This window comes from Pseudomonas halotolerans (genome assembly GCF_039581215.1).
In the GTDB taxonomy this organism is placed as follows: Bacteria; Pseudomonadota; Gammaproteobacteria; order Pseudomonadales; family Pseudomonadaceae; genus Aquipseudomonas; species Aquipseudomonas tehranensis.
Genome location: NZ_JBCNTJ010000001.1, coordinates 398625 through 513967 on the forward strand (window position 1 = coordinate 398625; position 115343 = coordinate 513967).

The 115343-nt window shown below is 61.2% G+C and carries 98 protein-coding genes and 1 other RNA gene (2 of these 99 cut by a window edge); 46 read left to right on the forward strand and 53 right to left on the reverse strand.

Going from position 1 to position 115343, the window contains the following annotated elements; translation table 11 throughout:
• Positions 1-8 carry the 3' end of a Pr6Pr family membrane protein gene (locus tag AAIS01_RS01800; RefSeq protein ID WP_343467620.1) on the forward strand. 607 nt of this gene lie to the left of the window's left edge, so the window shows 8 of its 615 coding nt (coding positions 608-615); its start codon lies beyond the left edge, outside the window; it ends in the stop codon at positions 6-8.
• A gap of 126 nt (positions 9-134) precedes the next feature.
• On the opposite strand, the gene AAIS01_RS01805 is transcribed toward AAIS01_RS01800, so the two are convergent.
• The 3 genes from AAIS01_RS01805 to AAIS01_RS01815 are packed head-to-tail and all read right to left on the reverse strand — an operon-like array spanning position 135 to position 1481.
• The gene (locus AAIS01_RS01805) at positions 135-344 is read right to left on the reverse strand and encodes a DUF1289 domain-containing protein (RefSeq protein ID WP_343467542.1); all 210 of its coding nucleotides are present in this window, start codon (positions 342-344) and stop codon (positions 135-137) included.
• A complete protein-coding gene (locus AAIS01_RS01810; protein ID WP_092456398.1) occupies positions 341-865 on the reverse strand; it encodes a gamma carbonic anhydrase family protein in 525 nt (174 codons plus the stop codon). Before AAIS01_RS01810 ends, AAIS01_RS01805 begins: the two co-directional genes overlap by 4 nt.
• A gap of 16 nt (positions 866-881) precedes the next feature.
• Complete coding sequence (locus AAIS01_RS01815) at positions 882-1481, reverse strand: CoA pyrophosphatase (RefSeq protein ID WP_092393590.1); 600 nt, start codon at positions 1479-1481, stop codon at positions 882-884.
• 146 nt (positions 1482-1627) lie between these two features.
• On the opposite strand from AAIS01_RS01815, the gene AAIS01_RS01820 reads away from it, so the two are divergent.
• On the forward strand, positions 1628-2179 hold the full coding sequence (locus AAIS01_RS01820) for an NUDIX hydrolase (protein WP_047228890.1): 552 nt from the start codon (positions 1628-1630) through the stop codon (positions 2177-2179).
• Between the two features lie 39 nt (positions 2180-2218).
• Positions 2219-2725 (forward strand): L,D-transpeptidase family protein, encoded by a 507-nt coding sequence (locus AAIS01_RS01825; RefSeq protein WP_092456392.1) that lies wholly within the window; start codon positions 2219-2221, stop codon positions 2723-2725.
• 235 nt (positions 2726-2960) lie between these two features.
• On the opposite strand, the gene AAIS01_RS01830 is transcribed toward AAIS01_RS01825, so the two are convergent.
• Entirely contained in the window at positions 2961-3314 is a 354-nt protein-coding gene (locus AAIS01_RS01830; protein WP_431191893.1) for a DUF6124 family protein, read from the reverse strand.
• 795 nt (positions 3315-4109) lie between these two features.
• Here AAIS01_RS01830 and AAIS01_RS01835 point away from each other — a divergent pair.
• The 6 genes from AAIS01_RS01835 to AAIS01_RS01860 all read left to right on the forward strand — a co-directional run bounded on the left by AAIS01_RS01835 (position 4110) and on the right by AAIS01_RS01860 (position 12868).
• A complete protein-coding gene (locus tag AAIS01_RS01835) occupies positions 4110-4841 on the forward strand; it encodes a GntR family transcriptional regulator (RefSeq protein ID WP_343467543.1) in 732 nt (243 codons plus the stop codon).
• A gap of 17 nt (positions 4842-4858) precedes the next feature.
• Positions 4859-5965: an N-acetylglucosamine-6-phosphate deacetylase gene (gene nagA, locus AAIS01_RS01840; protein ID WP_343467544.1), complete on the forward strand. Its 1107-nt coding sequence runs from the start codon at positions 4859-4861 to the stop codon at positions 5963-5965.
• Complete coding sequence (locus AAIS01_RS01845; RefSeq protein WP_343467545.1) at positions 5946-6968, forward strand: SIS domain-containing protein; 1023 nt, start codon at positions 5946-5948, stop codon at positions 6966-6968. The genes nagA and AAIS01_RS01845 overlap by 20 nt, the downstream gene beginning before the upstream one ends.
• Before the next feature lie 42 nt (positions 6969-7010).
• Positions 7011-9524 carry a phosphoenolpyruvate--protein phosphotransferase gene (gene ptsP, locus AAIS01_RS01850; RefSeq protein WP_343467546.1) on the forward strand — a complete coding sequence of 838 codons (2514 nt, stop codon included), beginning with the start codon at positions 7011-7013 and terminating at the stop codon, positions 9522-9524.
• Positions 9525-9557: 33 nt separating this feature from the next.
• The gene (nagE, locus tag AAIS01_RS01855; protein ID WP_343467547.1) at positions 9558-11273 is read left to right on the forward strand and encodes an N-acetylglucosamine-specific PTS transporter subunit IIBC; all 1716 of its coding nucleotides are present in this window, start codon (positions 9558-9560) and stop codon (positions 11271-11273) included.
• Between the two features lie 506 nt (positions 11274-11779).
• Entirely contained in the window at positions 11780-12868 is a 1089-nt protein-coding gene (locus AAIS01_RS01860) for a scabin-related ADP-ribosyltransferase (RefSeq protein ID WP_343467548.1), read from the forward strand.
• Positions 12869-13119: 251 nt separating this feature from the next.
• Here AAIS01_RS01860 and AAIS01_RS01865 read toward each other — a convergent pair whose 3' ends face one another.
• Together AAIS01_RS01865 and purL are read right to left on the reverse strand one after the other, a co-directional pair.
• Positions 13120-13431 (reverse strand): YqfO family protein, encoded by a 312-nt coding sequence (locus tag AAIS01_RS01865; protein ID WP_343467549.1) that lies wholly within the window; start codon positions 13429-13431, stop codon positions 13120-13122.
• 4 nt (positions 13432-13435) lie between these two features.
• On the reverse strand, positions 13436-17332 hold the full coding sequence (purL, locus tag AAIS01_RS01870; RefSeq protein ID WP_343467550.1) for a phosphoribosylformylglycinamidine synthase: 3897 nt from the start codon (positions 17330-17332) through the stop codon (positions 13436-13438).
• A gap of 286 nt (positions 17333-17618) precedes the next feature.
• Here purL and mltF point away from each other — a divergent pair, with 286 nt between their 5' ends.
• Complete coding sequence (gene mltF / locus AAIS01_RS01875; protein WP_343467551.1) at positions 17619-19079, forward strand: membrane-bound lytic murein transglycosylase MltF; 1461 nt, start codon at positions 17619-17621, stop codon at positions 19077-19079.
• 124 nt (positions 19080-19203) lie between these two features.
• Here the strand turns inward: mltF and pdxJ are convergent, their stop codons facing one another.
• From pdxJ to lptF, 8 genes are all read right to left on the reverse strand, one after another.
• Complete coding sequence (gene pdxJ, locus AAIS01_RS01880) at positions 19204-19947, reverse strand: pyridoxine 5'-phosphate synthase (protein WP_343467552.1); 744 nt, start codon at positions 19945-19947, stop codon at positions 19204-19206.
• A 51-nt stretch (positions 19948-19998) separates the two neighbouring features.
• The gene (gene recO, locus AAIS01_RS01885; protein ID WP_343467553.1) at positions 19999-20688 is read right to left on the reverse strand and encodes a DNA repair protein RecO; all 690 of its coding nucleotides are present in this window, start codon (positions 20686-20688) and stop codon (positions 19999-20001) included.
• Between the two features lie 167 nt (positions 20689-20855).
• Positions 20856-21758 (reverse strand): GTPase Era, encoded by a 903-nt coding sequence (era, locus tag AAIS01_RS01890; protein WP_343467554.1) that lies wholly within the window; start codon positions 21756-21758, stop codon positions 20856-20858.
• A complete protein-coding gene (gene rnc, locus AAIS01_RS01895; RefSeq protein ID WP_003178372.1) occupies positions 21751-22440 on the reverse strand; it encodes a ribonuclease III in 690 nt (229 codons plus the stop codon). Before rnc ends, era begins: the two co-directional genes overlap by 8 nt.
• Positions 22441-22624: 184 nt before the next feature.
• Positions 22625-23479, reverse strand: coding sequence for a signal peptidase I (lepB, locus tag AAIS01_RS01900; protein WP_343467555.1), 855 nt, complete (start codon positions 23477-23479; stop codon positions 22625-22627).
• 5 nt (positions 23480-23484) lie between these two features.
• Positions 23485-25284, reverse strand: a complete 1800-nt coding sequence (gene lepA / locus AAIS01_RS01905; protein ID WP_060740809.1) for a translation elongation factor 4 — start codon at positions 25282-25284, stop codon at positions 23485-23487.
• 226 nt (positions 25285-25510) lie between these two features.
• Positions 25511-26572, reverse strand: a complete 1062-nt coding sequence (gene lptG, locus AAIS01_RS01910) for an LPS export ABC transporter permease LptG (RefSeq protein WP_343467556.1) — start codon at positions 26570-26572, stop codon at positions 25511-25513.
• Positions 26565-27686, reverse strand: coding sequence for an LPS export ABC transporter permease LptF (lptF, locus tag AAIS01_RS01915; RefSeq protein ID WP_343467557.1), 1122 nt, complete (start codon positions 27684-27686; stop codon positions 26565-26567). Before lptF ends, lptG begins: the two co-directional genes overlap by 8 nt.
• A gap of 313 nt (positions 27687-27999) precedes the next feature.
• On the opposite strand from lptF, the gene AAIS01_RS01920 reads away from it, so the two are divergent.
• From AAIS01_RS01920 to rlmF, 5 genes are all read left to right on the forward strand, one after another.
• Positions 28000-29490, forward strand: coding sequence for a leucyl aminopeptidase (locus tag AAIS01_RS01920; protein ID WP_343467558.1), 1491 nt, complete (start codon positions 28000-28002; stop codon positions 29488-29490).
• 60 nt (positions 29491-29550) lie between these two features.
• Positions 29551-29979 carry a DNA polymerase III subunit chi gene (locus tag AAIS01_RS01925; protein WP_047228876.1) on the forward strand — a complete coding sequence of 143 codons (429 nt, stop codon included), beginning with the start codon at positions 29551-29553 and terminating at the stop codon, positions 29977-29979.
• A 7-nt stretch (positions 29980-29986) separates the two neighbouring features.
• Complete coding sequence (locus AAIS01_RS01930; protein ID WP_343467559.1) at positions 29987-30352, forward strand: DNA polymerase III subunit chi; 366 nt, start codon at positions 29987-29989, stop codon at positions 30350-30352.
• A 243-nt stretch (positions 30353-30595) separates the two neighbouring features.
• On the forward strand, positions 30596-33442 hold the full coding sequence (locus AAIS01_RS01935; RefSeq protein ID WP_343467560.1) for a valine--tRNA ligase: 2847 nt from the start codon (positions 30596-30598) through the stop codon (positions 33440-33442).
• Positions 33443-33696: 254 nt separating this feature from the next.
• A complete protein-coding gene (gene rlmF, locus AAIS01_RS01940; RefSeq protein WP_343467561.1) occupies positions 33697-34722 on the forward strand; it encodes a 23S rRNA (adenine(1618)-N(6))-methyltransferase RlmF in 1026 nt (341 codons plus the stop codon).
• Between the two features lie 255 nt (positions 34723-34977).
• Here the strand turns inward: rlmF and AAIS01_RS01945 are convergent, their stop codons facing one another.
• Positions 34978-35259: an HU family DNA-binding protein gene (locus AAIS01_RS01945; RefSeq protein ID WP_047228872.1), complete on the reverse strand. Its 282-nt coding sequence runs from the start codon at positions 35257-35259 to the stop codon at positions 34978-34980.
• A 394-nt stretch (positions 35260-35653) separates the two neighbouring features.
• Here AAIS01_RS01945 and yejK point away from each other — a divergent pair, with 394 nt between their 5' ends.
• Both yejK and AAIS01_RS01955 read left to right on the forward strand, forming a co-directional pair.
• Complete coding sequence (yejK, locus tag AAIS01_RS01950) at positions 35654-36658, forward strand: nucleoid-associated protein YejK (protein WP_343467562.1); 1005 nt, start codon at positions 35654-35656, stop codon at positions 36656-36658.
• Complete coding sequence (locus AAIS01_RS01955; protein ID WP_343467563.1) at positions 36658-37014, forward strand: glutaredoxin family protein; 357 nt, start codon at positions 36658-36660, stop codon at positions 37012-37014. Before yejK ends, AAIS01_RS01955 begins: the two co-directional genes overlap by 1 nt.
• Before the next feature lie 161 nt (positions 37015-37175).
• On the opposite strand, the gene AAIS01_RS01960 is transcribed toward AAIS01_RS01955, so the two are convergent.
• The 4 genes from AAIS01_RS01960 to AAIS01_RS01975 form a co-directional block, all read right to left on the reverse strand.
• Positions 37176-38111 (reverse strand): glutathione S-transferase family protein, encoded by a 936-nt coding sequence (locus tag AAIS01_RS01960; RefSeq protein ID WP_343467564.1) that lies wholly within the window; start codon positions 38109-38111, stop codon positions 37176-37178.
• Between the two features lie 79 nt (positions 38112-38190).
• On the reverse strand, positions 38191-38514 hold the full coding sequence (locus tag AAIS01_RS01965) for a GIY-YIG nuclease family protein (RefSeq protein WP_343467565.1): 324 nt from the start codon (positions 38512-38514) through the stop codon (positions 38191-38193).
• 41 nt (positions 38515-38555) lie between these two features.
• Complete coding sequence (locus AAIS01_RS01970; protein ID WP_047228866.1) at positions 38556-39026, reverse strand: nuclear transport factor 2 family protein; 471 nt, start codon at positions 39024-39026, stop codon at positions 38556-38558.
• Positions 39027-39111: 85 nt separating this feature from the next.
• Positions 39112-40416, reverse strand: a complete 1305-nt coding sequence (locus tag AAIS01_RS01975; protein ID WP_343467566.1) for a CynX/NimT family MFS transporter — start codon at positions 40414-40416, stop codon at positions 39112-39114.
• A 347-nt stretch (positions 40417-40763) separates the two neighbouring features.
• On the opposite strand from AAIS01_RS01975, the gene AAIS01_RS01980 reads away from it, so the two are divergent.
• On the forward strand, positions 40764-41075 hold the full coding sequence (locus AAIS01_RS01980) for a type II toxin-antitoxin system MqsR family toxin (protein ID WP_214963248.1): 312 nt from the start codon (positions 40764-40766) through the stop codon (positions 41073-41075).
• Entirely contained in the window at positions 41072-41554 is a 483-nt protein-coding gene (locus AAIS01_RS01985; RefSeq protein WP_343467567.1) for a type II toxin-antitoxin system MqsA family antitoxin, read from the forward strand. Before AAIS01_RS01980 ends, AAIS01_RS01985 begins: the two co-directional genes overlap by 4 nt.
• A 64-nt stretch (positions 41555-41618) precedes the next feature.
• On the opposite strand, the gene AAIS01_RS01990 is transcribed toward AAIS01_RS01985, so the two are convergent.
• The 4 genes from AAIS01_RS01990 to AAIS01_RS02005 form a co-directional block, all read right to left on the reverse strand.
• On the reverse strand, positions 41619-42383 hold the full coding sequence (locus AAIS01_RS01990) for an amino acid ABC transporter ATP-binding protein (RefSeq protein ID WP_047228862.1): 765 nt from the start codon (positions 42381-42383) through the stop codon (positions 41619-41621).
• An 11-nt stretch (positions 42384-42394) separates the two neighbouring features.
• Positions 42395-43492, reverse strand: a complete 1098-nt coding sequence (locus tag AAIS01_RS01995) for an amino acid ABC transporter permease (RefSeq protein ID WP_092393681.1) — start codon at positions 43490-43492, stop codon at positions 42395-42397.
• Positions 43493-43504: 12 nt separating this feature from the next.
• A complete protein-coding gene (locus AAIS01_RS02000) occupies positions 43505-44686 on the reverse strand; it encodes an amino acid ABC transporter permease (protein WP_343467568.1) in 1182 nt (393 codons plus the stop codon).
• 65 nt (positions 44687-44751) lie between these two features.
• Positions 44752-45783: an amino acid ABC transporter substrate-binding protein gene (locus tag AAIS01_RS02005; RefSeq protein ID WP_343467569.1), complete on the reverse strand. Its 1032-nt coding sequence runs from the start codon at positions 45781-45783 to the stop codon at positions 44752-44754.
• A 472-nt stretch (positions 45784-46255) separates the two neighbouring features.
• Between AAIS01_RS02005 and AAIS01_RS02010 the strand changes: the two genes are divergently transcribed.
• From AAIS01_RS02010 to AAIS01_RS02030, 5 genes are all read left to right on the forward strand, one after another.
• On the forward strand, positions 46256-46912 hold the full coding sequence (locus AAIS01_RS02010; RefSeq protein WP_047228858.1) for an alpha/beta hydrolase: 657 nt from the start codon (positions 46256-46258) through the stop codon (positions 46910-46912).
• A gap of 99 nt (positions 46913-47011) precedes the next feature.
• Positions 47012-48475 (forward strand): ATP-dependent RNA helicase RhlB, encoded by a 1464-nt coding sequence (gene rhlB / locus AAIS01_RS02015; RefSeq protein WP_343467570.1) that lies wholly within the window; start codon positions 47012-47014, stop codon positions 48473-48475.
• Positions 48476-48600: 125 nt separating this feature from the next.
• Entirely contained in the window at positions 48601-49551 is a 951-nt protein-coding gene (locus tag AAIS01_RS02020; RefSeq protein ID WP_343467571.1) for an ornithine cyclodeaminase family protein, read from the forward strand.
• Positions 49552-49695: 144 nt separating this feature from the next.
• Entirely contained in the window at positions 49696-50823 is a 1128-nt protein-coding gene (locus AAIS01_RS02025; RefSeq protein WP_343467572.1) for an NAD(P)/FAD-dependent oxidoreductase, read from the forward strand.
• An 88-nt stretch (positions 50824-50911) separates the two neighbouring features.
• Complete coding sequence (locus AAIS01_RS02030) at positions 50912-51538, forward strand: helix-turn-helix transcriptional regulator (RefSeq protein WP_076383627.1); 627 nt, start codon at positions 50912-50914, stop codon at positions 51536-51538.
• A 109-nt stretch (positions 51539-51647) separates the two neighbouring features.
• Here AAIS01_RS02030 and AAIS01_RS02035 read toward each other — a convergent pair whose 3' ends face one another.
• The 6 genes from AAIS01_RS02035 to AAIS01_RS02060 form a co-directional block, all read right to left on the reverse strand.
• On the reverse strand, positions 51648-52424 hold the full coding sequence (locus AAIS01_RS02035) for an ABC transporter substrate-binding protein (RefSeq protein ID WP_343467573.1): 777 nt from the start codon (positions 52422-52424) through the stop codon (positions 51648-51650).
• A 273-nt stretch (positions 52425-52697) separates the two neighbouring features.
• Positions 52698-53150: a molybdopterin synthase catalytic subunit MoaE gene (gene moaE, locus AAIS01_RS02040; protein ID WP_343467574.1), complete on the reverse strand. Its 453-nt coding sequence runs from the start codon at positions 53148-53150 to the stop codon at positions 52698-52700.
• Between the two features lie 3 nt (positions 53151-53153).
• Positions 53154-53396, reverse strand: coding sequence for a MoaD/ThiS family protein (locus tag AAIS01_RS02045; RefSeq protein WP_343467575.1), 243 nt, complete (start codon positions 53394-53396; stop codon positions 53154-53156).
• Positions 53393-53866 carry a cyclic pyranopterin monophosphate synthase MoaC gene (gene moaC / locus AAIS01_RS02050; protein WP_076383624.1) on the reverse strand — a complete coding sequence of 158 codons (474 nt, stop codon included), beginning with the start codon at positions 53864-53866 and terminating at the stop codon, positions 53393-53395. The genes AAIS01_RS02045 and moaC overlap by 4 nt, the downstream gene beginning before the upstream one ends.
• Before the next feature lie 259 nt (positions 53867-54125).
• Positions 54126-55520, reverse strand: coding sequence for a PhoH family protein (locus AAIS01_RS02055; RefSeq protein WP_047228849.1), 1395 nt, complete (start codon positions 55518-55520; stop codon positions 54126-54128).
• A 335-nt stretch (positions 55521-55855) separates the two neighbouring features.
• Entirely contained in the window at positions 55856-56980 is a 1125-nt protein-coding gene (locus tag AAIS01_RS02060; protein WP_343467622.1) for a polysaccharide deacetylase family protein, read from the reverse strand.
• A 345-nt stretch (positions 56981-57325) separates the two neighbouring features.
• On the opposite strand from AAIS01_RS02060, the gene yaaA reads away from it, so the two are divergent.
• From yaaA to AAIS01_RS02125, 13 genes are all read left to right on the forward strand, one after another.
• Entirely contained in the window at positions 57326-58105 is a 780-nt protein-coding gene (gene yaaA / locus AAIS01_RS02065; RefSeq protein ID WP_343467576.1) for a peroxide stress protein YaaA, read from the forward strand.
• 810 nt (positions 58106-58915) lie between these two features.
• Positions 58916-60232: a nucleotide sugar dehydrogenase gene (locus tag AAIS01_RS02070; protein WP_092456306.1), complete on the forward strand. Its 1317-nt coding sequence runs from the start codon at positions 58916-58918 to the stop codon at positions 60230-60232.
• Between the two features lie 101 nt (positions 60233-60333).
• Entirely contained in the window at positions 60334-61815 is a 1482-nt protein-coding gene (alg8, locus tag AAIS01_RS02075; protein WP_371913912.1) for a mannuronan synthase, read from the forward strand.
• A gap of 35 nt (positions 61816-61850) precedes the next feature.
• Positions 61851-63020, forward strand: a complete 1170-nt coding sequence (locus AAIS01_RS02080) for a PilZ domain-containing protein (RefSeq protein WP_343467577.1) — start codon at positions 61851-61853, stop codon at positions 63018-63020.
• 15 nt (positions 63021-63035) lie between these two features.
• Entirely contained in the window at positions 63036-64541 is a 1506-nt protein-coding gene (gene algK / locus AAIS01_RS02085; protein ID WP_343467578.1) for an alginate biosynthesis TPR repeat lipoprotein AlgK, read from the forward strand.
• Positions 64542-64546: 5 nt separating this feature from the next.
• Positions 64547-66031 (forward strand): alginate export family protein, encoded by a 1485-nt coding sequence (locus AAIS01_RS02090; protein WP_343467624.1) that lies wholly within the window; start codon positions 64547-64549, stop codon positions 66029-66031.
• 26 nt (positions 66032-66057) lie between these two features.
• Entirely contained in the window at positions 66058-67650 is a 1593-nt protein-coding gene (algG, locus tag AAIS01_RS02095; protein ID WP_343467579.1) for a mannuronan 5-epimerase AlgG, read from the forward strand.
• Positions 67651-67661: 11 nt separating this feature from the next.
• Positions 67662-69113 (forward strand): alginate O-acetyltransferase, encoded by a 1452-nt coding sequence (locus AAIS01_RS02100; protein ID WP_343467580.1) that lies wholly within the window; start codon positions 67662-67664, stop codon positions 69111-69113.
• 23 nt (positions 69114-69136) lie between these two features.
• Complete coding sequence (locus AAIS01_RS02105; RefSeq protein WP_343467625.1) at positions 69137-70261, forward strand: mannuronate-specific alginate lyase; 1125 nt, start codon at positions 69137-69139, stop codon at positions 70259-70261.
• A gap of 221 nt (positions 70262-70482) precedes the next feature.
• Positions 70483-72048, forward strand: a complete 1566-nt coding sequence (locus tag AAIS01_RS02110) for an MBOAT family O-acyltransferase (protein WP_343467581.1) — start codon at positions 70483-70485, stop codon at positions 72046-72048.
• An 11-nt stretch (positions 72049-72059) separates the two neighbouring features.
• Positions 72060-73235 carry an alginate O-acetyltransferase gene (locus AAIS01_RS02115; RefSeq protein WP_343467582.1) on the forward strand — a complete coding sequence of 392 codons (1176 nt, stop codon included), beginning with the start codon at positions 72060-72062 and terminating at the stop codon, positions 73233-73235.
• A 14-nt stretch (positions 73236-73249) separates the two neighbouring features.
• Positions 73250-73915 (forward strand): alginate O-acetyltransferase AlgF, encoded by a 666-nt coding sequence (locus AAIS01_RS02120; RefSeq protein ID WP_343467583.1) that lies wholly within the window; start codon positions 73250-73252, stop codon positions 73913-73915.
• Between the two features lie 214 nt (positions 73916-74129).
• Complete coding sequence (locus AAIS01_RS02125) at positions 74130-75581, forward strand: mannose-1-phosphate guanylyltransferase/mannose-6-phosphate isomerase (protein ID WP_343467584.1); 1452 nt, start codon at positions 74130-74132, stop codon at positions 75579-75581.
• A gap of 92 nt (positions 75582-75673) precedes the next feature.
• Here the strand turns inward: AAIS01_RS02125 and AAIS01_RS02130 are convergent, their stop codons facing one another.
• On the reverse strand, positions 75674-78385 hold the full coding sequence (locus AAIS01_RS02130) for an RHS repeat domain-containing protein (protein WP_343467585.1): 2712 nt from the start codon (positions 78383-78385) through the stop codon (positions 75674-75676).
• 173 nt (positions 78386-78558) lie between these two features.
• Here AAIS01_RS02130 and AAIS01_RS02135 point away from each other — a divergent pair, with 173 nt between their 5' ends.
• Entirely contained in the window at positions 78559-79023 is a 465-nt protein-coding gene (locus tag AAIS01_RS02135; protein ID WP_343467586.1) for a multidrug transporter, read from the forward strand.
• A gap of 29 nt (positions 79024-79052) precedes the next feature.
• Positions 79053-79877: an SDR family oxidoreductase gene (locus AAIS01_RS02140; protein WP_343467587.1), complete on the forward strand. Its 825-nt coding sequence runs from the start codon at positions 79053-79055 to the stop codon at positions 79875-79877.
• A 277-nt stretch (positions 79878-80154) separates the two neighbouring features.
• Here AAIS01_RS02140 and AAIS01_RS02145 read toward each other — a convergent pair whose 3' ends face one another.
• The 4 genes from AAIS01_RS02145 to AAIS01_RS02160 are packed head-to-tail and all read right to left on the reverse strand — an operon-like array spanning position 80155 to position 85006.
• Positions 80155-81012, reverse strand: a complete 858-nt coding sequence (locus AAIS01_RS02145; protein ID WP_343467588.1) for an efflux RND transporter periplasmic adaptor subunit — start codon at positions 81010-81012, stop codon at positions 80155-80157.
• 10 nt (positions 81013-81022) lie between these two features.
• Positions 81023-81223, reverse strand: a complete 201-nt coding sequence (locus AAIS01_RS02150; protein WP_024617598.1) for a DUF1656 domain-containing protein — start codon at positions 81221-81223, stop codon at positions 81023-81025.
• Positions 81213-83405 carry an FUSC family protein gene (locus AAIS01_RS02155; protein ID WP_343467589.1) on the reverse strand — a complete coding sequence of 731 codons (2193 nt, stop codon included), beginning with the start codon at positions 83403-83405 and terminating at the stop codon, positions 81213-81215. The genes AAIS01_RS02150 and AAIS01_RS02155 overlap by 11 nt, the downstream gene beginning before the upstream one ends.
• Before the next feature lie 11 nt (positions 83406-83416).
• Positions 83417-85006: an efflux transporter outer membrane subunit gene (locus tag AAIS01_RS02160; RefSeq protein ID WP_343467590.1), complete on the reverse strand. Its 1590-nt coding sequence runs from the start codon at positions 85004-85006 to the stop codon at positions 83417-83419.
• 308 nt (positions 85007-85314) lie between these two features.
• Here AAIS01_RS02160 and AAIS01_RS02165 point away from each other — a divergent pair, with 308 nt between their 5' ends.
• The gene (locus AAIS01_RS02165; protein ID WP_343467591.1) at positions 85315-86283 is read left to right on the forward strand and encodes a LysR family transcriptional regulator; all 969 of its coding nucleotides are present in this window, start codon (positions 85315-85317) and stop codon (positions 86281-86283) included.
• 27 nt (positions 86284-86310) lie between these two features.
• On the opposite strand, the gene AAIS01_RS02170 is transcribed toward AAIS01_RS02165, so the two are convergent.
• Entirely contained in the window at positions 86311-86565 is a 255-nt protein-coding gene (locus AAIS01_RS02170; RefSeq protein ID WP_343467592.1) for a hypothetical protein, read from the reverse strand.
• Positions 86566-86801: 236 nt separating this feature from the next.
• On the opposite strand from AAIS01_RS02170, the gene AAIS01_RS02175 reads away from it, so the two are divergent.
• From AAIS01_RS02175 to AAIS01_RS02195, 5 genes are all read left to right on the forward strand, one after another.
• Positions 86802-87959: an efflux RND transporter periplasmic adaptor subunit gene (locus tag AAIS01_RS02175; RefSeq protein ID WP_343467593.1), complete on the forward strand. Its 1158-nt coding sequence runs from the start codon at positions 86802-86804 to the stop codon at positions 87957-87959.
• Positions 87956-91069 carry a multidrug efflux RND transporter permease subunit gene (locus AAIS01_RS02180; protein ID WP_343467594.1) on the forward strand — a complete coding sequence of 1038 codons (3114 nt, stop codon included), beginning with the start codon at positions 87956-87958 and terminating at the stop codon, positions 91067-91069. Before AAIS01_RS02175 ends, AAIS01_RS02180 begins: the two co-directional genes overlap by 4 nt.
• Positions 91070-91078: 9 nt before the next feature.
• Complete coding sequence (locus tag AAIS01_RS02185; RefSeq protein ID WP_343467595.1) at positions 91079-91750, forward strand: heavy metal response regulator transcription factor; 672 nt, start codon at positions 91079-91081, stop codon at positions 91748-91750.
• Positions 91747-93114, forward strand: a complete 1368-nt coding sequence (locus AAIS01_RS02190) for a heavy metal sensor histidine kinase (protein ID WP_343467596.1) — start codon at positions 91747-91749, stop codon at positions 93112-93114. Before AAIS01_RS02185 ends, AAIS01_RS02190 begins: the two co-directional genes overlap by 4 nt.
• A 153-nt stretch (positions 93115-93267) precedes the next feature.
• The gene (locus AAIS01_RS02195) at positions 93268-94764 is read left to right on the forward strand and encodes a sensor domain-containing diguanylate cyclase (RefSeq protein WP_343467597.1); all 1497 of its coding nucleotides are present in this window, start codon (positions 93268-93270) and stop codon (positions 94762-94764) included.
• A 248-nt stretch (positions 94765-95012) separates the two neighbouring features.
• Here AAIS01_RS02195 and lpxC read toward each other — a convergent pair whose 3' ends face one another.
• The 18 genes from lpxC to rsmI form a co-directional block, all read right to left on the reverse strand.
• A complete protein-coding gene (lpxC, locus tag AAIS01_RS02200) occupies positions 95013-95924 on the reverse strand; it encodes a UDP-3-O-acyl-N-acetylglucosamine deacetylase (protein WP_030139673.1) in 912 nt (303 codons plus the stop codon).
• Between the two features lie 112 nt (positions 95925-96036).
• Positions 96037-97230 (reverse strand): cell division protein FtsZ, encoded by a 1194-nt coding sequence (gene ftsZ / locus AAIS01_RS02205; RefSeq protein WP_047228824.1) that lies wholly within the window; start codon positions 97228-97230, stop codon positions 96037-96039.
• 100 nt (positions 97231-97330) lie between these two features.
• Positions 97331-98590: a cell division protein FtsA gene (gene ftsA / locus AAIS01_RS02210; RefSeq protein WP_076383614.1), complete on the reverse strand. Its 1260-nt coding sequence runs from the start codon at positions 98588-98590 to the stop codon at positions 97331-97333.
• Positions 98591-98605: 15 nt separating this feature from the next.
• Entirely contained in the window at positions 98606-99472 is an 867-nt protein-coding gene (locus AAIS01_RS02215) for a cell division protein FtsQ/DivIB (protein WP_047228822.1), read from the reverse strand.
• A gap of 2 nt (positions 99473-99474) precedes the next feature.
• Positions 99475-100440 carry a D-alanine--D-alanine ligase gene (locus AAIS01_RS02220; protein ID WP_343467598.1) on the reverse strand — a complete coding sequence of 322 codons (966 nt, stop codon included), beginning with the start codon at positions 100438-100440 and terminating at the stop codon, positions 99475-99477.
• Complete coding sequence (gene murC, locus AAIS01_RS02225) at positions 100437-101897, reverse strand: UDP-N-acetylmuramate--L-alanine ligase (RefSeq protein WP_343467599.1); 1461 nt, start codon at positions 101895-101897, stop codon at positions 100437-100439. Before murC ends, AAIS01_RS02220 begins: the two co-directional genes overlap by 4 nt.
• A complete protein-coding gene (gene murG, locus AAIS01_RS02230) occupies positions 101890-102960 on the reverse strand; it encodes an undecaprenyldiphospho-muramoylpentapeptide beta-N-acetylglucosaminyltransferase (protein WP_214963363.1) in 1071 nt (356 codons plus the stop codon). The genes murC and murG overlap by 8 nt, the downstream gene beginning before the upstream one ends.
• A complete protein-coding gene (gene ftsW, locus AAIS01_RS02235) occupies positions 102950-104167 on the reverse strand; it encodes a putative lipid II flippase FtsW (RefSeq protein ID WP_431191894.1) in 1218 nt (405 codons plus the stop codon). The genes murG and ftsW overlap by 11 nt, the downstream gene beginning before the upstream one ends.
• Positions 104164-105510 (reverse strand): UDP-N-acetylmuramoyl-L-alanine--D-glutamate ligase, encoded by a 1347-nt coding sequence (gene murD / locus AAIS01_RS02240; RefSeq protein WP_343467600.1) that lies wholly within the window; start codon positions 105508-105510, stop codon positions 104164-104166. Before murD ends, ftsW begins: the two co-directional genes overlap by 4 nt.
• 5 nt (positions 105511-105515) lie before the next feature.
• Positions 105516-106598: a phospho-N-acetylmuramoyl-pentapeptide-transferase gene (mraY, locus tag AAIS01_RS02245; protein WP_305388145.1), complete on the reverse strand. Its 1083-nt coding sequence runs from the start codon at positions 106596-106598 to the stop codon at positions 105516-105518.
• Positions 106598-107965: a UDP-N-acetylmuramoyl-tripeptide--D-alanyl-D-alanine ligase gene (locus tag AAIS01_RS02250; RefSeq protein WP_343467601.1), complete on the reverse strand. Its 1368-nt coding sequence runs from the start codon at positions 107963-107965 to the stop codon at positions 106598-106600. The genes mraY and AAIS01_RS02250 overlap by 1 nt, the downstream gene beginning before the upstream one ends.
• Positions 107958-109421 (reverse strand): UDP-N-acetylmuramoyl-L-alanyl-D-glutamate--2,6-diaminopimelate ligase, encoded by a 1464-nt coding sequence (locus AAIS01_RS02255; protein ID WP_343467602.1) that lies wholly within the window; start codon positions 109419-109421, stop codon positions 107958-107960. The genes AAIS01_RS02250 and AAIS01_RS02255 overlap by 8 nt, the downstream gene beginning before the upstream one ends.
• A complete protein-coding gene (locus tag AAIS01_RS02260) occupies positions 109421-111160 on the reverse strand; it encodes a peptidoglycan D,D-transpeptidase FtsI family protein (protein ID WP_343467627.1) in 1740 nt (579 codons plus the stop codon). The genes AAIS01_RS02255 and AAIS01_RS02260 overlap by 1 nt, the downstream gene beginning before the upstream one ends.
• Positions 111160-111453 (reverse strand): cell division protein FtsL, encoded by a 294-nt coding sequence (gene ftsL, locus AAIS01_RS02265; RefSeq protein WP_047228812.1) that lies wholly within the window; start codon positions 111451-111453, stop codon positions 111160-111162. The genes AAIS01_RS02260 and ftsL overlap by 1 nt, the downstream gene beginning before the upstream one ends.
• Positions 111450-112397, reverse strand: coding sequence for a 16S rRNA (cytosine(1402)-N(4))-methyltransferase RsmH (gene rsmH, locus AAIS01_RS02270; RefSeq protein ID WP_431191895.1), 948 nt, complete (start codon positions 112395-112397; stop codon positions 111450-111452). The genes ftsL and rsmH overlap by 4 nt, the downstream gene beginning before the upstream one ends.
• Entirely contained in the window at positions 112394-112849 is a 456-nt protein-coding gene (gene mraZ, locus AAIS01_RS02275; protein WP_003205355.1) for a division/cell wall cluster transcriptional repressor MraZ, read from the reverse strand. The genes rsmH and mraZ overlap by 4 nt, the downstream gene beginning before the upstream one ends.
• Positions 112850-113157: 308 nt before the next feature.
• An RNA gene (rnpB, locus tag AAIS01_RS02280) (RNase P RNA component class A) lies at positions 113158-113511 on the reverse strand.
• A 169-nt stretch (positions 113512-113680) separates the two neighbouring features.
• On the reverse strand, positions 113681-114586 hold the full coding sequence (gene rsmI, locus AAIS01_RS02285; protein ID WP_343467603.1) for a 16S rRNA (cytidine(1402)-2'-O)-methyltransferase: 906 nt from the start codon (positions 114584-114586) through the stop codon (positions 113681-113683).
• Between the two features lie 330 nt (positions 114587-114916).
• Between rsmI and AAIS01_RS02290 the strand changes: the two genes are divergently transcribed.
• On the forward strand, positions 114917-115343 hold the beginning of the coding sequence (locus AAIS01_RS02290; protein WP_343467604.1) for a penicillin-binding protein activator. It continues 1385 nt past the right edge of the window; 427 of the gene's 1812 nt are visible here — the first part of the coding sequence; its start codon is at positions 114917-114919; the stop codon falls past the right edge of the window.

Sequence of the window (115343 nt, forward strand, 5' to 3'; positions counted from 1 at the left end):
TGAGGTAAAACGGTGATCCACTGTGGGAGCGAGCCTGCTCGCGATGGCGGCGGCACATTCAACTCCGCCTCAAGCTGATCCACCGCTATCGCGAGCAGGCTCGCTCCCACAGGTTGTGTGGTGTCCTGTGGATATCAAGACCTCACCGGCAACATCCACACCAGCCCACTGGCCTTGGCCCGTTCATGACACAACGCCAGAACACTGCGTCGCTCATCATTGTCCATCCGACTCCATCGGGTGATTTCCGCCACGGTGCGCTGGCAGCCGGTGCAGATGTCGTCATCGTCCAGGGCGCAGATGTTCACGCAGGGCGACGGAACCGGACGTTCGGGCGTGTTCATTGCTCTTGCTCGGCCAGATCACGGGCGTAACGCTGGGCGTTGTGGACATAGTGCGCCGCGCTGGCCTCGAGCATCTTCTTCTGGGCTTCGGTCAACTCCCGCACCACCTTGCCGGGTGAGCCCATCACCAGGGAGCCGTCGGGGATCTCCTTGCCTTCGCCGATCAGCGAGTTGGCGCCGATGATGCAGTTTTTGCCGATCTTCGCGCCGTTGAGGATCACCGCATTGATGCCGATAAGGCTGTAGTCCCCCACCGTGCAACCGTGAAGCATGGCGTTATGGCCGATGGTCACGCCGGTGCCGATGGTCAGCGGGAAGCCCATGTCGGTGTGCATCACCGTGCCGTCCTGCACGTTACTGTTCTTGCCGATCAGGATCAGTTCGTTATCGCCACGCAGCACCGCGTTGAACCAGACATTGGCGCCTTCTTCGAGGCGGACCTTGCCCACCAGTGTCGCGTTGGGGGCGACCCAGCTCTGTGGATGGGTTTCGACACGGGCATCACCCAAGCGGTATTTCATGAGGATCCTCGGGGCTTCAAGTATTGATGAACGTCTTGGGGGGTGTGTGCAAGTCGATGCCGGCGTCGTACAACAGGTTGACCAGCTCGACCACCATGATCGCCGTCAGGCCCCAGATCTTGTACTCGCCAAAACGGTAGCTGGGCACGTACCAACTGTGGCCCTGGTAATCGATGCGGTGCGTGTGTTCGCGCGGGTCCTTGCGGAAGAACTCCAGCGGTACGCTGAACACCGCGGCGATCTCGGCATCGTTGGCCTGGTACTCGACGAAATCCGGGATCACCCCCACATAGGGCGTGACCTTGATGCCGTGCAGCGATATCAAGGGGCTGAGGGGGCCGATCACTTCCACCAGGCCGGGGGGCAGGCCGATTTCTTCCTCGGCTTCGCGCAAGGCGGTGAAGATCAGGTCCGGGTCTTCCGGGTCGCGCCGCCCGCCGGGGAATGCCACTTCGCCACCATGGGTCGAGAGCCCGCTGGCGCGCAAGGTCAAGACCAGTTCCGGCTCATCACTTCGGGTAATGGGCACCAGCACCGCCGCTTCAGGGAAACGACGGTCAGTCTCCAGATCACGTGGGGTATGGTTGCTTACTCGATGCAGTAGCTCGTCCAGCATGAGACTTCTCGATTTATTCGCTACCTTGCATCATGCACCAATCATGCAGGCGGCCCAACCCCCGCACTGCGACGTGTCGCGAAACGACAACTTGCCGACAGCCGCCCGCAGACGCCAAGATAGGCGCAGCATTCAGGAACCCAAGCATGAAATTCTGCAGCCAGTGCGGTAACCCGGTAACCCAGCGTATCCCCGAAGGCGACTCGCGCCTGCGCTTTGTCTGCGATACCTGCCACACCATTCACTACCAGAACCCCAATATCGTGGCCGGTTGCGTGCCCACCTGGGGCAGCAAAGTGCTGCTGTGCCGGCGGGCCATCGAGCCGCGGCGCGGTTACTGGACATTGCCGGCAGGCTTCATGGAGAACGGCGAAACCGTCGAGCAGGCCGCCGTGCGCGAAACCGCCGAAGAAGCCTGCGCCCGCGTGCGCAACCTGAGCATTTATACGCTGATCGATGTTCCGCACATCAGCCAGGTGCATGTATTCTTCCGCGCCGAACTGGTGGACGAGGATTTCGCCGCCGGGCCCGAAAGCCTGGAAGTGAAACTGTTCGACGAAGCGGATATTCCCTGGGACGAGCTGGCTTTTCGCACCGTGGGCCGTACCCTAGAATACTTCTATGCTGACCGGCGAACCGAGGACTACCCGGTGCGATCCGAATCGATCCCGCCGCTGGCCCAGCCTGCCAATACATAAAACCCATATAGCCGCGACACCTCTAGGGATATCGTTTCAATGCGCTGGTTGCTTGTCCTGTTCTGCTTGTCGTTCGCTGCGGTGTCCCAGGCTTCTGCGGTGGGAACCTACAACGGCAAGACCATCGAAAAAGTGCTGGTGCTCAAGTCCGCCCATCAATTGCAATTGATCAACGACGGCAAGCCACTGAAGACTTATCGCATCTCATTGGGCAAGGGCGCCAAAAAAGGCCCCAAGCTCATCGAGGGCGACAAGCGCACCCCTGAAGGTTTCTACTGGCTGGACTGGCGCAAGACCAGCGACCGTTTCTACCTGTCGATGCACATTTCCTACCCCAACATCAGCGACGCCGCCCGCGCCCGGCGCGAAGGCGTGGAGCCAGGGGGCATGATCATGATCCATGGCACGCCTGATTCGGAAGAAAACCCTGAACAGCTGTTCCATACCTTGGACTGGACTGATGGTTGTATTGCCATGCGCAACGTCGACATGCGCGAAGTCTGGAACCTGGTGCCGGATGGGACGATGATCGAGATTCGCCCGTAGCCCCGAAGCAGCTCCTGTGGCGAGGGGATTTATCCCCGCTGGGCTGCGCAGCAGCCCCAAGGCAGCCAACTCAATTTGCCTGACACACCGCGCCGTCAGGTTTTGGGGCCGCTTCGCAGCCCAACGGGGATAAATCCCCTCGCCACAGGGGCTTGATGTCGATGGGTATATTTGTGAACAACCCAAATCCACTGTGGGAGCGAGCCTGCTCGCGATGAGGCCGGCACTTATTGCATCAAGTCCGAAGCTCTACCCGGTCCAAGGCCTTGTTCGCCAACAAAGCCCCCAACTCAATCATCTGCGCCACCCCCAACGCCACATGCCGCCGCGAGCCTTCCAGGCCGAAGGCAAGATCGCTGAGCATTGCGTTGGCTGACGCCAGGGTTTCGCTAAGGTTGGCCAACAGCGCTTCGGTATCGACGCTGTCCACCACAGTGAACAACTGCGCCGGTGGTTTGGCTTCTGATGCGCTGTCTTCAGGCTTGAGGTAATGGTCCATCGCGCGGTCGGCCGCTTCTTTCAGTTTGTCGGGGGCATAGTCGCCGTAGGGAAAGGTGGAGGCGGGTTTGGGAATGTCAGAATTTTTCAATGGAAGCTCCTTTATCTAATGGAGCCCAGGACAAAACGTCCGGGCCTGTTGCCCTGTGATTTTTCGGACGGTCAAACCCGGTCGCTGAATTGGCAGCGGCACCCAAAGGCTAGAGCCCCCACTTCCGAGGGACAGCCCTAAAAACATGTCGGAAACTTCGGTGCGTCTGACAGACCACAATTTCTGTGGCGAGGGGATTTAGCGAAACGTCGCACCGCCCCGCTGGGCTGCGTAGCAGCCCCAAAGCAGTCAACTCAATTTGCCTGACACACCGCGCTGTCAGGTTTTAGGGCCGCTTCGCGCCCCAGCGGGGCGGTGCAACGTTTCGCTAAATCCCCTCGCCACACCATCATTCCCCGTGGCGAGGGAGCTTGCTCCCGCTGGGCTGCGCAGCAGACCCAAGGCTGCCAACTCAAATTTGCCTGACACACCGCGTTGTCAGGTTTTAGGGCCGCTTCGCGCCCCAGCGGGAGCAAGCTCCCTCGCCACGACAGCTCGGTAGCCTTGGTAGGCTCGGACGACCGCCCGTCAGCATCGAAAAATAAAATCAAAAAATCGCAACATCAGAAATTGCCTACAGATGAATACCAATTCACCCAGCGGTCGTTGTCGCAGGCTGCGATCTTTGCTTTCGAACCTCCACCCTCTAATACCACTTCAACCCCACCCTACCAAGACCCTCCAAAAACCCCTCTAAACACCGGGAAAGTGGCATTGACATGGTATTCAAGTGGTATTAGCTTCCACCCCACTTACCGAGCGACAAACAACTCAACAACCGCATCGGACACCGATATGAACGACATCCTGGCCCTGCGCCCCGACGACACTCAACCTACGCCGCTGTACCTGCAACTGGCGCGCAATCTGGAGACGGCGATTCATGCCGGCCAGTGGAAAGCCGAGCAGGCGATGCCGTCCGAACGCAGCTTGAGCGAGCAACTGGGTATTTCCCGGGTGACTGCACGCAAGGCGTTGGAGGTGTTGTTCGAACAAGGCCTGATCCGCCGTAACCAGGGGTCGGGCACGTTCATCACCCCACGCCTGGAACAGCCGCTGTCACGCCTCAGCGGCTTCAGCGAGATGCTCCGACTCAAGGGCTTTGTACCCGGTTCCCAATGGCTGGAACGGGACATCACCCCGCCGACCCACGAAGAATTGATCCGCCTGGGCCTGTCGCCCACCGACAAGGTCGCGCGGCTCAAGCGCCTGCGCAAAGCCGATGACACGGTCATGGCCATCGAGATGAGCACCCTGCCCGCCTCCATCATTCCCAAGCCACTAGCGGTGGGTGATTCGCTCTACGCATTTCTCGACAGCATCGGCAAGCCGGTGGTGCGCGCCCTGCAACACATCCAGGCGATCAACGCCTCGGACGAGTTCGCCGCCCTGGTGGGCATTGCCCCCGGCACCGCGATGTTGCTGATGACCCGGGTCGGCTACCTGGAAGACAACACCCCCATCGAAGTCACCGACACCTATTGCCGCAACGACTACTACGACTTTGTCGCAGAGCTGCGGCGCTAGACGATCAGAGAGTCCCCATGTCCGAAGACAACATCCTCACCGCCAATGGCTGGGTTCGCGGTCGCCTGATCCATGCGCACGGCAAAGTCGTGTCCATCGAAGGCCAGCCCTGCGATCCGGCCAGCAATGACCTGCCCTACCTGCTGCCCGGTTTCATCGACCTGCACGTCCACGGCGGTGGCGGCAAGGACATCATGCAAGGCGCCTCGGCGTTCGAGACCATCACCCGTACCCACCTGCGTTTCGGCACGACCGCGCTGCTGGCCACCACCATGACCGCGCCCAGCGAAGAGATCGCCAGCGTGCTCAAGGCCCTCGGCGAGTTCTGTGAACAGCGCCCGAACGGCAGCGCCCGGGTCTTGGGTGTGCACCTGGAAGGGCCTTACATCAACCCCGGCAAACTGGGCGCCCAGCCGAACTTCGCCCACACCGCGCTGCTGGCCGAGGTGGAGCGTTACCTGGCCCTGGCGCCGATCCGGGTGATCACCATCGCCCCGGAAATCGCCGGTCACGATGCCTTGATCCGTGCCCTCAGCGCCCGGGGCGTGCGCATGCAGATCGGCCATACCCTGGGCAGCTACGAAGAAGGCGTCGCGGCGTTGGCCGCCGGGGCCAGCAGTTTCACGCATTTGTATAACGCCATGAGCCCGCTGCATCACCGCGAGCCGGGTATCGTCGGCGCAGCGCTGGCCCATGCTCAATATGCCGAACTGATCCCGGACTTGCTCCATGTGCATCCCGGCGCCATGCGCGTGGCCCTGCGGGCGATCCCGTGCCTGTACTGCGTCACCGACTCCACCGCCGCCGCCGGCATGCCCGACGGCGAATACAAGCTGGGTAGCCACACCGTCACCAAGTGCCTGGGTGGCGTGCGTCTGGCCGATGGCACCCTGGCCGGCAGCACCCTGACCATGGACCAGGCCCTGCGCAACCTGGTGAAAATCGGCCTGCCCCTGGCCGAAGCCTCCCAGCGCCTGTCGCAATTTCCCGCCGATTACCTCGGCCTGCCCGAGCGCGGACGCCTGCAACCTGGCGCCTGGGCCGACTGCGTGCGCCTTGACCGTTCCCTGACCCTGACCGACGTGATGGTCGAAGGAGAAGCCATTGACTTCAAAAATGCTTGAGGAGGCCCTGGCCTCGTGGGAAGCCGTCGAGCGCCAGTTGCAGCAACTGGACCCGACCCTTGAGGAAGTCGCCGGACGCCTGCGCCGTCAGCCACCGCAAGTGGCGATGACCGTCGCCCGCGGCAGTTCCGACCACGCCGCCAGCTACTTCGCCTACCTGACCATGCAACAACTGGGCATCCCGGTGGCCTCGTTGCCGATGTCGGTGGTGACCATGCAACAGGCACCGCTGAAGGTCAGCGGCCAGGTGGCGTTCGGGTTTTCCCAGTCGGGACAGAGCCCAGACCTGGTGAACAGCCTGCGCCTGTTGCGCAAGCGCGGCGCCTTGAGCGTGGCCCTGGTCAACGCCACCGATTCGCCTCTGGAAGCGGCGTGTGAATTCAGCGTGCCGCTGTGGGCCGGCGTCGAAAGCAGTGTCGCCGCAACCAAGAGTTTCATCGCCACCCTCAGCGCCAGCGCGCGACTGGTGGCCCACTGGAAGGACGACGCCCAGTTGCTGGAAGCCGGTAGCGCCCTGCCCGACGGTTTGCGCGAGGCCGCCCGCCAGGATTGGCACGTCGCCGTCGAGGCCCTGCGCGACTGCCAGCGGCTGATGGTGATCGGCCGTGGTGCCGGGTTCGCCATCGCTCAGGAGGCGGCGCTCAAGTTCAAGGAAACCTCGGCGATCCAGGCCGAAGCCTTCAGCAGCGCCGAGGTTCGTCATGGGCCGATGGCGCTGATCGATGAACACTACCCGCTGCTGGTGTTGGCCCCGCGCGGTGCCGAGCAAGCCGGCGTGTTGAGCCTGGCCGCCGACATGCGCCAGCGCGGCGCCCGGGTGTTGCTGGCGGCGCCGGATGACATTGCCGAACGCGACCTGACGCTGACCCGCGCCGAACACCCGTCCCTCGACCCGATCCTGGCAATCCAGAGCTTTTATGGGATGGCGGCCAGCCTGGCCGTGGCCCGAGGTTTAGACCCGGACCAACCACGGTATCTGAGCAAGGTCACCCGTACGCACTGAACCGACGGTTTTCTTTTATAGAGAGTCTGATGAGAGCGCCCCATGCCCAACAACAATAAAGAGCTGACCCTCAGCGCCCCGCTCAGCGGCCCGGTGCTCACCCTCGCCAATGTCCCGGACGCCGTGTTCGCCAGCGGCGCCATGGGCGACGGGATCGCCATCGACCCGCTGAACGACACCCTCTACGCGCCCTGCGACGGTGAAGTGATTCACGTCGCCCGCACCGGCCACGCCGTAACCCTGCGGGCCGACAACGGCGCCGAACTGCTGCTGCACCTGGGGCTGGATACGGTCGAGCTGCAGGGCGACGGGTTTTCCATGCTGGTCAAGGAAGGCGCGCGGGTCAGCAATGGCCAGCCGCTACTGCGGTATGACGTGGACAAAGTGGCACTGCGCTGCAAGAGCCTGGTCAGCCTATTGGTCATTACCAATGGCGAACGTTTCCAGGCGCGGCCCATCACCCTCAAGGGGGTGAAGGTCGGCGAGCCGCTGCTGCACATTCTCGCCAAAACCGTGGACCAGGCGGAACATCACGACCAAGACGACGGCATCGAAGTCTTCGGCCAGATCCGCATCGCCCACCGCGGCGGCCTGCATGCCCGACCGGCGGCGCTGATTCGCCAGACCGCCCAGGGTTTCAAGAGCCGTTCGCACCTGCATTTCCAAGGCAAGTCGGCGTCCTGCGACAGCGTGATGGGGATGATGGGCCTGGCCATTACCGAACAGGCGCAAGTGCACGTCAGTTGCCGGGGCAGCGATGCCGAGGCGGCGCTGCGAGCCTTGCTGGCGACTTTATCCACAGCCCTGGCGGAAGAAGCCCATGCCGTGGCGCCGGCCATCAAACCGCTACGCGGTATTGCCGAAGCCGGTGTGCTCCAGGGCGTGTGTGCCGCCCCCGGCCTGGTGACCGGGCCGCTGGTTCGGCTCACTGGCATTCAATTGCCCCAGGACGCTGGCGGCCATGACGCCGAAGAGCAGCGACAACGCCTGGACAGTGCCTTGGCGCAGGTCAGTGGCGAAATCCACCTCACCCTGGAAAACGCCAAGGCCCGACGCCACCGCGACGAAGAAGCGATCTTCAGCGCTCATCTGGCACTGCTGGAAGATCCAGTGTTGCTGGATGCCGCCCACCTTTTTATCGAACAAGGCAGTGCCGCGACCCACGCCTGGAACCGCTCCATCGAGGCGCAATGCCAGGTGCTGCAACAGCTGGGCAGCACGCTGCTGGCCGAGCGCGCCAACGATTTGCGCGACCTGCGCCAACGGGTCCTGCGGGTGTTGCTGGGTGAGGCCTGGCAATTCGACGTCGCGGCGGGCGCCATCGTCGCCGCCCAGGAACTGACCCCGTCGGAGCTGTTGCAACTCAGTGCCCAAGGCGTGGCCGGTGTGTGCATGGTCGAGGGCGGCGCAACCTCCCACGTGTCGATCCTGGCCCGAGGCAAAGGCTTGCCGTGCCTGGTGGCGGTGGGCGAGGCACTGCTTGCACAGGCGCCAGGACAATTGGTCGTGCTGGACGCTGACGGTGGCCGCCTCGAACTCACGCCAACCGCCAAGCGCCTGGCACAGGTGCAGCAAGAACAGGCCCGACGCACGGCCCTGCGCGTCCAGCAGCAGACTCTCGCCCACACACCAGCGCGAACCGTCGATGGCGTTGAAGTTGAAGTCGCCGCTAACGTGGCCTCCAGCGCCGAAGCCGGCGAAGGCTTCGCCAACGGTGCCGATGGCGTTGGCTTGTTGCGCACCGAATTTCTCTTCGTCGACCGCCACACCGCCCCCGACGAAGAAGAGCAGCGCCAGGCCTATCAAGCCGTACTCGATGCCATGGGCGACAAGCCGGTGATCATCCGCACCATTGACGTGGGCGGCGACAAACAACTGGATTACCTGCCGCTACCGGCCGAAACCAACCCGGTGCTGGGCCTGCGGGGCATTCGCCTGGCCCAGGCGCGGCCGGAACTGCTGGATCAGCAACTGCGGGCCCTGCTGCGAACCCGTCCGCTGGACCGCTGCCGGATCCTGTTGCCCATGGTCACCGAAGTCGACGAACTGCTGCACATCCGCCAACGCCTTGATGCCCTCGGCGCCGAACTGGGCCTGAGCGAGCGCCCGCAATTGGGGGTGATGATTGAAGTGCCGGCGGCGGCGTTGCTGGCCGAACAACTGGCAGAGCATGCGGACTTCCTGTCCATTGGCACCAATGACCTGTCGCAATACACCCTGGCCATGGACCGCGACCACGCCGGCCTTGCCGCGCGGGTCGACGCCCTGCATCCGGCGTTGCTGCGGCTGATCGCCCAGACCTGCGCCGGCGCAGGGAAGCATGGCCGTTGGGTCGGTGTGTGCGGCGCCCTGGCCTCCGATCCGCTGGCGACGCCGGTGCTGATCGGGCTGGGGGTCCGCGAACTGTCAGTCAGCCCGCCGCAAATCGGCGCAATCAAGGACCGCGTGCGTCACCTCGACGCCGCCCAGTGCGCCCGCCTCAGCGCCGAGCTGTTGAACCTGGGCAGTGCCGCCGCCGTGCGCCAGGCCTGTCATCAACACTGGCCCCTGGGCTGAGCCACGTCGAAGAACAATATAGGGAGAGACGCCATGTACCAGCATTTCATCGAAGGGCTGCAACGCCTCGGCCGGGCACTGATGCTGCCCATCGCGATCCTGCCCATCGCCGGCCTGTTGCTGCGCCTGGGCGACACCGACCTCTTGAACATCGCCATCATCCACGATGCCGGCCAGGCGATTTTCGCCAACCTGGCGATGATCTTCGCCATCGGCATCGCCGTGGGCTTCGCCCGGGACAACAACGGTACGGCGGGGTTGGCCGGGGCCATCGGCTACCTGGTGATGATCGCCACCCTGAAGGTACTCGATGCCAGCATCAACATGGGTATGCTCGCCGGGATCATCAGCGGCCTGCTGGCGGGCGCACTGTATAACCGCTTCAAGGACATCAAGCTGCCGGAGTACCTGGCGTTCTTTGGTGGCCGGCGCTTCGTGCCGATTGTCACCGGCTTCAGCGCCGTTGGGCTGGGGGTGGTGTTCGGCCTGATCTGGCCGCCGATCCAGCAGGGCATCAACGATTTCGGCGCCTTGCTGATGGAAAGTGGCAGTCTCGGCGCCTTCGTATTCGGCGTGTTCAACCGGCTGCTGATCGTCACCGGTCTGCACCACATCCTCAATAACATGGCCTGGTTCATCTTCGGCAGTTTCACCGACCCCGCCACCGGTGCGGTGGTCACCGGTGACCTGACCCGCTACTTCGCCGGCGACCCAAACGGCGGCCAGTTCATGGCCGGCATGTTTCCGGTGATGCTCTTCGGCCTGCCCGCCGCGTGCCTGGCGATGTACCGCAATGCCCTGCCCCAGCGGCGCAAGGTCATGGGCGGGATCCTGCTGTCCATGGCGCTGACGTCATTCCTCACCGGGGTCACCGAACCGGTGGAATTCGCCTTCATGTTCCTCGCCCCGTTGTTGTTCCTGCTGCATGCCTTGCTCACCGGTTTGTCGATGGCGATCACCGACTGGCTGAACATCCGCCTGGGTTTCACCTTTTCCGGTGGCTTCATCGACATGATCCTGGGCTGGGGCAAATCCACCAACGGCTGGTTGGTGCTGCCCGTGGGCCTGGTCTACGCGGCAATCTATTACCTGGTGTTCGACTTCTGCATCCGCCGCTTCGACCTGAAGACTCCGGGGCGTGAAGAAGTACCGGCAGGCGACAAACCGGCCATCGCCGAAAACCAGCGGGCCGTGGCCTACATCCAGGCATTGGGTGGCGCTGACAACCTGATCACCATCGGTGCCTGCACCACGCGCTTGCGGCTGGACATGGTGGATCGCAACAAGGCGTCCGACGCCCAGCTCAAGGCCCTCGGCGCCATGGCCGTGGTGCGCCCCGGTAACGGCGGGAGCCTGCAGGTGGTAGTGGGCCCGATGGCCGACAGCATTGCCGACGAAATCCGCCTGGCCGTACCCTCCTCCATTCGCCCGGTCACCGCGCTGGTGCCGAATGCCCCTGCGCCGACGACGCCTACCGCCCTCTCCAGCACCGAAGCGCAACAATGGCTGGACGCCCTCGGGGGCCAGGACAACGTCCTGCAACTCGATTGCGTGGCGACGAGCCGGCTACGGGTTCGGCTGGCCGATGACAAGGGCTTGTCGGAAAGCCGGCTCAAAGGGTTGGGGTGCCAGGGGATGAGTCCGTTGGAGGATGGCGTCTGGCACCTGCTGCTGGGGGAAAAGGCGCCGAGGTTATGGCAGGCACTGGACGGCTTGGCCCGTGGCCGTAAAGTCGATGCAGGGGCCTAGTAGGCGCTGTGTAGCTGTGTAGGAGCTGTCGAGTGCAACGAGGCTGCGATCTTTCCCCAGACACTTGAATCCCAAACGAAAGATCAAAATCAAAAAGATCGTCCGAACGCGGCCCGAGCCTTCGGCAGCGCCTACGAACCCAGTGGGAGCAAGCGCCCTCGCCCACGACCAAGTGCTTTATAGCTGCTGAAAAAAACCTCGATTAAAAGTCATCGAGTAAAACTTATCTACTGTCAGAAGTAACAGGTACGAATCCTTCAGACGGGCCGCCCTCGATAAACACCGCCTGAGTATTCACCAGGGAATCGCGCGGCGAAAATTGTTACAAGATCCGCCCACAGAACCAGAAACAGTCATCTATCCTCAAGCTCACGCAGTGAACCGAGGCGCACCCCAACAGCGCCTTCGAACCGCGCAATCGCTAAAAAACTGTCAATTCGAAGAATAGGTCGTAATGAAGTATGTAATTCGATTGGCGTCCTCGTTTCAGCTGAGGTGTCCAGATCATGAATAAAGGTAACGATTTCATACGGGCGGCGACTGTCGCGGTGGTGGTACTCGGAGCGGCGTGGCAGCCAGGCAATGACGCGTGGGGAGCGACCCAGGTCTCCCAGGACCGAAAAGAAGAACCCTGGTACGAAGCCTGGCTGCAGGTCACGGCGGATCCAAGCGTGGACATCCGCAAGACCCAACCCTTATTGCGCTGGCGGACCGACCTGGACACCCTCTATCGGGGCGACACCACCAATCAAGGCCTCGGGGCCTTTCAGGACGGGCTGCTGCCCAAATCCGTGGCCTTCCCCGAGAACACATGGATGTACGACTGGTTCAAGCACGGGGCTGGGGGCCAGCGCTCGGTCTACAGCAGTACGACGCGCAGCCAGCGTATCGCCCAGAGCTTCGCCAATGAATGGGTATTCGAGTTCAAGGCCCCCCATGGCATCGACCAACAGGTATCGGGGGGGCCTATTATCGGCGAGGAAGAGATCAGCTACCCCGGCGGGGTCAAAGGGCACTTTATCAGGCAGGCCTGCAAGAAAACCGACCTGAGCGATTGCGTCGCCAACCCGGACTACCGTGAACCCTCCGGCCACGAGACGATGCTGGAAGTCGCGGCGACGCCCATCGATTGGAGCAAGATCACCCCACCAGAAGACTTGGCCTGGGTGACGAACAAAGACCCCCTCTGGGCGGTGGGCTCCTCGAGGATCAACCCTGTGCAAGGAGCGGACGCACTGGCCAGTGGGTTACGGGCCAGAAACTCGCAACCACCGGTCTTGCGTTGGGCGAGCAGCCCGGAGTCTCCTTCCGTTCAATCGGTCATCGTGGCGTTTCGTGACTATAGCGACGCCAAGATCTGGGCGGTCACGGAAGCAGCGAACGGCGGTTGGGTGTACGAGGTCAGGCCCAACAGCGTGGCGGTGGATCTGTCAGGGGAGCACACCGGCAACCGTCCAGGCGCCTTCGCATTCATCGGCGGTATCAAGGGTGGGCTATTGATGAATGCCCGCCGGTTCGAGAAAGGTGTGGGCGAACCGGCCGAATGCATCGGCATCGAAAAAGAAGCCTGCCGCCTCGAAAACCGACATCAATAGAGGGGCCAGGAAGAACCTCCGTGGGAGCGGGCTTGCTCGCGAAGAGGCCAGTACATCCAACATCAATGCAAGCTGACCCGACGCCTTCGCGGGCAAGCCCGCTCCTACAGTTGATTGGCGTCGAGCACATATTTCGGGCCCACTGGAGGTCCCATGTGGGAATCGGCTTGCGCTGGCGGGCATGGTTTTAGCTCTTAAACAAAAAACCCGCTGATTCAATCAGCGGGTTTCTCATTCGACGAAGCGAAGGATCAGAAATCCTCCAGTCGCCACACTTCATACGCCGGTGTCTCGTAGGGATGGCTGTGTTTCAGCGCCTTCACCACCCCACGAATCAGCTCATCGGCAACGACAAGCTCCACCCTCCATTCCTCAACCTGCTCGACCTGACCCACCTCGCCAATGAACGGCTGGCTGCCGTCCAAGGGGCGGAACTGGCCCAGGCCCAACACTTGCCAGGCGCAGTGGTCATAGTCGCCGATTCGCCCGCCGCCGGCAGCGAATACGGCGCTTTTGACCACGTCCACATGGCTGGCCGGGACGAAGAAGCAGAGCTTGTACACCGCCTTAGTTCACCCAGACGCGCGCGTTGCGGAACATGCGCATCCATGGCGCGTCTTCGTTCCAGTCGTCCGAACGCCACGAGTTCTGTACCGCGCGGAATACCCGCTCCGGGTGCGGCATCATGATCGTGACGCGGCCGTCGCGGCTGGTCAGGCCAGTGATCCCGCGCGGCGAGCCGTTCGGGTTGGCCGGGTAGGTTTCGGTGACCTTGCCGTGGTTGTCGACGAACCGCAGCGACACGCAACCGGACAGATCGGCTTCGAGCAAGGCTTCTTCGCTTTCGAATTCCGCGTGGCCTTCGCCGTGGGCGATGGCGATCGGCATGCGCGAACCGGCCATGCCCTGCAGGAAGATCGAGTTCGACTCCTGCACCTGGACCATCGCCACGCGCGCTTCGAACTGCTCGGAACGGTTGCGCACGAAGTGCGGCCAGAACTCGCTGCCCGGGATCAGTTCATGCAGGTTGGACATCATCTGGCAACCGTTGCACACGCCGAGGGTGAAACTGTCGGTGCGTTCGAAAAAGCCCTGGAAGGCGTCGCGGGCACGGCTGTTGAACAGCGCCGACTTGGCCCAGCCTTCACCGGCACCGAGCACGTCGCCGTAGGAGAAACCGCCGCAGGCGACCATGCCCTTGAAGTCGTTCAGGTCGACACGGCCGGCCAGGATGTCGCTCATGTGCACGTCGATCGCGTTGAAGCCGGCACGGTCGAACGCCGCCGCCATTTCCACCTGGCCGTTGACGCCCTGCTCACGTAGCACCGCCACTTGTGGGCGAATGCCTTTTTTGATGTAAGGCGCGGCCACGTCGTGGTTGACGTCGTAGCTGAGCTTGGCGCACAGGCCCGGGTTATCTTCTTCCAGCAGTGCGTCGAATTCCTGCTCGGCGCAGTCGGCGTTGTCTCGCAGGCGCTGGATCTGGTAGCTGGTTTCCGCCCACTGGCGCTGCAACAGGCGACGCTGACCTTCGAAGACGGTGTCGCCGTTGAAGGTGATGTTGATGTGGGCGTTGTTGATCGGCTGGCCGATCACCGAGACGCAGTCGGCCAGGCCGGCTGCGCTGAACTGGGCAAGGATGTCCGGGGTGGCGTCCTGGCGAACCTGGATCACGGCACCCAGTTCTTCGTTGAACAGGATGGCCGGGATTTCAGCCGTGGATTCGGCAACGCTGTCGAGGGTCAGACTCAGGCCGCAATGGCCAGCGAAAGCCATTTCCACCACGGTGGTCAGCAAACCGCCGTCGGAACGGTCGTGGTAGGCCAGCAGGTGACCGTCAGCGTTGAGGCCCTGGATGACGGCGAAGAACGCTTTCAGGTCTTCGGCATCATCGACGTCCGGCGCTTGCGAGCCGAGCTTGCCGTGCACCTGGGCGAGGATCGAGGCGCCCATGCGGTTCTGGCCACGGCCCAGGTCGATCAGGATCAGGTCGGTGGTGCCCTTGTCCATGCGCAGTTGCGGGGTCAGGGTCTGGCGGATGTCGGTGACTGGAGCGAAACCGGTGACGATCAGCGACAGCGGCGAGGTCACGCTCTTGTCCACGCCTTCATCGTTCCAGCGCGTGGCCATGGACATGGAGTCCTTGCCCACTGGAATGGTGATGCCCAGCTCAGGGCACAGCTCCATGCCGACAGCCTTGACGGTGTCGTACAAGCGGGCGTCTTCACCCGGGTGACCGGCGGCGGACATCCAGTTGGCCGACAGCTTGATGTCGGAGATCTTGCCGATGCGCGAGGCCGCGATGTTGGTCAGGGTCTCGCCAATCGCCATGCGGCCCGACGCCGGAGCGTCCAGCAACGCCAACGGCGTGCGCTCACCCATGGCCATGGCTTCGCCGGTGTAGACGTCGAAGCTGGTGGCGGTCACGGCCACGTCAGCCACCGGCACCTGCCACGGGCCGACCATCTGATCACGGGCCACGAGGCCGGTGATGGTGCGGTCGCCGATGGTGATCAGGAAGCTTTTGCTCGCCACGGCCGGGTGGTGCAGGACGCGCTCGATGGAATCGGCAACGTCGAGCGTCGACGGGTCGAAATCATCGCCCAGCTCGGCTTCGCGAACGGCCGAACGGTGCATGCGCGGGGCCTTGCCCAGCAGCACTTCCAGTGGCATGTCCACCGGGCTGTTGCCGAAGTGGCTGTCGGTAACGGTCAGTTGCGGCTCGGCGGTGGCTTCGCCGACCACGGCGAACGGGCAGCGCTCGCGTTCGCAAATGGCCTGGAAACGCTCGAAGTCGGCCGGGCCGACCGCCAGGACGTAACGCTCCTGGGATTCGTTGCTCCAGATTTCGTGCGGGGCCATGCCCGGCTCGTCATTCGGAATGTTGCGCAGTTCGAAGCGGCCACCACGGCCACCGTCGTTGACCAATTCAGGGAAGGCGTTGGACAGGCCGCCCGCGCCGACGTCGTGGATGAAGCTGATGGGGTTGTGTTCGCCCAACTGCCAGCACCGGTCGATGACTTCCTGGCAACGGCGTTCCATTTCCGGGTTTTCCCGCTGGACCGAAGCGAAGTCCAGGTCCGCCGAACTGGTGCCGGTGGCCATGGAGGAAGCGGCGCCGCCACCCAGGCCGATCAGCATGGCCGGGCCACCGAGGACGATCAGCTTGGAGCCGACCAGGATTTCGCCTTTCTGCACGTGTTCGGCGCGGATGTTGCCCATGCCGCCGGCAAGCATGATCGGCTTGTGGTAACCACGCACTTCTTCACCGCGAGGGGTGGTGATGGATTGCTCGAAGGTACGGAAGTAACCGGTCAGGGCCGGACGGCCGAATTCGTTGTTGAACGCTGCGCCCCCAAGAGGACCTTCGATCATGATGTCCAGGGCGTTGACGATGCGCTCGGGCTTGCCGTACGGCTTTTCCCACGGCTGTTCGAAGCCCGGGATCTGCAGGTTCGACACGGTGAAACCGGTCAGGCCGGCTTTGGGCTTGGCACCGCGACCGGTAGCGCCTTCGTCGCGGATCTCGCCACCGGAACCGGTGGACGCGCCCGGGAACGGGGCAATGGCGGTCGGGTGGTTGTGGGTCTCGACCTTCATCAGGATGTGCACCGGCTCCTGGACCGCACCGTACTGGCGAGTCTCGGGGTTCGGGTAGAAGCGACCGGCAACGTTGCCGACGATCACCGCGGCGTTGTCCTTGTAGGCCGACAGCACACCTTCGTTGTGCATCTGATAGGTGTTCTTGATCATGCCGAACAGGCTTTTTTCCTGGCTCTGCCCGTCAATGTCCCAACTGGCGTTGAAGATCTTGTGCCGGCAGTGCTCGGAGTTGGCCTGGGCGAACATCATCAGTTCGATGTCGTGGGGGTTGCGCTTCAAGCCCTGGAAGGCGTTGACCAGGTAATCGATCTCGTCTTCGGCCAGGGCCAGACCCAGTTCGGCGTTGGCTTTTTCCAGCGCGGCGCGGCCGCCGCCCAGCACATCGATGGCGGTCAGCGGTTTTGGCTCGGCATGGCTGAACAGGCCCGCGGCCTGCTCCAGGTTGCCCAGGACGATCTGGGTCATGCGGTCATGCAGACCCTCGGCGATCAGTTGGGCCTCGGCCTCGCTGAACTCACCGGCGACATAAAAGGCAATGCCGCGCTCCAGGCGCTGGATTTTCGCCAGGCCGCAGTTGCGGGCGATATCGCTGGCCTTGCTCGACCACGGCGAAATGGTGCCGAAACGTGGCAGCACCAGGAACAGGCGACCGGTCGGCTCCTGGACGGGAACACTGGGACCGTACTTCAGAAGGCGCGCGAGCACCTGCTGTTCGTCGCCGGTCAAACCGCCGGTGACTTCGGCGAAGTGAGCGAATTCAGCATACAAGCCACTGACAGCCGGAACCTTCTGGCTCAGTTGTTCAAGGAGTTTGCTGTGGCGAAAGGCAGAAAGGGCAGGAGCGCCGCGCAGGATCAACATCTTCGGGACAGCCTCGGGAAGGGGTGTGCTTTGAGGCCGTGCATTCTAGCCTAAACCGCTGGCGACGGCACCCGAAACGGCACGTACGATGCTGGCCGAATGTCGGTCTTTGCTGGAACAGCTCTCCCGGCCCCCGTTTGCACGGTCGTACCGAGATATTTTTCATCGGGGCAAAACACGGCACACCCCGGCCCGCCTGTGTTGCGGACATGTTTTGCAACTGCTAGCAGACTGGCCTTCTGCTGTCGAGATATGGCGGTCGGGGCCGTTTGCGTATACTGCGCAGATGTTTTCCCCAACGGCTTTGCGTCCGCGATACGCCAAGTGGCTGATCGCAACCGGACTCTTCCTGGTGCTCAGTGGTTGTGTTGAGAAACCCAACACACTTGAGCGCGTGAAGGAGGATGGCGTGCTGCGGGTGGTTACCCGAAACAGCCCTGCCACCTACTTCCAGGATCGCAACGGTGAAACCGGCTTCGAATACGAGCTGGTGAAGCGTTTCGCCGACGATTTGGGGGTGGAGCTGAAAATCGAAACCGCCGACAACCTCGACGACCTTTTCACTCAGTTGGGCAAGCCCAACGGCCCGGTTCTGGCCGCCGCCGGCCTGGTCAGCAGCGAAAAACGCAAGAGCCAGGTGCGCTTCTCCCGTTCCTACCTCGAAGTCACCCCGCAAATCATCTACCGCAACGGCCAGTCGCGCCCCACCGACCCGGCCGCCCTGGCGGGCAAGAAGATCATGGTGCTCAAGGGCAGCACCCACGCCGAACAACTGGCGCAGTTGAAACAGAAATACCCCGGCATCGAATACGAAGAGTCCGACGCGGTAGAAGTCGTCGACCTGCTGCGCATGGTGGATGAAGGCCAGATCGACCTGACGCTGGTGGACTCCAACGAAGTGGCCATGAACCAGGTGTACTTCCCCAACGTGCGGGTCGCTTTCGATCTGGGCGATGCCAGCGACCAGAGCTGGGCCGTGGCCCCCGGTGAAGACAACAGTCTGCTCAATGAAATCAACGCCTACCTGGACAAAGTGCAGAAGAATGGCACCCTGCAACGCCTGAAGGACCGCTACTACGGCCACGTCGATGTCCTGGGTTATGTCGGCGCCTACACCTTCGCCCAGCACTTGCAGCAGCGTCTGCCCAAGTACGAGAAGCATTTCAAGAATTACGCCAAGGCTGAAAAAGTCGACTGGCGCCTGCTGGCGGCCATCGGTTACCAGGAATCACTGTGGCAGCCGACCGTCACGTCCAAGACCGGTGTGCGCGGCCTGATGATGCTGACCCAGAACACCGCCCAGGCCATGGGCGTGTCCAATCGCCTGGATCCGAAGCAGAGCATCATGGGTGGCGCCAAGTACCTGGCCTATATAAAGGGCCTGCTGGACGACAGCATCGAGGAGCCGGACCGCACCTGGTTCGCCCTCGCGGCCTATAATGTGGGCGGCGGTCACCTGGACGACGCTCGAAAACTGGCGGCCAAGGAAGGGTTGAATCCGAACAAGTGGCTGGATGTGAAAAAGATCCTGCCGCGCCTCTCCCAGAAGAAGTGGTACAGCAAAACCCGCTACGGCTACGCCCGGGGCGGTGAACCGGTGCATTTCGTGGCGAACATCCGTCGCTACTACGACATCCTGACCTGGGTCACACAGCCGCAGCTCGAAGGCGACCAGGTGGCCGAGGGTAACCTGCATGTGCCGGGTGTCGACAAGAGCAAGCCGAATCCGGAAACCCCGCCGCTCTGACGCCAGACATCAATTCCCTGTGGGAGCGGGCTTGCTCGCGAATGCGGTAGGTCAGCCGACATAGTCGTTAACTGAGAGACCGCTTTCGCGAGCAAGCCCGCTCCCACATTAGTTTTGTGGGGGGTCAGGACTTGGCAGCAGCCAGGATCAGCGCTTTCATCTCAGCAACCGCCGACTTGAACCCGACAAACAACGCATGGGCCACCAGTGCATGGCCGATGTTCAGTTCGTTGATACCCTTGATCGCCGCGACGGCTTCGACGTTGTGGTAATGCAAGCCATGGCCGGCGTTGACGATCAGGCCCTGGGCCAGACCGAAGCTGACGCCATCGGCCACTCGCTGCAACTCATCGGCCACGTCCGTGGGCGTTTGCGCGTCGGCATAACGGCCGGTGTGCAGTTCGATGGCCGGCGCGCCCACACGTTTGGAGGCCTCGATCTGCCGTTCGTCGGCGTCAATGAACAGTGACACTTCAGCACCGATCTTCGACAGTCGCTCCACCGCCAGGCTGATCCGCGCTTCCTGCCCCGCCACGTCCAGGCCACCTTCGGTGGTCAGTTCCTGGCGCGTTTCCGGCACCAGGCAGATGTGCGCCGGGCGGATGTGCTCGGCGAACGCCATCATTTCTTCAGTCACGCCCATTTCGAAGTTCATGCGCGTTTGCAGCACGTCCTTGAGCAGCAGTACGTCGCGCTCCTGGATGTGACGGCGATCTTCTCGCAGGTGCACGGTGATGCCGTCGGCGCCTGCCTCTTCAGCGTCCAGCGCGGCCTTGACCGGATCCGGGTAGCGGGTACCGCGGGCTTGGCGCAGGGTGGCGACATGGTCGATGTTCACGCCGAGAAGAATGCGATTGCTGGTGCTCACGAAAAGCGCTCCTGAGATGGACAGAGATTCGGCCCACAGCATACGGGTTGATCAAGGCTTGCGAAACAGCTCGCGACTGACCAGCGGCCGACCGCCCAAATGAACCGCCAAAGCCTGGCGCATCAGACGCTTGGCCGCCGAGAGCGCGCCCGGCGCACTCCAGTCGGCCTCGGCCATGGCCAGAAGTTCGGTGCCGTTGAACAAGCCGGGTTGCAGCAGGTAGACCTGTTCCAGGCCTGCATCCACCTGCAGGCGATACAGACCATTCGCGGCGATGGGCTCGCCGTGCAGGTCGGTGTTCAGGGCAAAGCCGTAGCCTAGATCGTCCAGTAGCCGCCATTCGAAGGAACGCAACAGCGGTTCCAGAGGACGACCTTCGGCCAGGGCCGATAGCGTGGCGGCGTAGTGATCGAACACCGCAGGATGGGGGTCTTCGGCGGGCAGCAGGCGAATCAGCAGCTCATTGAGATACAGGCCACTGAACAACGCCTCGCCGTTAAGCCAGGCCGCCACACCGTTGCTTTCCATGCGCCCGACATTCTTGAGCTCGCCCCGCCCCCGCAATTCCACCTCCAGCGGCACGAACGGCCGGGCCAGCGTCCCGGCCTTGCCCCGGGCCCCACGCAACACCGCCCGCAACCGCCCCTGGGGCGTGAGAAAGTCCACCAAGGCACTGCTTTCGCGGTAGGCGCGCGAGTGCAGGACGTAGGCGGGTTGGGCGGTGGGTTGGGTTGGCGGCATGGAAATGAAGTCTCGCTCACGGAGCACAATTTTATAAACGGCCCAAAACCAATGTGGGAGCGGGCTTGCTCGCGAATACGGTGTGCCAGTTAACAATGATGTCGACTGACAGGACGCATTCGCGAGCAAGCCCGCTCCCACAAGGTCCGTGGTGTACCGCCGACGGGTTACAGGTCGCCGTAACCCAACGACCGTAGCGCCCGCTCGTCATCGGACCAGCCGCCCTTCACCTTGACCCACAGGTTGAGCATGATCTTGGAGTCGAACAGCAGCTCCATGTCCTTGCGCGCCTCGGTGCCGATGCGCTTGATACGCTCGCCCTTGTCGCCAATGATGATTTTCTTCTGGCCGTCACGTTCGACGAGGATCAGCGCATGGATGTGCAGGGTCTTGCCCTGCTGCTTGAATTCTTCGATTTCCACCGTGATCTGGTACGGTAGCTCGGCGCCCATCTGGCGCATGATCTTCTCGCGCACCAGTTCGGCGGCCAGGAAGCGGCTGCTGCGGTCGGTGATCTGGTCTTCGGGGAAGAAGTGATCGTTTTCCGGCAGGTGCTCGGCGATCACTCGCTCCAGCGCATCGAGATTGTGACCGTGCTGGGCCGAGATGGGCATGATCTGGGCGTTGGGCAGCTGCTCCTGCAACCAGCTCAGGTGCGGCATCAGCTCAGCCTTGTCTTCGATGCGGTCGGTCTTGTTCAGCGCCACAATCAACGGACCGGTCACGTACTGGACGCGTTCGAGGACCATCTGGTCTTCTTCGGTCCACTTGGTGCGGTCGACTACAAAAATCACCACGTCGACGTCTTTCAGCGCCGCCGAAGCCGTCTTGTTCATGTAGCGGTTCAGCGCTTTTTCGCCGCCCTTGTGCATGCCGGGGGTATCGACGTAGATCGCCTGTACGGAGCCTTCGGTTTTGATACCCAGCATGTTGTGGCGGGTGGTCTGGGGCTTGCGGGAAGTGATCGCCAGCTTCTGACCCAGAATATGATTGAGCAGCGTGGACTTGCCCACGTTAGGCCGACCGACAATGGCGACATAGCCGCAGCGGGTGACGGTTGTATCAGTCATTGCCATTCTCCACGCCCAGGGCAATCAGTGCTGCGGCGGCCGCTACCTGTTCGGCAATACGACGACTCACACCCTGACCCCGGCTTTTTTCATTCAATAAGACCACTTCGCATTCGACGAAGAAGGTTCGGCAATGCGGCTCGCCCTGGATATCCACCACTTCGTAACGCGGCAACTCGCAACTGCGCGACTGCAGGAATTCCTGCAAACGGGTTTTCGGGTCCTTGTTGGTGTCCACCAGCGTCAGGCTGTCGATCTCCGAGGTCAGCCAGGCCAGCACGCGCTCGCGCGCCATTTCCATGCCGGCGTCCAGGTAGATCGCGCCAATCAGCGCCTCCAGGGCGTCGGCCAGAATGGACTCACGACGGAAACCGCCGCTCTTCAATTCACCGGAGCCCAGGCGCAGGTAATCACCCAGGTCGAACCCGCGGGCCAGCACGGCCAGGGTCTCGCCTTTGACCAAGCGCGCGCGCAACCGCGACAACTGGCCTTCCCGAGCCAGCGGGAAGCGTTCGAACAACGCCTCGCCAGCCACGAAGTTGAGGATGGCATCACCCAGGAATTCCAGGCGTTCGTTGTTGCGCCCGGCAAAACTGCGGTGAGTGAGCGCCAGAAGCATCAGCTCCTGATCCTTGAAAGTGTAGCCGAGCTGACGCTCGAGACGGCTTAGAGAAACGCTCACGGTTTACCCACGCTGAGTTCGTGGCTGGATTCCACCACCACGGCCGCGAAGCGCCGTTGGCTTGGGACAATTAACGCTGTGTTCAAAAATGACGTCCTGACTATCGTTGGCTTCATGCCTTCAGGCAGCCCTGTACAGGCTCCAGAAATGCATTCGGCGCTGTGTTCAACAGCGCCGTGTGTGATTACTTGATCAGGCCAACCCGCGAGAAATTCGGCAGGTGACTGAGTTTGGGTTCCGGCCAGCTCATCCAGACCGCAAAGGCCTTGCCGACGATATTACGGTCGGGGACCATGCCCAGCATGTCCTTGGGAATGTTCGGATCATCCCAGTACCGGCTGTCGTTGGAGTTGTCGCGGTTGTCGCCCATCATGAAATAGTGCCCGGCCGGCACGGTCCACGAACGGTCCGGCGCAGCGCGGTAGCGGCTCATTTCCTTGCGGATCAGGTGTTCGGCCTCGCCGAGTCTTTCCTGATAGAGCTCAGCGCTACCCAGCGTACCCGGCTCGGAGCCTATCAATTGCTCGGCCACCAGCTCGCCGTTGACGAACAGGCGCTTGTCGGCGCTGTAGCGAATCTTGTCCCCCGGCAAGCCGACCACACGCTTGATGTAGTTGACGCTCGGATCGCTCGGAAAGCGGAACACCATGACATCGCCGCGCTGCGGGTCACTGACTTCAATGACCTTCTTGTCGATCACCGGCAAGCGGATCCCGTAGGAGAACTTGTTCACCAGGATGAAGTCGCCCACGTCCAGGGTCGGTTTCATCGAGCCGGACGGGATCTGGAACGGTTCCACCAGGAACGAGCGCAGCACCAGTACGATGAACAACACCGGAAAGAACGACTTGCCGTATTCGACCAGCAGCGGTTCCTTGTTGAGTTTTTCGACCACCACACCATCAGGCTGGCTGACGCTGCCCTGATAAGAGGCGATGGCAGCCCGGCGCCGCGGCGCCAGGAACAACAGATCAAGCAACGCCAACAGGCCGCAGACGAACACGGCGATAACCAGCAACAGCGGGAAATTTAGCGACATAGGACCTAACTATCCAACCTGAGCACCGCAAGGAAGGCTTCCTGTGGAATTTCCACGTTACCGACCTGCTTCATGCGTTTTTTACCGGCCTTCTGCTTTTCCAACAGCTTGCGCTTACGGCTGACGTCACCGCCATAGCATTTGGCCAATACGTTCTTTCTGAGCGCCTTGACGGTTGTACGCGCCACAATCTGCCCGCCAATGGCGGCCTGGATTGCCACATCGAACATCTGCCGCGGAATCAGTTCCTTCATCTTCTCGGTCAATGCACGACCTTTGTAGTGCGCGTTGTCACGGTGCACGATCAATGCCAGGGCATCGACCTTCTCACCGTTGATCAGCACATCCAGCTTCACCAGATTAGCCGATTGGTAACGATCGAAATGATAGTCCAGCGAAGCATAGCCGCGACTGGTGGATTTCAGGCGATCGAAGAAGTCCAGCACCACTTCGTTCATCGGCAGGTCGTAGGTCACCTGGACCTGGGTGCCGAGGAACAGCATGTCGTGTTGTACGCCACGTTTCTCGATACACAGGGTAATGACGTTACCCAGGTGCTCCTGAGGCACAAGGATGTTGGCCCGCACGATCGGCTCGCGCATGTCCTCGATGGCCGACAGGTCCGGCAGCTTGGACGGGTTGTCGACGTAGAGGGTTTCGCCGTTCTTGAGCAGCAGCTCGAAGATTACCGTCGGCGCCGTGGTGATCAGGTCCAGGTCGTACTCGCGCTCCAGGCGCTCCTGGATGATTTCCATGTGGAGCATGCCGAGGAACCCGCAACGGAAACCAAAGCCCAGCGCATCGGAGCTTTCCGGCGTGTATTGCAGGGATGAGTCGTTCAGGGTGAGCTTTTGCAGGGCTTCGCGGAAATCCTCGAAGTCGTCGGAGCTGACCGGAAACAGGCCGGCGTAGACCTGGGGCTGGATACGCTTGAAGCCGGGCAGCACGTCGACATCGGGGGTGGAACTCAAGGTCAGGGTGTCACCGACCGGCGCACCGTGAATGTCCTTGATACCGGCGATGATGAAGCCCACCTCACCGGCCTTCAGGTCTACGGTGGCGGTGTGTTTCGGGTTGAAGACACCGACGCTGTCCACCAGGTGAATCTTGCCGGTGGATTTGACCAGGATCTTGTCACCCTTCTTGACGCGGCCGTGGCGCACGCGAACCAGGGAGACCACGCCCAGATAGTTGTCGAACCAGGAATCAATGATCAACGCTTGCAGCGGATCTTCGATATTGCCGGTCGGCGCGGGAATAGTGGTCACCAGGCGCTCGAGCACTTCGTCCACGCCCAGGCCGGTCTTGGCGCTGCACGTGACCGCGTCGGTGGCATCGATGCCGATGATTTTTTCGATTTCTTCCTTCACCCGGTCTGGATCAGCCTGGGGCAGGTCGATCTTGTTCAGCACCGGCATGACTTCCAGGCCCTGCTCGATGGCCGTGTAGCAGTTGGCAACCGATTGCGCTTCGACGCCCTGGCCGGCATCGACCACCAGCAACGCACCTTCACAGGCCGCCAGCGACCGGCTGACTTCATAGGTGAAGTCGACGTGGCCCGGGGTATCGATGAAGTTCAGCTGATAGGTGACGCCGTCGCGGGCCTTGTAGTAAAGCGTAACGCTGTGGGCCTTGATGGTGATCCCGCGTTCACGCTCCAGGTCCATGGAATCCAGGACCTGGGCTTCCATTTCACGCTCGGCCAGGCCGCCGCACATCTGGATGAAGCGATCAGCCAGCGTCGACTTGCCATGGTCAATGTGGGCGATGATGGAGAAATTGCGGATATGACTCAAATCACTCACGGATCAACACTCAAAAAGGCTGCAGGCATGGCCCGCCGAAAAATAGCCGGGAATTGTACCTGATACAGACGCCATTGTGGCGAGGGGATTTATCCCCGTGGGGCTGCGAAGCAGCCCTCCACCTCTCAGCCATGGTGATGCGCCAGAGAGGATGCGGGGACTGCTGCGCAGCCCCACGGGGATAAATCCCCTCGCCACAGAAGCCTGCTCGCCACAAGAATTGAGGTCAACCCGCCCGGCGCAGCAGCCAGAACCCGGCCAGCGCACAGACACCGGCCGGCACCAGCACTGCAAACAGTGGCGAGAAACCGAATACCAGGCTCGACGGCCCCAGCAAATCCTGGGCAATACGAAAGGTAAAGCCCACCAGCACGCCGGTAAATACTCGCTGACCAAGGGTCACCGAACGCAGCGGGCCGAAGATAAAGGAAATGGCCATCAGCACCAGGGCTGCGGTGACCAGCGGCTGCAACACCTTGACCCAAAAAGCCAACCAATAGCGACCGTTGTTCAAGCCCTGATCCGCCAGATAGTGGATATACCCCCACAAGCCGGTAATCGACAGGGAGTCCGGTGCCATCACCACGGTGCTCAGCAACTGCGGGCTCAGCGCCACGTCCCAGCGCTCCTGCGGGGCGGCGACCACCTCGGTGCGCTTGTCATGGAACAAGGTGGTGGTGACATCACTCAGTTGCCAGTGATCTTCAACAAATCTGGCGCGCTTGGCGAAGCTCGACGACAGCATGTGCCGCTGGTCGTCGAAACGGTAGCGAGTCACGCCGTACAGGATGCCGTTGGGCTGGACCGAGTTGATATGGATGAACTCGTCACCCTGACGGTGCCACAGGCCATGCTTGGCGCTTTGCGCATCGCCGCCACCCTGGGCCAGGGAGCGATTGGCCTGGGCGGTGTTTTCGGTGGCTGGAGCAACGTATTCGCCGACCAGCAAACCTACCAGCATCAGCACCAGCATCGGCTTCATCACCGCCCAGACGATCCGACCAACGGAAACACCGGCGGCGCGCATGATGGTCAGTTCACTGTTGCTGGCCAGGCTGCCCAGGCCGATCAGGCAACCGATCAGCGCTGCCATCGGCAGCATGTCGTAGAGCCGCCGCGGGGCGGTCAGCAGCACGTAGCTCAGCACGTCCATCAAGGTATAGGTATCGCTGACGTCACCCATTTCATCGATAAAAGCGAACAGGGTCGCCAGGCCAAGAATGATCCCCAGCACCGCGAGAATCGCCATGAACACACTGCTGCCGATGTACCGATCGAGTTTAACCACGGGCCACCTCCAGCGCGCTGCGACGACTGGCCAGCTTCAGGCGCAGTGGCTCCCAGTAAAGCAACCCAAGGCCAATCGCCAGGAAGATCGAATGCACCCACCAAAGGCCCAGCGCGGGCGGGATCTTGCCTTTCTCCAGCGCGCTACGGGCGGAAATCAGGATGGTCAGGTAAGCCATATACAGAAGAATCGCCGGTAGCAGCTTGAGGAAACGGCCCTGGCGCGGATTGACTCGCGCCAGCGGGACCGCCATGAGGGTCACGATGAATACCAGCAGCGGCAGCGACAGGCGCCATTGCAATTCAGTGCGCGCCCGGATGTCGTTGCTGCCCAGCAAACTTGCGGTGGGCATGGCATCACGGTCGGTGACTTCGTCGCTGACCTCAGGCTTGGGCAGCAATACACCATAGGTGTCGTACTTGATGGCCCGGTAGTCGGCCTGCCCCGGCTTGCCATCGTAGCGATAGCCATTTTCCAGGATCAGGTAGCGGTTGCCGTCGGGGTTGATTTCCTGCCGCCCCTTCGCCGCCACCAGCACCGAAATGCCACGGTCCTTCTTGGTGTCGGAAGACACGTTCTTTTGCGTAATGAAGACGCCGCCCAGGTCAACCCGGTCTTCCGAGAGTTCCTCGGTATAAGTGACTCGAGTGCCATCGCGCAGGGCCTGGAAGCGTCCGGGCACCAGGGTGTCGAACTCGGTCAGGGCGTCCTGCTGGTTGATCAGCATCTGGAACTGATTGGCTCCCTGGGGTGCCAGGCTCAGGCTCAGCCAGGCTACAACCAACGCCACCAGCGTGGCCGGGAAGAGGGTCATGCGAAACAGGCGCTGCTGACTCATGCCCGTGGCCGACAGCACCGTCATTTCGCTGTCCAGGTACAAACGGCCGTAGGCCAGCAGAATGCCTAGAAACAGCCCCAGCGGCAGGATCAGTTGCAAAAAGCCTGGCAGGCGGAAACCCATGATCAGGAACAGCGAACCTGGATCGAGGGCGCCGGAGGCCGCTTGGGCGAGGTATTTGATGAAGCGCCCGCTCATGATGATGACCAGCAGCACGGCGCTGACGGCGCTCAGGGTCAGCAGGACTTCGCGGGATAGATAGCGGAAGACGATCAAACCAGACACTCCAGGGTTGTCAGGCTAAGGCGGCCAAACAAGAAACGTATCGAGCCAGCTCACGCAGCGAGCCGCCGAAAAAAGAGCCGCATTATCCTGTGATTGGAGGCGCCTGTCACTTCGCACGCTTTAACCCGGCGCTTAAAGCCATAACTTAGCGCTGTCGGTGGGGTTGTCAGGCCCGGGCACCGGGGTTCAAACTGCGGCCTTTGTCGCCGGCAAGCACCGGCGCTTCTCTTATATAGAAGAAGCTCGCTCAGCGCGCCATTGTCTCGGCGCCTGGCATCTTGACCATTCACTCAGGGATCCGCACATGGAACTGGTTGTAAAAAGCGTCAGCCCAGAAACGTTGAAAACCGCCACGCTGGTGGTTGCCGTCGGTGAGGACCGCAAGCTCGGCGTCGTCGCCACCCAACTCGACGCCCTGTGCGGCGGTGCCATCAGTGCCGTGCTCAAGCGCGGCGACCTGGCCGGCAAGGTTGGCCAGAGCCTGTTGCTGCACAACCTGCCCAACCTCAAGGCCGAACGGGTCCTGCTGGTGGGTGTGGGCAAGGATGCCGAACTGGGCGACCGTCCGTTCCGTAAAATCATCGCCGGCGTGTTGGGCACCCTCAAGGCCCTGGGTGGCGCTGATGCCGTCCTGGCGCTGGACGAGTTAGTGGTCAAGGGTCGCGACAGCTACGGCAAAAACCGCCTGCTGGCTGAAACCCTGGTGGACGGCGAATACCAGTTCGACCAGTTCAAGAGCCAGAAAGCCGAACCTCGCGCCCTGAAAAAAATCACCCTGCTGACCATCAAGGCTGCACAGGCCGAAGTCCAGCGCGCCGTGACCCACGCCACCGCGATTGCCAATGGCATGGCCTTCACCCGCGACCTGGGCAACCTGCCGCCAAACATCTGCCACCCGACATTCATGGGTGAACAGGCCAAGGCATTGGGCAAGGAATTCAAGGGCCTTAAAGTCGAAGTCTTCGACGAGAAGAAAATCAAAGACCTGGGCATGGGCTCGTTCTACTCCGTCGGCCAGGGCAGCGCCCAGCCGCCGCGCCTGATCGTCATGCAATACAACGGTGGTAAGAAGTCCGAGAAGCCTTACGCCCTGGTGGGCAAGGGCATCACCTTCGACACCGGCGGCATCAGCCTCAAGCCCGGCGCCGGCATGGATGAGATGAAGTACGACATGGGCGGTGCCGCGAGCGTGTTCGGCACCCTGCGCGCCGTGCTCGAACTGCAATTGCCGATCAACCTGGTGTGCATCCTGGCCTGCGCCGAGAACATGCCCAGCGGCACCGCCTCGCGTCCGGGCGACATCGTCACCACCATGAGCGGCCAGACCGTGGAAATCCTCAACACCGACGCCGAAGGCCGCCTGGTGCTGTGTGACGCCCTCACCTACTCCGAGCGCTTCAAGCCGCAAGCGGTGATCGACATCGCCACCCTGACCGGCGCCTGCGTCGTCGCCCTGGGCGCCCACACCTCGGGCCTGCTGGGCAACAACGACGAACTGATCGGCCAACTGCTCAGCGCCGGCCAGCAAGCCGACGACCGCGCCTGGCAGTTACCACTGTTCGACGAGTACCAGGAACAACTGGACAGCCCGTTCGCCGACATCGCCAACATCGGCGGCCCAAAAGCCGGGACGATCACGGCGGCGTGCTTCCTGTCGCGCTTCACCAAGAACCTGAACTGGGCGCACCTGGACATCGCCGGCACAGCCTGGACCAGCGGCGGCAAGGACAAGGGCGCCACCGGCCGGCCGGTTCCCCTGCTGACCCAGTACCTGCTGGACCGCGCCAAGGCCTGACACCGATGACCGACGTTGGCGTCGCCGTCGGGCGGCGCCAATGGCGGCTCAGGAACTGCAATGACCAAAGTCGATTTCTACATCCTGCCCAGCGCCGATCCATCGGCGCGACTGGATTTCGCCTGCAAGCTCACCGAGAAAGCCTGGCGCATGGGCCACCGCATCTACCTGCATTGCAGCGATGCGGCCCAGCGCGATGACCTCGATGCACGCCTGTGGGCTTTCAAGGGCGAAAGCTTCGTGCCCCATGGCCCGGCCGAAAATGAACCCGAAGGATTGATCGTGCTCGGGCTGGGGGATGACTGCGGTCAGCACCAGGACTTGCTGGTCAACCTTGACCTGAAAGTACCCCCTTTTGCCCAGCGCTTCGCCCGCGTGGCGGAAGTGGTGGTGGAAGACCCGGGCATCCGGCAGGCCGCGCGGGAGAGTTTTCGTTTCTACCGCGAACAGGGCTATCCTCTGCAAGACCACCGTTTACAGCGACTCTGAGCCCACGATGGACACTCCAAAACCGCCACAAAAGCCTACGCACCTGCTGGACGACCTTGAATCGATCCGCCAACTGCTCGGCGACGACAACCTGCAACCACCGCTGTTGACCGATACGGTGGAGCCCGAACCCGAGCATGACGAGCAGATTCCACTGCTGTTCGAGCCGATCAATGGCCAGCCCGAGCCCAAGCCAGCGCCCAAGACCGAGGCCAAAGGCCCCGATGCCCTGTTGCACCTGGACAGCGAATTGCGCGCCGCCGCGCAATTGATCATGCAAGACGTCATCGACGACTTCGCTCCGCACATCGAGACCGAGATCAAGCGCCGGCTGGATGCGCGGATGGAGCGGTTGCTGAGTCAGTACGAATAACCCGTTCTACCCACCGAATAACCCTGTGGGAGCGGGCTTGCTCGCGAAAGCGGTGTGTCAGCTGGCACATGTATACCTGACACACCGCTTTCGCGAGCAAGCCCGCTCCCACATTGTTTAACTGTGTTCACACACTATCGGTATCACTGCTCGCTTCCAGCTCGCTGCGTGTGGCTTGCATCTCCCCCGCCCGCTATACTTCCCGGCTTTTCCTGAATAAATGCCAATAGGGTCCCGCCGCGCATGGATAAGACCTACCAGCCGCACGCCATTGAAACTTCCTGGTACAACACCTGGGAGTCCGAGAATTATTTCGCTCCGCAAGGCGCGGGCGATTCCTACACCATCATGATCCCGCCGCCGAACGTCACCGGCAGCCTGCACATGGGCCACGGCTTCAACAACGCGATCATGGATGCCCTGATCCGTTTCCGCCGCATGCAAGGCCGCAACACCCTTTGGCAGCCGGGCACCGACCACGCGGGCATCGCCACGCAGATGCTGGTGGAGCGTCGCCTCGAAGCCCAGGGTCAGAACCGCCATGACCTGGGACGCGAGAAATTTCTCGAGAAAGTCTGGGAATGGAAAGACGAGTCCGGTGGCAACATCAGCCGCCAGATTCGCCGCCTGGGCTCGTCCGTGGACTGGAGCCGCGAGCGTTTCACCATGGACGACGGTCTCTCGGAAGCGGTGAAAGAAGCCTTCGTGCGCCTGCACGAAGACGGGCTGATCTATCGTGGTAAACGCTTGGTCAACTGGGACACCAAGCTGCACACCGCCATTTCCGACCTCGAAGTGGAGAACCACGACGAGAAAGGTTTCCTGTGGAACCTCAAATACCCCTTGGCCGACGGCGCCACAACCGCTGAAGGCAAGGACTTCCTGATCGTCGCCACCACGCGTCCGGAAACCATGCTCGGCGACGCCGCCGTGGCGGTGAACCCGAACGATGAACGCTATCAGGCCCTGATCGGCAAGTTCGTCGAACTGCCATTGGTCGGTCGTCGCATCCCGATCATCGGGGATGACTACTGCGACCCCGAATTCGGCACCGGCTGCGTGAAAATCACCCCGGCCCACGATTTCAACGACTACGAAGTCGGCAAGCGCCACAACCTGCCGCTGCTGAACATCTTCGACAAGAACGCCAACGTGTTGCCGGCGGCCCAGGTGTTCAACCTCGACGGCACGTTGAACGAAACTGTCGACGGCCAGATCCCGGCCGAATACGCCGGCCTGGACCGCTTCGAAGCGCGCAAGCAGATCGTCGCGGCGTTCGACGCGGCCGGCCTGCTGGTCAGCGTCGATGATCACGGCCTGAAAGTGCCGAAAGGCGACCGCTCCGGCACCATCATCGAGCCGTGGCTGACCGATCAGTGGTACGTGTCTACCAAACCGCTGGCCGAGCCTGCGATTGCCGCAGTAGAAGACGGTCGCATCCAGTTCGTGCCCAAGCAATACGAAAACATGTACTTCTCGTGGATGCGTGACATCCAGGACTGGTGCATCAGCCGCCAACTGTGGTGGGGTCACCGCATCCCGGCCTGGTACGACGAGTCGGGCAAGGTCTACGTCGGCCGCGATGAAGCCGAAGTCCGCGCCAAGCATAACCTCGGCCCGGACGTTGCCTTGCAGCAGGACAACGACGTACTCGATACCTGGTTCAGCTCCGGCCTGTGGACCTTCTCCACCCTGGGCTGGCCGCAGCAGACCGAGTTCCTGAAGAAATTCCACTCCACCGACGTACTGGTCACCGGCTTCGACATCATTTTCTTCTGGGTCGCCCGGATGATCATGCTGACCATGCACCTGGTGAAAAACGAAGACGGCACGCCACAAGTCCCATTCAAGACCGTCTACGTGCACGGTCTGGTGCGCGATGGCCAGGGCCAGAAAATGTCCAAATCCAAGGGCAACGTCCTGGATCCGCTGGACATTATCGACGGTATCGATCTGGAAACCCTGGTGCACAAACGCACCTCGGGCCTGATGCAGCCAAAGCTGGCGAAGAAGATCGAGAAGGCCACCCGCGAAGAATTCGCCGACGGCATCGCCAGCTACGGCACCGACGCCCTGCGCTTCACCTTCTGCTCGCTGGCGTCCACCGGTCGCGACATCAAGTTCGACATGGGCCGCGTCGAGGGCTACCGCAACTTCTGCAACAAGATCTGGAACGCCGCGCGCTACGTGCTGGACAAGGGCGAAGACTGCGGCCAGAACGGCGAGGCTTTCGAACTGACCCTGGCCGATCGCTGGATCATTTCGCAGTTGCAACGCACCGAAGCCGAAGTGACCCGCCAGCTTGATCAGTTCCGTTTCGACCTGGCGGCACAAGCGTTGTACGAGTTCATCTGGAACCAGTACTGCGACTGGTACCTGGAACTGTCCAAGCCTGTGCTGTGGGACGAAAACGCCCCGATCGAACGCCAGCGCGGCACCCGCCGTACCCTGGTGCGGGTGCTGGAAGTGGCCCTGCGCCTGGCGCATCCGTTCATGCCGTTCATCACCGAGGAAATCTGGCAGCGCGTTGCGCCGCTGGCGGGCGCCCAAGGCAAGACGATCATGCTGCAACCGTGGCCGGTGGCCAACGAAACCCGCATCGATCCGGCAGCCGAAGACGACATCGAATGGCTCAAGACCTTCATGCTGGGCCTGCGTAACATCCGCGCCGAAATGAACATCGGCCCGGGCAAACCGCTGAACCTGTTCCTGAACAATGCCGGCACCGAAGACCTGCGCCGCCTCCACGAGAACGAAGCGCTGCTCAAGAAACTGGCCAAGCTCGAATCGGTGACCGTCCTGGCCGCTGGTGAAGAAGCGCCGCTGTCGGCCACCGCCCTGGTTGGCGAGATGGAAGTCCTGGTCCCCATGGCCGGTCTGATCGACAAAGCGGCCGAACTGGCGCGCCTGGACAAGGAAATCCTGCGTTTGAAGGGCGAAGTCCAGCGCGTCGGCGGCAAACTGTCCAACGCCGGTTTCGTTGACAAGGCGCCGGCTGAAGTCATCGAGAAGGAACGGGCCAAACTGGCCGAGGCCGAGCAGGCCTTGGGCAAGCTGGCCGAGCAACATGCGCGGATCTCCAGCCTGTAACGGAGATTTGCAATGAAAAAGGAGGTCCGGATGGACCTCCTTTTTTATGCCTGGCACTTTTTTCCAAACAATGAAGAACCCTGTGGGAGCGGGCTTGCTCGCGAAAGCGGTGCTTCAGATAGCTTATTCGTCAACTGACACACCGCTTTCGCGAGCAAGCTCGCTCCCACATTTAAACTGCGCAGTCATCAAGACCGAGCCGGATGTGGGACAATACCCGCCACTTTTTGAGCCATCCCCGAATCGACCCGCCCATGACCGCCCCCCGCCCCCCCAGACCTGCACGCCAGAAGCCCAAACCCGCCACCGAGGCCAAAGCCGTGGCACCACGGGAAAAGGCCAGCTTGCACCCACGCAATCGCCACCAGGGCCGCTACGACTTCCCGGCATTGATCAAGTCCACGCCCGAGTTGGCGAAGTTCGTGATCATCAACCCGTACGGCAAGGAAAGCATCGATTTCGCCAGCCCGGACGCGGTACGGGTGTTCAACCGGGCGCTGCTCAAGTCCTTCTATGGCATCGCCCATTGGGACATTCCGGCCGATTACCTGTGCCCTCCCGTGCCAGGACGTGCGGACTACGTGCATTTCCTCGCCGATTTACTGGCCAGCCACAACGAAGGCACGATCCCACGCGGGGCAGCGGTGAAGGTGCTGGACATCGGCACGGGTGCCAACTGCGTGTACCCGCTGATCGGCTACAGCGATTACCGCTGGCATTTCCTCGGATCGGAGATCGATCCGACGGCCATTGCCTCGGCCAAAGCCATTGTCCAGTCCAACGGTTTGGACAAAGCCATCCAGTTGCGCCAGCAAGCCAACCGCACTCAGATCCTGCTGGGGTTGCTGGAAGAGACCGAACGGTTCGACCTGACAATGTGTAACCCACCCTTCCACGCGTCCCTGGAGGAGGCCACCAAGGGCAGCCAGCGCAAATGGCGTGCGCTGGGCAAGGCCGACCCGAAGCGCAAGCTGCCGGTGCTGAACTTCGGCGGTCAGGCCGCAGAGCTCTGGTGCGAGGGCGGAGAGGCCCGGTTTGTGACGCAACTGATCCGTGAAAGCGCGCAGTTGGCCAATCAGGTGCTGTGGTTCAGTACGCTGGTGTCGAAGGCTTCGAACCTGCCGGCGATTCAAACAGCCTTGAAAAAGGCCGGGGCGCTACACAGCCAGGTCACAGAAATGTCCCAAGGGCAGAAGCAGAGCCGTTTCGTGGCCTGGACCTTCCAGGATCAAGCGCAGCAGCAGGCCTGGCGCCAGGCACGCTGGGCCCGCAAGGACTGAATCGGTATAGCGCTCACTCCTGTGGCGAGGGAGCTTGCTCCCGCTGGGCTGCGCAGCAGCCCCAAGGTCTGACACTTCGGTGAATCAGGCAGACCACGTTCAGCCTGCTTTTAGGGTCGCTGCGCAACCCAGCGGGAGCAAGCTCCAAAGCCGCACCATGAGGGACTTATCCCCTCGCCACAGGCCACTTTATTCAGGGCAACAAAAAACCGTGCCCGGATCGCTCCGAGGCACGGTTTTCTTTTAAACGCGATCTTACTTGTTGATGCCGTCGGTCAGCGCTTTGGCTGGCACGAACTTCACAACTTTCTTGGCCGCGATTTCGATGGCGGCGCCAGTCGAAGGGTTGCGGCCGGTACGGGCAGGACGCTCGGTGACTTTCAGCTTGCCGATGCCTGGCAAGGTGATTTCGCCGCCATTTTCCAGCTGATCGGCAACGATCTGACCCAGTTGGTCCAAAGCGTTACGCGCGGTGGTTTTCGGCGCGTCGATAGCTTCAGCGATGTCAGCGATCAGTTGGTCTTTAGTAAGAGCCATGTAGTGTTCCTTCCCTATCAAATTCATATGGATTGCAGAGTGCAGTGTCAGCCATCGAGCCCAATCTCATTGATCAGGCACCCTCGGCAATCACCACGACGGATCGGGGTAATAGATGCCGAAAACCGGGTTTGGTTCGACCTGACAAATGCTGAATGCACGCTTAACGCAGTGACTTCGCGTAAGACCGGGCAAAACTAGCACAACGCCTGTGAAATATCCGCCTCTAGCTACCCATTTGGTCAGCTTTCTTGCGCTAAAACGGTAAAAAAATGCATATGGCGTGTCGGACGGCTCTGAAAGGGGCTTTGCAGGGTTCCAAAACCAGTGATTGCGGTACACTGGGCCTTTTTGGGGGAGCGTGCCCTCCTCTCTTCCATCAGCCGAGAAATCCATGCCGATCCGTCATTGCATCGTCCACCTGATCGACAAAAAACCCGACGGCACGCCCGCCGTGCTCCATGCCCGTGACTCCGAGCTGAGCGAGTCCACAGCCATCGAGAACATGCTCGCCGACCTCAACGAGAGCTACAACGCCAAACAAGGCAAGGCCTGGGGCTTTTTCCATGCCGAGTCCGGGGCGCATCCATTCAGCGGCTGGCTGAAGGAATACCTCGACGGCGGCAAGGATTTCACCGCATTCAGTCGCGTGGCGGTGGAGCACCTGCAAAAGCTGATGGAAGAGTCCAACCTGTCGGTGGGCGGCCACGTGTTGTTTGCCCATTATCAACAGGGCATGACCGATTACCTGGCGATCGCCCTGCTGCACCACAGCGAAGGCGTGGCGGTCACCGACGAGCTGGACGTGACCCCGTCCCGTCACCTTGACCTGGGCCAACTGCACCTGGCCGCGCGGATCAATGTGTCCGAATGGCAGAACAACAAACAGTCCAGGCAGTACATCTCGTTCATCAAGGGCAAGAACGGCAAGAAGGTCTCGGAATACTTCCGCGACTTCATCGGCTGCCAGGAAGGCGTCGACGGTCCCGGCGAAACCCGTACCCTGCTCAAGGCTTTCAGTGACTTCGTCGAAAGCGAAGACCTGCCCGAAGACGACGCCCGGGAAAAAACCAAGACCCTGGTGGATTACGCCAGCAGCCAGGCCAAACTCGGCGAGCCGATGGGCCTGGAAGAACTGTCCGAGCTGATCGATGAAAATCGCCCGAAAGCCTTCTACGATCACATCCGCAACAAGGACTATGGCCTGTCACCGGAGATTCCGGCGGATAAACGCACCCTCAACCAGTTCCGCCGCTTCACTGGCCGCGCCGAAGGCTTGTCCATCAGCTTCGAAGCCCATCTGCTGGGCTCCAAGATCGAATATGACGAAGAAGCCGGCACGCTGATCATCAAGGGCCTGCCCACGGCGCTGACCGATCAGCTCAAGCGCCGCAATTGATGCTTGGAAAGGTACTCAAGAAATTCCTGCTGATTGTTCTGGTGATTGTGGCGTACCAGAACTGGGGCAAAATCGAACGGGTGTTCAACCCCTCGCAGATGCTGCCTGAACAGATCCGGGCCGATGCCCGGGTCGTCTTGTATGCCACCGACTGGTGCGGTTACTGCAAGGCCACACGGCGGTTCCTGGATGAAAAAGGCGTACCGTTTCGCGAGTTCGATATCGAGAAAGACGCCCTGGCACGCAAAGCCTATGAGGCGCTGGGTGGCCGGGGGATTCCGATCCTCGATGTGAATGGCACGTTGATACGTGGGTATGAGCCGGAGAATATTCTCAAGGCACTGTCTGCGAAATAAGTTTGTCCCGCGACGGTGATGTTGGATCTGACGGCCTCATCGCGAGCAAGCTCGCTCCCACACTGGATTTGCAGTGGTAACAGGATTCGCGTTCGCCGCGAATCCCTGTGGGAGCGAGCTTGCTCGCGATGGCGGCGCAGCGACCATCCTGTTAGTGGAGTTCAGACCGCCTCGATCCGAAACCCGAACCGCGGAAAGTGCACATGCACCACCGCGCCAAGCGCGTCTTCGCGACGCAGGATCAGCTCTTCGCGACCGGCAAACAGTAACTCCCCGGCCACCGGATCGACGCCATAATCGGTGGCGGCGATGGTCACACGCTGCCCCAATGCAAACCCGTTCGGCTCTTCGAACGACTCCTCCGGCAGCGCCGCCGGTGTCGCGTTGCGGGCGACTTCCAGGGCCTCTTCGGAACTCATCTGATTCGGCGCACCGTGGCCAAAACCCAGCACTCGCGCCAGCCATGCCGAGATCGCCGGGTAGGCGTCTACCAGCGGAGAAGTCACCGGCGTGCCTTTGAGAAACCACAGTGGGTGAGCCATGGCGAAGTCGGCAATCGAGGGATCGCCCAGCAAAAAGTCCCCTTCCTCGCGCTGCAATTGTTGCTCCAGGCGCGCCATGATCGTTGGCCATTGATGCTTGGCCTGTTCGGCGGACAAGCGTGTGCTCGTGCCGCCGCTGAACAGCCCGGCGCGGTCGGCGATGAATGCCTTGATCGCTTCGGGCGGTAGCTTGGCGAAACGCACCGCCACCGACTCAGGCTGGAACACCAGGCTCACCGCATGCTGAAACACCACCGAATCGGCCCATGCGGCAAAAGACGCTGCAACCATCTCCCGGCCTTCGGGAAACAGCGCCGGCGAGGCTTTTTCCTGTTCCAGTCGGCGGGCCATCAGCGCCGTGTCGCAATAAACATCGGCACCGATCTGCAGCACCGGGGTTTTGCGGTAGCCCCCCGTCAGTGCCGTCAAGTCGGGCTTGGGCATCATCGGCGGGATATGCACCGAGCGCCAGGACAGGCCCTTGAAACCCAGCAACAAACGGGCTTTCTCCGCGAAGGGAGAGGTCGGGTAATGATGAAGAATCAGCTCTGACATGAGGTTCGCCACTGCAGGGAGGAAGTCCTGCAGCTTAGCGTGCCGGGGTCAGACAGCCTACCTTCCTGATGAAGACGTATCAGTGGGGTTGATGGAGCAACGATGCACTCGCCACCAGGCATTCCTTGGCGCTTTTCTTGAGTTTCTTGATCAGCCGCTCCTGACGCAAGGCTTCACCCTTGTCGCGGCAGGCTTCGGTATACACCAGCGCCACCGCCGGGCTGGAAAGAAAAAAACGCGCGCCTTTGCCGCTTTGATGCTTGGCGAAACGCCGCACCGGGTCATCGCTGATACCGCAGTACAGCGATCCGTTGGCGGCCCGCACCAGATAGACGAACCAGGGTTTGCCCGGTTCGGCTACAGCGTGCCCTGGCAGGTCGGAAGATGGCTTGGCGGTCGTCACAGGATGTTCGGCAGGCGTCAGGAAAACAAGCCGCGATCTTATCAGCGACTGGCCTGAAACGCCCGCAGCCCCTTGAGGGCCTGGGCCCTGACGGCATTGCGAACCAGTGGCGTCCAGCCCAGCAGCAGGCCCTTGGTACCCAGCGCCTGGCGAGACCAGCGCCACAGATCAAAACTGTCATGGTGCTCGCAAATCTTGCCATCGCGAAACACGAACCGTGCCTGAATGTCATTGACCACGGTGTTGCCGGTCTGGCTGAACAGGTAAGTCGCCACCCAGTGGGCGCCGCCGGTACGCTCATCGCTGCGCACGTTATCGAAGGTCAGGGAAAAATCCTTGGCCCGGGTGGTGAGCATGCGCCACATGTCGCCCGCATCGCGCCCGCGCAGTTCGCCGAACGCCGGGTCGCTGAACACCACGTCGTCGGTGTAGCAGGCGCTCATGGCGTCGGCATCCAGGCGCTGGAAGGCCTGGTAGAAGCGGGTGATCAGGGCGTTATGGGCATCACTCATGGACAAGCTCCGGAAATCTTCAGTAGAGCTGCACGATAATCTGCTCTGGCGAGGAACACTATCGTCATTCGCCATGAAAATAACCTCAGCGAAGATCGCTGACTCTTTCGCTGCTGACCCCAACGTATAGCGCCCGGCCGGCCCCGATGCCCGCAATGATCGCGCCCAGGCCAATCACGCCGAAGATCCAGCCCAGGGCACTCCAGCCACCGGTCCAGTCGTGAACCACCCCGACCGCGAATGGCCCCATGGACGCCAATGTGTAGCCGAACCCTTGTGCCATGCTGGAAAGGTTCGCGGCCACATGGGCGTCCCGCGAGCGCAGCACGATCAGCGTCAGCGCCAGGCTGAACGTGGCGCCCTGCCCCAACCCCAGCAGGATCGCCCAACCCCACAAACCTTCAATGGGCGCATAGAGGCATCCGAACAGCCCGCCGAGGGTCATGACCATGACAATCACAATGGCCAGGCGCTGATCCTTGCCCCGGGTCGCCAGCCAAGGCGCGGCCAGGGAACTGATCAGTTGCACGATTACCGAGCCGGACAACACCAACCCGGCCTGGGTCGGGGTCAAGCCGCGGCCAATGAGAATCGACGGCAGCCACCCGAACACGATGTAAGCCAGGGACGATTGCAACCCCATGTACAACGTCACCTGCCAGGCCAACGGGTCACGCAGCAAACCACGAACCCGATACGCCACCTGATGCGCACCGTGTTTCGGGCCCACTTGCGGCAGCCAGAACACCGCGGCCAGCAGCGCCGGCACCACCCAGAACCCCAGGCCCATCGCCCAACTGTGATCCAGATGCTCACTCAACGGCACGGTGGCCCCAGCCGCCAGTGCCGCCCCCAGGCACAGTGCCATGGTGTAGACGCCGGTCATGGCGCCGGCGTGTTTGGCAAAGTCACGCTTGACGATGCCCGGCAGCAGCACACCGATCACGCCAATGCTCGCACCGGCCAGGATGCTGCCAGCAAACAGACCAACCTGGCCGAAAGAACTGCGCAAGATGATCCCGCCGGCCAGAGCCAGCAAGATCCCCAGCACCACGCGCTCGGCGCCAAAGCGCCTCGCCAGCACCGGCGCCAGCGGTGCGAACAGGCCCAGGCAAAGCACGGGCAGCGTAGTCAGCAAGCCGGCCTGGGCAGCCGACAAACCAAGGCTTTTTGAAACTTCGCTGAGCAGCGGGGCCATGCTCGACAGCGCCGGACGCAGGTTCAGTGCAACCAGGATCAGTCCAAGCAACAACAGCCAGGGCCTGCGCAACACGGGATGGGGTTGCTGGGCCTGTTCGTCGTCGGCCTCGGCGTCGATCAACAGTTCTTCAAGCTCTGCGGCGCGTTTGGGCGTCGTCGGGGTGCTGCGGTCAAGCGTATCGCGGGACATGGAAAAGCTCTGGTTCAGGGTTCATTGATCCACTGCCGACGAAAGGCCTTGGCCTGTGCGGATGCCGTTGTTCGACGGCATCGAGAATTTCGATGCGCAGGTCGAACACAGGTGATGGCGAGGGACGGTATGAGGCTCTGGCGCAACGGTGCGCCGATCACGCTGAAGACATAGCGATAAAGCTGGCTAAGCGCGGCATTGTCATCACGGGTTGAGTTTTCTGACAGGTTAGTCAGCTTCTTGTAGGACGGCAACCACCTAAGGTCATGGGAGGGCACTGAACAAAATTTTCGATTGGTCAAAATTACCCTTAAAGGGTAATTTATACATCCAGGTTATGGTCTCTTATGGAAAAGAACACACCTCATTATGAACTGGCCGTGATAAAGGCGCAGGTCAGACGGCTTGGAGGAAACGCTTTCACCAACAGCGCAAAAAATACCGCCTGGGCACTTGGTTTAAATGTCTGGCACATGCAAGAGATCATTTCCGAGCTTCAGCGACAACACTTTTACAAGTCCATGACCACCTATGACGATCATCGCGTCTGGCATGACGTCTATCACCTCAATTCACAGGGTCTGGAGATTTACATCAAGGTGACGTACCGCCCCAGCGGGGGTCCACCGGTGATTTCCTTCAAGGAGAAAAACTCATGAAAACCCAGCAGTGTCTTAGCTGTGGAGCCCTGGAGGGCATGTTGCATTTCGAAGGTCGCGGCGAAACCCTGAGCGTCAAGGGTTTGGAACGCCGGGTTGATGATTTGTCTGGCTGGGAGTGTCAGGTATGTGGGGAGGTCGAGCTCGATCCTGATTGTTCGCAGCGCCACACGGACGCAGGTGATGAACTGGTTACCGCTGCCAGGCAGATGATCGGTGAGGAGATGAAGCGCATTCGCCGCAAACTGCACCTGTCACAAAAAGAAGCGGTATTGCTTTTATCCGGCGGGGGGCACAACGCGTTTTCCCGCTACGAGCGCGGTGAGGTATTGCCGCCAAAAGCACTGATATTGCTGATGCGATTGCTCGATCTCTACCCGCACTTGCTTACCGATGCACGGACCCTGACGGAAGGCGCGGACTTGAGACAATTCAAATCGACCATTCACAAAGAGCACGAAACCCTGACGATTGCCTGAGCACCGATGCACAAAAAACAAACCCGGAGCACAGTCCGGGTCTATTTCAATGCCTAACGCCGGATCAATGCAGAATCTGGCTCAGGAACAGCTTGGTGCGGTCGTTCTGCGGGTTGTCGAAGAAGTCGTTCGGCGCGGCCTGTTCGACGATTTCGCCCTTGTCCATGAAGATCACACGGTTGGCCACGGTGCGGGCAAAGCCCATTTCGTGGGTCACGCAGAGCATGGTCATACCGTCTTCGGCCAAACCGATCATGGTGTCCAGAACCTCTTTCACCATTTCCGGGTCGAGTGCCGAAGTCGGTTCGTCGAACAGCATGATTTTCGGTTTCATGCACAGGGCACGGGCGATGGCCACACGCTGCTGCTGACCGCCAGAGAGCTGGCCCGGGTATTTGTGCGCCTGCTCTGGAATGCGCACGCGCTCCAGGTAATGCATGGCGATTTCCTCGGCCTTGCGCTTGGGCATCTTGCGTACCCACATCGGCGCCAGGGTGCAGTTCTGCAGGATGGTCAAGTGCGGGAACAGGTTGAAGTGCTGGAACACCATGCCGACTTCACGGCGGATCGCTTCGATCTGCTTGAGGTCGTTGGTCAGTTCCACGCCATCGACCACGATGCGGCCCTGCTGGTGTTCTTCCAGACGATTGAGGCAGCGGATGGTGGTGGACTTGCCGGAACCCGACGGGCCGCACAACACGATACGCTCGCCCTGCTGGACGTTCAGGTTGATGTCTTTCAACACGTGGAACTGGCCGTACCACTTGTTTACGCCCTGCATCTGAATAATGCCTTCAGGGCTCACAGGCTGTTTGATCGCTTCACTCATAAACTACGCTCCTAACGCTTGTGGCCAGTGTCCAGCTTGCGTTCCAAATGCATGGAATAGCGGGACATACCAAAACAGAAAATCCAGAACACCAGGGCGGCGAACACATAGCCTTCGGTGGCCATGCCCAGCCATTTCGGGTCGGCGGCGGCTTGTTTCACGCTGTTGAGCAGGTCGAACAGGCCGATGATGATCACCAGGCTGGTGTCCTTGAACAATGCGATGAAGGTGTTGACGATACCCGGGATCACCATTTTCAGGGCTTGCGGCAGAATCACCAGGCCCATGCTGCGCCAGTAGCCCAGGCCCATCGCCGCGGCCGCTTCGTACTGACCTTTGGGGATCGCTTGCAGGCCGCCACGCACCACTTCAGCCACGTAGGCCGACTGGAACAGGATCACGCCGATCAGTGCCCGCAGCAGCTTGTCGAAGTTCATGCCTTCAGGCAGGAACAGCGGCAGCATCACCGAAGACATGAACAGCACCGTGATCAACGGCACGCCGCGCCAGAACTCGATGAAGGTCACGCAAACCACGCGGATCGCCGGCATGTTGGAGCGCCGCCCCAAAGCCAGCACAATACCCAGCGGCAAAGCACCGGCAATACCGACGGTGGCGATCACCAGGGTCAGCATCAGGCCGCCCCATTGGCTGGTCGACACAGTGGCCAGACCGAACACGCCACCGTGCAACAGGCACCAGGCAATGATCGGATACAGCACCAGGAAGCTCAGGCCGTAGACGGCCTTGCGCGGGAAGCGCGAGATGAACAGCGGCGCCACGCCAATGACTGCCAGCCACACGGTCAGGTCCACGCGCCAGCGCAGGCCCGTCGGATAGTAGCCGTACATGAACTGACCAAAGCGCTGCTGGATGAACACCCAGCAGGCGCCCTCCTTCGTGCAGTCAGCCTGCGTGGTGCCGACCCAGTTGGCATCAAGGATCGCCCAACTGAGGATCGGTGGAACGACCAGGTAAATCAGGTAGAACGCAAACAACGTCAGCAAGGTGTTGAGCCAGCTGGAGAACATGTTCGCGCGCATCCATGCCACGACACCGATGCTACTGCTCGGTGGGGGCATGTCAGGCTTGAAAGTATGGGATGTCATGCGCGTTTTTCCTCACCGCTCGATCAGCGCAATGCGCTTGTTGTACCAGTTCATCAGCAGGGAAATGCTGATACTGATCGCCAGGTACACGCTCATGGTGATCGCAATCACTTCGATCGCCTGCCCGGTCTGGTTCAGCACCGTACCGGCAAACAGCGAAACCATTTCCGGATAACCGATACCAGCTGCCAGCGAGGAGTTCTTCGCCAGGTTCAGGTATTGGCTGGTCAGCGGCGGGATGATCACGCGCAGGGCTTGCGGGATGATCACCTTGCGCAGGGTCGGACCGTTGCGCAGGCCCAGGGAATGGGCGGCTTCGGTCTGGCCGTGGCTGACCGACTTGATGCCCGAACGCACGATCTCGGCGATGAACGCCGCGGTGTACACCGTCAGTGCCAAAGTCAATGCCAGCAACTCGGGAATCAGCACCCAGCCACCGACGAAGTTGAAGCCCTTGAGTTCCGGCATTTCCCAGTGCACAGGGGCACCGAAGATCAGGGCGCACAGCGCCGGGATCACCAGAAACAACGCCAGGCCCACCCAGAATTTATGGAACGGCTCGCCCGTGGCTTCGAAACGCTTGTTGGCCCAGCGGGTCATCAGCACGATGGCGACGATGGCCAGCACGACGCTGATCACGAATGGCCAAAACCCGTCCGCCACCAGCGCGGCCGGCATGTTCAGACCCCGACTGCTGACAAAGAAGGTGTCGCCGAAGCTATGGGCTGCACGCGGCCCCGGCATGGTCAGGAATACGGCGAAGTACCAGAACAGGATCTGCAGCAGGGGCGGGATGTTACGGAAAACCTCCACATACACCGTGGCCACTTTGGCGATGATCCAGTTTTTTGACAGTCGGGCCACGCCGACAATGAAACCGAGAATCGTCGCCAGGATCACGCCGATGAACGTCACCAGCAGCGTGTTGAGCAACCCGATGACAAAGACACGGGCGTAGCTGTCCGCTTCGGTGTAGTCGATCAGGGTTTGAGCGATGCCGAACCCGGCACTGCGCTCCAGAAAGCTGAAACCGGAGGTGATGCCCCGGTGCTCAAGGTTGGTTTGCGTGTTGTCGAACAGAAACCAGCCCAGTGAAACCACCGCCACAATGGTGACGATCTGAAATACCCAGGCACGCACGCGTGGATCGCTGAGGCTGAGCCTCTGCTTAGGTGCGCCGATTGAATTTTGCATGAAGTGCCCCGCAAAGAATGGAACAGAACATCACCCGGTGGTTGGCCCACCGGGTGATAGAACCATCAGCGCACTGGTGGTGCGTATTGAATGCCGCCGTTGGTCCACAGCGCGTTCAGGCCGCGGTCGATTTCCAGTGGCGTGCCTTTGCCCAGGTTCTTCTCGAACACTTCACCATAGTTACCGACTTGTTTGACGATCTGGACAACCCAGTCTTTCGGCAACTTCAGGTCTTTACCGTATTCACCGTCAGCGCCGAGCATACGGGCGACGTCCGGGTTCTTGGTGGATTTGGCTTCAGCTTCGACGTTCTTCGAAGTAATGCCGGCTTCTTCAGCGTTGAGCATGGCGTAGCCAGTCCAGCGCACGACTTTCGCCCACTCTTCGTCGCCATTACGCACGACCGGACCCAATGGCTCCTTGGAGATGGTTTCCGGCAGAACCACGTAGTCCTTCGGCGCGGCCAGCTTGCTGCGCTGGGCGAACAGCTGGGACTTGTCGGAGGTCAGCACGTCGCAACGACCGGATTCCAGCGATTTGGCGCTTTCATCGGAGGTGTCGAAGGTGATCGGGGTGTACTTCAGACCGTTGCCACGGAAGTAGTCGGAAACGTTCAGTTCGGTGGTGGTACCGGCCTGGATGCAGATGGTTGCACCGTCCAGTTCCTTGGCACTCTTGACGCCCAGCTTTTTGTTTACCAGGAAACCGATGCCATCGTAGTAGGTGATGAAGCCTGGGAAAATCAAGCCCATACCCGCGTCACGGGAGCTGGTCATGGTGGTGTTGCGCGAAAGGATGTCGATTTCACCGGACTGCAGCGCGGTGAAACGCTCCTTGGCGTTCAACTGGCTGAACTTCACTTTGCTCGCATCGCCGAACACGGCAGCGGCCACGGCACGGCAGAAGTCCGCGTCAATGCCGAGAATCACGCCCTTGGCATCCGGGACCGAGAAACCCGGCAAGCCATCGCTCACGCCACATTGCACAAAGCCTTTCTTCTGTACGGCATCCAGGGTTGCACCCGCCTGAGCGAACCCGCTGACGCCGAGCACTGCTGCTGCAGTCACGACGGCCAGGGTGGATTTCAGTAACTTCATTCAAACCTCCAGTTTTGCTCTTGTTGTGTCGGAGCTCGAGCCCTGTCGCACCCTTATGGGGCATTGCCGACCCTTGTTGGCTTTTTTTAGGGTCAACCGACGTCTGGACCTTCGCTATGAGTCTAATAATGAGAATGCCCTTAAACAGGGCGCCTACTCATCTCTCACCAATCGGCCGAACGGGCTGTAGCCCTTCACGTTCGCGAAGCCCGTAGCGGCTATTGGCGAACATCCATCACCGGATTTCTGATATCCCATGCGTCGCGTCAAGCTGATAGTGTTACCGCGCAGCGTAAGAATCATCACTCAAGCTACCTCAAAGCAAACGCCGTACCACACCGCTGCGCTTGGCCCTTATGTGACACGTCAAGACAAAAACTTTTAACATTGCGACATCTAATTAACTGAGGCACCGGGCCCGCACTGTAATAACGCACTGAATGAGCGCGCCCGCACAGATCTGGAGCACACCATGACCGACCCCTTGATTCTCGAGCCCAGCGGCACCGCCGACGCGTGCGTCATCTGGCTCCACGGCCTGGGCGCCGATCGTTACGACTTCCTGCCGGTGGCCGAAATGCTGCAGCAAAGCCTGCTCACGACACGTTTCGTTCTGCCTCAAGCGCCAACCCAGCCGGTGACCATCAACGGCGGCTACGCCATGCCCAGTTGGTATGACATCCGCGCCCTGAGCCCTGCGCGCGCCATCGACGAGCAGCAGCTCGAAGTGTCGGCGCAACGGGTCATCGACCTGATCGAAGCCCAGCGAGCCCTCGGAATAGACGCCTCGCGAATTTTCCTGGCGGGTTTCTCCCAAGGCGGCGCGGTGGTCTATCACACCGCATTCGTGAAATGGCAGGGCCCCTTGGGAGGCGTGGTTGCGCTGTCCACTTATGCACCGACTTTCAGCGAAGAACTGCAATTGTCAGCGAGCCAGCAACGCATTCCGGTCCTGGCATTGCACGGCCAATACGACGAAGTGGTACTCAACCCCATGGGGCGGACCGCGAAAGAGTATTTGAAGCAACATGGTGTCACCGTGACATGGCAGGAATACCCAATGGGACACGAAGTGTTACCCGAGGAGATTCGCGACATCGGCACCTGGCTGAGCGAGCGGCTGCGCTAAGCGGGCGTGAGGACATGTCAACCCCTTGACGATCACACTACGCCGCGCCCGTTTCTTGCATTACACTGGCCGGCGTACATTCCTTAACCAATCGATGAGATGACCGTGCTCAAAGCACTCAAGAAGATGTTCGGTAAAAGCGAGGCCGAGCAGCTCGTGCCTGGCCCCAGCGCACCTGCCCATAGCCCGAGCCGTGCCGAGGTGCAAAAAAAACCGCGGCGCACCACGCCTGTTGCGAACACAGAAAAAGACACGACCACCGCGCCTGTAGCCCATGCGCCGGAACAGCCACGCAACGATGCCCCCAAGCCACGCCGCGAGCGCGCCCCAAAACCGCCGGTCGTCGCCTGGAAGCTCGAGGATTTCGTCGTAGAACCCCAGGAAGGCAAGACCCGCTTCCATGATTTCAAGCTTGCCCCTGAGCTGATGCACGCCATCCAGGACCTGGGCTTCCCGTACTGCACGCCGATCCAGGCGCAGGTGCTGGGCTTCACCCTCGCCGGTAAAGATGCCATTGGCCGCGCCCAGACCGGCACCGGCAAGACCGCCGCATTTCTGATTTCCATCATCACCCAGTTGCTGCAGACCCCGCCGCCCAAAGAACGCTATATGGGCGAGCCACGGGCGCTGATCATCGCCCCGACCCGCGAACTGGTGGTGCAGATTGCCAAGGACGCCGCCGACCTGACCAAGTACACCGGACTGAACGTGATGACGTTTGTCGGCGGCATGGACTTCGACAAGCAACTCAAGCATCTCGAAGCCCGCCACTGCGACATTCTGGTGGCAACGCCAGGGCGCCTGCTGGACTTCAACCAGCGCGGCGATGTGCACCTGGACATGGTCGAGGTGATGGTGCTGGACGAAGCCGACCGCATGCTCGACATGGGTTTCATCCCGCAAGTGCGCCAGATCATTCGTCAGACCCCGCCGAAAAGCGAACGCCAGACGTTGCTGTTTTCCGCCACGTTCACCGAAGACGTGATGAACCTGGCCAAGCAATGGACCACCGACCCGTCCATCGTCGAGATCGAGGCGCTGAACGTCGCCAGCGAAAACGTCGAGCAGCACATCTACGCCGTGGCCGGTGCCGACAAGTACAAGCTGCTCTACAACCTGATCAACGACAACGGTTGGGAGCGGGTGATGGTGTTCGCCAACCGCAAGGACGAAGTACGCCGCATCGAGGAGCGCCTGGTGCGCGATGGCGTCAACGCCGCCCAGTTGTCCGGCGACGTACCGCAACACAAGCGCATCAAGACGCTGGAAGGCTTTCGCGAAGGCAAGATCCGGGTGCTGGTGGCCACCGATGTGGCCGGGCGCGGCATTCATATCGACGGAATCAGCCACGTGATCAACTTCACCCTGCCGGAAGTGCCGGATGACTATGTGCACCGGATCGGGCGCACGGGTCGCGCTGGTGCCGAGGGCGTGTCCATCAGCTTTGCCGGGGAGGATGATTCCTATCAGTTGCCATCCATCGAGGCGCTGCTGGGGAAAAAGATCAGTTGCGAAACCCCGCCGACCCACCTGCTTCGTCCGGTTGAGCGCAAGCGGCCTTAACCGACGCAACCAGCCAAAAAGCGCAGCCCTGGGTGGCTGCGCTTTTTTTTGTCCGGCGTATTGCTCGATAAAACTAAAAGTCCATAATAGACAAAATAGTTTAATTCCAGCACTCCGGAGTCCCCATGCTCAACGCCCCGTATGTGATGAACCAAGCCCAAGCCCGAGAACTGCTCGGCCAAGTCGACGTGCCGCAGATCCTGTGCAAGTTGTTCCTCGACCTTGCTGCCGGCCAGGCAGTGCAACCGGCCCAGCAATGGGTGGAGTTTCCACAGGGTGCGGGGGACTTCATCAACTACTTGGGCGTGTTGGTTGACGAGCAGGTCTACGGGGTCAAGACCTCACCGTATATCGTGCGCGAGCAAGGTCCAGTGGTGACCGCCTGGACCTTGCTGATGTCGATGCAGACCGGCCAGCCACTGCTGCTGTGCGATGCCGCCGAACTGACGACCGCCCGCACCGCAGCCACCACTGCCGTCGCCGTGGATGCCCTCGCCCCATTCCAGGCCCGGCGCTTGGCAGTCATCGGCAGCGGCGCAGTAGCAAAGGCTCATGTGCAATACGTCAAGGGCCTGCGGGACTGGCAAAGCATCAGCCTCTATTCCCCCAGCCTGCAAAATAAATCGGCGCAAGAGCTTGCTTCGCTCACCGAGCTGGATCCGCGCCTGCAAATCGCTGCCAGCCTTGAAGCGGCGCTGCACGACGCCGATGTGGTGATGCTCTGCACCTCGTCCGCCAAGGCAGTGCTCGACCCGCAGACACTGACCAAGCCGGCGCTGATTACCTCCATCAGCACCAATGCTCCGCGCGCCCACGAAGTGCCACCCCAGAGCCTCAACGACATGGACGTGTTCTGTGACTATCGTCAGACCACGCCAGGATCGGCCGGTGAAATGCTGATTGCCGCTGAACAGCACGGCTGGGACGTCTCACGCCTGGTGGGGGATTTGCCTGAACTGCTCAGCGAACACGTGGCGCGTCCCAACTATGAACGCCATGTGTTCTTCCGCTCCATCGGCCTGGGGCTGGAAGACGTTGCGCTGGCGAATGCGCTTTACCGGTTGCACCATCACTGACACAACTCGATTCCCTGTGGGAGCGGGCTCGCTCGCGAAAGCGGTGTGTCTGCCACATCAATGTTGAATGTGCTGCCGCCTTCGCGAGCAAGCCCGCTCCCACAGGTTCCGCGAACTCTCGGCACCGCTCCACAGGAGAGCTTCATGACTTCAGCAGACTTCATCATCATCGGCGGTGGCATCGCCGGTGCTTCCACCGGCTACTGGCTGGCGCCCCATGGTCGGGTCATTGTGCTCGAGCGCGAATCCCATCCGGGTTATCACTCCACCGGGCGTTCCGCGGCGCTGTACACCGCGGCCTATGGCACGCCCCAGGTGCGGGCGTTGACCCAGGCCAGCCGTGACTTTTTCGACGCTCCGCCGGCCGGTTTCTGCGAACACCCGCTGCTCACCCCACGGGGCGAAATGACCGTGGATTTCACCGGCGACCCGGCCGAGCTGAACAACCAGTACCTCAGCGCCAAGGCCACGGTGCCGCAAATGCAACTGCTCAGCGCCGAAGAGGCCTGTGTGCGACTGCCGATCCTGCGACGGGACAAGGTGCACGGGGCAATCTACGACCCCACGGCTTGTGACATCGACACCGACGCGCTGCACCAAGGCTACCTGCGCGGTATCCGCCGCAACGGCGGTCAGGTGCACACCGACACAGAAGTGCTGGGCCTGAGCCGCGACGATCAGGGGATGTGGCAGGTGGAAACCGCCGGCCAGACTTTCAGCGCTCCGGTAGTGATCAATGCGGCCGGCGCCTGGGCCGATCACATTGCCGAAATGGCAGGCGCGCGCAAGCTGGGCCTGCAACCCAAGCGGCGGGCGGCATTCATTTTTGCCGGCCCCGAGGGCGTGGACATTCATGACTGGCCGATGCTGGTGAGCCTCGACGAGTCGTTCTACATGAAGCCCGACGCCGGCATGTTCCTCGGCTCGCCGGCCAATGCCGATCCGGTGGAACCTCACGACGTGCAGCCTGAAGAACTGGACATTGCCATGGGCATCTACCAGATCGAAGAAGCCACCACCCTGACCATCCGCCGTCCGACCCGCACCTGGGCCGGGCTGCGCAGTTTCGTCCACGACGGCGACCTCTTGTCCGGTTTCGATCCCCAGGTACCGGGGTTGTTCTGGGTCGCGGCCCAGGGCGGCTACGGCATCCAGACGTCCCCGGCCATGGGTCAGGCCAGCGCGGCCCTGGTGCGCGGCGAACCACTGCCCGAGACCTTGACCCGTTTCGGCCTGAGCACCACCCTGCTGTCGCCGGCACGCCTGGGTTGAACCCGCTCAGGTGACGCATCGCCACGATTACGGCACACTTCTGCGCGCCCCCGCTTCACGGGGCGCCGACGCTGCCTGGAGCCCTGTCATGAACGCCCCGCAACCTGATCCGACACTGGATAATTTCCGCACCATCGCCGACGCCATCGCCACGCTGTTCTACCCTCACGCCGAAGTGGTGCTGCACGACCTGCGTACGCAGAAAGTCGATTACATCGCCAACAACCTGTCCAAGCGCGTGATAGGGGATGACTCGTCCCTTGAGGACATGCTCAGCGAAGAGATCAGCGAACGGAACATCGGGCCCTACGAAAAGCTGAATTGGGACGGGCAGAAAATCCGCAGCCTCAGCAGCGTCCTGCGCGATGCAGGGGGACGCCCACTGGCGGTGCTGTGCATCAATCTGAATATTTCGCTGTTCGAGAATGCCAAGGCCGCGCTGGATCTGTTCCTGTCGCCGGGCAAGCTGATCCCGCAGCCGGACTCACTGTTTCGCGATGACTGGCAAGAACGGATCAACACCTTCCTCCACGCCTGGATGCGCGAGCGTCAGTTGAGCCTGAACTTGCTGACCCGCGACCATAAACGCGAACTGGTGCTGGCGCTGCATGCCGAAGGCGCCTTCAAAGGCAAGAGCGCCTCCAACTATGTGGCCAATGTGCTGAACATGGGACGAGCGACGGTGTACAAGCATTTGAAGGAGTTGAAGGGCTAGGATTTGTATTGCCTGGCCTGACGCCTTGGCGAGCAAGCCCGCTCCCACAACCGGATCTTCATCCGACACTACCCCTTGTGGGAGCGAGCTTGCTCGCGATAGCTATTGATCAGTCGCCGTAGATATCTGACTTGAAATACTTGGCCTGGATCTTCTGATACTCACCATTGGCCCGAATCCCGTCGATGGCCTTGTTCAAGTCCGCCACCAGCTCGGTATTGCCCTTGCGCACCGCGATACCCGCGCCCTCACCGACGTATTTCGGGTCCTTGAGCTCCGGTCCGACGAACGCGTAGCCCTTGCCTCGGGGCATCGACAGGAAATCCTCCAGCGGGATGGTGTCGGCGAATATTGCGTCCAGCCGACCTGACGCCAGGTCCATGTAGATTTCTTCGTTGTTGCTGTAGCGCTTGACCGTCACGCCCTTGGGTTCGAACACCTCCGTGGCAAAGCGGTCGGTGGTGGTCGCTCGCTGCACGCCCACGGTCTTGCCTTTGAGACTGGTGTACTGGTCATCGACCACCGCGCCCTCCTTCATGACCAGCCGCGACGAGGTGAAGTAATACTTGTGAGTAAAGTCCACGGACTTCTTGCGTTCTTCGGTGATGGTCATGGACGACAGCGCCATGTCGATTTTCTTCACCTTGAGCGACGGAATCAGCCCGTCAAACTCACTCTCGATCCACTGACACTTGACCTTCATCTGCGCGCACAGCGCGTTGCCAATGTCATAGTCGAACCCCTCGATCTTTCCTTCGGAGGTCTTGGAAGCAAACGGCGGATAAGCCGCTTCGATGCCGATACGCAAAGTTTTTTCGGCGGCAAACAGGCTGCTGGAGGCCAGCAAGCTCAAGGCCAGGCCGGTGATGAGGGGGAGTTTTTTCATGATCGATCTCGCGCGGGTTGTTGTTGGTTTTTGGCAGAGAAAGGTGAAGCGACGGACTTTATGTACTTATAATTCCATACTGGACTTTAATGTACATGGCGTCAATCAGTCAGGCAGGGGAATTTGATGGGCGGCTGACGGCCCCTTCGCGAGCAAGCCCGCTCCCACAGGAATGTATGTCGTACGCAGTATTTGTGCTCGACGCAGGCCCCCTGTGGGAGCGGGCTTGCTCGCGATGGCGGATCCACAGCCTCCAAATGACTAACAGGCTATCTACTGCTTCCAGCGATCCGCCGCCGCATGATCACTGTCGCGCCCCTCGACCCAACGTGGGCCATCAGCGGTGTTTTCCTTCTTCCAGAACGGCGCACGGGTCTTGAGGTAGTCCATGACAAAGGCGCAGGCATCGAATGCCGCCTGGCGATGGGCGCTGGCGACCGCCACAAAGACGATCGGTTCGCCCGGTTCCAGGGCGCCGATGCGGTGGAGCACCTCCAGCTTGAGCAACGGCCAACGCTGCTCGGCCTCGACGGCGATCTTGCCCAAGGCTTTTTCCGTCATGCCCGGGTAATGTTCCAGGAACATCCCCGACACATCGAGGCCGTCATTGAAGTCACGCACGTAGCCGACAAAACTCACCACCGCCCCCACGCCGACATTGGCTGCGTGCATCGCGTTGACTTCGACGCCAGGGTCGAACGGATCGGCCTGCACACGAATCGCCATGGCTCAGCCTCCGGTCACGGTGGGGAAGAACGCCACTTCGTCGCCGTCGGCCAGCGGCTCATCGAGCTGACACAGGTCTTCGTTGCGGGCGCACATCAGGTTTTGCTCTTTCAACACATCGAAACCTTCACGCGCGGCCAACAGTGTCCGAACGTCGTCCACCGTGGAGAAATCGCCCTCGACCCTTTGCGAATCAACGCCCAACGCTTCGCGATAACGCGCAAAAAACTTCACGGTAATGTTCATGGCGCATCCGCCTGGAAGTGGCCGCTCTTGCCGCCGAGTTTCTCCAGCACCCGCACGCCTTCGATGGTCATGCCCCGATCCACGGCCTTGCACATGTCGTAGATCGTCAACGCGGCAACACTGGCGGCGGTCAGCGCTTCCATCTCCACGCCGGTCTGCCCCGACAGTTTGCAACGGGCAACGATGCGCACCCGGTCCTCGCCTTCGGCATTGAGTTCGACCTTGACGCTGGTGAGCATCAGCGGATGGCAGAGCGGAATCAGATCACTGGTTTTTTTCGCCGCCTGAATACCGGCAATCCGCGCAACGGCGAACACATCGCCTTTGGGATGACCGCCGCTGACGATCATCTGCAGCGTTTCGGGCAGCATGCGCACAAAGGCCTCGGCCGTGGCTTCACGGAACGTCACGGCCTTGTCGGTCACGTCGACCATGTTGGCGCGACCTTGGGAATCGAGGTGAGTCAGCACGGGGTTACTCCTGATCGGGAGCATCGATTGTAAACCCGTGAGTCAGATTCCGGCACGCTTGATTGTCGCATCCGTGGTGATCTGCAATTTCCCAACCACCGCAAATTCTTTGTGGGAGCGGGCTTGCTCGCGAAAGCGGAGTGTCAGACAGCATATTTGTAACTGTTAAACCGCCTTCGCGGGCAAGCCCGCTCCCACAGGGATTATGTATCGGCACAAAAAAACCGGGCGATGTTGAGATCGCCCGGTTTGGGTGGGGTTACAGGTGCGATTCGGCGTATTCGGCCAGGATCGAGCGCGGTACGCCCTGCAGGGTGATGTGGACCCCGTTGGGGAAATCTTTGAAGCGTTCGGTCAAGTAGGTCAGCCCGGAACTGGTCGCGGACAGGTAAGGGGTGTCGATCTGTGCCAGGTTGCCCAGGCACACCACTTTGGAACCGGCGCCGGCACGGGTGATGATGGTTTTCATCTGGTGCGGGGTGAGGTTCTGGCATTCGTCGATCAGGATCAGGCTCTGCTGGAAGCTGCGGCCGCGAATGTAGTTGAGGGATTTGAACTGCAACGGCACCTTGCTGAGGATGTAATCAACGCTGCCATGGGTGCTTTCGTCATCCATATGCAAGGCTTCAAGGTTATCGGTGATGGCGCCCAGCCAAGGCTCCATTTTTTCTGCTTCGGTGCCGGGCAAAAAGCCGATTTCCTGATCCAGGCCCTGCACACTACGGGTGGCGATGATACGCCGGTAGCGCTTGCTGACCATGGTCTGTTCGATGGCAGCGGCCAGGGCCAGGATGGTCTTGCCGGAACCGGCGGCGCCGGACAGGTTGACCAGGTGGATATCCGGGTCGAGCAAGGCGAACAGGGCCAGGCTCTGGTAGATATCCCGCGGCTTGAGGCCCCAGGCCTCCTGATGCAGCAGGGGTTCCTGGTGCAGATCGAGAATCAGCAGCTTGTCGACCTGGATTTCCTTGATCCAGCCGACGAAACCTTGTTCATCGATGATGAACTCATTGATGTGCACCGCCGGCAGATTGTCGATCAACTGCACCTGATGCCAGGTGCGGCCATGGTCCTGGCGGGTCTCGACCTTGCTCACTCGGTCCCAGAAGGAGCCGGTCATGGTGTGATAGCCGTTGGGCAGCAGCGACACGTCGTCGACCAATTGGTCGGTGCTGTAGTCCTCCGCCGCGATCCCGCAGGCACGGGCCTTGAGGCGCATGTTGATGTCTTTGGTCACCAGCACCACGGCCTGATCCTGGTTGCGCGCGTGCAGGTCGATCAACTGGTTGATGATGATGTTGTCGTTCAGGTGTTCGGGCAGCACCAAATTGGGTTCGGTGCGTTTGCTCATCAGGATCGAGAGCAGGCCCTTGGGACCACTTTTGCCCCGCTGGATCGGCACGCCCAGCTCAACGTCCTCAGGCGAGGCGTCTCCCAGGGTCTTGTCGATCAGGCGGATCGCCTGCCGGCACTCAGCGGCGACGCTGTGATGCCCGCTCTTGAGCTTGTCCAGCTCCTCGAGCACGGTCATCGGGATGGCAACATGGTGTTCTTCGAAGTTCAGGAGTGCGTTTGGATCGTGGATCAATACGTTGGTATCGAGTACATAGAGGATTGGCTGGTTGGAGGAAGGGCTACGTCCGTGGTCATCCATACTCGGTCACCTTTGTGGGGGCCATTCGACGCAATACCGTGACAGTGCTGCGCCTCGAAGTAGCCACCGAATTCACCCGCAAGGCTTGAGGTGAACTGCACACAACTGGGTCTTGGAAGACGCCACCTGTGTTGCAGGTTTCGGCGGTCTGACTTCTTGATACTCCAAAACACATGACAGGAAAAAGCACTTTGACGCTTTTTTGAAGTTTATTTTTCAGAGTGACGAATAACCCTTGGCGTTGTGGCGTTGCGCCGTTAAAGTCGGAAGTCCGGTCGTCATGAAAGTGCACCGTTTTTTCCTCCTCCCCCCGTGTTTCCGGGCCTTTCGCCAAATCAGCGAAACGCGGCCCGACAGTCCTCCCAGCCGATCCCGCTTTGCGCCGTTTGCGTAATGAGCCAGGGCAGCGCCGTTTTCAACGCGTCCTGTTTGACGTTGAAATTGATCACGCCGTGGCGCCACAACAGCATCAGGGTCAGGGTGCGCTGAGCGCTTTGCTCGGGTTTGAGCCGACCGGTGCTGTCCTGGGGGTCGATATCCCAGAGCGCCACTTGCAGGCCCTGGTTGCGGAAAAATGCGCCAGCATCGCTACGACGCTGGCCCTGGGGCGGGCGGAACAGCGGCACGTAGTTTTCCGGCAGCTTGCCCTTGACCAGATCGACGCTGCGCCGTACCGAGTCCTGCCAGTCCTGCCAATGGCTGTGGGAGCGGAACTCCCAACCCTGGACACCGACGCACTGCCCCGAATACATGGCCTGGAGGTTGTTGACCGAGCGCTCGGCAAGCCGCGCCTGGATGTCCTTGCCCAGCACGAAGAAGGTGCCGTTCATGTTCGACTTGCGCAGGTATTCAGTCAGCCACGGGGTATTGTCCGGCGTGATGTTGGCCGCGCTGTCGAAGGTCAGCAGGAACAACCGGTCGTTCAGATCATCACCGTTGCGCTCGTAATCACCGAAACGCGCGATTTCGCTGCTGGTTTGCGGAAACAGCGCGGCCTTGCGCAGCAGCTCGTCCAGGTATTGAGTGTGGAAGATCCGGCTCGGCTCAGCCCACTTGATGTAGTAGGAGTTTTCATCGAGCGTGAGCCTGCCCGCCTCTTCGCGCAACGTCGCCAGGTCTTCCACCAGAAAACAGAACGACGCATCCTGATCGCAGCTTTGCTGGGCGAAGTTGTAGTTGCTCAGCAGTCGCTGCCACAACCGCGCGCGCAGGGTGTCGATCGCCGCCATATTGATTGTGCGCAGCCCCAGGTGCTGCTTGAGGGCGATTTCGTCCATGGCATCGGTGTCCAGCAGGACCCGGGCGAACATCAGGATCTCGGCTCGCGAGGCCACGTCGAACAGCGTCGGGCTGGTGAGCTGCTCCGGCCAGGTGCTGCGGTCCAGGGTGGCGATGTCGTTGGGAGCGGCAATGGCCGCGATGCTCAGGAACCAGGCCGACAATAGAAGGACGATGCGCAAAAGGGATGTCTCCATAACGAAACCCGCGCGGCATCATAGCTGATCTAGCCAAACCCAACGCGGCGGGGAAGCCGTTGTGGCGAGGGTGCTTTTGTGGCGAGGGGATTTATCCCCGCTGGGCTGCGCAGCAGCCCCCTGATGAAAGGATTGCAATCAACCTCATGACCGAGCCGTCAGCCTTGGGGCTGCTTCGCAGCCCAGCGGGGATAAATCCCCTCGCCACAGGACAGGGCACCTCCTATGAACTCCAGCATAATCCCACCCACTGATCACCTATCACCCCAATAGCTGGAGTCCACCCGGACAACCCCCTAGAATCGCCGCACCTTTGAAGGAGACGATTGCATGCTGATGGTGATTTCCCCCGCCAAGACCCTCGATTACGACACTGCGCCGGCCACTGAGCGTTTTACCCAGCCGCAATACCTGGATCACTCCCAGGCGTTGATCGAACAATTGCGCGAATTCTCTCCGGCACAGATCAGCGCGCTGATGCACGTTTCCGACAAGATCGGCGGCCTCAATGCCGCACGGTTCGGCAGCTGGACCCCGGCGTTCACCCCGGCCAATGCCAAACAGGCACTGCTGGCCTTCAAGGGTGATGTGTACACCGGCCTCGATGCACAAAGCTTTGCCGAAGCCGATTTCGACTACGCCCAGGAGCACCTGCGCATGCTCTCCGGTCTTTATGGCCTGCTGCGTCCATTGGACCTGATGCAACCCTATCGCCTGGAGATGGGCACGAAGCTGGCCAATGCCCGGGGCAAGGACCTTTATGCGTTCTGGGGTAACCGTATCAGTGAATGGCTGAACGAAGCGCTGGCCGACCAGGGCGACGACATACTGTTGAACCTGGCCTCCAATGAATACTTCTCGGCGGTCAAACGCAGCGCGCTCAAAGCGCGCGTCATTGATACCGAGTTCAAGGACCTGAAAAACGGCCAGTACAAAATCATCAGCTTCTACGCCAAGAAGGCTCGTGGCCTGATGAGTCGCTTCGTGATTCAGGAACGCATCAACGACCCGGCAGCCCTCAAACAGTTCGACGCCCAGGGCTACCGTTTCAATGCTCAACAATCGAGCCCGGACAAACTGGTGTTCCTGCGTGACCATGCCCCCGAATAAAGCACACCTTTATAGGGCCCCTTGATCAGGGCCCTTGATCAAACCCGAACACGTCATCTAACTTCCCCGCCTACTTCGTCAGTTCCATGACGCCAATAAATCGCCCCCTCTACCCACTAACTTTTGTTTCACTCGACACCTGTCAGTTTTTTACGTAGTGGCACCAAATTTTTTATTCAGTAGTGGCACAAAAATATCTACCCCCCTTAACTCCCCGTTATCAAAGGTCAAAATGGTAGGTGCCATCATCATGAGGCCAGTGCCATCTTTCATAATATTTCGAAAAATTTCGAAAATCGCGATGAGCGGATCGGAACTATGTGAAATTGCACGGCTCATACCACCCGTAACGATTCTCGCCGATGCTGTACGAGATAACTTACGTGGGACGCCGAGCGGAGTAATCAGTTTGTCATGACAACTTAGCGAAACGGTCGTCTAATGGGATCCACTCTTTAAGGATGGGAGATAACGCACCAATACTATCCCCTACAAGGCCAAGGCTGCGCCCCTATAACGTGCTCACCCGAGCACACAAGCTTCTGATTTTGTGGGCTTTTTGCCAGGGATCGGAGGTGAAGGACCTTTGCACGAGCGTTCCCGAATACGAGGACTGGCTGCATAACAGGGCAGGTCATAACAACTAGGCCGCATTGCGCACAACTTGAGTGCACTTATTTAGACACTCGGAACTTAGTATGCCTGCACACGGCATTGTGGCGCCTGCATTCCACACTTCCGAGTGCACTATGACCGCTGAACACTATTAACTCCGGCCATTTAATGGCGTGAAAAACAGAGGTAAATGCGATGCGCATTAGCATATTTGGTTTGGGTTACGTCGGTGCAGTATGTGCCGGTTGCCTGTCTGCACGGGGCCATGATGTCGTTGGCGTAGATGTCGCCAAAGACAAAATCGACATGATCAACGCCGGTAAATCGCCGATCGTTGAACCCGGTCTGGGCGAACTGTTAGCGCAAGGTATTGAAACAGGCCGTCTGCGCGGAACCACCAACTTCGCCGAAGCGATTCGTGATACTGACCTGTCGATGATTTGCGTCGGTACACCGAGTAAAAAGAACGGCGATCTGGAACTGAACTACATCGAAGCGGTGTGCCGCGAGATCGGTTTTGTCCTGCGCGACAAGACCACCCGCCACACCATCGTGGTTCGCAGCACCGTGCTGCCGGGCACCGTAGCGAATGTGGTCATCCCGATTCTGGAAGACTGCTCCGGCAAGAAAGCCGGTGTCGATTTCGGCGTCGCGGTCAACCCTGAATTCCTGCGCGAAAGCACCGCCATCAAGGACTACGACCTGCCACCGATGACCGTCATCGGCGAGTTCGACAAAGCCTCCGGCGACGTTCTGCAATCGCTGTACGAAGAGCTCGATGCGCCGATCATCCGCAAGGACATCGCTGTCGCCGAGATGATCAAGTACACCTGCAACGTCTGGCACGCCACCAAGGTGACCTTCGCCAACGAGATCGGCAACATCGCCAAGGCCGTCGGCGTCGATGGCCGCGAAGTGATGGACGTGGTCTGCCAGGACAAGACCCTGAACCTGTCCCAGTACTACATGCGCCCAGGCTTCGCCTTCGGCGGCTCGTGCCTGCCCAAGGACGTTCGCGCCCTGACCTACCGCGCCAGCTCCCTGGACGTGGAAGCGCCGCTGCTCAACTCGCTGATGCGCAGCAACGAATCCCAGGTGCAGAACGCCTTCGACATCGTTTCCAGCCACGACAAGCGCAAAGTCGCCCTGCTGGGTCTGAGCTTCAAGGCCGGTACCGACGACCTGCGTGAAAGCCCACTGGTAGAACTGGCGGAAATGCTGATCGGCAAGGGTTTCGACCTGAAGATCTACGACAGCAACGTCGAATACGCCCGCGTCCACGGTGCGAACAAGGATTACATCGAGTCGAAGATCCCTCACGTCTCGTCCTTGCTCAACGCCGATTTCGACTCGGTGATCGACAGCTCCGACATCATCATCCTGGGCAACCGCGACGAGAAGTTCCGCGCGCTGACCGAAAACGTACCGGAAGGCAAGCAGGTCATCGACCTGGTTGGCTTCATGTCCAAGGCCACCAACCCGAGTGGCCGGACCGAAGGCATCTGCTGGTAAGTCTGTTTGCCGGCTGGGGCAACGCCCCGGCCGGCCTTTCGCCTGCCTTAACCCATCGGGCCGCCCACAAGGCCCGCCCGAGATAGAGACGGATGCAGATTATGCACAGGCTAAAGCACGGCCTGCTTCAGGCCGCCGGTTGGCTGTTTTACTTGAGTTTATTGATGGGCATCGCCATGGCGTTGCCCACGTCCACGTTCGACTCCGAATCCAAGGATTTCATTTTCCTGATCGGCGCCGTGGGCATCTGGCGTTACTCCATGGGAGCGACGCATTTCGTGCGCGGCATGATCTTCCTGTACATCGTCTACCCGCATCTGCGCCGCAAGGTGCGCAAGCTGGGCAAGGCTGCGGATCCGTCCCACGTGTACCTGATGGTCACCAGCTTCCGGATCGATGCGCTGACCACCGCCCAGGTCTACAGCTCGGTGATTCGCGAGGCCATCGACTGTGGGCTGCCCACCACCGTGGTCTGCTCCATCGTGGAGATGTCCGACGAACTGCTGGTCAAGAGCCTTTGGGCGCGCATGAACCCGCCAGAGCACGTCAAGCTGGACTTCGTGCGCATCCCTGGCACCGGCAAGCGTGACGGCCTGGCTTTCGGTTTCCGCGCCATCTCCCGCCACTTGCCGGACGACCGTGCAGTGGTCGCGGTGATCGATGGCGATACCGTGCTCGCCGAAGGCGTGGTGCGCAAGACCGTGCCGTGGTTCCAACTGTTCGGCAACGTCGGCGGCCTGACCACCAACGAGTTCTGCGAAGTGCGCGGCGGCTACATCATGAGCGAATGGCACAAGCTGCGTTTCGCTCAGCGCCACATCAACATGTGCTCCATGGCCCTGTCCAAGCGTGTGCTGACCATGACCGGCCGCATGTCGGTGTTCCGCGCCACGGTGGTCACCAACCCGGACTTCATCGCCGACGTGGAAAGCGACTCGCTGCAACACTGGCGCCTGGGCCGCTTCAAGTTTCTCACCGGCGACGACAAGTCGAGCTGGTTCAGCCTGATGCGCCTGGGCTACGACACGTTCTACGTACCCGATGCGGCGATCAACACCGTCGAGCACCCGCCGGAAAAAAGCTTCATCAAGGCCAGTCGCAAGCTGATGTTCCGCTGGTATGGCAACAACCTGCGGCAGAACTCCCGGGCACTGGGCCTGGGCATGAAGCGTCTGGGCCTGTTCACCTCGGTGGTGCTGTTCGACCAGCGCGTGTCGATGTGGACCTCGCTGCTGGGCCTGACCGTGGCACTGATTGCCAGCTTCAAGTACGGCACCGCGTTCATCCTGGTGTACCTGCTGTGGATCGGCATCACCCGGTTGCTCTTGACCCTGTTGCTGTCGTGCTCCGGACACCGGATCGGTCCGGCCTACCCGGCGATTCTCTATTACAACCAGATCGTTGGCGCGCTGGTGAAGATCTACGTGTTCTTCCGCCTCGACCAACAGTCCTGGACTCGCCAGCCCACCCATCTGACCCGTGATCTCGCCAGCTTTCAACGTTGGTTCAACACTTGGTCGTCTCGGACCATGACCTTCTCCGCCGGCAGCGTGTTTGTTGCCGTGCTGCTGATGATGGTCTGACCGAACTCGCCTGAATTAACTAGGAAATCGCCCCTATGAACACCGCCGTGAATGTCAACGTAGTGCATGAATCCGAAGCCCAGCGCCAACACGCCCGAGTGAAAATCCCGGCCAAGTTGCGTTTCTTCGGCCCCGACCGTACACCCATGGAAGTCAAGGTCCTGGACCTGTCCGCCGGCGGCCTGTGCTTCAACGCCGGCCAGATGCCGCTCAAGGTGGGCGAAGCGTACAAGGGTCGCCTGCAATTCGTGATCGACAACCTTGGCCTGGCCATGGACGTGGAACTGCAGGTTCGCTCCTATGACCGCCAGACCGGTCGCACCGGTTGCCAGTTCCAGAATCTGGAGCCTCGGGACATCTCGACGCTGCGTCACATCATCACCTCGCACCTGGCCGGCGACATCGTCGGCGTCGGCGATGTGCTGGCGACCTTGCAACGCGACAACTTCACCAAGGCACGCAAGCAGAAGGATGACAACGGTGGCATGACCGCCCTGGGTCGCCTGCGGGCCGTGACCTTCAGCCTGGCGATTTTTATCGTCGGCCTGGCGGCGTTCGGCTTCATCTTCAAGTCGGTGTACGGCATGTACTTCGTCAGCCACGCCCAGGCGGGCCTGGTGAACGTACCGGGCACGTCCATCACCATGCCGCGCGACGGCACCGTGCAGAGCCTGGTCCAGGCCGACGGCGTGGCCGCCAAAGGCGCCCCGCTGGCCACGTTCAGCACCAGCATGCTCGATGTGCTCAAGGGCCACCTGGACGACAACCAGCTGCAACCGTCCAAGGTCGAGGAACTGTTCGGCAAGCAAATGACCGGCACCCTGACCTCGCCGTGCGACTGCATCGTGGCCCAGCAACTGGTGTCCGACGGTCAGTACGCCAGCAAGGGTGACGTGATCTTCCAACTGGTGCCACGTAACAGCGAGGCCAACGTTGAGGCGCGCTTCTCCTATCGCCAGTTCAGCGACGTGCGCCCAGGCACTCCGGTCAGCTTCCAGGTCGCCGGCGAAGACGCCATCCGTACCGGCAAGATCGTCAGCAGTACCAGCCTGAAAAGTGCCGACCTGTCGTCCGATATCCGTGTACTGATCCAGCCTGATGAACCCCTGGACAGCTCGCTGGCCGGCCGGCCGGTAGAAGTCACCAGCGACCGAGGCCCGAACCTGAACTGGCTGATCGACAAAGCCATGGCCGTCGGTATTTAAGTCGAGGACATGCCCGTGACCATTACAAAAATCCTGAACACACCGCAGTTTCTGTGGGAGCGGGCTTGCTCGCGAAAGGATCAACGCGGTCTTACCGTGGCACCGCAGCGCCTGCTTCGCGAGCAAGCCCGCTCCCACAGAGGGTTTGCATTTTGTGCACTGGCACTGGCGGTCAGCCTCAGCGGCTGCGCGGGCCTGCCCGACCAGCGCCTGGCCAACGAAGCCCTCAAGCGCGGCGACACCACGCTGGCGCAGCAGAACTATCAGCAACTGGCCAACCTGGGCTACAGCGAAGCCCAGGTCGGCCTGGCCGACATCCAGGTCAGCAGCCGCGACCCCGAGCAAATGAAAAAAGCCGAGGCGACTTACCGCGCCGCGGCGGATATCTCGCCGCGGGCCCAGGCTCGCCTGGGGCGCCTGCTGGTGGCCAAACCCGGCTCCACCGAAGCTGAAAAGCATGAAGCCGAAGGGCTGCTGAAGAAAGCCTTCGCCAACGGCCAGGGCAACACCCTGATCCCGCTGGCGATGCTGTACCTGCAATACCCTCACAGTTTTCCGAACGTGAACGCTCAGCAGCAGATCAACCAATGGCGCAGTGCCGGTTACCCGGAAGCGGGCCTGGCGCAGATTCTGCTCTATCGCACCCAGGGTACTTACGACCAGCATCTGGATGAAGTGGAAAAAGTCTGCAAGGCCGCGTTGGCCACCACCGACATCTGCTACGTCGAACTGGCCACGGTCTATCAGAAACGCGGCCAGCCTGAACAGCAGGCCGAGTTGCTCAAGCAGATGCAGGCCGGTCACCGCAGTGGCACCGTGTCCGCCCAGCGCGTGGACAGCGTCGCCCGAGTCCTGGCCGATGCGAGCCTGGGCAAGACCGACGAAAAGACCGCGCAGGCGTTGCTCGAAGACATCGCCCCTGCCTATCCCGCTGCCTGGGTCACCCTGGCGCAGATTCTCTACGACTTCCCCGAATTGGGTGACGTCGACAAGATGATGCAGTACCTGGAAAACGGCCGCGCCGCCGATCAGCCGCGTGCCGATCTGTTGCTGGGCAAGCTGTACTACGAAGGCAAGTGGGTACCGGCTGACGCCAAGGTCGCCGAAGCACATTTCCAGAAAGCCGTTGGCCGTGAAGTGGCCGCCGATTACTACCTGGGTCAGATCTATCGCCGCGGCTACCTGGGCCAGGTGTACTCGCAAAAGGCCCTGGACCATCTGCTCAAGGCCGCCCGCAACGGCCAGAACAGTGCTGACTTCGCCATTGCCCAGTTGTTCTCCCAAGGCAGGGGCACCAAGCCCGACCCGGTCAATGCTTATGTGTTCAGCCAGTTGGCCAAGGTCCAGAACACCCCGCAGGCCATCGAGCTTGCCCAGACCCTCGAAGCCCAATTACCGCCGAACCAGCTTGCACAAGCCCAGCGCCTGCTCCAACAGGAGCAGGCCGTTCGTGGTGCCATGAGCCCCGATTCGCTGGAACTGCAAGCCCTAAAAGAAGATGACGGCGAGGAACCTCTATGAAGCCTTTGAAGCTCAATCCTTTTGTGCAGGCCGGTATTGGCCTGTCGTTTGCCCTGCTGTGGTCGTGTCCGACCCTGGCGGCCCTGACCGAAGACCAGAACTTCGGCCTGGACGTGAAAATCACCGCCCAGTCCGAAGACGATCGCGACCTCGGCACCCAGCGCGGTGGCGACGTCAACGGTATCGGCCTGGACCTGCGTCCGTGGATCTACGGTGAGCGCGGTGCCTGGAGCGCCTACGCCATGGCCCAGGCCGTGACGTCGACCGACACCATCGAGACCGACACCCTGCAACAGTCAGATGACGCAACCGCGCAAACCGACAGCGGTGATCGCGAAGTCAAGAAGAACTACCTGGCCATGCGCGAGTTCTGGATTGGCTATCGGGGCCTGACCCCTTACCCCGGCGAGCAGCTGAAGTTCGGCCGCCAACGCCTGCGCAACGAAGACGGCCAATGGCGCGACACCAATATCGAAGCCCTGAACTGGACCTTCGACACCACCTTGTTGCGGGCCAACCTGGGTGTTGCCGAGCGTTTCAGCGAATACCGCACCGACCTCAAGGAATTGGCGCCCGACGACAAGGACCGCCTGCACGTCTACGGTGACGTGGGCTACCAGTGGATGCCAGGCCAGTGGGCCGGGATCCGCGCCCACCACACCCACGACAATGGCAGCCTCGATTACCCGACCCCGGGCGAAGCCACCGACTCCCTGGACAAGACCCAGAACGGTGACCTGTCCTGGCTGGGGCTGGAAGCCAATAGCGACGCCTACAACTGGCGTAATACCAACACCGTCAACTACTGGGCCAGCCTCACCGGCATGACCGGCGATCGCGACACCGTCAACCCGCTCAACGCCGACGGCACGCGCCCCACGCAACTCAAGCGCAGTGACGACGTCGATGGCTGGGCCACCGACCTGGGCATCCGCCTGCGCCTGGACCCGCAGTGGCAAGTCGGCGCGGCCTATGCCCGCGCCAGCGAGGACTACGAACAGAACGGTCTGCAAAGCAACCGCTCGAACTACACCGGCACCCGCTCGCGCGTCCACCGTTTCGGTGAAGCCTTCCGTGGCGAAATGGCCAACACCCAGAGCGCCAGCCTGTTCGGTTCCTGGCAGTTGCGTGACGAGTACGACGCCAGCCTGGTGTACCACAAGTTCTGGCGCGTGGACGGCAACAAGCCGGTGGGCAGTAACGGCATCAACGCGGTGCAAAACAACACCGACGATGTGACCGGCGCGATCCTGTCCACCTCGTCCCTGCCACTGCGCGACGGCAACAAGGACCTGGGCCAGGAAGTCGACCTTGTGGTCACCAAGTACTTCAAGCAAGGCCTGCTGCCGGCCGCGCTGAGCCAGTCCATCGACGAGCCGTCGGCGCTGGTGCGCTTTCGTGGCGGCGTGTTCAAGCCAGGCGACGCTTACGGCAAAGAGGTCGATTCATACATGCATCGCGCCTTTGTCGACGTGATCTGGCGCTTCTGATGCGAATGACCATGGGAGTGCCCGATATGAACCGCTACCTCAGGAACAGCCAGGCGATGAAAGGTTCGATCAGCCTGTTGGCCGCAGCGATGCTGCTGGCCGGCTCGTCGGCGTTCGCCAACGTTGAACCGGTGGTCAAACCGGGCAACGTGGTCAAGGAACTGCAACAAGCCAAGACCTACACCGTCAGCAGCGCGCCCACTGCTCCGCTGGAACTGGCGGCGCCGACCCTGCCCGACCTCACAGGCTTCAACGCCGAAGCGGTCGCGGACAAGATCGTGCGCAGCAAGCCCGGCAAGATCAGCGTGCGCCGGATGATGCAGGAAAACGCCTTGAAGGACTTCATCGGCGGCGACAACAAGATGGCCGAGTGGGTGGTGCGCCAGCACGGCATCCCACAGGCCATCTTCATCGACGATGGCTACATGAACCTCAAGGACCTGGCCAAGAAAGTGCCCAAACAGTACCTCAGGGAAACCTCGCCGGGCGTCTTCCTGGCCAGGATTCCCATTGTGGTGGGTGAAAAAGGCATCCTGGAAATCGACAAACAGACCCAGGAACTGCGCCTGTCCCAAGAGGGCGGCTCGTTCCTGGTCAACGATGGAAAGATGTACATCCGCGACACCAAGGTCACTGGCTGGCGCGAAAAGGACAATGGCCCCGCCACGTTCCGCTCGGCCAACGAATTCCGTCCGTTCCTGCTGTCCTGGGGCGGCACCGAGACTTACATCGTCAATACCAAAATGGCCAGCTTCGGCTACGCCAACAGTAAGTCGTACGGGGTGAGTATTTCCCAGTACACGCCCAACATGGCCAAGGTCCTCAAGCGTCCGGAACCGACCGGCTGGATCATCGATTCCGAGTTCTCGGACATGTGGTACGGCTTCTACTGCTACGAAACCGAAGACTTCGTGGTCAAGGGCAACACCTACAAGGACAACATCGTCTACGGCATTGACCCCCACGACCGTTCCCATCGGCTGATCATCGCCGACAACACCGTCTACGGGACCAAGAAGAAGCACGGGATCATCATTTCCCGTGAGGTCAACGACAGCTTCATTTTCAACAACCGCAGCTACGACAACAAACTCTCGGGCCTGGTGATCGACCGTAACAGCGTGAACAACGTGATTGCCTACAACGAGATCTACAAGAACCACACAGACGGCATCACGCTGTACGAGAGTGGTGACAACCTGTTGTGGGGCAACAAAGTGATCAGCAACCGGCGCCACGGCATCCGGATTCGTAACAGCGTGAACATCCGCCTGTACGAAAACGTGTCCATGGCCAACGGCCTGACCGGGCTTTACGGCCACATCAAGGACCTGTCAGACACCGACCGGGACATCAAGCTCGACCCGTTCGACGCCCAGGTCTCGCTGATCGTGGTCGGTGGCGAACTCGCTGCCAACGGCAGCGGCCCATTGTCCATCGACTCTCCGTTGAGCGTTGAGCTGTACCGCGTGTCCATGCTCGCGCCGACCAAATCCAGCGGCATCAGCTTCTCGGGGATCCTGGGCGAGCGCCAGGATGAAATTCTCGACCTGCTGGTGCGCCAGCAGAAAGCCGTGCTGATCGACCCTGTCGAACGCCAGACCGAAATGCGGGACTGAGGATGACCTTTATGAACCCACAGATGATCAAACTTCTGGGCCTGTCCGCCCTGACGGCCGGCATTCTCGCCGCCACCAGCGGCGCACGCGCCGACGAAATCACAGCCCCCACGTTTACTGCCGAACCGTGCTGCAACCTGTGCCCTGCTGCCCATGACGCGAAGAACTACACCACGCGCTATCAGCAGAACTTCACCACGCTGGTGCAGGCTCAGGGCGATTGGTTGTTCCGCACCCAGGAAGACTTGCGTACGGAATTCGACACCACCCCGGCCGGCTACAAGCGCATGCAGCAGTTGCACGACGCGTTCAAGAAAAAAGGCGTTGAGCTGGTGCTCGTCTATCAACCGACCCGGGGCCTGGTGAACCGCAACAAACTCAACCCCCAGGAAAAGGCCAGTTACGACTTCGACAAGGCCCTGACCAACTACAAGACCATGCTCGGACGTTTCGCGCAGATGGGTTATGTGGTGCCGGACCTGTCGCCGTTGACCAACGAAAGCCTGCCCGACACCCTGCCGGCCCACGATTTCTACTTCCGTGGCGACCAGCACTGGACCCCCTACGGCGCCCAGCGCACGGCGAAGATCGTGGCCGAGAAGGTCAAGCAGATCCCGGCCTTCGCCGACATCCCCAAGCAGGAATTCGAGACCAAGAAGTCCGGCCGCATGGGCAAGACCGGCACTCTGCACAACATGGCCGGCCAGCTGTGCGGCACCAGCTACGCGATCCAGTACATGGATCAGTTCACCACCGAGCCGAAAGGCGAAGCCGGCGACGGCGACCTGTTCGGCGACTCCAGTAATCCGCAGATCACCCTCGTGGGCACCAGTCACAGCGGCAAGAACTACAACTTCGCCGGCTTCCTCCAAGAAGCCATCGGCGCCGACATCCTCAACGTTGCCTTCCCCGGCGGCGGTCTGGAAGGCGCGATGATCCAGTACCTGGGCAGCGAAGAATTCCAGAAGAGCCCGCCGAAAATCCTGATCTGGGAATTCTCGCCGCTGTATCGCCTGGACCAGGAAACCATCTACCGCCAGATGATGGCGCTGCTGGACAACAACGGTTGCGAAGGCAAGCCCGCGCTGTTGAGCAGCAAAACGGCGCTCAAGCCCGGCAAGAACGAATTGATGGTCAACAGCAAGAACATGGACCTGCGTAACGGCAGCCACCAGATCGATATCCGCTTCGCCGATACGTCGGTGAAAACCCTGCAAGCCACCCTCTGGTACATGAACGGGCGCCACGAGGATATCAAGATCGAAAAACCGGACACTTCCGAAACCGACGGACGTTTCGCCTTCCAATTGCGCACCGACTCAGACTGGGCTTCCCAGAACCTGCTGGCTGTAGAAGTCCAGGGACCTGAAGCCGGTGCCGAGCCACAGCAAATCGAAGCGAAAGTCTGCAAACGCAACGCATCTCCGCAAGCCGGGCAACAAACGGCTCAAATCGGACAATGAGGTCTCGTCTCATGACCAGAACCATGCGCACCCGAACGTTGAAAACGCTGCTGGCGCCGTCCCTGCTGACCCTGGCGATATTCGCCGGCGCGACGCAGGCCGCGGCCCCGCTACGCCCGCCCCAGGGTTACTTCGCACCCATTGAAAAATTCAAGACGGGCAGCTCTGACGAGCGTTGCGAGGCAGTCCCGACGCCCTACACCGGCGCTCTGCAATTTCGCAGCAAGTACGAGGGTTCCGACAAGGCCCGCGCAACGCTGAACGTGAAATCGGAAAAAGCCTTCCGTGATGCCACTTCCGATATCACCCGGATCGAACGCGGCGTCAGCAAGCAAGTGATGCAATTCATGCGCGACGGTCGCCCCGAGCAGCTCGAATGCACCCTGAACTGGCTGACCGCCTGGGCCAAGGCCGATGCGCTGATGTCCAAGGACTTCAACCACACCGGCAAGTCCATGCGCAAATGGGCCCTGGGAAGCATGGCGTCGGCCTATGTTCGCCTGAAGTTCTCCGAGTCTCGTCCACTGGCCAATCATCAGGAGCAGGCGCAACTGATCGAAGGCTGGTTCAGCAAGATGGCCGATCAGGTGGTCAGCGACTGGGACAACCTGCCGCTGAAAAAAATCAACAACCACTCCTACTGGGCCGCCTGGTCGGTGATGGCCACCGCCGTGGCGACCAACCGCCGCGACCTGTTCGACTGGGCCGTCAAGGAATACAAGGTCGGCGTCAATCAGGTCGATGCCGAAGGCTTCTTGCCCAACGAACTCAAGCGCAAGCAACGGGCGCTGTCCTACCACAACTATGCCCTGCCGCCCCTGGCGATGATCGCCAGTTTTGCCCAGGTCAACGGCGTGGACCTGCGCCAGGAAAACAACGGCGCCCTCAAGCGTCTGGCTGACCAAGTCCTGGCCGGGGTGAAAGATCCGGAGATCTTCGAAGACAAGAACGGCGATGAACAGGACATGAAGGATCTGAAAGTCGATTCCAAGTTCGCCTGGCTCGAACCGTTCTGCAGCCTCTACACCTGCCCCGAGGACGTGCTGGAGCGCAAGCATGAAATGCAGCCGTTCAAGACGTTCCGCCTCGGCGGAGACTTGACCAAGGTGTACGACCCTACGTGGGAAAAAGGTGAGAAAGGTAGCTGATGCTGTAACCCCTGCCTGGCAGGGAACCTTGTGGGAGCGGGCTTGCTCGCGAATTCGGTCTGTCATCCAGCAATGATGTCGACTGATACACCGCCTTCGCGAGCAAGCCCGCTCCCACAGAGCAGTGTCAGACATGAACTGTGTTATGCCCCCCGGTTTTCATGGGGGGGGTTTGGGGGGGCTCTGGCCCTTGACTGTTGATTCATCATGGAGAGATCGGGATGGTATTTTCATCCAATGTGTTCCTGTTTCTGTTCTTGCCGATCTTTCTCGGCTTGTACTACCTGAGCGGGCAACGCTATCGCAACCTGCTGTTATTGCTGGCCAGCTATGTGTTCTATGCCTGGTGGCGCGTGGACTTCCTGGCGCTGTTCGCCGGTGTCACCCTGTGGAACTACTGGATCGGCCTGAAAGTCGGCGCCGCCGGCGTGCGCACCAAACCGGCCCAGCGCTGGCTGTTGCTCGGCGTGGGCGTGGACCTGTGCATCCTGGGCTACTTCAAGTACGCCAACTTCGGTGTGGACAGCCTCAATGCGATCATTACCGGCTTCGGTCTCAACCCATTCATCCTGACCCACGTGCTGTTGCCGATCGGGATCTCGTTCTACATCTTCGAGTCCATCAGCTACATCATCGACGTTTATCGCGGTGACACCCCGGCGACCCACAACCTGATCGACTTCGCAGCGTTCGTGGCGATCTTCCCGCACCTGATCGCCGGCCCTGTGTTGCGTTTCCGCGACCTGGCCGATCAGTTCAACAACCGCACCCACACCCTGGACAAGTTCTCCGAGGGCTGCACGCGCTTCATGCAGGGCTTCATCAAGAAGGTGTTCATCGCCGACACCCTGGCGGTGGTGGCCGACCATTGCTTTGCCCTGGAGAACCCCACCACGGGCGATGCCTGGCTTGGTGCCCTGGCCTACACCGCACAACTGTACTTCGACTTCTCCGGCTACAGCGACATGGCCATCGGCCTGGGCTTGATGATGGGTTTCCGTTTCATGGAAAACTTCAAGCAGCCCTACATCAGCCAGTCGATCACCGAGTTCTGGCGGCGCTGGCACATCAGCCTGTCGACCTGGCTGCGCGATTACCTCTACATCACCCTGGGCGGCAATCGCAAAGGCACGCTGATGACCTATCGCAACCTGTTCCTGACCATGCTGCTCGGTGGTCTGTGGCACGGCGCGAACATCACCTACGTGATCTGGGGTGCCTGGCACGGTATGTGGCTGGCCATCGAAAAAGCGGTAGGCATCAACACCACGCCACGCGCTCTGAATCCAATCCGCTGGGCACTGACGTTCCTGCTGGTGGTGATGGGCTGGGTGATCTTCCGTGCCGAGAACCTGCACGTAGCCGGCCGCATGTACAGCGCCATGTTCAGCTTCGGCGACTGGTCGCTGTCGGAACTGACCCGCGCCAACCTCACCGGTCTGCAAATCGCCACGCTGGCGGTGGCCTACGCCACCCTCGCCTTCTTCGGCCTGCGCGATCTCTACACCCATCAGCCACCGGTCAAAACCAAACCTGAAGTGAACACCGAGGCCGACGGTCCGGCCACGGCTCAACCAGGGCTGATCAAAGCCGTGCCGGGCGAAAACCCGTCGAACATTCATGAACCGGGCTACACCGTGGGCGTCGAAGCCCAGGTGCAACCGGCCTACTGGACTGCGGACTGGTCACGCTATGCGATGCGCGCCCTGGTGCTGATGTTGTTCATTGCCTCGATTCTCAAACTCTCGGCGCAAAGCTTCTCGCCGTTCCTTTACTTCCAGTTCTGAGGGATCTGAACATGACCCGCTCATTACGCATCTTCTACATCGCACTGTTCCTGCTGACCTTGACGGTCCTGGGCCTGTGGTCGGTGCGCAGCTTCTTCGGCTTCAGCACCAACCCCGATGCGACCGTGCTCAACGGTCGCTGGAGCAAAGCCGTCGAGACGCACTACGACGACGAGTTCCCGATCAAGCGCCTGGGCACCAACATCTGGGCGGCATTGGACTACAAGTTGTTCAACGAGGGCCGCAAAGGCGTGGTCCTGGGCCGCGACCAGTGGCTGTACAGCGACGAAGAGTTCAACCCGATCGTCAACGAACAACAGAACCTGCAAGGCAACTACGCGCTGGTCGAAGGCGTGCGCCAGAAGCTCAAGGAACAGGGCATCACCCTGGTCATGGCGATCGTGCCGGCCAAGGCGCGCCTCTACCCGGAACACTTGGGTGAAGTGAAGCCATCGAGCATTCACGCCAACCTCTACCAGGATTTCCATGCTCGCGTCGCGGCAGACAAGATCATCGCACCTGACCTGCTCGGCCCGATGCAACAGGCCAAGCAAAGCGGCCAGCAAGTGTTCCTGCGCACCGACACCCACTGGACCCCGGAAGGCGCGCAGGTCGCCGCCGAGAAACTGGCGAAGACGATTGCCGAGCGAACTCCGCTCAACGGCGAGCCACAACGCTTCGTCACCGAGACTGCGGAGAAAATCACCCACAAGGGCGACCTGCGTCAGTTCCTGCCCCTGGACCCGCTGTTTGAAAACCTGATGCCAGCCCAGGAGCCGCTGGTCAAACGCACCACCCGTGAAGCCGACGATCAGCCGGCCGAAGGCGACGCGTTGTTTGCCGATGACCAAGTGCCCGTGGCGCTGATCGGCACCAGTTACAGCGCCAACCCCAACTGGAACTTCGTCGGCGCCCTCAAGCAGGCCCTCAACAGCGACGTCGTGAACTACGCCGAAGACGGCCATGGCCCGATTCTGCCGATGCTCAGCTACCTCAAGAGCGACGCCTTCAAGAACAGCCCGCCACAGGTGCTGATCTGGGAGTTTCCTGAACGTTATCTGCCTGTGAACAACGAAATCGGTGACGCCGACCCGCAGTGGGTCGCAGAACTCAAAGAAGCCGGCGCGCGCCAACAGAACGTCGCCGCCAACACCCCATCCGAGACGCCCGACCGGGCGCAAAACTGAAAGAGAGGTCCACCATGACTTTCACTACAACTCCTCGCCGTCTCGCTGCTCGCTCCCTCAAGGCCGTTGCCCTGGTTGCCAGCATGAGTGCCCTTTCCCTGTCCGCCTTTGCCGGTGACTCGGCCCTGTACGGTCCGGTTGCGCCAAAAGGTTCGAGCTTCGTGCGGATCTACAACGCCAGCAATGCCGAAGTCAGCGCCACCGTCGGCAGCACCAACCTGAGCGACGTAGCACCACTGGCCAGCACCGACTTCAGCTTCATGCCCGGTGGCGACTACAGCGCCAAGATCGGCAGCCAGACCGTCCCGGTAAAACTGGCCCCCGATCACTATTACACCCTGGTCAACAACGCCAGCGGCCAGCCTCAGTTGATCGAAGAACCGCCGTTCAAGAACAAGCAGAAGTCCCTGGTACGCGTGCAGAACCTCAGTGACAAGCCACTGACCCTCAAGACCGCCGATGGCAAGACCGAAGTGGTCAAGACCGTGGCGGCCAAGGGCCGTGGCGAGCGTGAAATCAACCCGGTGAAAGTGAGCCTGGCGCTGTTCGATGGCGACAAGAAAGTCGGCGATCTCAAGCCCGTGGCCCTGGAGCGCGGCGAAGCGGCCGTGCTGTACGTCACCGGTTCGGGCAGCAGCCTGTCGCCAGTGTGGGTAAAACGCCCCGTGTCGACCCGCTGATCAATTCACCTGACTGACGCCCCCTGTGGGAGCGGGCTTGCTCGCGAATGCGGTCTGACATTCAACATCAATGTCGACTGATACGCCGCCTTCGCGAGCAAGCCCGCTCCCACCCTGGATCAAGGTGTCATTCGGGTACGGAACAACAACAAGAGAGTGAAACGACAGAACGCAGTAGCTCTAAAAACCATTTCGATTTGTAGGAGTAACAAACATGATTCCGGTGATCTTGTCAGGTGGTAGCGGCTCACGTCTTTGGCCGCTTTCGCGCAAGCAATTCCCTAAACAGTTCCTGGCCCTGACCGGCGAACACACCCTGTTCCAGCAGACCCTCGAGCGCCTGGTGTTCGAAGGCATGGACACCCCGATCGTGGTTTGCAACAAAGACCACCGGTTCATCGTCAACGAACAGTTGAGCAACCGCAATCTGGAAGCCCAGCGCATCCTGATGGAACCGTTCGGGCGCAACACCGCGCCGGCCGTGGCACTGACCGCAATGATGCTGGTCAATGAAGGTCGCGACGAGCTGATGCTGGTCCTGCCGGCCGACCACGTGCTTGAAGACCAGAAAGCCCTGCAGCGTGCGTTGGCCCTGGCCACCGTGGCCGCCGAGCGGGGCGAAATGGTGCTGTTCGGCGTACCGGCCACCAAACCGGAAACCGGTTATGGCTACATCAAGTCGACCAACGATGCCCTGCTGCCTGAAGGGGTGAGCCGCGTTTCGCACTTCGTCGAAAAACCCGACGTCAAGCGCGCCACCGAGTTCGTCGAGGCCGGCGGTTACTTCTGGAACAGCGGCATGTTCCTGTTCCGCGCCAGCCGTTTCCTCGAAGAGCTGAAAAAGCACGATCCGGACATCTACGACACCTGCCTGCTGACCCTTGAGCGCAGCGAGCAGACCCCCGACACCATCACCTTCGACGAAGCCACCTTCGCCTGCTGCCCGGACAACTCCATCGACTACGCCGTCATGGAAAAGACCCAGCGCGCCTGCGTGGTGCCACTGTCGGCCGGCTGGAGCGATGTCGGCTGCTGGTCGTCGCTGTGGGAAGTCAACCCCAAGGACGCCAACGGCAACGTCACCAAGGGCGACGTCGTCGTCCAGGACAGCCGTAACTGCATGATCCATGGCAACGGCAAGCTGGTGTCGGTGATCGGCCTGGACAACATCGTGGTGGTCGAAACCAAGGACGCCATGATGATCGCCCACAAGGACAAGGTCCAAGGCGTCAAGCAAATGGTCAACACCCTCAACGCCCAGGGCCGCACCGAAACCCAGAACCACTGCGAAGTCTATCGTCCGTGGGGTTCCTATGACTCGGTGGACATGGGCGGTCGTTTCCAGGTCAAGCACATCTCGGTCAAGCCGGGCGCATGCCTGTCGCTGCAGATGCACCACCACCGCGCCGAGCACTGGATCGTGGTCAGCGGCACCGCCGAAGTGACCTGCGATGAGAACGTGTTCCTGCTCTGCGAAAACCAGTCGACCTACATCCCGATCGCCTCGGTTCATCGCCTGCGCAACCCGGGCAAGATCCCACTGGAAATCATCGAAGTGCAGTCCGGCAGCTACCTGGGCGAAGATGACATTGAGCGCTTCGAAGACATCTACGGTCGCTCCACCCCGATCGAACGTGGCGTGTCGGTGAAAACCATCGCCCAATAACGATCAGCAACAACCCGTTGTACAAGAAGCCCCCGTCCAGCCCACTGCGTCCCCTATCCGCAGTGGGTTGGGTGGGGGCTTTTTTTGCAGGATCAGGCTGCCATCCGTCCAAGCCCCTTTTTATGCCACATATTTACCTTTATAGAACCTGGAATCTTGATCTCCAGGCTGCCCCCAAAAGCACGGTCGATATTGTCGAGCAATGCGCGCGAATCCATTCTCCCGATTTGTACGGAAGAAATACCCGAATTGCCCAATAGCAGCGCTTTAAGATCCTTCAAACGCCCTTTCACCATCGGAACAGTCTCTAGGTTCGAGGAGTGCTTGGGGTCGAGTACGTCAGGGGATGCGAAAAACTCTACGCGTGCATAGTCTGCTCCCAGGGCCGCCTCAAGCGCCTTGTCATCATTGAGGTCGTACTCGGCGTAATGGGTCATTGACTGGAGAAACTTACGCTCATTGACCTCGCCATCCACGGCCAGCAAAAAAAATGTAAACGCGCTATTGCCTGCTTTCGTCCAATCCTTTTCGTTGGTATTTCCGCCCTTTCCGCCCAATGTTTTCAATTTTTTATGCACCAGCGAAAAATTCGAGGCAATTTCCATGAAGGAGGGAGCTTCACCCTTGCCCCCGCCCACGGTGTAGTGCCGCAACGTAAAGCGCTTGGCCTGGACCTTAGCGAGCATCGCGTCTGGCGCTTTATTGGTTTTGAATTTCAGCTTATCGCCGGTGATTTCAGCCATCATTTTAAAGGGCAACTGCCTGTCCGTATCGCTGTAGCCTTGCCTATACGCCTCATAAATAGCCACCGCGGTGGTTAATGACGTTGTCGACTGAGGCTCCTGGCCCTGCTCGTCAAAAAACGTCAGCGGATTGTTACGGACCATCCGGTAGAGATTCAAACCATCCACCGTCCCTGCCGGATCCGGATTGACCCAACGCTGTAACCACGGCGCGTAATACCTGAAACCGTAGTAATAAAGCCCCGTCGCATCCTGTTCCTGACCCGAGTAACGGGCCGTCTTGTAACTGACCTCAGCCCCGGCCAGGTAGGCCGTCTCGCCAAAGGGATAAAAATGCTCCCGGCTGATGATTCGCCCGTCTTGGGCAAGCTCCAGGCTGGTGGAGCCCAAGTGGTCGGTAAAACTGTATCGATAGAGGTCATTGGCCCCCGACGGTGGTGGGCTTTCCCAGTGCAATACCCGAACACTGTTGAGTCCACCCTGAGCCGTAATGACCTGTAGCGACTCCCTGGTGCTGCTGTCGGCACGCAGTTCCAGCCCCGGCAAGTAACGCACTTCGGCGGCCAGCGTCCGGGAAGCGGCTTGAAGCGCACGCAGCTTGCGCACGCGTTGACCGTTACCGTCGTAGACATAAGCTTCCCTGTCATCGAGACGAGACATGCGTGCTATGGGCGTGACCGAACCTAGCTGGTTACGCAGATCCCAGGCCAAGGAACGCCCCGGCTCCAGTTCAAGCCAATTGCCCCTAGCATCGAATGCCGCGTCGATCTCTTCCTCGGTCGGCGGCACGCCGTTACGGTACGGCAAACAACGATTGCTGTAGCGGGCCGCTTTCATCTGGCGTCCATGATTCTGCGCACCGACGTGGGTCAGTTCCAGCAGGTTGCCGCTTTCGTCATAGTGATAGGTCTGCTGGTAATTGCTGACCGCCGTCGGATCGGTACGACCAATGGACGCCGGTCCCTGATTGGCAGCGCCCGCCTCCCAGCCGCTGGCTTCGGTCACCTGATAAAGACTGTCGTAGCTGAAACGGCTGACGGGCTCCACACGCTGGTTGGCGAAGTAGCGCACCGGCAGGGCCTGGTCCTCGATACTCAGCACGTTCCCCATGGGGTCATAGGTGTAGAACAGGTCCTGCAGCACCTGGTCGGCGCGCCTGGCGTGGCGTTCCATCAACCGGCCGTCGTCGGGGCTGTATTCAAGCAGGGTCTGCACACCGTTCCCGGCCGTTTCCTGCACTATTTGCCCGTCGGCGTTATAACGGATATCCCTGACCAGCGGCTGCCAAACGTCCTGGTCGTTTAATCGCAAATGACTTTCACGCAATCGACCCTCGAGGGTCAGGTTCCGTTTCTGCCGATTTCCCCTGGCATCGGTCTGCTCCAGCACATCACCCAGCGGCCCCAGGGACCACGTTGAGAGAGCACCTTCGCCGGGCTCGAGCAGCGCCTCGCGATCAGCTTCCGGTTCCGGCCAGTCGGGAGCGACGGCATCAAGGATGAAGCGACGGTTCTGGACAAGGTTTTGGGCCGTGAGGGCAAACGACTCCAGCAGCACGCTACCTGCCGGGTCATCGTGGCGGATCAACTGTCCGTACTGGTTATGGTCGCGATTGCCCTGGCCCGGATAACCGTACTTCAACCGCTCCACGCACCGACGCGGTTGCCCGACGCCTTGCTCAAGCACCGCCAGAGGACGGAGCAAGTCGTCGTAGACCACCTCGCGCTGCGTCCCTCGGCCGTCCCAGGCCCGCAAGCTCTCGCTGGCGATCCCTGGCAGATCGATCTGCAAGCCTGCATCGACGCTATCGGTACGCAGCGCGGCAGCGGACAGCGAATAAACCGTCGTCAGGTTGGCCGGCACTGACGGGTCATCCTGTTGCAAGCGCCACAATCGAGGATCCCACTGTTTGACCAAACGACCGGCGACATCGAAAAAGCTGGCAGTGATACGCTGTTGCGAGGGCCCGTTCTCGATGTTTCGCCAATAGTCGACCGAACGTACCGGTAAATTCCTTGGGTCAAAGGCCATCAGTTTCGGGGTTCTCTGATCCATGCCCATCTAATCAGGCCTCTTGGTCGTAGCACCGCAGCGTCCTACCCGGCATCTAACAAGGGCAGACAGCCCTTGCCTACTGTCAGATATGACAGTGGCGACCGACGGCCCGAGGCGGATGAATATCCACGGCCCGCGCCCTCCGGTAGGATGGTGGGACGGTAACGGAGGCTTCAACCATGCTTATCGGCGTCTTGCTGGTCATCACCTGGCTCATCCTGCTGCTGCGCTATCCAGCCAAGGCGTTGCCGGTGTCCCTGGCGGCATTCGTCGGGCTGGGGCTGGTGGCGGCATGGGTACTCTGGGAGGACAGCCGTGAAACCCGGCAACTGGACCGCCTGGATCTGCGCGTCACCTACGCCCCCGAACGCTGCCCGGCCGACCGACCGCTGTTGCTGAACATGACCAATGGCAACGACGTGCCGCTGACCGAACTGCGTTGGCGGATCGCAGCTTATGCACCCGGCGACACCATCAACCTGGCCGACAATCAGTACACCGCACCGCGTTATCGAGGCCCAGGCGAGTTGCAGCCCGGCGCTGACTGGCAGGACTGCCTACCCCTGCCGCCGCTGCGTCCCGGATATCGTCCACACACCCTGGAGTTTCGCGCCGAACGTTTGCAAGGCAGCTTCTCCAACTGACCCTCTCACTGTTTGCATAAGGAATGGCCATGCCCGTTGCGTTGATTACCGGATGTTCCAGCGGCATCGGCCGCGCCCTCGCCGATGCCTTCAAGGCTGCCGGCTATCAGGTCTGGGCCAGTGCACGCAAAGATGAAGACGTGGCGGCGCTCAGCGCGGCCGGGTTCACCGCTGTACAACTGGACGTCAATGACGGCCAGGCCCTGGAACAGTTGAGCGAACGCATCAACCAGCAACACGGCGGCCTCGATGTGCTGATCAACAATGCCGGTTACGGCGCCATGGGGCCGCTATTGGACGGTGGTGTGCCGGCCATGCAGCGCCAGTTCGAAACCAATGTGTTCGCCATCGTCGGGGTAACCCGCGCACTGTTCCCGGTGCTGCGCCGGGCCAAGGGACTGGTGGTGAACATCGGCAGCGTTTCCGGCGTGCTGGTGACGCCATTTGCCGGCGCCTATTGCGCCTCGAAGGCGGCGGTGCATGCCTTGAGCGATGCGCTGCGCATGGAACTGGCGCCGTTCGGCATCCGCGTAATGGAAGTCCAGCCTGGCGCCATCGCCTCCAGTTTCGCCAAAAATGCCGGCCATGAAGCCGAGCAACTGATCAGCGAACAGTCACCCTGGTGGCCTCTGCGCGACGGCATCCGCAGCCGCGCCAAGGCGTCCCAGGACAACCCGACCCCGGCCAGCGATTTTGCCGCTGGCCTGCTCAAGGCCGTACAGCAACCCAGCCCCCCGCGCCTGCTGCGCCTGGGCAATGGCAGCCGGGCATTGCCGTTGATGGCCGGTTTGCTGCCCAAAGCATTGCTGGAAAAAGGCTTGAGGAAGCGGTTTGGGTTGGGTGGCTCGCTGTAAGGGCTGGAGGAATAGCAGGCCTTACCTTGTTTGGACCGGGGATATGGTTAATCCCTGTGGCGAGGGGATTTATCCCCGTTCGGCTGCGGAGCAGTCGTCGTCTGTCTGATGCGGTTTCGACTCGTACACCGGGTTGCTTGGTTTTGGGGCTGCTTCGCAGCCCAGCGGGGATAAATCCCCTCGCCACAGGGATTCGGGCCGAACATGGAACTCATACCCACCGCTCCCACAGGGCTTGGTGGTGAGTGTGCGTCTACCCCCTTCCACAAATAATGTGCTAACCCTGCGGTTCGACCACCACCGTACAGGTCATCCCCGCCGCCAGCAGCACGCCGTCCGGCACTTCGTCGATATGAATCCGCACCGGCACCCGCTGGGCCAGGCGAACCCAGTTGAAGGTCGGGTTGACGTCGGCGATCAGCTCGCGGCTTGCCGGGTTGTCCCGGTCGTAGATGCCCCGAGAGATGCTTTGCACATGCCCCTTGAGCACCTCACCGCTCATCAATTGCAACTGCGCCGAATCACCGACCCGCACCTTGGGCAATTTGGTTTCTTCGAAATAGCCGTAGACCCAGAACGAATGCATGTCCACCACAGCCATCTTCGCCTCGCCGATACGCGCATAGTCACCCCGATGCACGTTGAGGTTGGTGACATAACCGTCCACCGCCGCGCGAACTTGGGTACGCGAGAGGTTCAGTTCGGCGGCCTCCAGTAGCGCCTGGGCGTGCTGGTAATCGGCCAGGGCCGAGTCGGCAATGTTACTGGCGTCGTCACGGTTTTCCCGGGAGATCACCAGGCTGTCCAGGTCGGCACGCCGATGGGCGTTGACCTTGCGCATTTCCCAGGTCGCCTTGCGCGAGGCCACCAACGAGCGAGCCTGTTTCACCGCAATGCGGTAATGCTCAGGGTCGATGCGCATCAGCAGATCGCCCTTTTTTACCAACTGGTTATCACGCACCGGCACCTCGACCACCTCGCCACTGACATCGGCGGCGACGTTGATGATATCGGCGCGTACCCGACCATCTCGGGTCCACGGCGTGTTCATGTAGTGCTCCCACAACGCCCGGCCGATCCACAGGGCAAGGGCCAGCACCAACAGCGTCGCAAGCAGGCTGAAAAACTTTTTCATCGCATTGATCTCAACGGTAGACCGTCAGCGCCAGCGCGCCAAACAGGCAGGTAAACAGACTCAGACGCAGCAGCGCCGGGTGCCAGAAGAAGCGGTACAGGTCCAGCCCCGACAGAAAACGGTCCAGCGCCCAGGCCAGGGCGGCGGCGATGAAAAACATCAGGGTCATGGTGGGCATGTACACGCCATGGAAGGCGATTTCACGAGGCATGTGCGGGTTCCTGGGGCAGCGGCCTGGCGTAGGCCGCCAATGGCGATTGCCGGTCCAAAAGCGAGGTACGGATGAAATGCAGGTAGCTTTTCACCCGGCGCAGGGCCGAGGTGTCGAAGTGCGGGGCGAAGGGTTCGTCACTGGCCTGTACGCGGCTGATGGCATGGTCGACCGCCAACAGGGCGCGCTCCAGGTTGCTCTGGCCGGGCTGGCGGAACAGCCGCACCAGCGCCCGCCCCATCACGCGGATCGCCTGGCGCCATGGCTGGCTTGGGGCATAGGCCGGATGCACGGGCAAGATCGCCTGTTCCTTGCGCAATTCGATAATCGCGTGGCCGACTTCCAGGACCACAAACATCCAGCGCAACAGATCCCGCTGCACCCGAGGCTGGCCCGCCGCAAGCCCATAAGCCTGATGCAGCAAGTCCCGGGTGCGACTTTCAAAGCCCGACGCCAGGCCTTTGAGCCGGCCGCTGATAGCAAACACCACCTGCTCGCGCAGGTCTTGCTCGAGCCGGCGCCACAACCAGCGGCTGTTGGGCGGCAGGATGATTGCCCCGGCAGCGGCGCATACCAACATGCCAAGGATCATCGCGAGGTAGTCGTTGATGAAGGTGTAGGGGTTGTAGACCGTCAGGTTGTCGGGCACCGAGCCGGTGCAGAAGAAGATCAGTAGCCCCAGCCCGACTCCGGCGTATTGCGGTCGCGAGCTGAGGAACGAGCCCAACATGATCACCGGCGCCAACATCACGCAGAGCAAGGGGAAGCCGTCGATCAGCGGGAAGATGAAAAACATCTCGACGAAACCGATCAACGCTCCGAACAGCGTGCCACACGCCATCTGGAACGCCATGCGCTTGGGATTGGGCGTGGCGGCCGACAAGCCCACCGTAGCGGCGGCAATCATCGTCATGGTCGCGCCACTCGGCCAGGCCGTGGCGACCCAATAGCTGCCCAGCACCAGCAGGATGAACGCTGCCCGAAACCCCGACGCCGCAGCCGCCAGACCGTTGGTCTGCGGCATGAAAGGCTCGTCCCATTGCTCGCGTTCGTGGCGATGATCAGCCAGCGACGCATGGGTCTGGGCGTAGCCGTGCAAGTCATCGACGAAGCGATACAGCAGCTCGTAGGCGGTGTGGAAGTCCAGCCGTTCTGCTTCGCTCGGGTCTGTTTCTTCGAACACCCCACGCAGCCTGCGCACTTGCGCCGGCAAATCGGCCTTGTAGGTAGCCAACTGCGCCGCCAGGCGCGCAGCATCTTTATCGGTCAGGGCGCGGGCGCTAAACCCGTCCAGCAACTCGGCCAGCGTTTGCAAACCTGGTTTGATGGCGTTCACCACCTGTTCGACTTGGCGGCTGCGCAAACGCTCGAGCAACTGGTGCAAAGCGTTGAAGCGGGTGGTGATGCCCATGAATTCGCTGTTCAAGCGGCTGAGCCGACCGTTGCGCCGCCGCATGTGCGGGTCTTCGAACACCGTTACGCTGCGCAGGCTTTCCAGGCCCACGGCTTCGGCAATGAAGCCCACGTTACGCGCCTCGAATACCTCGCGTTTGCTGCGCCCCCGCAAGCCATCGGTGACGAACAGGGCAAATACGCCAAAGCGTTGGTACAGGGCGTTGCGCATGGCGGCGCTGGCGGTCTGCGGCAGGATCGCGGCGCTGATCAGGGTGGCGCAGAGAATCCCCAGGGAAATTTCCAGCACACGCCACACGGCCGCCATGAATGCGCCTTCAGGGTGAGCCAGGGCCGGCAGGCCAATCATGGCCGCGGTGTAGCCGGCCAGCACAAAACCATAGGCCCTGAAGTTACGATAACGCGCCGCACCCGCCGAACAGACGCCGACCCAGATCGCCAGGCTGCCGAGAAACAGTTCGGTGCTCTGGGCAAACAAGGCGATCAGCGCCACCATCACCGTCGAGCCTGCCAGGGTGCCGAGCAAGCGATAGAAACTCTTGGCGAACACCTGACCACTCTGGGGCTGCATGACGATAAACACCGTGATCATGGCCGTGCGCGGTTGCGGCAGTTCCAGGCGCATCGCCAGCCACAACGTCAGAAACGCGGCGAACAGGACCTTGAAGATATAGACCCAGGTCACCCCATCGCTGCGGGCCCATTCAAAGAAACCACGGCGCCATTGGAGGCGGTAGAGCCAGCGTGCGGGGGCGAGTAAAGACTTCACAGGAAACAGACTCAGCATCGTGGCGAGGGAGCTTGCTTGCGCTTGGGTTGCGCCTTGTAGGCGCTGCGTAGGAGCTGCCGAAGGCTGCGATCTTTTGATCTTTTCGTTTGGGACTCAAGTGTCTGGGGAAAGATCGCAGCCTCGTTGCACTCGACAGCTCCTACAGAGTCCAACCCACCTCCCAGCGCCGTCACCAGGTCGGCATGGGCCGTCAGACGCGCCGCCTCCACTTGCTGTTGCACCTGTTGCTGCTTGAACAACAGGCTTTGGGCGTTGAGCACGTTGAGGTAGTCAGTGAGCCCGCGCTGGAACGCAACCATCGCGATGTCGTAGGTGCGTTGGGCGGCGGCCACCGACTCAGCGGCGAAGACGTGCTGCTTGTCCATGGACTCGCGGCGGATCAACTGATCGGAAATACTCTTGAGCGCATCGACCAGCGTCTGGTTGTAGTGGGCCACGGCGATGTCATAACCGGCCGCCGCCTCCCCCAACTGTGAACGCAGGCGCCCGCCATCGAAAATCGGCAGCGTGATGGCCGGTCCGACGCTGTAGGTGAGCTTCTTGCCAGTCAAGAATTCCAGCGCCCCGCCACCGGTCGCCATGTAGCCGATACTGCCCACCAGGTCGACATTGGGATAAAACCCGGCACGCGCGACATCGATGCCGCGCGCCTGAGCAGCCACTTGCCAACGCCCGGCCACCACGTCCGGACGCTGGCCAAGCAATTCGGCGGGCAATGCCGACGGCAACTTCAAGGGCGCACCGAGCGCCAGGGTCGGGCGCTGCAGCCGCGCCCCTTCGCCAGGCCCTTTACCTGCCAACGCCGCCAATTGATTACGGCTCAAGGCAATGGCTTCATCGAGGGCGTCGAGTTGTCGATGGGTCTCGGGCAACGGCGCCTGGGCCTGGCTGACTTCGAAATGGGTGCCGATGCCGCCGTCCAGACGTTTTTGCGCCAGCTCGAGAATCTGCTCCTGTTGATGGAGGGTCGCCTCGACAATATCGCGCTGGGCGTAGTGCAAGGAGAACTGGATATAGGCACGCACGATGTTGTTCTGCAGTTCCAACTGCGCCTGCCGCGCCTGGGCCACGCTGACATGGGCCAGGTCGACGGCCTGCTCACTGGCGCTGCGCTCACGGCCCCACAGGTCCAGGGCATAGCTCAAGCCCAGGCCCGCGTTATTGTCCCACGTGGTGGTGTCGGCCAACTCGCCAGGGCCATAGAACTGATCGGTGGGCCAGTTGTGGCGCTTGAGAGTCGCCTGACCATTGATCTGTAACGACTCGGCAGCCTCGACGACACCCGCCATGGCCTTGGCCTGCCGCACGCGGGCAACTGCCATGGCCAGGCTCGGGCTGCCCTGCACGGCCAGGTCGATCCAGCGATCCAGTTGCCGGTCGCCATAGGCGTTCCACCACTGGCGAGTGGGCCAGTGGGCATCGCGGGCAGCCTCGCGGATCGCTTCATCGGTGGCCAGTTGATTGGCCGACAATGCCTGGCCTTGCGGCGCAATCCCTCCCGTGCCGATGCAACCACTGATGGTTAACGTTAAAAGCCAAACACTGAGAGTCTTCAGCTCTCTGCTGATGCAACGCGGCACTTGCGCAAAATCCTAGGAGAGAAAATCGAAATCCTGTGGGAGCGGGCTTGCTCGCGAAGACGGACTGACGTTCCAACATCGTCGGTGGCAGGCACACCGCTTTCGCGAGCAAGCCCGCTCCCACCGGCTCTGCGCCAGACGGCAAGGCTATCTGCTCCACAGTGACGGCAATTCTAGGCACCCCACCTAACGGCGATAAGCCGACCTTTCTGCGAATCTTTGTTACCGTTACGGCGATAATCCATTAGTCGGGGTCCGCTGCACTGTAACTTCGTGTCACAATTTGCCACCTCCCAAGAGAGCCCTTCATGGACACTTTGCAAAACATGCGCGCGTTCAGCTGTGTGGCCGAAGCGGGCAGCTTCACCGCCGCCGCCCAACAGCTCGATACCACGACCGCCAACGTTTCGCGTGCGGTTTCCAATCTGGAAGCCCATCTGCAAACCCGCCTGCTCAACCGCACCACCCGGCGCATTGCCCTGACCGAGGCCGGCAAGCGCTATCTGCTGCGCTGCGAGCAGATCCTGGCGTATGTCGAGGAAGCCGAAGCCGAAGCCAGCGATGCCCATGCACGCCCCGCCGGGCAGTTGAAGGTCCACACCATGACCGGCATCGGCCAGCATTTCGTGATCGACGCCATCGCCCGTTATCGCAAGACCCATCCAGACGTGACTTTCGACCTGACCCTGGCCAACCGGGTGCCGGACATACTGGACGAGGGCTACGACGTCTCCATCGTGCTGGCCAGCGAGTTGCCGGATTCGGGCTTCGTTTCCCAACGCCTGGGCATCACCTACAGCATCGTCTGCGCATCACCTGCCTACGTGAAAGCCAGCGGCTGCCCGCAAACACCCGGCGACCTGCTCAACCACGCGTGCCTGCGCCTGGTCAGCCCCGTCATTCCGCTGGAGAAATGGATCTTTGACGGCCCCGAAGGCCAAGAGATGGTCACCATCAGCAACTCACCGTTCCTGGTGAACTCCGCCGATGCCATGAAAACTGCGATCACCAGCGGCATGGGCGTAGGCGTGCTGCCGGTTTACGCCGCCATCGAAGGCCTGCGCAATGGCACGCTGGTGCGGGTCATGCCCAACTACCGCTCCCAGGAACTGAACCTCTACGCCATCTATCCTTCGCGCCAGTACCTGGATGCGAAAATCAAGACGTGGGTCGAGTACCTGCGCGGTTCGCTGCCGGAAATCCTCGCGGCGCACCAGGCCGAGCTGACGGCCTATGAGTTGAGTGGCAGTCTGGCCGGTGCACGGGTAACGAACTGATTTCGCGCCCGTGCTCCAAGGCCGATATCAGCGCTTGCCCATCGAGCGACGCGTGCCGGGCGGGGCGGCGCCAGGGGTCTTGGTATGACCGTTCTTCGCGCCGTTCTTGTACCAAGGCTGCTGCCCGGCCCCTTTGGTCGCGGCCAGTTCACCGGGTTTGAACGGAAACTTGAAGGTCGGGATCGCGTTGACGCTCTCGCCGCTGGAAACATCGCTGTCGGGCCGGTCGGCCTGTTCGCCGTTCGGGTGTTCGTCCGCGGGCGAAGGTGTTGGGGAAGTCATGTGAAGCTCCGGGTAATGCATGCAAGTCGGGCCCGGAGAGCGAGCCGCGAAAGCCGGCAGTATACCCGCCCGATACCGGCGCGCGCAGGGCGGATTCAATCGACCCTGCACTCGTCTGACAGTAAGTCGGGACAAAACTGACAAGCCCGTCAGTTAGGCGTCACCTTCCTGACCCCCTCGCAACGCTATATAAGAAAGATAAAAATCCCTCCGTCCTGAACCGGCCTCCCACATCCATGCACATCCAGAAAAAAACCGTCCTGCTCGTCGCGCTCCTGGTCGTCCTGGCAGCGGTCTCCCTCTGGTATGTCATCAAGCCCGTCACTGCCAGACCCGGCGCGCCCGTGGCCGTTCCGGTAAGGGTTGTCAGCGTGGTGCAAAAAGATGTGCCACGCTTTGCCAGTGGCATCGGCACGGTGTTGTCACTGCACAGTGTGGTGATCCGTCCGCAAATCGACGGCATCCTCACCCGACTGCTGGTCAAGGAAGGGCAGCAGGTCAAACAGGGTGACCTGCTGGCAACCATCGACGACCGCTCGATCCGCGCCAGCCTCGATCAGGCCAGGGCCCAGCTTGGTGAAAGCCAGGCACAACTGGCGGTCGCCCAGATCAATCTCAAGCGCTACAAATTGCTCAGTGTCGACGATGGCATTTCGAAGCAGACCTACGACCAGCAACAGGCGCTGGTCAACCAGCTCAAGGCCACCGCCCAGGGCAATCAGGCGGCCATCGATGCTGCCCAGGTGCAGTTGTCCTACACCCGGATCCGCTCCCCGGTGACCGGTCGCGTGGGCATTCGCAACGTGGACGAAGGCAACTTCCTGCGCGCCAGCGACACCGACGGTCTGTTCACCGTGACCCAGATCGACCCGATCGCGGTGGAGTTCGCCTTGCCCCAACAGATGCTGCCCACCTTGCAACGGTTGATGGCCGCCCCCGAGCAAGCGCTGGTCCAGGCCTACACAGGCGCCGATGGCACCTCCGGGGAAATGCTCGGCGAGGGCCGCCTGAGCCTGATCGACAACCAGATCAACGCCAACACCGGCACCCTGCGGGCCAAGGCTGAGTTCAGCAACGCCGCGCAACGGCTGTGGCCGGGGCAGTTGGTGACGTTGAAGATCCAGACCGCCCTCGACCAAGATGCTCTGGTGGTGCCACCGACCGTGGTTCAGCGCGGCCTGGAGCACCCGTTCGTGTATCGGATCAAGGGTGACCAGGTCGAGAGCGTACCGGTGGTGATGGTGTACCAGGACAGCGACCTGCACATCATCAAAGGGGTGAGCGCGGGTGATCAGTTGGTGAGCGACGGTCAGTCACGGCTCAAGCCCGGCACCCGCATCCAGGTGCTCGCAGACCCAGTGGCCCAGACCAGTGTGTCGGAGCCAAAACCATGAAGGGCCGCGGTTCGGTTTCGGCGTGGTGCATCGATCACCCCATTGCCACGGTGCTGCTGACGTTCGCCTTGGTGCTGCTGGGGTTGATCGCCTTTCCTCGCCTGCCTGTCGCACCCTTGCCTGAAGCGGAATTCCCGACCATCCAGGTCCGGGCCCTGTTGCCCGGCGCCAGCCCCGAAACCATGGCTTCGTCGGTGGCGACCCCACTGGAAGTACAATTCAGCGCCATCCCCGGCATCACCCAGATGACCTCCAGCAGCGCCTTGGGCTCGACTAACCTCACGCTGCAATTCAGCCTCGACAAAAGCATCGACACCGCCGCCCAGGAGGTACAGGCGGCCATCAACACCGCCGCCGGCAAATTGCCCAATGACATGCCGAACCTGCCCACCTGGCGCAAAGTCAATCCGGCCGACAGCCCGGTGTTGATCCTCAGTATCAGCTCCAGCCTGATGCCCGGCACTGAACTGAGCGACTACGTCGAAACCCTGCTCGCCCGCCAAATCAGCCAAATCGATGGCGTAGGACAAATCTACATTACCGGTCAGCAACGTCCGGCAATCCGGGTTCAAGCCTCGGCGGACCGACTCGCTGCGATCGGTCTGACCCTGGCCGATATCCGCGTGGCGCTTCAGCAGGCCAGCCTAAACCTGGCCAAGGGAGCGCTGTATGGCGAGTCAAGCGTTTCCACCCTGTCCACCAACGATCAGTTGTTCCAGCCCGAGGAATATGGCGAGTTGATCGTGTCCTACAAGGATGGCGCGCCGGTTCATCTCAAGGACGTCGCCAAAGTCATTAACGGTTCGGAAGACGCCTACATTCAGGCCTGGTCCGACGATCAGCCGGGGGTCAACCTGGTCATCTTCCGTCAACCGGGGGCGAATATCGTCGAGACAGTCGACCGCATCCAGGCAGCCTTGCCCACCCTTGAAGCCATGCTACCCGCCGCGGTGCAGGTCAAAGTGATGATCGACCGGACCCAGACCATCCGCGCCTCATTGCATGAAGTGGAAATTACCTTGCTGATCGCGGTGCTGCTGGTGGTGGCAGTGATGGCACTGTTCCTGCGCCAGCTTTCGGCAACCCTGATTGTTTCGGCGGTGCTCGGCGTGTCACTGATCGCCAGTTTCGCCCTGATGTACGTGATGGGTTTCAGCCTGAACAACCTCACCCTGATGGCGATCGTCATCTCGGTGGGGTTCGTGGTGGACGATGCCATTGTGGTGGTGGAGAACATCCACCGGCATCTGGAAGCCGGCGAAGGCATGCGCGAAGCGGCGATCAAGGGCGCGGGCGAGATCGGCTTCACGGTGATCTCCATCAGCTTTTCGCTGGTGGCGGCGTTCATTCCGCTGCTGTTCATGGGTGGCGTGGTCGGGCGACTGTTCAAGGAGTTTGCCCTGACCGCGACATCGACCATCCTGATTTCGGTGGTGGTGTCCCTGACCCTGGCGCCGACCCTGGCGGCCTTGTTCATGCGCGCCCCGACACATCGTGCTCATGCCACGCCAGGCTTCGGCGAACACTTGCTGGGCTGGTATGAACGTGCTCTTCGTCGAGCCCTGGCCCATCAAAAGTTAATGATCGGCGTGTTCGGCCTGACCCTGGCAATGGCGGTGGCCGGCTATGTATTCATTCCCAAGGGTTTTTTTCCGGTCCAGGACAACGGCCTGGTGCTGGGTACCAGCGACGCGGCCGCCGATGTGTCATTCCCGGACATGGTCGCCAAGCACAAGGCCCTGGCCGAAATCGTCGCCGCAGACCCGGCGGTGCAAACCTTCTCCCACTCCGTCGGCGTCTCCGGCACCAACCAGACCATCGCCAACGGCCGCTTCTGGATCGCGCTCAAGCCCCGGGGCGAGCGCGACGTGTCGGCCAGTGGATTCATCGACAGAATCCGCCCCAAACTACTGGGCATCCCCGGCGTGGTGCTGTACCTGAGGGCCGGGCAGGACATCAACCTCAGCTCCGGTCCGAGCCGTGCCCAGTATCAATACGTCCTCAAGAGCAACGACGGGCCGACCCTCAACACCTGGACCCAAAAACTCACCGACAGGCTGCGCGGCAACCCCGCGTTCCGAGACATTTCCAACGACCTTCAACTGGGCGGCAGCATCACCCACATCAACATCGACCGCAGCGCAGCGGCGCGCTTCGGCCTCACCGCCAGCGATGTCGACCAGGCCCTGTACGACGCCTTCGGCCAGCGGCAGATCAACGAATTCCAGACTGAAACCAATCAATACAACGTCATCCTGGAGCTCGACACCGCGCAACGTGGCAAGGCTGAGAGCCTGGCCTATTTCTACCTGCGCTCACCGCTCAGTGGCGAGATGGTCCCGCTCTCGGCCCTGGCCCGCTTCGATGCGCCGACCAACGGCCCACTGTCCATCGCCCACGACGGTATGTTCCCGGCGGCCAACCTGTCGTTCAACCTCGCGCCTGGCGTGGCGTTGGGGGATGCGGTGCGCATGCTCGACCAGGCCAAGAACGAGATCGGCATGCCGGCCTCCATCACCGGTAACTTCCAGGGCGCGGCCCAAGCGTTCCAAAGCTCCCTGGCCAGCCAGCCATGGCTGATCCTCGCCGCGCTGTTGGCGGTGTACATCATCCTCGGCGTGCTCTACGAGAGTTTCGTACACCCGTTGACCATCATCTCCACCCTGCCCTCGGCCGGCCTCGGCGCGCTGGTCATGTTGTGGTTGCTGGGCCAGGATTTTTCGATCATGGCGTTGATCGGGCTGGTCCTGCTGATCGGCATCGTCAAGAAAAACGGCATCCTGATGATCGACTTCGCCCTCGACGCCCAGCGCAAAGGTGGGATGACGCCCCAGGAAGCGATTTTCCAGGCGTGCCTGACCCGCTTTCGCCCGATCATCATGACCACCCTGGCCGCCCTGCTCGGCGCCCTGCCGCTGATGCTCGGTTCAGGCCCCGGCGCGGAGCTGCGCCAGCCGCTGGGCATCGCGGTGGTCGGCGGCCTGCTGGTGAGCCAGGCGCTGACGCTGTTCACCACACCGGTCATATACTTATGGCTCGAGCGACTGTTTCATCGGCCCGTCCAACAACCCGGACCCGCGCCGAAGGCGGCGCTGGCGACCACAGACTGAGGCGGAGCCATGCGCGTTCTGATCATCGAAGACGAAGAAAAAACCGCGGACTATCTGCATCGCGGCCTGACGGAACAGGGCTACACCGTGGACGTGGCGCCGGACGGCGTCGAGGGGCTGCACCTGGCGCTGGCAAGCGATTACGCCGTCATTGTGCTGGACGTCATGTTGCCAGGCCTGGACGGCTTCGGCGTGCTGCGGGCCCTGCGCGTCCGCAAGCAGACGCCGGTGATCATGCTCACCGCCCGTGAACGGGTGGAAGACCGCATCAGGGGCTTGCGCGACGGCGCCGATGATTACCTGGGCAAGCCGTTCTCCTTCCTGGAGCTGGTGGCCCGCCTGCAAGCCCTGACCCGCCGCAGCGGCAGTCATGAACCGGTGCAGGTCAGCATCGCCGACCTGTGGATCGACCTGATCAGCCGCAAAGCGACCCGCGCGGGCCAACGCCTGGACCTGACGGCCAAGGAGTTTTCGCTGCTCAGCGTCCTGGCGCGCCGCCAAGGCGAAATACTGTCGAAAACCGCCATTGCCGAAATGGTCTGGGACATCAATTTCGACAGCGACGCCAATGTGGTGGAAGTGGCCATCAAACGCTTGCGGGCCAAGCTCGACGGGCCGTTCGAAGAAAAACTGCTGCACACGATTCGTGGAATGGGTTATGTACTGGAGCGCAGAGAGTGACTTTGCCCGACAGTATCGCCCTGCGCCTGAGCGGCATGTTCACGCTGGTGGCGGCACTGGTGTTCCTGTTGATCGGCGGGGCCTTGTACCAGCAAGTCGAAAAGGGCCTGGGCCTGTTGCCGGAGGCCGAACTCGATGCGCGCTACAGCGTGCTCGAATCCATGGTCGGCCGCTATGGCACACCCGAGCACTGGGTGAAGATCCATAACAAGTTGCGCCTGCTGGAAGAGGAAGACAAACGCATCCACTTCTGGATCGTCAGTGGCGATCCGCGCTTTGAATATGGCAACCCCGATCCGCAGACTCGTGCCTTCGCCGAAGGTCCGCTGGACAAGCGCGACTTGAAGCTGGCGGCGCAGAATTACCCGATGAAGGTACTCGTGAGCCAGTTCCCGGCCAAGGACCAGCGCCCGCCGCTGCGCTTCATGATCGGCATCGACACCCAGACCTTCTATCAGACCCAGCACCATTTACTGGTGGCGCTGGTGAGTCTGGCGATTATCGGGGTGATCCTGGCCTCCTTGCTGGGCTACTGGGTCGCGCGTATTGGCCTCAAGCCGCTGATAAAACTGTCCGACGAGGCCAGACGCATGACGCCACCGCGTTTGTCCGGTCGCTTGCAAATGTCCCCCTTGGCGCCGGAGCTCAGTCAATTCGTCAGTTCCTTCAACGCCACCCTCGACCGGGTCGAACAGGCGTACTCGCGACTGGAGTCGTTCAACGCCGACGTCGCCCACGAGCTGCGCTCCCCCCTGACCAACCTGATCGGCCAGACCCAGGTGGCGCTGACCCGTGGGCGCTCGGCTGAGCATTACTTCGAAGTGTTGCAGTCGAATCTCGAAGAGTTGGAGCGACTGCGTTCGATCATCAACGACATGCTGTTCCTCGCCAGCGCCGACCAGGGCAGCAAAGCCACCAAACTCACCAGCACCTCCCTGGCCAGCGAAGTGGCGACAACCCTCGACTACCTGGACTTCATCCTAGAAGACGCTCAGGTCCAGGTCAGGGTCAGCGGTGATGCCCAGGCCAGTATCGAGATCGCCCACCTGCGCCGGGCACTGATCAACTTGCTGAGCAACGCGGTGCAACACACCGCCCCGGGGCAAGTGATCCATGTGCACATCGAAGCCCTGGGCGACCAGATCACCCTCGCCGTCACCAACCCCGGCGAACCGATTGCCGATGAGCACCTGCCGCGCCTGTTCGAACGTTTCTACCGGGTGGATGCTTCCCGCAGCAACAGTGGGGCCAACCATGGCCTGGGGCTGGCCATCGTCAAAGCCATCGCGCTGATGCATGGCGGGGATGTATTCGTGCGCAGTGACAGCGGAGGCAATACCTTCGGAATCCGTTTTCCGGTTTGAAATAAACCACCAGGTGGATTGCCCTATTTGGGTGGTCCACGCACAATCCTGCAAAAGGCCAGCATTTGTCTGATACCAGTCAGTTGCCCGGATTTTATACAAGAGCAGCCCTTGGGACGGATCCCGCCATATGACAATGCAGACCTTGGAACCATGAGTGTGAGTAGCACAAGATCCAGCATCACCCCGTTTTCGATACGCTCGGAACGGGTACTGGTGGTTGCCAGTTCGCTGGTTGTCTTGGCCATCCTGAGCATCGTGAGCTTTCTGCTGGTCCGCGAACACGCCAGCGCCCGCCAGGAGGCGACACGTGCCGCGACCAATATCGTGCAACTGATCGATGCCGATGTGCTGCGCAATGTCGAACTGTATGACCTGTCGCTGCAAGGTCTGATCAGTGCGGCCAAACGCGACGAGATCGCCAACCTTTCCCCGACGATCCGTCACTTGGCCCTCTTTGACCGCTCCACCGCCGCGCCCTATAAAGGCGAAATCCTGCTGTTGGACAAACACGGCGATGTCATCGCGGACTCCATCTCAATCGAACCGCGCAAAGGCAATTATGCCGATCGAGAATATTTCAAGCCTCACGTCCATGACCCCAGCCTGGGCATGAAGATCAGCCGTCCGTTCCGTTCCAGAAATGCAGAGCAAGACTGGCGCATCAGCTTCAGCCGTCGGCTGAGTAATGAACGGGGCGATTTTTTGGGGGTGGCCGAGGCGTCGATGCGCCTGAGCTATTTCAGCCAACTGTTCAAGAGCCTGAACATTGGGCACGGCGGTTCGGTCAACCTGGTCAGCAGCGACGGCTTTCTGCTGGCCCAGGAGCCACCCTTGGCCGAAGACCTGATTGGCAAGGATTTCAGCAACCGACCAAACTTCATGCGCATTCTGCAGGAAGGTAACGGCAGCTTCACCAGTGTCTCCAGCGTTGATCAGGCGCAGCGCCTGTACACGTTCTCCCAAGTGGGCGATTTGCCTTTGATCGTGGTGGTGGCACTCTCCTCCGATGAGGTCTTCGCCTCATGGAAACGCACGGCGCTGCTGGTCAGCGGCGCTACAGGGGCGTTGTGCATCGGCTTGCTCTGGCTCACCTGGCTGCTGCGTCATGAACTGAGGCGTCGCCACCATGCCGAGCGGGAACTGGCACAACTGGCGTCCGTCGACTCGCTGACGGGCCTGGCCAACCGCCGGACCCTGGACGAGACGCTGCAACAGGAATGGCTGCGGGCCCAGCGTTCGGGCCAGCCGCTGTCAGTCATGATGATCGATGCCGACCATTTCAAGGCATTCAACGATCACCATGGCCACCAAAGGGGTGACGAGGCCTTGCGCACCCTGGCGCAACTGATCGGCCGGCATGTCCGTCGACCGGCCGACCTGGCCGCGCGCTACGGCGGTGAGGAGTTTTCGGTGGTACTGCCAGAAACCACCACCGCCGGAGCCTTTACCATGGCCCAGAACATTCGCGAGGCCGTGGAACAGTTGCCGCCCGTCATTCCCGGCGCAGCGCCCATGACTGTCAGCATCGGCATCGCCACCTGGGCTCAAGGGCCGTATGGCGAACTCGAACAACTCATGCTCGCCGCCGACAAGGCGCTTTACCAGGCCAAGGCCAGTGGGCGCAATCGTGTGGTTTGCGCGATGTAACACCCGAGCACCCAATGCCATGGAGATGGTGTCTCTGTGGCGAGGGAGCTTGCTCCCGCTGGGCTGCGCAGCAGCCCCAAACAGGCCTGGCCAGTAAATCTGGTACACCGTGGTGCCAGGTTTCAGGGCCGCTGCGCGCCCCAGCGGGAGCAAGCTCCCTCGCCACAGGTGCTCACCTGCCCTCAGGAAACAGCCATAAAAAAAGGCCACCCGAAGGCAGCCTTTAAAAACTAGAGAGGTTTTTTGGCTTACACGGCCGCTACAGGGCGCATGTAAGAGATTGGTGCGGTGCTGGCGTCTTCGAACGTCACGACTTCCCAAGCATCTTTCTGCTCAATCAACTTGCGCAGCAGCTGGTTGTTCAGCGCGTGGCCGGACTTGAAGCCCTTGAACTCACCAATCAGGCTATTGCCCAGCAGGTAGAGGTCGCCGATTGCATCGAGAATCTTGTGTTTGACGAATTCGTCTTCATAACGAAGGCCGTCTTCGTTCAACACACCATCGGAATCGACCACGATCGCGTTTTCAACACTGCCGCCGAGTGCGAGGTTGTGCTTGCGCAGGTACTCGATGTCACTCATGAAACCAAAGGTACGGGCGCGGCTGACTTCTTTTACGAACGAAGTGCTGGAAAAATCCACGCTTGCACTCTGGGTGCGGTCACGGAAAACCGGGTGATCGAAATCGATCTCGAAGCTCACCTTGAAACCTTCGAAAGGGACGAAAGTGGCGCGCTTGTCGCCATCTTCCACAGTCACTTCCCGCAGGATACGGATGAACTTCTTGGCTGCGTCCTGCTCTTCCAGGCCAGCCGATTGAATCAGGAATACGAAGGGTCCGGCACTGCCATCCATGATCGGGACTTCGGACGCGGAGAGCTCGACGTAGGCGTTATCGATGCCCAGGCCAGCCATGGCCGAGAGCAAGTGCTCCACCGTATCCACTTTGGTGTCACCGTTGACCAGTGTGGTCGACATAGTGGTTTCACCAACGTTTTCCGCGCGAGCAGGGATCTGCACCACAGGGTCGAGGTCGGCACGACAAAACACGATGCCAGTATCGACAGGCGCGGGCTTGAGGGTCAGGTAGACCTTCTCGCCGGAGTGCAAACCGACACCTGTGGCACGGATAATATTCTTCAGGGTGCGTTGTTTAATCATGGCATGGGCCGCTTCAGCGCAAATTGCGAACTGGTATCAACAAAGGCTGGCGATAATAGCAGACCAGACCTTTGCTGAACACCAATCACCCGTATCCCCCTGATACATTTCATCAATCGGCCTGACGACGCAGGAATGCCGGGATGTCCAGGTAATCCAGATCGTCTTGCGGATTCATCTTCGCGGCAGTCGCAGCACCGGCCTGAGCCTGGTTGCGCATGACGGTCGGACGGTCCAGGTCACGGTAGTTCACCGCAGGTTGTTCCTGACGAGCAGCTGCTTGTTGCTGCGGCTGCGATGCCAGAGAGGTCTGAACGGTGTTATCGATCACCTTCATCGGCTTCTCGATTTTCGCGCCCAGGCCGGTAGCAACCACGGTCACGTGCAACTCGTCGCGCATGTCAGGATCGATCACGGTCCCGACCTTGACCATGGCGTGGTCGGAAGCGAAGGCCTCGATGATGCTACCCACGTCGGAGTACTCGCCCAGGGACAGGTCCGGACCGGCGGTGATGTTCACCAGGATGCCACGGGCGCCCTGCAGGTTGACGTCTTCGAGCAACGGGTTGCGAATGGCCGCTTCGGTGGCTTCGCGCGCACGGTTCGGACCGCTGGCGCAGCCAGTGCCCATCATCGCCATGCCCATTTCGGACATCACGGTGCGTACGTCGGCGAAGTCGACGTTGATCATGCCCGGACGCTTGATGATGTCGGAGATACCGCGAACGGCACCGGCCAGTACGTCATCGGCCTTGGCGAAAGCCGACAGCAGGCTTGCGTCCTTACCCAGGATGGTCAGCAGCTTCTCGTTGGGAATGGTGATCAACGAGTCGACGCTTTCGCTCAGCGCGCGGATGCCCTCATCGGCAATCTGCATGCGCTTGCGGCCTTCGAACGGGAATGGACGGGTCACCACCGCAACGGTGAGGATGCCCATTTCCTTGGCGACTTCGGCGATGATCGGCGCCGCACCGGTACCGGTACCGCCGCCCATGCCAGTGGTGATGAACACCATGTTGGTGCCCGCCAGGACTTCAGCGATGCGCTCGCGGTCTTCCAGGGCAGCCTGACGGCCAACCTCGGGATTCGCGCCGGCACCCAGACCCTTGGTTACGCCGGTACCCAGTTGAAGGATGGTTCGCGCGCCAATATTTTTCAGCGCTTGAGCATCAGTGTTGGCGCAGATGAATTCGACGCCTTCGATGTTGCTCTTGACCATGTGGTTGACAGCGTTGCCGCCGCCACCGCCGACACCGATTACTTTGATAACCGGGCTAGCGGGGATGTTGTCTACGAGTTCGAACATTTTCCCTCTCCTTTCATTCTCTAGTTTTTTCGCCTACTGCGTTTGTTGCATCTTCCAGTGCCAAGCCAGGGGCTCGTCGCTTGAAGCTTTAAACCTGTTGCTAAAAATTGCCCTTCACCCAAGCCTGGAGCCGCTCGAAAAGCGGCGCCTTCGGCTCGTCGCTGTTGTAGCTGTCGCGGCTGCCGATGCCCGAGAACGAAACCCCGTCGGACTGCTTCTGCAGGCCGTACATCAACAGGCCCACGCCGGTGGAGTAAATCGGGTTGCGGACCACGTCATCCAGGCCCTTGACGCCATGGGGCACGCCCAGGCGCACCGGCATGTGGAAAATCTCTTCGGCCAGTTCGACCGCGCCTTCCATCTTCGACGTACCGCCGGTCAGCACGATGCCGGCCGGGATCAGGTCTTCGTAGCCACTGCGACGCAGCTCCGCCTGGATCAGCGTGAACAGCTCGTCGTAACGCGGCTCGACCACTTCGGCCAAAGCCTGACGGGACAACTCGCGCGGAGGACGCTCGCCAACGCTTGGCACTTTGATGGTTTCACCGGCACCGGCCAGTTTCGCCAGGGCGCAGGCGTAGCGAATCTTGATTTCTTCGGCGTACTGGGTCGGCGTGCGCAAGGCCATGGCGATGTCGTTGGTCACCTGATCACCGGCAATCGGGATCACTGCCGTGTGGCGGATGGCGCCTTCGGTGAAGATCGCGATGTCAGTGGTGCCGCCGCCGATGTCCACCAGGCACACGCCCAGTTCCTTCTCGTCGTCAGTCAGCACCGAGTAGGCCGAGGCCAGTTGCTCGAGGATGATGTCGTCGATTTCCAGGCCGCAACGACGCACGCATTTCTCGATGTTCTGCGCCGCGTTCACGGCGCAGGTCACTACATGGACCTTGGCTTCCAGGCGTACACCGGACATGCCCAGGGGCTCACGCACGCCTTCCTGGTTATCGATCACGTAGTCCTGCGGCAGGGTATGCAGCACACGCTGGTCGGCCGGGATCGCCACGGCCTGCGCCGCGTCGAGCACACGCTCAAGGTCAGCGGAGCTGACTTCACGGTCACGAATCGCCACGATGCCGTGGGAGTTCAGGCTACGAATATGATTGCCCGCCACGCCGACGAACGCCGAGTGGATCCGGCAACCGGCCATCAACTGCGCTTCTTCGATGGCGCGCTGGATCGATTGCACGGTGGACTCGATGTTCACCACCACGCCTTTTTTCAGGCCACGGGACGGGTGGGTACCGATCCCGACGATGACCAGCGTGCCGTCGTCCGCGACCTCGCCTACCAGCGCAACCACCTTGGAAGTGCCGATATCCAGACCGACGATCATTTTTCCGCTTTGCACGTTTGCCATGGGTCCTGCCTCTTCTTAATTCTTCGCGACGGCGGGTTCAGCCGTCGTGGGCGCTACAGGTTCCCGCCAGCCAACAGCCAGGCCGTTGGCGTAGCGCAGATCGATGCGCGCGATGTTCGTAATCTGGTCTTTGAGCGTCTTGTCATAGATGGCAATGAAGCGGCGCATCTTTTCCACCTGGTTGCCGCGCCCGAGCAGCAGCTCGATGCCCGGCCCCGAGCTGCCCGCGCCAGTGGTCAGGAACCAGCTGCCGCGCTCACGCAACTCCAGGCGTGCGATGGAGAAGCCCAGCGGCCGCAACATCTGACTCAACACCTGGTACTGCTGCATGACTTTCTGCTGGGCCCGCTGAGGACCGAACAGTTGTGGCAAATGTTCGTAGTTGGCCAGCTCCCGCGGCGTGAACGCCTGGCCCTGGTTGTTCAACAGCGACTCGTCACCCCAGCGGGCCACGGGCAGTTGTTCTTCCAGGCGAATAGAAACCTGGTCAGGCCATACCCGCCGTACTTCGGCATGGGCGATCCAGGGCATCTGCTCCAGTTCCTTGCGCATGCCCGCCAGGTCGATGGTGAAGAAGCTCGACGCCACGAATGGGGCGATCCGCTGCTGCACCGCTTGCTGGCTGATGTAGCTCAAGTCGCCCTGCACATTGATCCGGGCGATCGGCCGGTCGGCATAAGGCAATAACCGTTGGGCCCCTTCATAGGTACCGAACCCCAACGCCACCAACAACACCGGCCAGAACAGACTCTTGAGAAAACCAAAATTGGCTTTCGGCAGGCGCGCCGACATCGGCTCTTTGGCCACCATTCGGCTGGCACCCCGCGGCACCGGCTTGCGACCGGGTGCGGATGGCTGATGACGAAGCGATGCGCCTTGCATGCTTAACCTCTTGGCTCTTGCGAGCTGACACTGGCGGCCAGGATCGACAGCACCAGTTGCTGGAAATCCAGGCCGGCGGCACGGGCCGCCATCGGAACCAGGCTGTGATCGGTCATGCCGGGGGCGGTATTGACTTCCAGGAACCAGAACTGCCCGTCGGCGTCCTGCATCACATCCGCCCGTCCCCAACCGGCAATACCCAGCGCCTCACAGGCCTTGGCCGTGAGGTCCATCAGTTGTTTTTCCTTGGCGCTGTCCAGCCCGCATGGAATGCGGTACTGGGTGTCATTGGCCACGTACTTGGCGTCGTAGTCGTAGAACGTGTGCGGTGTGCCCAGGGCAATCGGGGGCAACACCTGGTCACGCAGGGTGGCGATGGTGAACTCGGGACCGGTGATCCACTGCTCGACCAACACTTGCGAATCGTAGGAACTGGCGTCTTTCCATGCCGCGGTCAACTCAGGCAGCGAAGTCACTTTCGCCATGCCAATACTTGAACCTTCATGGGCCGGTTTGACGATCAAAGGGAAGCCCAGTTCCGTGGCCGCCGAAATACAATCGGCCTCGGACGCCAGCACGGCGTGACGGGGTGTGGGAATGCCGAGGCTGTGCCAGACCTGCTTGGTGCGCAGTTTGTCCATGGCCAAGGCAGACGCCAGGATACCGCTGCCGGTGTAGGGGATGCCCAGGCATTCGAGCAGACCTTGCATGCTGCCGTCTTCACCGCCACGGCCATGCAGAATGATGAACGCGCGGTCGATTTTTTCGTTCAGCAGGCGCTGCAGGAAATCGTCGCCCACGTCGATGCCGAACGCGTCGACACCGGCGCTTTGCAGGGCTTGCAGCACGGCGTTGCCAGACTTGAGGGACACTTCGCGTTCGGCGCTCTTGCCGCCGAACAGCACGGCGACGCGGCCGAAGGCTTTCGGGTCCAGGGTCGAAACCAGGTTGGCGTAGGCAGCAGTCATTTCAGTTTCCCCTCGCTGGAGGCCACGATTGCTCCGGCGAATAACGGACTTTTCAACAGTTTCGGGGCCAGGCCACCGATGTCGCCGGCGCCTTGGCACAGCAGGATGTCGCCCGCGCGCAGCAGCGGTTTGACCAGCGGGGCGAGGTCCACACCGCGCTCGATGTATATCGGGTCCAATTGACCGCGCTGGCGAATGCTGTGGCACAGCTGGCGGCTATCGGCACCCGGGATTGGCTCTTCACCGGCCGGATAGACTTCCATCAGCAGCAGCACGTTGGCGTCGGCCAATACCTGGACGAAATCGTCATACAGGTCGCGAGTGCGACTGTAGCGGTGCGGCTGGTAGACCATCACCAGGCGCCGCTCCGGCCAACCACCGCGCACGGCCTTGATCACCGCCGCGACTTCGGTCGGGTGGTGACCGTAGTCGTCCACCAGCATCACGTTTCCGCCGTCCACCGGCAGCTCGCCGTAGACCTGGAAGCGTCGACCCACGCCCTGGAACCCGGACAGGCCTTGGACAATGGCTTCGTCACTGACGCCTTCATCGGTGGCAATGCAAATGGTGGCCAGCGCATTGAGCACGTTGTGGTTGCCGGGCATGTTCACCGACACATCCAGCGGTTCGCGATCAGGACGCAACACGGTGAAGAACGTCTGCATGCCCTGCTGGCGTACGTTGATGGCACGCACGTCGACGTCTTCGCCGAAACCGTAGGTCACGGTCGGGCGCTTGATCAGTGGCAGAATCTCGCGCACCACCGGGTCGTCCAGGCACACCACCGCTAGACCGTAGAACGGCAGGTTGTGCAGGAACTCGACGAAGGTTTTCTTCAGCTTGTTGAAGTCGCCGTCGTAGGTCGCCATGTGGTCGGCGTCGATGTTGGTCACCACCGCCACCAGCGGTTGCAGGTGCAGGAAGCTCGCATCGCTCTCGTCGGCTTCGGCAATCAGGTATCGGCTGGTGCCCAACTGCGCATTGGTGCCCGCGGCATTCAGACGGCCACCGATCACAAAGGTCGGGTCCAGGCCACCGGCAGCGAACACCGAGGCGATCAGGCTGGTGGTGGTGGTTTTGCCGTGGGTACCGGCAACGGCGATGCCGTGGCGGTAGCGCATCAGTTCGGCCAGCATTTCGGCCCGAGGCACCACGGGAATGCGTCGCTCCAGGGCGGTGGCGACTTCCGGGTTGGAAGTGTTCACGGCGCTGGAGACCACCAGCACATCCGCGTTGGCGGCGTTCTCGGAACGGTGGCCGATGAAAATCTGCGCGCCAAAGGATTCCAGGCGCTCCGTGACCGGCGAGGCTTTCAGGTCGGAACCGGAGACGTCATAGCCCAGGTTCAGCAACACTTCGGCAATCCCGCACATGCCCACGCCGCCGATACCGACGAAGTGGATGCGGCGGATACGGCGCATTTCCGGGTGCGGCATGGCTTTGCGATTCTCAACCATGGGCCACCTCCAGGCAGGTATCGACCACTTGGGCCGTAGCATCGGGTTTGGCCAGGCGGCGGGCGGCGCGGGCCATGTCTTCAAGTCGTTGCGGTTGCATCAAAACCTCTGTCAGGCGGGCGGCAAGATCCGCGGCGCCAGTCGTTCTTTGCGGCATCAGGAAGGCTGCACCTTCACGGGCCAAATAGTCGGCATTGCGGGTCTGGTGGTCGTCGATGGCGTGGGGCAAAGGCACCAGCATCGAGGGCAGACCGGCAGCAGCCAGTTCGCTGATGGTCAACGCGCCTGCGCGGCAGACCACCAGGTCGGCCCAGCCATAGGCTTGAGCCATGTCTTTGATGAAAGGCTGCACTTGCGCCTCGACGCCTGCGGCGCGATAGCGCTCGGCGGTCACTTCATCGTGGTTTTTGCCAGCCTGGTGAAATACCTCGGGCCGCAGCTCGGGAGCGACCTGCGACAAGGCTTCGGGCAGCAATTTATTCAACGGCTCTGCCCCCAGGCTTCCACCCAGGATCAGCAAACGCGCCTTGCGTCCGGCCAGGGCCGGGCGCGGTGTATCGAGGAACAGTTCGGTCCGCACCGGGTTACCGGTGGTGCGACGACTGCCCGACAGGGTAAAGGTGTCGGGAAAGGCTTCACAGACTCGAGCGGCCAACGGCACCAGTAACCGATTGGCGGTACCGGCCACGGCGTTCTGCTCGTGAACGATCACCGGCACACCGGCCAGTTTCGCCGCGACACCGCCAGGGCCGGTCACATAACCACCAAAGCCCACCACGCATACCGGCCGCAACCGACGGATGATCGCCCGAGCCTGCCAGATCGACTTGAGCAGCATCAGCGGCGCCTTGAGTAGCGACAACTTGCCTTTGCCTCGCAGGCCGCTGGCGTTGATCCGGTGCAGTTCCAGGCCGGCGGCGGGCACCAGTTCGTTTTCGATACCCCGTGGTGTACCCAGCCAGTGCACGGTGTAGCCGCGCGCCTGGAACTCCCGGGCACAGGCCAGCGCCGGGAACACATGCCCACCGGTTCCGCCCGCCATGATCAGCACGTTAGCGCCCATGAGTCGGCTCCTCGGCGAAGTCGCTCTCCTGGAATTCCATCTCTTCGCTGCCCAGGTGGGTTCGACTCTCCCATTCGATGCGCAGCAACAAGCCCAGACAGGCACAGCAAATCACCAGGGAACTGCCGCCGTAACTGAGGAACGGCAGCGTCAGGCCTTTGGTTGGCAACAGGCCGACGTTCACGCCGATGTTGATCAGGAACTGGCCGATCCACAGGAACGACAAGCCATACGCCACGTACGCGGCGAAATACTGCTTGGCCCGCTCGGCCCACAAACCGATGTACATGCCGCGCACACAGACAAAGACGAACAGCGCCACGGTAAGCAGCGAACCGACCACGCCCAATTCCTCGGCCAATACCGAGAACACGAAGTCGGTATGGGCTTCGGGCAGGTAGAACTGCTTTTGCACGCTGTTGCCCAGGCCTACGCCCAGCCATTCGCCGCGACCGAAGGCGATCAGGGCCTGGGTCAATTGATAGCCGGAACCGAACTGGTCGGCCCACGGGTCGGTAAAGGTGATCAGACGCGCCATCCGGTAGGGTTGCGCTTGCACCAGCACCGTCACGGCGCCGACCGCCAGCGCCACCATCAGGGTGAAACGAAACAGCCCGACACCGCCGAGGAACAACATGGCCGCCGCTGCGCCCATCATCACCACGGTGGCGCCGAAATCCGGCTCCATCAGCAGCAGGCCGGCCATCGGCAGCAATACAATGAACGGCTTGAAAAAGCCCATCCAGCTCTCGCGCACTTCTTTCTGGCGACGCACCAGATACCCGGCGAGGTAGATCACCACGAAGACCTTGGCGATTTCCGAAGGCTGTACGTTGAAGAAGCTGAAGCCGATCCAGCGCATCGAACCGTTGACCTCGCGACCGATGCCCGGCAACAGCACCATCACCAACAGGCCAAAGGCACCGAGCAACATCATCCAGCCCAGGCGTTGCCAGGTGGCGATCGGCACCATCATGGTGACAATGCACGCGACCAACCCGATCACCAGGTAAATCAGGTGACGAATCATGTGATAAAGGGTGTTGCCCGATTGCACGGCAGCCACTTCCGACGAGGCGGAAGTGATCATCACCAGACCCAGCCCCAGCAGCGCCAGACAACCGACGAGCATAGGGAAATCCAGGTCAATGCCACGCCCGGTGATCAGCGGGGACGGGTACGGCTTGATGATGTTCATCAGGCTCATGCCAAGTCCTCCACGGCCCGGGCGAACAGTTGCCCGCGCTCTTCGTAGTTCTTGAACATGTCGAAACTGGCGCAGGCCGGCGACAACAGCACGGCATCGCCCGGCTGTGCGAGGGCACGGCATTGCTGCACCGCTTCGTCCAGCGAAGCGACGCGAACCAGCGGCACGCCGTCGCCGAGGGCTTGGGCGATCAATTCACGATCACGCCCCAACAGCACCACGGCACGGCAGTTGGCCGCCACCGGATCGCGCAGGTCCTTGAAGTCGGCACCCTTGCCGTCGCCGCCGGCGATCAGCACAAGCTTGCCTTCGATATCCGCGCCCAGCCCCTCGATGGCAGCCAGAGCGGCACCCACGTTGGTGGCCTTGGAATCGTTGTACCAGGCCACGCCGTCAAGCTCGCGAACCCACTGGCAGCGGTGTTCGAGACCGGCAAACGTGCGCAAGGCCGACAGCATGGCGTCGAACGGCAAACCGACCGCATGCCCCAGGGCCAGGGCCGCCAGGGCATTGGCCTGGTTGTGGGCGCCGCGAATCTTCAGTTCACGCACCGGCATCAGATTCTGGAATTCGAACGCCAGGTACTTCTCGCCATTCTCCTCGCGCAAGCCGAAGCCTTTGAAATCCGGAACACCCAAGCCAAAGGACCAGCACGGCAGCCCCTCGCCCAGCAAAGGCCGAGTGAGTGCGTCCTGACGGTTGAACACCACTTGCCGGGCACCGCGGAAGATCCGGTGCTTGGCCAGGTGATAGGCCGGCAGGCCGCTGTAGCGGTCCATGTGGTCTTCGCTGATGTTGAGCACGGTTGCCACTTCGGCACCCAAGTGGTCGGTCGTTTCGAGCTGGAAGCTCGACAGCTCCATCACGTACAGCTCGACGTCATCACTGAGCAGATCCAGCGCCGGGGTTCCCAGGTTGCCACCCACGGCAACCCGCTTACCGGCCGCCGCAGCCATTTCGCCCACCAGGGTGGTGACGGTGCTTTTTGCGTTGGAGCCGCTGATGGCGATGATCGGCGCCTTGGCGTGACGGGCGAACAGCTCGATGTCACCGGACAACTTCACGCCACGGGCGGCAGTGGCCTGCAAGGCCGGGGTTGCCAGCGCAAGACCGGGACTCACGTAGAGCTCATCGGCGCGGCACAGGAACTCGACATCCAGCTCGCCACAACGCACGTCCACCTGTGGGTAGTCACGACGCAGCGTGGCCAGCTCAGGTGGACTTTCCCGCGTATCGGCCACGGCAAACGACACGCCCCGGTTCGCCAGGAAGCGAACCAGGGACATGCCGCTCTTGCCGAGGCCGACAACGATGCGGAAGTGGTCAGAAGCGATCAGGGACACTCGTTCTACCTCAGCTTCAGGGTGGCAAGGCCGACCAGGACCAGAATCACGGTGATGATCCAGAAACGGACAATCACGCGCGGCTCGGGCCAGCCCTTGAGTTCAAAGTGGTGGTGGATCGGCGCCATGCGAAATACCCGGCGGCCGGTCAACTTAAAGGAAGCAACCTGAATGACGACTGACAGGGTCTCCATCACGAACACACCGCCCATGATGAACAGGACGATTTCCTGGCGAACGATGACGGCAATGGTGCCCAGGGCCGCGCCCAGCGCCAGCGCGCCGACATCGCCCATGAAAACCTGCGCGGGGTAAGTGTTGAACCACAGGAAACCCAGGCCGGCACCGATCAGCGCACCGCAGAACACGATCAGCTCGCCTGCCCCCGGCACATAAGGGATCAGCAGGTATTCGGCAAACTTCACGTTACCCGACAGGTAGCAGAAGATCCCCAGCGCGCCGCCCACCATCACGGTCGGCATGATCGCCAGGCCATCGAGGCCATCCGTCAGGTTGACCGCGTTGCTCGACCCGACGATGACCAGGTAGGTCAATACGATGAAGCCTGCGCCCAGCGGGATGCTGTAGTCCTTGAGCATTGGCAGGATCAGGGTGGTTTCCACCGGCGAGGCGGCGGTCATATAAAGGAAGATCGCCGCGCCGAGACCAAATACCGACTGCCAGAAATACTTCCAGCGGCTCGGCAGCCCCCGGGAATTCTTCTCGATGACCTTGCGGTAGTCGTCAACCCAGCCGATGGCGCCGAACAACAGGGTCACCAGCAATACCACCCACACATACCGGTTCGCCAGGTCGGCCCAGAGCACGGTACTGATGCCAATGGACGACAGGATCAGCGCCCCGCCCATGGTCGGGGTACCGGATTTGGACAGGTGCGATTGCGGGCCATCGTTACGGACCGACTGGCCGATTTGCAGGCTCTGCAAGGTGCGAATCATCCACGGGCCCAGGAACAGCGACAACGACAACGCGGTCAGCACACCCAGGATCCCGCGCAGGGTCAGGTACTGGAAGACCGCGAAGCCTTTGTGGAACTGTTGCAGGTACTCCGCTAGCAGCAGCAGCATTAATGTTTCTCCATACGGGAACCGCACAGCGCCGCGACGATGTTTTCCATCGCGGCACTGCGTGAGCCCTTGATCAATAAGGTGGTGTTCGGGTCCTGCTCGGCGCTCAGGGCCTGAATCAACTCGGCCTGAGTGGTGAAATGCTGTGCGTGTTCGCCAAACGCGGCGACCGCATGGGCCATCATCGGGCCGACGGCATACAGCGCATCGACCTTGCCGCGCGCATAGGCGCCGACATCGCGATGCCCCTGTTGCGCCCACTCGCCCAACTCGCCGATATCCCCCAGCACCAACACGGTACGGCCGGGGAAACCGGCGAGGATATCCACCGCGGCGCACATGGAGGTCGGGTTGGCGTTGTAGGTGTCGTCGATCACGCGCATGCCGTTGCTGGCCAACTGTGCAACGGAGCGTCCTTTGACCGGTTGTACCGCGTTCAAGCCGGCCACGATGCCCGGCAGCGACACACCCAAAGCATGGGCCGCGGCCGCAGCGGCCAGGGCGTTGGCGACGTTATGGGTGCCAAGCAGGTTCAACTGGACCCGTTCCGCACCGTCGGGGCTGTGCAGGTTGAAGGCCGGGCAGCCGCGAGCATCGCGGTCCAGGTCGCTGGCGTAAAAATTCGCGGCGAGATTGCTCAAGGCGAACGTCAGCACCTTGCGCCCAGCCGCCCGGGTCTTCCAGGTTTCGAAAGCCTTGTCGTCGAGATTCAGCACGGCGACGCCGTCGGCATCCAGCCCCTCGAGAATCTCGCCCTTGGCCTCAACGATTTTGTCCGGGCCACCGAACTCACCGACGTGGGCGGTCCCGGCGTTGTTGAGCACAGCGACGTGGGGCTGGGTCATGGCGACGGTATAGGCAATTTCACCGAGCCGCGAAGCACCCAGCTCGATAACGGCGGCACTGTGTTCCGGTGCCAGCTCCAGCAAGGTCAGCGGAACACCGAGGTCATTGTTCAGGTTGCCACGGGTTGCCAGCACCGGGCCGCGCGTGCGCAGGATGCTTGCCAGCATTTCCTTGACGGTGGTCTTGCCGCTGGAGCCGGTGATGGCTGCGACCGGCTTATCAAACGCCGTGCGGTTCAGCGCGCCCAACTGGCCCAAGGCCTGACGGGTGTCAGCGACCAGCAACTGCGCCAGCGTACTGTTGGTCACTTCCCGCTCGACCAGTGCCGCGACCGCCCCTTTGGCGGCGACTTCGTTCAAGTAATCGTGGCCGTCGAAACGCGGTCCGGCCAGGGCGACGAACAGCTGCCCCGGAGCAATGGCCCGGCTGTCGATGCTCACGCCGTCGAAGCTGGCGTCCGCGGCGATGAGGCGCGCATTCAGGGCGTTGATCAACTCGCTGAGTTTCAGCGCCTTAAGCATGGGCCACCTCCCACGCAGTCAGGGCGTGATCGGCTTCCACCAGATCGGAGAAAGCATGGCGTTCGCCATTGATTTCCTGGTAGTCCTCATGCCCTTTACCGGCCAGGACAATGACATCGTCCGCCGACGCACCGGCAATCAACTGGGCAATTGCCTGGCCGCGACCGGCCACGAAGGTGACGTTGTCCACGTTCGTGAAGCCGGCGCGGATGTCGTCGAAAATCTGCGACGGGTCTTCGGTGCGCGGATTGTCGTCAGTGACCACGACACCATCGGCCAAGCGCTCGACCACTTCGGCCATCAGCGCACGCTTGCCGCGGTCACGATCACCGCCGCAGCCGAACAGGCACAGCAACTTGCCCTTGGCGTGAGGCCGCAGGGCCATCAGGACTTTTTCCAGCGCATCCGGGGTATGGGCGTAATCGACCACCACCAACGGTTGCGTTCCGCCACCCAGCCGTTGCATGCGCCCGGCAGGCCCTTCGAGTTTGGGCAGGACCTTGAGGATTTCATCCAGTGCGTAGTCCAGGCCAAGCAAGGCGCCAATGGCCGCCAACACATTGCTCAGGTTGAAACGACCGAGCAAGGTGCTGCGCAGGTGGTGCTCGCCTTGGGGTGTAACCAGGGTGGCGCGCACGCCTTCGTCATTGAATTGCGCCTGGCGTATATAAAGGTAGGCGCTGGCATCTTCCAGGCTATAGGTGATCAACCGGGACTCGCGCTTATCGGCGGCCAATTGCCGGCCGAACGCGTCGTCAAGGTTGAGGACCCGGCACTTCAAGTCATTCCAGGCAAACAGCCTGGCTTTTGCTTCACCGTACGCCTGCATGGTGCCGTGGTAATCCAGGTGATCGCGCGACAGGTTGGTCAATACGGCGACGTCGAACGCCAGGGCCGTCACGCGGCCCTGATCCAGGCCATGGGAAGAGACTTCCATCGCCACGGCCTTGGCTCCGGCCTTTTTCAGGTCCGCCAGGGTTGCCTGCACGGCAATCGGGTTCGGCGTGGTGTGCAGGCCACTCTCCAGCGCACCATGGAAACCGTTACCCAACGTCCCGACGATGCCGCAATGCTGACCCAGCAGATCCAGGGCCTGGGCCACCAGTTGGCTGACGCTGGTCTTGCCGTTGGTGCCGGTCACGCCAATCAGGTTCAGGTGACGACTCGGGTCGCCGTAAAAACGCCCGGCAATGTCCGACAGTTGGGCCGCCAGTCCCTTGACCGGAATCAGCGGCACATCAGTGATCGGTAGCACGGTCGCTCCGTCGACTTCATAAGCCACCGCAGCCGCACCGCGCTTCAAAGCATCGGCGATGTGGGCGCGGCCATCAAAACGTGCGCCCGGCACGGCCAGGAACAGATCCCCGGCGCGCACGTGGCGACTGTCCAGGGCCAATTCGCGAATCAGCAGATCGTGGCCGGCATGGGCAAAAATCTTGTTCAGGCTCAGGGACATCAGCCGCGCCCTCCTTCGGCTTTCAAGGGTACGACCGGTGCGGTATTGGCCTGCTGGGTCGGCGGCAGGTTATCCGGGGTGATATTCATCAGGCGCAGGGTGCCGGACATCACTTTGCTGAACACCGGCGCCGAGACCAACCCCCCGAAGTAGCCAGCCTTGCTTGGTTCGTCAATGACCACGACGATGGCGTAGCGCGGGTCGCTCATCGGACCGAAGCCGGCGAACAGCGAACGATAGGAGTTCTCGGCGTACCCCTTAACGCCCGCGGAGGTTTTGCGCGCCGTACCCGACTTACCGGCCACGTGATACGCCGGCACCTGGGCGCGATAGACGCCACGCGGCGCTTCGATCACCTGTTGCAGCATGCCTTGCATGGTCTTGGCGACGTCCTCAGGAATGACCTGAGTGGCCTCCGGGGCCCTGTCGGTTTTGATCAGCGACAGCGGAGTCATGCGGCCGTTGTTGGCCAACACCGAAAACGCGTGGGCCAACTGGATTGCGGTCACGGAAACACCGTAGCCATATGACAACGTGGCCGTTTCAGCCTTGCGCCACTCGCGGTAGTTCGGCAGATTGCCGACCCGCTCGCCAGGAAAGCCCAGGCCCGTGCCCTGACCAAGACCGATTTTCTGGGCCAGACGATAGATCGCCTCGCCGCCAATATCGAAGGCGATCTTGCTCATGCCCACGTTACTGGAGTTGATCAGGATGCCAGTCAGGTCGAGCACCGGACCTTCGGTCCTGGAGACGTCCCGAATGGTGTACTTGCCGATCTGCAGGGTGCCCGGATACACCTCGACCGTGTCACCCGGCTTCCAGCGCCCGGTTTCCAGAGCCGCCGCCATGGAAACGGCTTTCATGGTCGAGCCCGGTTCGAACACATCGATCATCGCGCGGTTACGCATCATCGCCGGTTGCAGGTTACGGCGGTTGTTCGGGTTGTAGGTCGGCTGGTTGACCATGGCCAGAACCTCGCCGGTCTTCACGTCGAGAATCACCAGGCTACCGGCCTTGGCACCGTTCTCGACAATGGCATTACGCAGCTCCCGGTTGGCCAGGTATTGCAGGCGCAGGTCAATGGACAACGCCAAGGGCTTACCGGCCTTGGCGTTTTTGGTGACCTGGACATCCTTGATCAGCCTGCCGCGCCGATCCTTGATGACCTGACGCTTGCCGGGCACTCCGGCCAGCCACTCGTCATAGGCCAGTTCGACCCCTTCTCGCCCCCGGTCATCGATGTCGGTGAAACCGACCATATGGGCAGTCACCTCACCGGCCGGGTAGAAACGCCGGAATTCTTCGATGCCGTAGACGCCCGGCACTTTCAGGTCGAGCACCCTCTGACCTTGCTCGGGCGTCAACCCGCGCACCAGGTAAATGAATTCTTTGTTGGCCTGGGCTTCGAGCCGCTCGGCCAGTGCCTTGGGGTCCTGTCCAAGGGCAGCGGCCAGCGCCGGCCACTTTTCCTTGGCCTGCTGCATTTCCTTGGCGTTTGCCCACAAGGTCGTCACCGGAGTGCTCACGGCCAGCGGCTCGCCATTGCGGTCGGTAATCAGGCCACGGTGAGCCGGGATCGGGATGTGCCGCAGGCTGCGGGCATCGCCCTGCTCTTTGAGGAAGTCACGGTCGACCACTTGCAGATCAATGATGCGCCAGACGATCGCCGCCACCATGATCCCGAGCAGGCCCAGGACCAGGCGGAAGCGCCACGGAAAGAGTGCCCCTTCGAGCTTCATCATGGCGCCACCATCTGCACTTCGGCAGCGCCAGGAATGCGCATCTTCAGTTGTTCGGTCGCCAGTACTTCGATACGGCTATGGGCGGTCCAGGTGCTCTGTTCCAGGATCAACCGGCCCCACTCGGCCTGGGCCTTGTCGCGCACGCTCAGTTCGCTGTAAAGGGTGTTGAGCAACTGCCGGTTCCAGTGCGCACTGTAGGACACGGCGATGGCCGACACGAGCACGCCGATAAACAGCAGCAGCATGAAAAAGCTGCCGCCTGGCAGGGGCTTGGCGAAGAGCTTGCTCACCGCAACTTCTCCGCAACACGCATGACGGCGCTACGAGCACGCGGGTTTGCCTTGAGTTCGGCCTCGGAGGCGAACCGGGCCTTGCCGTGAATCTTGATTTTCGGCACAAAGGCTTCGAAACGCACCGGCAGGTTGCGCGGCAGGTTATCGGCCTCACCCTTGGTGAGCTTGCGCATGAACAATTTGACGATACGGTCTTCCAGGGAATGGAAGCTGATCACCACCAGTCGCCCGCCGATCTCCAGTGCTTCAAGGGCCGCCTCAAGGCCGGCCTCCAGATCGCCCAATTCATTATTGACGTGGATGCGCAAACCCTGGAAAGCACGGGTAGCCGGGTTCTTGCCCTTTTCCCATGCCGGGTTGGCGACTTTCAGCACTTCGGCCAGGTCACCGGTGCGCTCGAATGGTTTGGTGTCGCGACGCTCGACCACGGCGCGGGCCATGCGGCCGGAAAAACGTTCTTCGCCGTATTCCTTGAAAACACGGGCGATTTCTTCCACCGGGGCCGTGTTGACGAATTCGGCGGCGCTGATGCCGCGGGACGGATCCATGCGCATGTCCAGCGGGCCATCGTTGAGAAAACTGAAGCCGCGCTCAGGGTCGTCCAACTGCGGCGAAGACACGCCCAGGTCAAGCAGCACGCCACTGACCTTGCCGGCCAGGCCACGCTGAGCCACTTCCGAGCCCAGTTCCGCAAAGCTGCGCTGCACAACGACAAAGCGGCCGTCTTCGGCCGCTAGCGCTTGCCCGGTGGCAATCGCTTGAGGATCCTTGTCGAACCCCAGCAGACGGCCGTCCGGGCCGAGCTTGCTGAGAATCAGCCGGCTATGCCCGCCACGCCCGAACGTGCCATCCAGATAGCAGCCATCAGGACGTACGGCGAGAGCCTCAACGGCTTCGTCAAGCAGTACGGTGATGTGGTTAAAGCCGCTATCAATAGTCACAGGATCAAATCACGCAGTTCATCAGGCATGGCGCCCGGTTGTTGAATAGCAGCCAGGTCAGCGGCAGAGACCGCATTCCAGGCATCTTCGTCCCACAGCTGGAACTTGTTCAGTTGGCCCACCAGCATCGCGCGCTTGTCCAGCTTGGCGTACTCGCGCAGGCGCGGTGGAACCAGGAAACGACCGCTGCCATCGAGTTCGAGATCGACGGCGTTACCGATCAGCAAGCGTTGCAGGCGGCGGTTCTCTTCACGCAGCGAAGGCAATGCGCGCAGTTTGGTTTCGATGATTTCCCACTCATCAAGAGGGTAAACACACAAACATGGGTCAACGGCGTCGATCGTGACGATTAACTGCCCGGAACTACGCGAAACGAGCTCGTCACGGTACCGGCTCGGCATGGCGAGACGGCCCTTTGCATCGAGACTGATAGCGTTAGCTCCGCGAAACACGTCAGCGTTTCTCCAAAAATTTTGCGTTTTACGCTCAAAAAACCCACTTCATGCCACTTTCCGCCACTTGCGCACACTATAGGAATGCGCCCACCGCACCGTCAAGGCGCGGATTGAAGGAAAAGCCTTATAGATCGGAGATTTAGGAGCGTATTTGGAGGGGCGATGGGAATCTGACGTAGGATTTTTCGCTGCAACTTCAACGAACACAGGAAGCTGCGCTCACAAGTTAAAGTGATTTGTTAAGAGTAAGATTTTTTTGGTCTTAGCAATTGCGTCTGCCAGCGATTCTGGCAGGAGGGGAAAAGGTGGAGAGTCGATCTGTAAGCCGGGTTCTGTCTTGAACAGTCATTCGTCTACGATGGCCATCACTGGACATCTTTAGCAACCTACCCGGTCCCAGCGCGGGCCACGCCTTGGGACCCTATTTGGTCTTGCTCCAAGTGGGGTTTACCTAGCCACGAACTGTTGCCAGCCGTGCGGTGCGCTCTTACCGCACCTTTTCACCCTTACCGGCGCCGAAACGCTTAGGCGGTTATTTTCTGTGGCACTTTCCGTAGGCTCACGCCTCCCAGGCATTACCTGGCACTTCGCCCTATGGAGCCCGGACTTTCCTCCCCCCCCTAATTTTCATAGAGGGCAGCGACTGTCCGATCGACTCTCCGCCGCGAAGGTTAACGGCAGAGCGGCCGAAGAACAAGCGATAAAGCCTTTGATGACAGCACCGCAGGCAACGAAAGAATGCTGGCGCAGAAGCTCAGGGCGTGAAGCGACAGGGGGCAGCGGGGATAAATCCCTCCATCTAATGCCTTGGTGGGCGTTGTCGCGACCTCACTGCCCCTTCTGCCGGTCCAACGCAACCTGATACAGGACGTTCTTACGCTCGCCGGTAATCTGCGCCGCGAGGGCGGCGGCGCGCTTGAGGGGCATCTCCTTGAGCAGCAGGTCCAGGACGCGCATCGCTTCACTGCTGACGGTCTCTTCACTGTCCGGCGCCGTCCAGCCGGCCACCAGCACAACACATTCACCGCGCTGCTGGTTGCTATCGCTTTCGACAAAGGCGCGCAACTGCGCCAACGGCAACCCTTTGAGCGTTTCGAAGGTTTTGGTCAGCTCCCTGGCGAGCAGCGCCGGGCGTTCCGGACCAAACACCTGCTCCATGTCTTGCAGGCATTCAAGGATGCGGTGCGGCGCCTCGTAAAAGATCAACGTGCGCGGCTCTTCCTTAATAGACTCCAGGCGCGCCCGTCGCCCCACCGCCTTGGCGGGCAAAAAGCCTTCGAAAATGAAACGGTCCGACGGCAGGCCCGCCGCCGAAAGGGCAGCGATCAAGGCGCACGCCCCCGGCACCGGAACGACATTGATGCCGGCCGCCCGGGCCTGGCGTACCAGGTGATAGCCGGGGTCGGAAATCAGCGGCGTACCCGCGTCGGAAATCAGCGCAACGTTATCGCCCGCCAACAGGCGAGTGATAAAACGACTGCCTTCTTCCCGCTCATTGTGCTCATGACAGGCCGCCAACGGCGTTGAGATGCCGAAATGTTGCAACAAGCGTTGAGAGTGGCGTGTATCTTCGGCCGCAATGAGCGCGACCTCCTGCAGGATTTTCAGCGCCCGAGCACTGATATCGTCCAGGTTGCCGATGGGCGTCGCCACCACATAAAGCGAGCCGGCAGCGGAATTCAAAGCACCTGGAGCAGTCAAAGCGCACACCTCATGATCGGTAAAAAGCGCCATTGTAGCGTGTGCCGGCCGTCTTAGCGGTTCACATCAGCCATTGTGGCGAGGGGATTTATCCCCGCTGGGCTGCGCAGCAGACCCAAGACCTGCCGCCTCGGTGTGTCAGGCTGAAGGGTTTCCAGCCTTTTTTTGGGATGCTGCGCAGTCCAACGGGGATAAATCCCCTCGCCACAGGTTTAGTGCCACCACCTGAGTGAACAGCGCCTTCGTGCCGCTCCGCATTCTTTGAAATACCTAAATTGATCGATTCACGCCACTAACATCGCGCCCCGGCCAGTGCTTGGGTACAATTCGACGCTAATTTGATCTCGTATCAGGAACATTTACATGATCGCTTGCCTGCGGCTGCTCTCTGCCCTCTGCCTCGCTGCCCTTCTGGCGGCCTGCGCCAGCTCGCCCTCCTCCAGCCTTGGCGAACTTCCACGGACCCCGGATGCCAGTATCGAGCAGTTGCTCGAACAGGCCACCCAAAGCAAAACCCCGGAAAAAGCCGCCTTGTTGCGTCTGAGCGCAGCAGACCTGGCCTACCGTCAGGGCAATGCCGGTCAGTCCGCGCAGATTCTGCAACAGGTGCCGATGGAGCAACTCAAGCCCGGCCAGCAGATTTTCGCCAGCACCCTGGCGGCCGAACTGGCAATGACGCGCAATCAACCCAAAGCAGCGCTGACCGCCCTGAGCCACCCGAGCCTGCAACACCTGAGCGAGCTGCCGGTGGAACAACAGGTCCGCACCGGCACCGTCCACGCCCGCGCCC

Coding starts and splice junctions, on each gene's coding strand:
- AAIS01_RS01990 (WP_047228862.1), bottom strand. CDS start 42,383: ATGAGTGAAGCGATCAAACAGCCTGTGAGCCCTGAAGGCATTATTCAG.
- AAIS01_RS01945 (WP_047228872.1), bottom strand. CDS start 35,259: ATGGCTCTTACTAAAGACCAACTGATCGCTGACATCGCTGAAGCTATC.
- ftsW (WP_431191894.1), bottom strand. CDS start 104,167: ATGAGCCTGATGAACATCATCAAGCCGTACCCGTCCCCGCTGATCACC.
- AAIS01_RS02020 (WP_343467571.1), top strand. CDS start 48,601: ATGCTCAACGCCCCGTATGTGATGAACCAAGCCCAAGCCCGAGAACTG.
- era (WP_343467554.1), bottom strand. CDS start 21,758: ATGACTGATACAACCGTCACCCGCTGCGGCTATGTCGCCATTGTCGGT.
- mraY (WP_305388145.1), bottom strand. CDS start 106,598: ATGCTGCTGCTGCTAGCGGAGTACCTGCAACAGTTCCACAAAGGCTTC.
- mltF (WP_343467551.1), top strand. CDS start 17,619: ATGTTTTCCCCAACGGCTTTGCGTCCGCGATACGCCAAGTGGCTGATC.
- murG (WP_214963363.1), bottom strand. CDS start 102,960: ATGGGCGCTAACGTGCTGATCATGGCGGGCGGAACCGGTGGGCATGTG.
- murC (WP_343467599.1), bottom strand. CDS start 101,897: ATGGTTGAGAATCGCAAAGCCATGCCGCACCCGGAAATGCGCCGTATC.
- AAIS01_RS01955 (WP_343467563.1), top strand. CDS start 36,658: ATGCTTGGAAAGGTACTCAAGAAATTCCTGCTGATTGTTCTGGTGATT.
- AAIS01_RS02125 (WP_343467584.1), top strand. CDS start 74,130: ATGATTCCGGTGATCTTGTCAGGTGGTAGCGGCTCACGTCTTTGGCCG.
- AAIS01_RS01920 (WP_343467558.1), top strand. CDS start 28,000: ATGGAACTGGTTGTAAAAAGCGTCAGCCCAGAAACGTTGAAAACCGCC.
- rhlB (WP_343467570.1), top strand. CDS start 47,012: ATGACCGTGCTCAAAGCACTCAAGAAGATGTTCGGTAAAAGCGAGGCC.
- alg8 (WP_371913912.1), top strand. CDS start 60,334: ATGCACAGGCTAAAGCACGGCCTGCTTCAGGCCGCCGGTTGGCTGTTT.
- AAIS01_RS01935 (WP_343467560.1), top strand. CDS start 30,596: ATGGATAAGACCTACCAGCCGCACGCCATTGAAACTTCCTGGTACAAC.
- moaE (WP_343467574.1), bottom strand. CDS start 53,150: ATGGCGATTCGTGTGCAGGCCGATCCGTTCGACCCTGGCGTCGAAGTC.
- AAIS01_RS02120 (WP_343467583.1), top strand. CDS start 73,250: ATGACTTTCACTACAACTCCTCGCCGTCTCGCTGCTCGCTCCCTCAAG.
- lpxC (WP_030139673.1), bottom strand. CDS start 95,924: ATGATTAAACAACGCACCCTGAAGAATATTATCCGTGCCACAGGTGTC.
- AAIS01_RS02140 (WP_343467587.1), top strand. CDS start 79,053: ATGCCCGTTGCGTTGATTACCGGATGTTCCAGCGGCATCGGCCGCGCC.
- AAIS01_RS02185 (WP_343467595.1), top strand. CDS start 91,079: ATGCGCGTTCTGATCATCGAAGACGAAGAAAAAACCGCGGACTATCTG.
- AAIS01_RS02025 (WP_343467572.1), top strand. CDS start 49,696: ATGACTTCAGCAGACTTCATCATCATCGGCGGTGGCATCGCCGGTGCT.
- AAIS01_RS02070 (WP_092456306.1), top strand. CDS start 58,916: ATGCGCATTAGCATATTTGGTTTGGGTTACGTCGGTGCAGTATGTGCC.
- yejK (WP_343467562.1), top strand. CDS start 35,654: ATGCCGATCCGTCATTGCATCGTCCACCTGATCGACAAAAAACCCGAC.
- AAIS01_RS02215 (WP_047228822.1), bottom strand. CDS start 99,472: ATGCAAGGCGCATCGCTTCGTCATCAGCCATCCGCACCCGGTCGCAAG.
- AAIS01_RS01960 (WP_343467564.1), bottom strand. CDS start 38,111: ATGTCAGAGCTGATTCTTCATCATTACCCGACCTCTCCCTTCGCGGAG.
- AAIS01_RS01995 (WP_092393681.1), bottom strand. CDS start 43,492: ATGACATCCCATACTTTCAAGCCTGACATGCCCCCACCGAGCAGTAGC.
- rsmI (WP_343467603.1), bottom strand. CDS start 114,586: ATGGCGCTTTTTACCGATCATGAGGTGTGCGCTTTGACTGCTCCAGGT.
- AAIS01_RS02130 (WP_343467585.1), bottom strand. CDS start 78,385: ATGGGCATGGATCAGAGAACCCCGAAACTGATGGCCTTTGACCCAAGG.
- AAIS01_RS02115 (WP_343467582.1), top strand. CDS start 72,060: ATGACCCGCTCATTACGCATCTTCTACATCGCACTGTTCCTGCTGACC.
- AAIS01_RS01825 (WP_092456392.1), top strand. CDS start 2,219: ATGCGCTGGTTGCTTGTCCTGTTCTGCTTGTCGTTCGCTGCGGTGTCC.
- ftsA (WP_076383614.1), bottom strand. CDS start 98,590: ATGGCAAACGTGCAAAGCGGAAAAATGATCGTCGGTCTGGATATCGGC.
- nagA (WP_343467544.1), top strand. CDS start 4,859: ATGTCCGAAGACAACATCCTCACCGCCAATGGCTGGGTTCGCGGTCGC.
- rlmF (WP_343467561.1), top strand. CDS start 33,697: ATGACCGCCCCCCGCCCCCCCAGACCTGCACGCCAGAAGCCCAAACCC.
- AAIS01_RS02255 (WP_343467602.1), bottom strand. CDS start 109,421: ATGTCCCTGAGCCTGAACAAGATTTTTGCCCATGCCGGCCACGATCTG.
- AAIS01_RS01820 (WP_047228890.1), top strand. CDS start 1,628: ATGAAATTCTGCAGCCAGTGCGGTAACCCGGTAACCCAGCGTATCCCC.
- AAIS01_RS02180 (WP_343467594.1), top strand. CDS start 87,956: ATGAAGGGCCGCGGTTCGGTTTCGGCGTGGTGCATCGATCACCCCATT.
- AAIS01_RS02080 (WP_343467577.1), top strand. CDS start 61,851: ATGAACACCGCCGTGAATGTCAACGTAGTGCATGAATCCGAAGCCCAG.
- AAIS01_RS01975 (WP_343467566.1), bottom strand. CDS start 40,416: ATGTCCCGCGATACGCTTGACCGCAGCACCCCGACGACGCCCAAACGC.
- algG (WP_343467579.1), top strand. CDS start 66,058: ATGAACCGCTACCTCAGGAACAGCCAGGCGATGAAAGGTTCGATCAGC.
- AAIS01_RS01980 (WP_214963248.1), top strand. CDS start 40,764: ATGGAAAAGAACACACCTCATTATGAACTGGCCGTGATAAAGGCGCAG.
- ftsZ (WP_047228824.1), bottom strand. CDS start 97,230: ATGTTCGAACTCGTAGACAACATCCCCGCTAGCCCGGTTATCAAAGTA.
- AAIS01_RS01985 (WP_343467567.1), top strand. CDS start 41,072: ATGAAAACCCAGCAGTGTCTTAGCTGTGGAGCCCTGGAGGGCATGTTG.
- yaaA (WP_343467576.1), top strand. CDS start 57,326: ATGCTGATGGTGATTTCCCCCGCCAAGACCCTCGATTACGACACTGCG.
- purL (WP_343467550.1), bottom strand. CDS start 17,332: ATGTTGATCCTGCGCGGCGCTCCTGCCCTTTCTGCCTTTCGCCACAGC.
- AAIS01_RS02005 (WP_343467569.1), bottom strand. CDS start 45,783: ATGAAGTTACTGAAATCCACCCTGGCCGTCGTGACTGCAGCAGCAGTG.
- AAIS01_RS02030 (WP_076383627.1), top strand. CDS start 50,912: ATGAACGCCCCGCAACCTGATCCGACACTGGATAATTTCCGCACCATC.
- AAIS01_RS02250 (WP_343467601.1), bottom strand. CDS start 107,965: ATGCTTAAGGCGCTGAAACTCAGCGAGTTGATCAACGCCCTGAATGCG.
- nagE (WP_343467547.1), top strand. CDS start 9,558: ATGTACCAGCATTTCATCGAAGGGCTGCAACGCCTCGGCCGGGCACTG.
- AAIS01_RS02165 (WP_343467591.1), top strand. CDS start 85,315: ATGGACACTTTGCAAAACATGCGCGCGTTCAGCTGTGTGGCCGAAGCG.
- AAIS01_RS01810 (WP_092456398.1), bottom strand. CDS start 865: ATGAAATACCGCTTGGGTGATGCCCGTGTCGAAACCCATCCACAGAGC.
- AAIS01_RS01860 (WP_343467548.1), top strand. CDS start 11,780: ATGAATAAAGGTAACGATTTCATACGGGCGGCGACTGTCGCGGTGGTG.
- AAIS01_RS02105 (WP_343467625.1), top strand. CDS start 69,137: ATGCGCACCCGAACGTTGAAAACGCTGCTGGCGCCGTCCCTGCTGACC.
- AAIS01_RS02150 (WP_024617598.1), bottom strand. CDS start 81,223: ATGCCTCGTGAAATCGCCTTCCATGGCGTGTACATGCCCACCATGACC.
- AAIS01_RS02175 (WP_343467593.1), top strand. CDS start 86,802: ATGCACATCCAGAAAAAAACCGTCCTGCTCGTCGCGCTCCTGGTCGTC.
- AAIS01_RS01925 (WP_047228876.1), top strand. CDS start 29,551: ATGACCAAAGTCGATTTCTACATCCTGCCCAGCGCCGATCCATCGGCG.
- recO (WP_343467553.1), bottom strand. CDS start 20,688: ATGCCGCCAACCCAACCCACCGCCCAACCCGCCTACGTCCTGCACTCG.
- AAIS01_RS02220 (WP_343467598.1), bottom strand. CDS start 100,440: ATGACTGCTGCCTACGCCAACCTGGTTTCGACCCTGGACCCGAAAGCC.
- AAIS01_RS02135 (WP_343467586.1), top strand. CDS start 78,559: ATGCTTATCGGCGTCTTGCTGGTCATCACCTGGCTCATCCTGCTGCTG.
- lepB (WP_343467555.1), bottom strand. CDS start 23,479: ATGTCGCTAAATTTCCCGCTGTTGCTGGTTATCGCCGTGTTCGTCTGC.
- AAIS01_RS02035 (WP_343467573.1), bottom strand. CDS start 52,424: ATGAAAAAACTCCCCCTCATCACCGGCCTGGCCTTGAGCTTGCTGGCC.
- AAIS01_RS02100 (WP_343467580.1), top strand. CDS start 67,662: ATGAACCCACAGATGATCAAACTTCTGGGCCTGTCCGCCCTGACGGCC.
- AAIS01_RS02010 (WP_047228858.1), top strand. CDS start 46,256: ATGACCGACCCCTTGATTCTCGAGCCCAGCGGCACCGCCGACGCGTGC.
- AAIS01_RS02145 (WP_343467588.1), bottom strand. CDS start 81,012: ATGAAAAAGTTTTTCAGCCTGCTTGCGACGCTGTTGGTGCTGGCCCTT.
- ptsP (WP_343467546.1), top strand. CDS start 7,011: ATGCCCAACAACAATAAAGAGCTGACCCTCAGCGCCCCGCTCAGCGGC.
- AAIS01_RS01815 (WP_092393590.1), bottom strand. CDS start 1,481: ATGCTGGACGAGCTACTGCATCGAGTAAGCAACCATACCCCACGTGAT.
- AAIS01_RS02000 (WP_343467568.1), bottom strand. CDS start 44,686: ATGCAAAATTCAATCGGCGCACCTAAGCAGAGGCTCAGCCTCAGCGAT.
- AAIS01_RS02045 (WP_343467575.1), bottom strand. CDS start 53,396: ATGAACATTACCGTGAAGTTTTTTGCGCGTTATCGCGAAGCGTTGGGC.
- AAIS01_RS01805 (WP_343467542.1), bottom strand. CDS start 344: ATGAACACGCCCGAACGTCCGGTTCCGTCGCCCTGCGTGAACATCTGC.
- AAIS01_RS02195 (WP_343467597.1), top strand. CDS start 93,268: ATGAGTGTGAGTAGCACAAGATCCAGCATCACCCCGTTTTCGATACGC.
- AAIS01_RS01835 (WP_343467543.1), top strand. CDS start 4,110: ATGAACGACATCCTGGCCCTGCGCCCCGACGACACTCAACCTACGCCG.
- AAIS01_RS02055 (WP_047228849.1), bottom strand. CDS start 55,520: ATGGATGACCACGGACGTAGCCCTTCCTCCAACCAGCCAATCCTCTAT.
- AAIS01_RS02110 (WP_343467581.1), top strand. CDS start 70,483: ATGGTATTTTCATCCAATGTGTTCCTGTTTCTGTTCTTGCCGATCTTT.
- AAIS01_RS01930 (WP_343467559.1), top strand. CDS start 29,987: ATGGACACTCCAAAACCGCCACAAAAGCCTACGCACCTGCTGGACGAC.
- AAIS01_RS01970 (WP_047228866.1), bottom strand. CDS start 39,026: ATGAGTGATGCCCATAACGCCCTGATCACCCGCTTCTACCAGGCCTTC.
- AAIS01_RS02260 (WP_343467627.1), bottom strand. CDS start 111,160: ATGAAGCTCGAAGGGGCACTCTTTCCGTGGCGCTTCCGCCTGGTCCTG.
- AAIS01_RS02170 (WP_343467592.1), bottom strand. CDS start 86,565: ATGACTTCCCCAACACCTTCGCCCGCGGACGAACACCCGAACGGCGAA.